At 44.3% G+C, this 115,343-nt stretch carries 122 protein-coding genes, 2 pseudogenes and 1 riboswitch (2 of these 125 only partly in view); of the genes and pseudogenes, 24 read left to right on the forward strand and 100 right to left on the reverse strand.

The window, feature by feature from the left end; translation table 11 throughout:
* Positions 1 to 835, reverse strand: partial view of an ABC transporter substrate-binding protein gene (locus NSS67_RS00725; RefSeq protein WP_339317881.1) — the beginning only. It extends 878 nt beyond the left edge of the window; the window shows 835 of its 1,713 coding nt (coding positions 1–835); its start codon is at positions 833 to 835; its stop codon lies off the left edge, out of view.
* 252 nt (positions 836 to 1,087) lie between these two features.
* Between NSS67_RS00725 and NSS67_RS00730 the strand changes: the two genes are divergently transcribed.
* Positions 1,088 to 2,656, forward strand: coding sequence for a response regulator (locus NSS67_RS00730; protein WP_339317882.1), 1,569 nt, complete (start codon positions 1,088 to 1,090; stop codon positions 2,654 to 2,656).
* On the forward strand, positions 2,634 to 4,358 hold the full coding sequence (locus NSS67_RS00735) for a sensor histidine kinase (RefSeq protein WP_339317883.1): 1,725 nt from the start codon (positions 2,634 to 2,636) through the stop codon (positions 4,356 to 4,358). The genes NSS67_RS00730 and NSS67_RS00735 overlap by 23 nt, the downstream gene beginning before the upstream one ends.
* Positions 4,359 to 4,461: 103 nt before the next feature.
* Here the strand turns inward: NSS67_RS00735 and NSS67_RS00740 are convergent, their stop codons facing one another.
* The 4 genes from NSS67_RS00740 to NSS67_RS00755 form a co-directional block, all read right to left on the reverse strand.
* Positions 4,462 to 5,820 carry a sugar phosphate nucleotidyltransferase gene (locus tag NSS67_RS00740; protein ID WP_339320462.1) on the reverse strand — a complete coding sequence of 453 codons (1,359 nt, stop codon included), beginning with the start codon at positions 5,818 to 5,820 and terminating at the stop codon, positions 4,462 to 4,464.
* A gap of 11 nt (positions 5,821 to 5,831) precedes the next feature.
* A complete protein-coding gene (locus NSS67_RS00745; protein WP_339317884.1) occupies positions 5,832 to 6,668 on the reverse strand; it encodes a DUF6492 family protein in 837 nt (278 codons plus the stop codon).
* Between the two features lie 263 nt (positions 6,669 to 6,931).
* On the reverse strand, positions 6,932 to 7,519 hold the full coding sequence (locus NSS67_RS00750) for a hypothetical protein (RefSeq protein ID WP_339317885.1): 588 nt from the start codon (positions 7,517 to 7,519) through the stop codon (positions 6,932 to 6,934).
* Between the two features lie 27 nt (positions 7,520 to 7,546).
* Positions 7,547 to 7,861: a hypothetical protein gene (locus tag NSS67_RS00755; protein ID WP_339317886.1), complete on the reverse strand. Its 315-nt coding sequence runs from the start codon at positions 7,859 to 7,861 to the stop codon at positions 7,547 to 7,549.
* Positions 7,862 to 8,058: 197 nt separating this feature from the next.
* Here NSS67_RS00755 and NSS67_RS00760 point away from each other — a divergent pair, with 197 nt between their 5' ends.
* Complete coding sequence (locus NSS67_RS00760; RefSeq protein WP_339317887.1) at positions 8,059 to 10,371, forward strand: UvrD-helicase domain-containing protein; 2,313 nt, start codon at positions 8,059 to 8,061, stop codon at positions 10,369 to 10,371.
* Between the two features lie 72 nt (positions 10,372 to 10,443).
* On the opposite strand, the gene NSS67_RS00765 is transcribed toward NSS67_RS00760, so the two are convergent.
* The 8 genes from NSS67_RS00765 to NSS67_RS00800 all read right to left on the reverse strand — a co-directional run bounded on the left by NSS67_RS00765 (position 10,444) and on the right by NSS67_RS00800 (position 16,980).
* Positions 10,444 to 10,680 carry a hypothetical protein gene (locus NSS67_RS00765; RefSeq protein WP_339317888.1) on the reverse strand — a complete coding sequence of 79 codons (237 nt, stop codon included), beginning with the start codon at positions 10,678 to 10,680 and terminating at the stop codon, positions 10,444 to 10,446.
* A 109-nt stretch (positions 10,681 to 10,789) separates the two neighbouring features.
* Positions 10,790 to 11,107, reverse strand: a complete 318-nt coding sequence (locus NSS67_RS00770) for a hypothetical protein (protein ID WP_339317889.1) — start codon at positions 11,105 to 11,107, stop codon at positions 10,790 to 10,792.
* Positions 11,108 to 11,201: 94 nt separating this feature from the next.
* Positions 11,202 to 12,077 carry an alkaline phosphatase family protein gene (locus tag NSS67_RS00775; RefSeq protein ID WP_339317890.1) on the reverse strand — a complete coding sequence of 292 codons (876 nt, stop codon included), beginning with the start codon at positions 12,075 to 12,077 and terminating at the stop codon, positions 11,202 to 11,204.
* A gap of 216 nt (positions 12,078 to 12,293) precedes the next feature.
* Positions 12,294 to 13,073 carry an ABC transporter permease gene (locus tag NSS67_RS00780; protein ID WP_339317891.1) on the reverse strand — a complete coding sequence of 260 codons (780 nt, stop codon included), beginning with the start codon at positions 13,071 to 13,073 and terminating at the stop codon, positions 12,294 to 12,296.
* Positions 13,074 to 13,088: 15 nt separating this feature from the next.
* On the reverse strand, positions 13,089 to 13,865 hold the full coding sequence (locus NSS67_RS00785) for an ABC transporter ATP-binding protein (protein WP_339317892.1): 777 nt from the start codon (positions 13,863 to 13,865) through the stop codon (positions 13,089 to 13,091).
* Between the two features lie 11 nt (positions 13,866 to 13,876).
* On the reverse strand, positions 13,877 to 14,959 hold the full coding sequence (locus NSS67_RS00790; protein ID WP_339317893.1) for an ABC transporter substrate-binding protein: 1,083 nt from the start codon (positions 14,957 to 14,959) through the stop codon (positions 13,877 to 13,879).
* Positions 14,931 to 16,385 (reverse strand): aryl-sulfate sulfotransferase, encoded by a 1,455-nt coding sequence (locus tag NSS67_RS00795; RefSeq protein WP_339317894.1) that lies wholly within the window; start codon positions 16,383 to 16,385, stop codon positions 14,931 to 14,933. Before NSS67_RS00795 ends, NSS67_RS00790 begins: the two co-directional genes overlap by 29 nt.
* Before the next feature lie 28 nt (positions 16,386 to 16,413).
* Positions 16,414 to 16,980, reverse strand: a complete 567-nt coding sequence (locus NSS67_RS00800) for a MarR family transcriptional regulator (protein WP_339320463.1) — start codon at positions 16,978 to 16,980, stop codon at positions 16,414 to 16,416.
* 333 nt (positions 16,981 to 17,313) lie between these two features.
* Here NSS67_RS00800 and NSS67_RS00805 point away from each other — a divergent pair, with 333 nt between their 5' ends.
* From NSS67_RS00805 to NSS67_RS00815, 3 genes are read left to right on the forward strand one after another with little or no spacing between them, the layout of a single operon-like run.
* Entirely contained in the window at positions 17,314 to 18,057 is a 744-nt protein-coding gene (locus NSS67_RS00805; protein ID WP_339320464.1) for a metal ABC transporter ATP-binding protein, read from the forward strand.
* Positions 18,050 to 18,892 (forward strand): metal ABC transporter permease, encoded by an 843-nt coding sequence (locus tag NSS67_RS00810; RefSeq protein WP_339317895.1) that lies wholly within the window; start codon positions 18,050 to 18,052, stop codon positions 18,890 to 18,892. The genes NSS67_RS00805 and NSS67_RS00810 overlap by 8 nt, the downstream gene beginning before the upstream one ends.
* Positions 18,889 to 19,806 (forward strand): metal ABC transporter substrate-binding protein, encoded by a 918-nt coding sequence (locus NSS67_RS00815; RefSeq protein ID WP_339317896.1) that lies wholly within the window; start codon positions 18,889 to 18,891, stop codon positions 19,804 to 19,806. Before NSS67_RS00810 ends, NSS67_RS00815 begins: the two co-directional genes overlap by 4 nt.
* Before the next feature lie 59 nt (positions 19,807 to 19,865).
* Here NSS67_RS00815 and NSS67_RS00820 read toward each other — a convergent pair whose 3' ends face one another.
* Genes NSS67_RS00820 through NSS67_RS00840 form a run of 5 tightly spaced genes read right to left on the reverse strand, consistent with a single transcriptional unit; the run spans position 19,866 to position 27,498 of the window.
* On the reverse strand, positions 19,866 to 21,335 hold the full coding sequence (locus NSS67_RS00820) for a stalk domain-containing protein (RefSeq protein ID WP_339317897.1): 1,470 nt from the start codon (positions 21,333 to 21,335) through the stop codon (positions 19,866 to 19,868).
* Positions 21,336 to 21,369: 34 nt separating this feature from the next.
* Complete coding sequence (locus NSS67_RS00825; RefSeq protein ID WP_339317898.1) at positions 21,370 to 23,097, reverse strand: FecR domain-containing protein; 1,728 nt, start codon at positions 23,095 to 23,097, stop codon at positions 21,370 to 21,372.
* On the reverse strand, positions 23,094 to 24,854 hold the full coding sequence (locus NSS67_RS00830; RefSeq protein ID WP_339317899.1) for an adenylate/guanylate cyclase domain-containing protein: 1,761 nt from the start codon (positions 24,852 to 24,854) through the stop codon (positions 23,094 to 23,096). The genes NSS67_RS00825 and NSS67_RS00830 overlap by 4 nt, the downstream gene beginning before the upstream one ends.
* Before the next feature lie 24 nt (positions 24,855 to 24,878).
* A complete protein-coding gene (locus NSS67_RS00835) occupies positions 24,879 to 27,242 on the reverse strand; it encodes an SLC13 family permease (RefSeq protein WP_339317900.1) in 2,364 nt (787 codons plus the stop codon).
* A 22-nt stretch (positions 27,243 to 27,264) separates the two neighbouring features.
* Entirely contained in the window at positions 27,265 to 27,498 is a 234-nt protein-coding gene (locus NSS67_RS00840) for a cyclic nucleotide-binding domain-containing protein (protein ID WP_339317901.1), read from the reverse strand.
* A gap of 356 nt (positions 27,499 to 27,854) precedes the next feature.
* On the opposite strand from NSS67_RS00840, the gene NSS67_RS00845 reads away from it, so the two are divergent.
* Positions 27,855 to 28,244, forward strand: a complete 390-nt coding sequence (locus NSS67_RS00845) for a hypothetical protein (RefSeq protein ID WP_339317902.1) — start codon at positions 27,855 to 27,857, stop codon at positions 28,242 to 28,244.
* A gap of 94 nt (positions 28,245 to 28,338) precedes the next feature.
* Here NSS67_RS00845 and NSS67_RS00850 read toward each other — a convergent pair whose 3' ends face one another.
* The 3 genes from NSS67_RS00850 to NSS67_RS00860 form a co-directional block, all read right to left on the reverse strand.
* Positions 28,339 to 29,364 carry an AI-2E family transporter gene (locus NSS67_RS00850; RefSeq protein WP_339317903.1) on the reverse strand — a complete coding sequence of 342 codons (1,026 nt, stop codon included), beginning with the start codon at positions 29,362 to 29,364 and terminating at the stop codon, positions 28,339 to 28,341.
* Positions 29,365 to 29,533: 169 nt separating this feature from the next.
* The gene (locus tag NSS67_RS00855) at positions 29,534 to 30,718 is read right to left on the reverse strand and encodes a polysaccharide deacetylase family protein (RefSeq protein WP_339317904.1); all 1,185 of its coding nucleotides are present in this window, start codon (positions 30,716 to 30,718) and stop codon (positions 29,534 to 29,536) included.
* Positions 30,719 to 30,927: 209 nt separating this feature from the next.
* Positions 30,928 to 31,524 carry a TetR/AcrR family transcriptional regulator gene (locus tag NSS67_RS00860; protein ID WP_339317905.1) on the reverse strand — a complete coding sequence of 199 codons (597 nt, stop codon included), beginning with the start codon at positions 31,522 to 31,524 and terminating at the stop codon, positions 30,928 to 30,930.
* A 224-nt stretch (positions 31,525 to 31,748) separates the two neighbouring features.
* Here NSS67_RS00860 and NSS67_RS00865 point away from each other — a divergent pair, with 224 nt between their 5' ends.
* Positions 31,749 to 32,582 carry a hypothetical protein gene (locus tag NSS67_RS00865; RefSeq protein WP_339317906.1) on the forward strand — a complete coding sequence of 278 codons (834 nt, stop codon included), beginning with the start codon at positions 31,749 to 31,751 and terminating at the stop codon, positions 32,580 to 32,582.
* A gap of 88 nt (positions 32,583 to 32,670) precedes the next feature.
* Here the strand turns inward: NSS67_RS00865 and NSS67_RS00870 are convergent, their stop codons facing one another.
* The 8 genes from NSS67_RS00870 to NSS67_RS00905 all read right to left on the reverse strand — a co-directional run bounded on the left by NSS67_RS00870 (position 32,671) and on the right by NSS67_RS00905 (position 39,346).
* On the reverse strand, positions 32,671 to 33,126 hold the full coding sequence (locus tag NSS67_RS00870; protein WP_339317907.1) for a hypothetical protein: 456 nt from the start codon (positions 33,124 to 33,126) through the stop codon (positions 32,671 to 32,673).
* Between the two features lie 34 nt (positions 33,127 to 33,160).
* A complete protein-coding gene (locus NSS67_RS00875; RefSeq protein ID WP_339320465.1) occupies positions 33,161 to 34,081 on the reverse strand; it encodes an ATP-binding cassette domain-containing protein in 921 nt (306 codons plus the stop codon).
* Complete coding sequence (locus NSS67_RS00880) at positions 34,071 to 35,090, reverse strand: ABC transporter ATP-binding protein (RefSeq protein WP_339317908.1); 1,020 nt, start codon at positions 35,088 to 35,090, stop codon at positions 34,071 to 34,073. Before NSS67_RS00880 ends, NSS67_RS00875 begins: the two co-directional genes overlap by 11 nt.
* Positions 35,091 to 35,105: 15 nt before the next feature.
* Positions 35,106 to 35,951 (reverse strand): ABC transporter permease, encoded by an 846-nt coding sequence (locus NSS67_RS00885; protein ID WP_339317909.1) that lies wholly within the window; start codon positions 35,949 to 35,951, stop codon positions 35,106 to 35,108.
* Between the two features lie 4 nt (positions 35,952 to 35,955).
* Positions 35,956 to 36,906, reverse strand: coding sequence for an ABC transporter permease (locus NSS67_RS00890; RefSeq protein WP_339317910.1), 951 nt, complete (start codon positions 36,904 to 36,906; stop codon positions 35,956 to 35,958).
* Positions 36,907 to 36,975: 69 nt separating this feature from the next.
* Complete coding sequence (locus tag NSS67_RS00895; protein WP_339317911.1) at positions 36,976 to 38,592, reverse strand: ABC transporter substrate-binding protein; 1,617 nt, start codon at positions 38,590 to 38,592, stop codon at positions 36,976 to 36,978.
* 87 nt (positions 38,593 to 38,679) lie between these two features.
* Complete coding sequence (locus NSS67_RS00900; RefSeq protein WP_339317912.1) at positions 38,680 to 39,129, reverse strand: peptidylprolyl isomerase; 450 nt, start codon at positions 39,127 to 39,129, stop codon at positions 38,680 to 38,682.
* Positions 39,104 to 39,346: a hypothetical protein gene (locus NSS67_RS00905; protein WP_339317913.1), complete on the reverse strand. Its 243-nt coding sequence runs from the start codon at positions 39,344 to 39,346 to the stop codon at positions 39,104 to 39,106. The genes NSS67_RS00900 and NSS67_RS00905 overlap by 26 nt, the downstream gene beginning before the upstream one ends.
* 179 nt (positions 39,347 to 39,525) lie before the next feature.
* Here NSS67_RS00905 and NSS67_RS00910 point away from each other — a divergent pair, with 179 nt between their 5' ends.
* On the forward strand, positions 39,526 to 41,175 hold the full coding sequence (locus NSS67_RS00910; RefSeq protein ID WP_339317914.1) for a glycosyltransferase: 1,650 nt from the start codon (positions 39,526 to 39,528) through the stop codon (positions 41,173 to 41,175).
* 104 nt (positions 41,176 to 41,279) lie between these two features.
* Here the strand turns inward: NSS67_RS00910 and NSS67_RS00915 are convergent.
* From NSS67_RS00915 to NSS67_RS01130, 44 genes and pseudogenes are all read right to left on the reverse strand, one after another.
* Positions 41,280 to 42,269: pseudogene (locus NSS67_RS00915) on the reverse strand (AAA family ATPase); the annotation flags it as partial.
* A 51-nt stretch (positions 42,270 to 42,320) separates the two neighbouring features.
* Positions 42,321 to 42,983: a serine protease gene (locus NSS67_RS00920; protein ID WP_339317915.1), complete on the reverse strand. Its 663-nt coding sequence runs from the start codon at positions 42,981 to 42,983 to the stop codon at positions 42,321 to 42,323.
* Positions 42,980 to 43,249 (reverse strand): holin, encoded by a 270-nt coding sequence (locus NSS67_RS00925; protein WP_339317916.1) that lies wholly within the window; start codon positions 43,247 to 43,249, stop codon positions 42,980 to 42,982. Before NSS67_RS00925 ends, NSS67_RS00920 begins: the two co-directional genes overlap by 4 nt.
* A gap of 2 nt (positions 43,250 to 43,251) precedes the next feature.
* Positions 43,252 to 44,406 carry an N-acetylmuramoyl-L-alanine amidase gene (locus tag NSS67_RS00930; protein ID WP_339317917.1) on the reverse strand — a complete coding sequence of 385 codons (1,155 nt, stop codon included), beginning with the start codon at positions 44,404 to 44,406 and terminating at the stop codon, positions 43,252 to 43,254.
* A gap of 240 nt (positions 44,407 to 44,646) precedes the next feature.
* Positions 44,647 to 49,407: a hypothetical protein gene (locus NSS67_RS00935; RefSeq protein WP_339317918.1), complete on the reverse strand. Its 4,761-nt coding sequence runs from the start codon at positions 49,405 to 49,407 to the stop codon at positions 44,647 to 44,649.
* A gap of 11 nt (positions 49,408 to 49,418) precedes the next feature.
* Positions 49,419 to 49,757 carry a glucosaminidase domain-containing protein gene (locus NSS67_RS00940; protein WP_339320466.1) on the reverse strand — a complete coding sequence of 113 codons (339 nt, stop codon included), beginning with the start codon at positions 49,755 to 49,757 and terminating at the stop codon, positions 49,419 to 49,421.
* Between the two features lie 74 nt (positions 49,758 to 49,831).
* Positions 49,832 to 51,517, reverse strand: coding sequence for a hypothetical protein (locus NSS67_RS00945; RefSeq protein WP_339317919.1), 1,686 nt, complete (start codon positions 51,515 to 51,517; stop codon positions 49,832 to 49,834).
* Positions 51,518 to 51,618: 101 nt separating this feature from the next.
* On the reverse strand, positions 51,619 to 52,842 hold the full coding sequence (locus NSS67_RS00950; protein ID WP_339317920.1) for a hypothetical protein: 1,224 nt from the start codon (positions 52,840 to 52,842) through the stop codon (positions 51,619 to 51,621).
* A gap of 119 nt (positions 52,843 to 52,961) precedes the next feature.
* The gene (locus NSS67_RS00955) at positions 52,962 to 54,962 is read right to left on the reverse strand and encodes a right-handed parallel beta-helix repeat-containing protein (RefSeq protein WP_339317921.1); all 2,001 of its coding nucleotides are present in this window, start codon (positions 54,960 to 54,962) and stop codon (positions 52,962 to 52,964) included.
* 12 nt (positions 54,963 to 54,974) lie between these two features.
* Positions 54,975 to 56,588 carry a hypothetical protein gene (locus tag NSS67_RS00960; protein ID WP_339317922.1) on the reverse strand — a complete coding sequence of 538 codons (1,614 nt, stop codon included), beginning with the start codon at positions 56,586 to 56,588 and terminating at the stop codon, positions 54,975 to 54,977.
* A gap of 11 nt (positions 56,589 to 56,599) precedes the next feature.
* Positions 56,600 to 57,256 carry a hypothetical protein gene (locus tag NSS67_RS00965; RefSeq protein WP_339317923.1) on the reverse strand — a complete coding sequence of 219 codons (657 nt, stop codon included), beginning with the start codon at positions 57,254 to 57,256 and terminating at the stop codon, positions 56,600 to 56,602.
* A complete protein-coding gene (locus NSS67_RS00970; RefSeq protein WP_339317924.1) occupies positions 57,253 to 57,840 on the reverse strand; it encodes a hypothetical protein in 588 nt (195 codons plus the stop codon). Before NSS67_RS00970 ends, NSS67_RS00965 begins: the two co-directional genes overlap by 4 nt.
* On the reverse strand, positions 57,841 to 58,251 hold the full coding sequence (locus NSS67_RS00975) for a 2,3-dihydroxybenzoate--AMP ligase (protein WP_339317925.1): 411 nt from the start codon (positions 58,249 to 58,251) through the stop codon (positions 57,841 to 57,843).
* A gap of 43 nt (positions 58,252 to 58,294) precedes the next feature.
* Entirely contained in the window at positions 58,295 to 59,485 is a 1,191-nt protein-coding gene (locus NSS67_RS00980; RefSeq protein WP_339317926.1) for a phage major capsid protein, read from the reverse strand.
* Between the two features lie 15 nt (positions 59,486 to 59,500).
* On the reverse strand, positions 59,501 to 60,319 hold the full coding sequence (locus NSS67_RS00985) for a hypothetical protein (RefSeq protein ID WP_339317927.1): 819 nt from the start codon (positions 60,317 to 60,319) through the stop codon (positions 59,501 to 59,503).
* 119 nt (positions 60,320 to 60,438) lie between these two features.
* Complete coding sequence (locus NSS67_RS00990) at positions 60,439 to 60,771, reverse strand: hypothetical protein (RefSeq protein WP_339317928.1); 333 nt, start codon at positions 60,769 to 60,771, stop codon at positions 60,439 to 60,441.
* Between the two features lie 10 nt (positions 60,772 to 60,781).
* The gene (locus NSS67_RS00995) at positions 60,782 to 62,887 is read right to left on the reverse strand and encodes a phage portal protein (RefSeq protein WP_339317929.1); all 2,106 of its coding nucleotides are present in this window, start codon (positions 62,885 to 62,887) and stop codon (positions 60,782 to 60,784) included.
* Between the two features lie 27 nt (positions 62,888 to 62,914).
* The gene (locus NSS67_RS01000) at positions 62,915 to 63,130 is read right to left on the reverse strand and encodes a hypothetical protein (protein WP_339317930.1); all 216 of its coding nucleotides are present in this window, start codon (positions 63,128 to 63,130) and stop codon (positions 62,915 to 62,917) included.
* Positions 63,127 to 63,312 (reverse strand): hypothetical protein, encoded by a 186-nt coding sequence (locus NSS67_RS01005; RefSeq protein ID WP_339317931.1) that lies wholly within the window; start codon positions 63,310 to 63,312, stop codon positions 63,127 to 63,129. The genes NSS67_RS01000 and NSS67_RS01005 overlap by 4 nt, the downstream gene beginning before the upstream one ends.
* The gene (locus tag NSS67_RS01010) at positions 63,312 to 63,575 is read right to left on the reverse strand and encodes a hypothetical protein (RefSeq protein WP_339317932.1); all 264 of its coding nucleotides are present in this window, start codon (positions 63,573 to 63,575) and stop codon (positions 63,312 to 63,314) included. The genes NSS67_RS01005 and NSS67_RS01010 overlap by 1 nt, the downstream gene beginning before the upstream one ends.
* Positions 63,572 to 65,062 carry a phage terminase large subunit gene (locus NSS67_RS01015; RefSeq protein ID WP_339317933.1) on the reverse strand — a complete coding sequence of 497 codons (1,491 nt, stop codon included), beginning with the start codon at positions 65,060 to 65,062 and terminating at the stop codon, positions 63,572 to 63,574. Before NSS67_RS01015 ends, NSS67_RS01010 begins: the two co-directional genes overlap by 4 nt.
* A complete protein-coding gene (locus NSS67_RS01020) occupies positions 65,034 to 65,657 on the reverse strand; it encodes a hypothetical protein (RefSeq protein WP_339317934.1) in 624 nt (207 codons plus the stop codon). The genes NSS67_RS01015 and NSS67_RS01020 overlap by 29 nt, the downstream gene beginning before the upstream one ends.
* Before the next feature lie 300 nt (positions 65,658 to 65,957).
* Entirely contained in the window at positions 65,958 to 66,383 is a 426-nt protein-coding gene (locus tag NSS67_RS01025; RefSeq protein WP_339317935.1) for a hypothetical protein, read from the reverse strand.
* Positions 66,384 to 66,553: 170 nt separating this feature from the next.
* On the reverse strand, positions 66,554 to 67,549 hold the full coding sequence (locus NSS67_RS01030) for a hypothetical protein (protein WP_339317936.1): 996 nt from the start codon (positions 67,547 to 67,549) through the stop codon (positions 66,554 to 66,556).
* Positions 67,550 to 67,878: 329 nt separating this feature from the next.
* Positions 67,879 to 68,223, reverse strand: coding sequence for a DUF1064 domain-containing protein (locus NSS67_RS01035; RefSeq protein WP_339317937.1), 345 nt, complete (start codon positions 68,221 to 68,223; stop codon positions 67,879 to 67,881).
* On the reverse strand, positions 68,186 to 68,434 hold the full coding sequence (locus NSS67_RS01040) for a hypothetical protein (RefSeq protein WP_339317938.1): 249 nt from the start codon (positions 68,432 to 68,434) through the stop codon (positions 68,186 to 68,188). Before NSS67_RS01040 ends, NSS67_RS01035 begins: the two co-directional genes overlap by 38 nt.
* 88 nt (positions 68,435 to 68,522) lie before the next feature.
* Entirely contained in the window at positions 68,523 to 68,852 is a 330-nt protein-coding gene (locus NSS67_RS01045; protein ID WP_339317939.1) for a hypothetical protein, read from the reverse strand.
* On the reverse strand, positions 68,849 to 69,040 hold the full coding sequence (locus NSS67_RS01050; protein WP_339317940.1) for a hypothetical protein: 192 nt from the start codon (positions 69,038 to 69,040) through the stop codon (positions 68,849 to 68,851). Before NSS67_RS01050 ends, NSS67_RS01045 begins: the two co-directional genes overlap by 4 nt.
* A gap of 19 nt (positions 69,041 to 69,059) precedes the next feature.
* Positions 69,060 to 69,323, reverse strand: a complete 264-nt coding sequence (locus tag NSS67_RS01055) for a hypothetical protein (protein WP_339317941.1) — start codon at positions 69,321 to 69,323, stop codon at positions 69,060 to 69,062.
* A 40-nt stretch (positions 69,324 to 69,363) separates the two neighbouring features.
* On the reverse strand, positions 69,364 to 69,546 hold the full coding sequence (locus NSS67_RS01060; protein WP_076298766.1) for a hypothetical protein: 183 nt from the start codon (positions 69,544 to 69,546) through the stop codon (positions 69,364 to 69,366).
* An 85-nt stretch (positions 69,547 to 69,631) separates the two neighbouring features.
* Positions 69,632 to 69,991 (reverse strand): hypothetical protein, encoded by a 360-nt coding sequence (locus tag NSS67_RS01065; RefSeq protein WP_339317942.1) that lies wholly within the window; start codon positions 69,989 to 69,991, stop codon positions 69,632 to 69,634.
* On the reverse strand, positions 69,988 to 70,233 hold the full coding sequence (locus tag NSS67_RS01070; RefSeq protein WP_339317943.1) for a hypothetical protein: 246 nt from the start codon (positions 70,231 to 70,233) through the stop codon (positions 69,988 to 69,990). The genes NSS67_RS01065 and NSS67_RS01070 overlap by 4 nt, the downstream gene beginning before the upstream one ends.
* A gap of 77 nt (positions 70,234 to 70,310) precedes the next feature.
* On the reverse strand, positions 70,311 to 70,508 hold the full coding sequence (locus tag NSS67_RS01075) for a hypothetical protein (protein WP_339317944.1): 198 nt from the start codon (positions 70,506 to 70,508) through the stop codon (positions 70,311 to 70,313).
* 34 nt (positions 70,509 to 70,542) lie between these two features.
* Positions 70,543 to 70,764, reverse strand: coding sequence for a hypothetical protein (locus NSS67_RS01080; protein WP_339317945.1), 222 nt, complete (start codon positions 70,762 to 70,764; stop codon positions 70,543 to 70,545).
* Between the two features lie 21 nt (positions 70,765 to 70,785).
* Positions 70,786 to 71,046, reverse strand: a complete 261-nt coding sequence (locus NSS67_RS01085) for a hypothetical protein (RefSeq protein WP_339317946.1) — start codon at positions 71,044 to 71,046, stop codon at positions 70,786 to 70,788.
* Entirely contained in the window at positions 71,039 to 71,431 is a 393-nt protein-coding gene (locus NSS67_RS01090) for a hypothetical protein (RefSeq protein WP_339317947.1), read from the reverse strand. The genes NSS67_RS01085 and NSS67_RS01090 overlap by 8 nt, the downstream gene beginning before the upstream one ends.
* The gene (locus NSS67_RS01095) at positions 71,428 to 72,045 is read right to left on the reverse strand and encodes a hypothetical protein (protein ID WP_339317948.1); all 618 of its coding nucleotides are present in this window, start codon (positions 72,043 to 72,045) and stop codon (positions 71,428 to 71,430) included. Before NSS67_RS01095 ends, NSS67_RS01090 begins: the two co-directional genes overlap by 4 nt.
* Positions 72,042 to 72,311 (reverse strand): hypothetical protein, encoded by a 270-nt coding sequence (locus NSS67_RS01100; protein ID WP_339317949.1) that lies wholly within the window; start codon positions 72,309 to 72,311, stop codon positions 72,042 to 72,044. The genes NSS67_RS01095 and NSS67_RS01100 overlap by 4 nt, the downstream gene beginning before the upstream one ends.
* Entirely contained in the window at positions 72,304 to 72,534 is a 231-nt protein-coding gene (locus NSS67_RS01105) for a hypothetical protein (RefSeq protein ID WP_339317950.1), read from the reverse strand. The genes NSS67_RS01100 and NSS67_RS01105 overlap by 8 nt, the downstream gene beginning before the upstream one ends.
* Positions 72,535 to 72,634: 100 nt before the next feature.
* Complete coding sequence (locus tag NSS67_RS01110; RefSeq protein ID WP_339317951.1) at positions 72,635 to 72,868, reverse strand: hypothetical protein; 234 nt, start codon at positions 72,866 to 72,868, stop codon at positions 72,635 to 72,637.
* 144 nt (positions 72,869 to 73,012) lie between these two features.
* Positions 73,013 to 73,144 carry a hypothetical protein gene (locus NSS67_RS01115; RefSeq protein ID WP_339317952.1) on the reverse strand — a complete coding sequence of 44 codons (132 nt, stop codon included), beginning with the start codon at positions 73,142 to 73,144 and terminating at the stop codon, positions 73,013 to 73,015.
* Entirely contained in the window at positions 73,131 to 73,781 is a 651-nt protein-coding gene (locus NSS67_RS01120) for an ATP-binding protein (protein ID WP_339317953.1), read from the reverse strand. Before NSS67_RS01120 ends, NSS67_RS01115 begins: the two co-directional genes overlap by 14 nt.
* Positions 73,782 to 73,902: 121 nt before the next feature.
* The gene (locus tag NSS67_RS01125; RefSeq protein ID WP_339317954.1) at positions 73,903 to 74,763 is read right to left on the reverse strand and encodes a DUF4373 domain-containing protein; all 861 of its coding nucleotides are present in this window, start codon (positions 74,761 to 74,763) and stop codon (positions 73,903 to 73,905) included.
* Positions 74,764 to 74,765: 2 nt separating this feature from the next.
* Positions 74,766 to 74,936, reverse strand: a complete 171-nt coding sequence (locus NSS67_RS01130; protein ID WP_339317955.1) for a helix-turn-helix domain-containing protein — start codon at positions 74,934 to 74,936, stop codon at positions 74,766 to 74,768.
* A 136-nt stretch (positions 74,937 to 75,072) separates the two neighbouring features.
* Between NSS67_RS01130 and NSS67_RS01135 the strand changes: the two genes are divergently transcribed.
* Positions 75,073 to 75,288, forward strand: coding sequence for a helix-turn-helix transcriptional regulator (locus tag NSS67_RS01135; RefSeq protein ID WP_339317956.1), 216 nt, complete (start codon positions 75,073 to 75,075; stop codon positions 75,286 to 75,288).
* Here the strand turns inward: NSS67_RS01135 and NSS67_RS01140 are convergent.
* The 13 genes from NSS67_RS01140 to NSS67_RS01200 all read right to left on the reverse strand — a co-directional run bounded on the left by NSS67_RS01140 (position 75,285) and on the right by NSS67_RS01200 (position 80,371).
* Entirely contained in the window at positions 75,285 to 75,479 is a 195-nt protein-coding gene (locus NSS67_RS01140) for a hypothetical protein (RefSeq protein WP_339317957.1), read from the reverse strand. The two genes, NSS67_RS01135 and NSS67_RS01140, sit on opposite strands and share 4 nt — an antisense overlap.
* The gene (locus NSS67_RS01145; protein WP_339317958.1) at positions 75,476 to 75,625 is read right to left on the reverse strand and encodes a hypothetical protein; all 150 of its coding nucleotides are present in this window, start codon (positions 75,623 to 75,625) and stop codon (positions 75,476 to 75,478) included. Before NSS67_RS01145 ends, NSS67_RS01140 begins: the two co-directional genes overlap by 4 nt.
* 58 nt (positions 75,626 to 75,683) lie before the next feature.
* Positions 75,684 to 76,244: a YopX family protein gene (locus NSS67_RS01150; RefSeq protein ID WP_339317959.1), complete on the reverse strand. Its 561-nt coding sequence runs from the start codon at positions 76,242 to 76,244 to the stop codon at positions 75,684 to 75,686.
* Complete coding sequence (locus NSS67_RS01155) at positions 76,245 to 76,661, reverse strand: hypothetical protein (RefSeq protein WP_339317960.1); 417 nt, start codon at positions 76,659 to 76,661, stop codon at positions 76,245 to 76,247.
* 132 nt (positions 76,662 to 76,793) lie between these two features.
* Positions 76,794 to 77,207, reverse strand: coding sequence for a single-stranded DNA-binding protein (gene ssb, locus NSS67_RS01160; RefSeq protein ID WP_339317961.1), 414 nt, complete (start codon positions 77,205 to 77,207; stop codon positions 76,794 to 76,796).
* A 3-nt stretch (positions 77,208 to 77,210) separates the two neighbouring features.
* Positions 77,211 to 78,134, reverse strand: a complete 924-nt coding sequence (locus NSS67_RS01165) for an AAA family ATPase (RefSeq protein WP_339317962.1) — start codon at positions 78,132 to 78,134, stop codon at positions 77,211 to 77,213.
* Positions 78,073 to 78,354, reverse strand: a complete 282-nt coding sequence (locus tag NSS67_RS01170; protein ID WP_339317963.1) for a hypothetical protein — start codon at positions 78,352 to 78,354, stop codon at positions 78,073 to 78,075. Before NSS67_RS01170 ends, NSS67_RS01165 begins: the two co-directional genes overlap by 62 nt.
* Positions 78,351 to 78,473, reverse strand: a complete 123-nt coding sequence (locus NSS67_RS01175; RefSeq protein ID WP_339317964.1) for a hypothetical protein — start codon at positions 78,471 to 78,473, stop codon at positions 78,351 to 78,353. The genes NSS67_RS01170 and NSS67_RS01175 overlap by 4 nt, the downstream gene beginning before the upstream one ends.
* Positions 78,474 to 78,715: 242 nt before the next feature.
* On the reverse strand, positions 78,716 to 78,922 hold the full coding sequence (locus NSS67_RS01180; protein ID WP_339317965.1) for a hypothetical protein: 207 nt from the start codon (positions 78,920 to 78,922) through the stop codon (positions 78,716 to 78,718).
* Positions 78,912 to 79,151 (reverse strand): hypothetical protein, encoded by a 240-nt coding sequence (locus NSS67_RS01185; RefSeq protein WP_339317966.1) that lies wholly within the window; start codon positions 79,149 to 79,151, stop codon positions 78,912 to 78,914. Before NSS67_RS01185 ends, NSS67_RS01180 begins: the two co-directional genes overlap by 11 nt.
* A complete protein-coding gene (locus NSS67_RS01190; protein WP_339317967.1) occupies positions 79,144 to 79,275 on the reverse strand; it encodes a hypothetical protein in 132 nt (43 codons plus the stop codon). The genes NSS67_RS01185 and NSS67_RS01190 overlap by 8 nt, the downstream gene beginning before the upstream one ends.
* A 63-nt stretch (positions 79,276 to 79,338) precedes the next feature.
* A complete protein-coding gene (locus NSS67_RS01195; RefSeq protein ID WP_339317968.1) occupies positions 79,339 to 80,112 on the reverse strand; it encodes a phage regulatory protein/antirepressor Ant in 774 nt (257 codons plus the stop codon).
* A 13-nt stretch (positions 80,113 to 80,125) separates the two neighbouring features.
* Positions 80,126 to 80,371, reverse strand: coding sequence for a helix-turn-helix transcriptional regulator (locus NSS67_RS01200; protein ID WP_339317969.1), 246 nt, complete (start codon positions 80,369 to 80,371; stop codon positions 80,126 to 80,128).
* 155 nt (positions 80,372 to 80,526) lie between these two features.
* On the opposite strand from NSS67_RS01200, the gene NSS67_RS01205 reads away from it, so the two are divergent.
* Positions 80,527 to 80,898, forward strand: coding sequence for a helix-turn-helix transcriptional regulator (locus tag NSS67_RS01205; protein WP_339317970.1), 372 nt, complete (start codon positions 80,527 to 80,529; stop codon positions 80,896 to 80,898).
* Between the two features lie 592 nt (positions 80,899 to 81,490).
* Here NSS67_RS01205 and NSS67_RS01210 read toward each other — a convergent pair.
* Entirely contained in the window at positions 81,491 to 81,817 is a 327-nt protein-coding gene (locus NSS67_RS01210) for a LytTR family transcriptional regulator DNA-binding domain-containing protein (protein ID WP_339317971.1), read from the reverse strand.
* Positions 81,818 to 81,979: 162 nt separating this feature from the next.
* On the opposite strand from NSS67_RS01210, the gene NSS67_RS01215 reads away from it, so the two are divergent.
* Both NSS67_RS01215 and NSS67_RS01220 read left to right on the forward strand, forming a co-directional pair.
* Positions 81,980 to 82,561, forward strand: a complete 582-nt coding sequence (locus tag NSS67_RS01215; RefSeq protein ID WP_339317972.1) for a hypothetical protein — start codon at positions 81,980 to 81,982, stop codon at positions 82,559 to 82,561.
* Between the two features lie 350 nt (positions 82,562 to 82,911).
* Positions 82,912 to 84,354, forward strand: a complete 1,443-nt coding sequence (locus NSS67_RS01220; RefSeq protein WP_339317973.1) for a recombinase family protein — start codon at positions 82,912 to 82,914, stop codon at positions 84,352 to 84,354.
* 16 nt (positions 84,355 to 84,370) lie between these two features.
* Here the strand turns inward: NSS67_RS01220 and NSS67_RS01225 are convergent.
* Positions 84,371 to 86,041 (reverse strand): annotated as a pseudogene (locus NSS67_RS01225) (AAA family ATPase); the annotation flags it as partial.
* 25 nt (positions 86,042 to 86,066) lie between these two features.
* Here NSS67_RS01225 and NSS67_RS01230 point away from each other — a divergent pair.
* The gene (locus tag NSS67_RS01230; protein ID WP_339317974.1) at positions 86,067 to 86,519 is read left to right on the forward strand and encodes a hypothetical protein; all 453 of its coding nucleotides are present in this window, start codon (positions 86,067 to 86,069) and stop codon (positions 86,517 to 86,519) included.
* Between the two features lie 344 nt (positions 86,520 to 86,863).
* On the opposite strand, the gene NSS67_RS01235 is transcribed toward NSS67_RS01230, so the two are convergent.
* Together NSS67_RS01235 and NSS67_RS01240 are read right to left on the reverse strand one after the other, a co-directional pair.
* Positions 86,864 to 87,871, reverse strand: coding sequence for a DnaJ C-terminal domain-containing protein (locus NSS67_RS01235; RefSeq protein ID WP_339317975.1), 1,008 nt, complete (start codon positions 87,869 to 87,871; stop codon positions 86,864 to 86,866).
* 175 nt (positions 87,872 to 88,046) lie between these two features.
* Complete coding sequence (locus NSS67_RS01240; protein WP_339317976.1) at positions 88,047 to 88,514, reverse strand: Hsp20/alpha crystallin family protein; 468 nt, start codon at positions 88,512 to 88,514, stop codon at positions 88,047 to 88,049.
* Between the two features lie 382 nt (positions 88,515 to 88,896).
* Here NSS67_RS01240 and NSS67_RS01245 point away from each other — a divergent pair, with 382 nt between their 5' ends.
* Positions 88,897 to 90,546: an SWIM zinc finger family protein gene (locus NSS67_RS01245; RefSeq protein ID WP_339317977.1), complete on the forward strand. Its 1,650-nt coding sequence runs from the start codon at positions 88,897 to 88,899 to the stop codon at positions 90,544 to 90,546.
* Positions 90,543 to 93,560 (forward strand): DEAD/DEAH box helicase, encoded by a 3,018-nt coding sequence (locus tag NSS67_RS01250; protein ID WP_339317978.1) that lies wholly within the window; start codon positions 90,543 to 90,545, stop codon positions 93,558 to 93,560. The genes NSS67_RS01245 and NSS67_RS01250 overlap by 4 nt, the downstream gene beginning before the upstream one ends.
* Before the next feature lie 127 nt (positions 93,561 to 93,687).
* Here NSS67_RS01250 and NSS67_RS01255 read toward each other — a convergent pair whose 3' ends face one another.
* The 4 genes from NSS67_RS01255 to NSS67_RS01270 all read right to left on the reverse strand — a co-directional run bounded on the left by NSS67_RS01255 (position 93,688) and on the right by NSS67_RS01270 (position 97,638).
* Positions 93,688 to 94,479, reverse strand: coding sequence for an energy-coupling factor transporter transmembrane component T (locus tag NSS67_RS01255; RefSeq protein WP_339317979.1), 792 nt, complete (start codon positions 94,477 to 94,479; stop codon positions 93,688 to 93,690).
* Positions 94,421 to 95,920 (reverse strand): ATP-binding cassette domain-containing protein, encoded by a 1,500-nt coding sequence (locus tag NSS67_RS01260; protein ID WP_339317980.1) that lies wholly within the window; start codon positions 95,918 to 95,920, stop codon positions 94,421 to 94,423. The genes NSS67_RS01255 and NSS67_RS01260 overlap by 59 nt, the downstream gene beginning before the upstream one ends.
* On the reverse strand, positions 95,917 to 96,552 hold the full coding sequence (locus tag NSS67_RS01265) for an ECF transporter S component (protein WP_339317981.1): 636 nt from the start codon (positions 96,550 to 96,552) through the stop codon (positions 95,917 to 95,919). Before NSS67_RS01265 ends, NSS67_RS01260 begins: the two co-directional genes overlap by 4 nt.
* A 109-nt stretch (positions 96,553 to 96,661) precedes the next feature.
* A riboswitch (TPP riboswitch) is annotated at positions 96,662 to 96,773 on the reverse strand.
* A 61-nt stretch (positions 96,774 to 96,834) separates the two neighbouring features.
* Positions 96,835 to 97,638 carry a hypothetical protein gene (locus tag NSS67_RS01270; protein ID WP_339317982.1) on the reverse strand — a complete coding sequence of 268 codons (804 nt, stop codon included), beginning with the start codon at positions 97,636 to 97,638 and terminating at the stop codon, positions 96,835 to 96,837.
* Between the two features lie 485 nt (positions 97,639 to 98,123).
* Between NSS67_RS01270 and hflX the strand changes: the two genes are divergently transcribed.
* Positions 98,124 to 99,389, forward strand: a complete 1,266-nt coding sequence (gene hflX / locus NSS67_RS01275; protein WP_339317983.1) for a GTPase HflX — start codon at positions 98,124 to 98,126, stop codon at positions 99,387 to 99,389.
* 87 nt (positions 99,390 to 99,476) lie between these two features.
* Here the strand turns inward: hflX and NSS67_RS01280 are convergent, their stop codons facing one another.
* Positions 99,477 to 100,205: a protein-glutamine gamma-glutamyltransferase gene (locus NSS67_RS01280; RefSeq protein WP_339317984.1), complete on the reverse strand. Its 729-nt coding sequence runs from the start codon at positions 100,203 to 100,205 to the stop codon at positions 99,477 to 99,479.
* A 78-nt stretch (positions 100,206 to 100,283) separates the two neighbouring features.
* Positions 100,284 to 101,543, reverse strand: coding sequence for a helix-turn-helix domain-containing protein (locus NSS67_RS01285; protein ID WP_339317985.1), 1,260 nt, complete (start codon positions 101,541 to 101,543; stop codon positions 100,284 to 100,286).
* A 110-nt stretch (positions 101,544 to 101,653) separates the two neighbouring features.
* Between NSS67_RS01285 and NSS67_RS01290 the strand changes: the two genes are divergently transcribed.
* On the forward strand, positions 101,654 to 102,130 hold the full coding sequence (locus tag NSS67_RS01290; RefSeq protein WP_339317986.1) for a hypothetical protein: 477 nt from the start codon (positions 101,654 to 101,656) through the stop codon (positions 102,128 to 102,130).
* A 444-nt stretch (positions 102,131 to 102,574) separates the two neighbouring features.
* On the opposite strand, the gene NSS67_RS01295 is transcribed toward NSS67_RS01290, so the two are convergent.
* From NSS67_RS01295 to NSS67_RS01305, 3 genes are all read right to left on the reverse strand, one after another.
* Complete coding sequence (locus NSS67_RS01295; RefSeq protein WP_339315492.1) at positions 102,575 to 103,690, reverse strand: IS110 family transposase; 1,116 nt, start codon at positions 103,688 to 103,690, stop codon at positions 102,575 to 102,577.
* 746 nt (positions 103,691 to 104,436) lie between these two features.
* Positions 104,437 to 105,570: an alanine dehydrogenase gene (ald, locus tag NSS67_RS01300; RefSeq protein ID WP_339320467.1), complete on the reverse strand. Its 1,134-nt coding sequence runs from the start codon at positions 105,568 to 105,570 to the stop codon at positions 104,437 to 104,439.
* Between the two features lie 281 nt (positions 105,571 to 105,851).
* Positions 105,852 to 107,078: a Zn-dependent hydrolase gene (locus NSS67_RS01305; protein WP_339317987.1), complete on the reverse strand. Its 1,227-nt coding sequence runs from the start codon at positions 107,076 to 107,078 to the stop codon at positions 105,852 to 105,854.
* Between the two features lie 214 nt (positions 107,079 to 107,292).
* On the opposite strand from NSS67_RS01305, the gene NSS67_RS01310 reads away from it, so the two are divergent.
* From NSS67_RS01310 to NSS67_RS01325, 4 genes are read left to right on the forward strand one after another with little or no spacing between them, the layout of a single operon-like run.
* The gene (locus tag NSS67_RS01310) at positions 107,293 to 108,324 is read left to right on the forward strand and encodes a glycosyltransferase family A protein (protein WP_339317988.1); all 1,032 of its coding nucleotides are present in this window, start codon (positions 107,293 to 107,295) and stop codon (positions 108,322 to 108,324) included.
* Positions 108,321 to 109,448: a polysaccharide pyruvyl transferase family protein gene (locus NSS67_RS01315; protein WP_339317989.1), complete on the forward strand. Its 1,128-nt coding sequence runs from the start codon at positions 108,321 to 108,323 to the stop codon at positions 109,446 to 109,448. Before NSS67_RS01310 ends, NSS67_RS01315 begins: the two co-directional genes overlap by 4 nt.
* Entirely contained in the window at positions 109,423 to 110,970 is a 1,548-nt protein-coding gene (locus NSS67_RS01320; protein ID WP_339317990.1) for a sugar isomerase, read from the forward strand. The genes NSS67_RS01315 and NSS67_RS01320 overlap by 26 nt, the downstream gene beginning before the upstream one ends.
* A gap of 19 nt (positions 110,971 to 110,989) precedes the next feature.
* On the forward strand, positions 110,990 to 112,306 hold the full coding sequence (locus NSS67_RS01325) for a glycosyltransferase family A protein (protein WP_339317991.1): 1,317 nt from the start codon (positions 110,990 to 110,992) through the stop codon (positions 112,304 to 112,306).
* Here the strand turns inward: NSS67_RS01325 and NSS67_RS01330 are convergent.
* A complete protein-coding gene (locus NSS67_RS01330) occupies positions 112,280 to 113,392 on the reverse strand; it encodes a beta-eliminating lyase-related protein (protein ID WP_339317992.1) in 1,113 nt (370 codons plus the stop codon). The two genes, NSS67_RS01325 and NSS67_RS01330, sit on opposite strands and share 27 nt — an antisense overlap.
* Before the next feature lie 157 nt (positions 113,393 to 113,549).
* On the opposite strand from NSS67_RS01330, the gene udk reads away from it, so the two are divergent.
* A complete protein-coding gene (gene udk, locus NSS67_RS01335; protein ID WP_339320468.1) occupies positions 113,550 to 114,176 on the forward strand; it encodes a uridine kinase in 627 nt (208 codons plus the stop codon).
* A 160-nt stretch (positions 114,177 to 114,336) separates the two neighbouring features.
* On the forward strand, positions 114,337 to 115,343 hold the 5' portion of the coding sequence (locus NSS67_RS01340) for a spore germination protein (RefSeq protein WP_339317993.1). It continues 586 nt past the right edge of the window; the window shows 1,007 of its 1,593 coding nt (coding positions 1–1,007); its start codon is at positions 114,337 to 114,339; its stop codon lies beyond the right edge, outside the window.

The raw sequence follows: 115,343 nt of genomic DNA on the forward strand, positions 1-115,343 counted from the left end.
TTCCACTTCCATCATCAATCCACTGTTTTGGATACGCACCGTATAGCGAAAAGATATTATTAAATGAGAATTGCCCACCCGAAACACCGGCAACGTTTTCATTATCAACAACAAGACCAAGCGTTTTACCGGCTCCGTTACCACCTGGATCTTTTTCTACAAATTGCGTAATAATGTTCTCAACATCAGCCATAGATTTCGGCTCTGCAAGTCCCAGTTTGTCCATCCAATCTTTGCGAAGCCAGAGGATACCAGGACCATGTGAGATTTCAGTAGTTGGTATAGCCATTAGCTTGCCATCAAACTTTGCACTATCCAGAACACGTCCATCGTAGGAATCATAAATTTCCTTAATCCGATCGCTGGCAGTATTCTCATAAGCATCCGTCAGATCTGCAATCAGATCGTTCTCATAAAGCTGTTGCAATGTCGCGTAATCAGGAACCACCATAAGATCGGGGATTTCACCACTTACAATCGCCATCGAAACTTTCTGACTGTAGTCTGTACCATCATTAGCTTCAAACGATGTTGTGTTTTGGATGTTCAGCTTATTTTTGAAATATCTTGTCCACACATTGTTTGTGGCATTATCGTTCTCATAAGACGTTCCCGCAAGTGCTGAATAGCTCGTTGCTACTTGTCCAACAGAATAAGTAACCGTTTCAGGATAGGCGCCAAACGGAGTCGTCTGTGCTTCTTTCCATGCAGGATCACTTGCATCTATCTTTGGGGTAGATGCTGCAGAATTATTAGAACTCGAACAACCTACCATAGCAACAGCTAATAGTGATGTTAATATTATGGAGCTTGATTTTCTCAATTTATGTTTCATTATAAAAAGCCTCCCTTGTTCTATAAAAAAGCTCATATTAGAAAACGATTTCAAAGCGCCGGCCAGCTTCGGGAAAGTTCATATTGTTACTCCTTTAAGTTTATAGATTGTTACTATCCAGCGTAAACGCAAAATAATTGTGTTTTACACCAATAAATACTCATTATGACGATAATGTCGAAGGAAAATTGCTACGGTCGAAGATGTTATACTACAATATCAATGTCACTACATGTCGAAAGGTGGAACATAATGTTATCCATATTAGTGGTGGATGATCATAAGGAGGAGCGAGAGGGGATTGCTTTCCTCATTAAGGAGCTTGGCTTCCCACTCCAATTGCATGTTGCAGAAAACGGTCGTAAAGCACTTGAATATGTAAGCGCACACTCTGTCGATATTCTATTTACCGATGTGCGGATGCCTATAATGGATGGATTGCAGCTAACAAAGGAAGCATTAAAGCTATTCCCCAAATTAAAGGTGATCTTATTCAGTGGGTTCGCTGAATTTGAGTATGCCAAAACAGCCCTCTCCCTGGGTGTATCAGAGTATCTTTTGAAACCGGTTAACATTGAAGCATTCCAGACTACTTTAGAAAAAGTTATTCAGGAATTAAAGATCGAGCAGCAAAAAGAAGAAAAAGCACAAAGAAAGTTAAGCTATGTGAAAAAACATATACTCTTCTCTCTAGTCAATGGCATCGGAAGCCCTCTTCCTCTTCAAGAGTTGTCCATTGAATTACCCAGCCATTACAATAAAATGCTGTTGTTAGAATTCGATAAGCCTTTTTTTGAATCTGTGGACTCGGAGTTCGAAGAGTTTGTGCTTGATTTAATAGACACATCTGCTGATTACTTGAATCTAAACGGATGTCAAAGTCTACTACTGTTTCCCGAGCAAGAATTCCATTCTTCCCTGTTTGATAATAATTCAGCAATGCACCTGCATCATTGTATCCTTGATAAATATAAAGTGAATTGTTATCTCGCTATGAAAGAGGAAGTAACTTCGATACTAGATTTAGGTTCACTCTTGACTTCATTAGAAGAATTGATGGAATATCGTTTTTTTCTCCCAGATACCTTTGTATTCAATACGCAAAACGACTTAAATTTCTCTGAGACCCTGTATCCAGATCTTACAGATAGCCATCTACTGGATCAGATTCGAAATAATCTGAAGGATCAAGATGTTTTTAGCTTACGGGCAAATACTGAAATCTTATATCAAAAATACGTACATCAAGTACAGTATTCACATCTGTATGTAAAGTATATGTTCTCCACAATCTATCAGGAGATCATGACACAAGCTGCGCCTATATCAGAAATGGAGCTGCAGACTGCCGTCGAGACTATATATGGATCTGAAGATTTGCGGGATATCAAAGATATAATATTTGAAGGTATCGCTCGGATTGATCAGAATTCTACCAACCATGAGCCTACTCAGAACCGTGATGTCGATGCCGTCAAACAATATATTGAACAATATTATGCAGATGATCTAAGTTTGGAAATGCTTGCTGCTAAAGTATATTTATCTCCACATTATCTTAGCTCTATATTCAAGAAGCAGACAGGCTGTGGGCTTAATAAATATATTAAGAATGTCCGCATGCAAAACGCAAAAGAGTTGTTAATAAATACGCATCAAAAAATCTCAAACATTTGTACCGCAGTAGGCTATCGCAATATTTCATACTTCTGCCAAAATTTCAGAGATTTCTATGGGTACACACCAGAAAAATATAGACAATATAATCAGAAATCCTCTGTATATCGGGAGGAGCAATATGCGACTTTGGCGGACACTTAGGCAAAATATTCGCGACTTGAGATTTCAAACCAAGATCATGCTTTCATTTATGTTAATCAGTATGATTCCTGTTATTATATTGGGAAGTTTCTGCTATCAAGAAGCCAAATCATCCCTGATTAAGCAATCCAAATCTGATTTAAAAGCAGCCTTAGATCAAGGGGCCTTAGCTTTAAATAGTCAACTGGATGTCTACAATAAACTTATGAACTTCTTGAGTTTTAATCAGGAAATTATTAATTCAGCCAATCATACCTATACAAGTATGTATGAAATGTATGATCAGTTAACCCATGTGATTGACCAAAATTTCAATACGGCACGGTATCTAAATACAGGTGTCGAACAAATAACACTGTATACAGGGAGCAATCTTTTGGCACACGGCAGTACCGTCAGACCCCTAAATGATATTAAACAGAAACAATGGTACCAGATGTTGATGAAATCAGTTGATGTTCTGTGGTTTACGGATAACAAGGAGATTTTTGCTGTTCGACGCATTATTAATACGAAACAGAAAGATCCTAAAGAAAATGTGCTGCATGCACGTGTGAATTACAATTCGCTATTCAAGCCTTTTGACCCCTTACTCTCTCAAGGTTCAGAGATTCTCGTCAAAGACACTTATGGAAAGTCGATTTATGCTTCACCTGGCATAGAGGGATATACTTCTTCTGATAACACAGACAGCTTGGATACGCTACATTGGAAAAATACGAAGTACACTGTATTACAATCTGAAGTTCCTATATCAGGATGGACAGTTATGCTATTCAAACCTACGAAGATAATTACGAATTCTGCTTGGAAAATCATCCCGACAATTGGGCTTGTTATTGTTGCCTGTATTGCCGCCGTTGCTATAACTGCCAATCTGTTCTCTCGAAAGTTCAATTCACAAATTAAGCGCCTGCGCAATAATATGCGCACCGTAGAAGAGGGGGCGCTGGAAGTCACAGTCACTAGCACATCCAAAGATGAAATTGGGGATTTAATTAGAGGCTTTGGCAACATGGTCGACAAAACTAAAGTGTTAATCGATAAGGTCTATATTGAGGAAATTTCACGAAAAGAATATGAAATGAAAGCCCTACAGGCTCAGATTAACCCTCATTTTCTATATAATGCTCTTTCGCTCATCAATTGGAGAGCCATTAGAATCCATGCAACAGATATAAGTGAAATGGCGCAGCTTCTATCCACGTTCTATCGGACTACGCTGAATAAAGGGAATAATATTATTTCAGTTTCAGATGAACTATTGAATGTACAATCTTATATACAAATTCAGCTTAACATGCATAGCAACAGCTTTGAGGTAGAGTATCAGATCGACGAGGCCATTCTCTCTTATTACATGCCTAACCTAATGCTTCAGCCTCTAATTGAGAATGCTATTATTCATGGTATCGAGAATAGAGAAGAAGAAGAAGGCAGCAAAATTATTCTATCCGGAGAAATGGTGGAAGAGTGTATCATCTTCAAAGTAAAGGATAATGGCGTTGGCATCCCACAAGAACGACTCAATCTTCTGCTTAAATCACAGTCTATAGGCTATGGCCTCAAAAATGTAAATGACCGGGCTATGCTAATGTACGGACCAGAATACGGCTTGTCCATTACCAGTATTCTAGGACTGGGAACGGAGGTCACATTCCGATTTCCATCCAAAAGATTCGAAGGTAGCTCAGATCTATAACTCTTGTAAATGCGTTGATGTTAACTGGCTACGCTCAAAAAATCAACCGGGACTAGTACGCTGGTTTCAAAAAGACCCGGTTGATTTATTTCACTCCATATCGTTAATTATCAAGGGAGCTTCCCCCCCCCTCCCATCCGGTAGAAACACGCACATAATCTTCAGCGTCAGGAAATGACGCTAATTCAATGATGATCAATTCGAGCGCTGTAATCGCCCGCAGACCATGTCTCGCACCCACAGGAACCGTAACCGTGTCTCCGGCAGCAACCACATGAAGAATGCCGTTCATACGGTACTCTCCGCTACCAGAAAGAAAAGACCATATTTCTTTAGTATGCCTGTGAAAATGATAGCTAGTGTGCTTCCCTGCCAGCATGGTGATTTTGGAAGTCGTAACCTCATCACCTGCTGCTGTACGAGAGAAATCTAGAATGCGCGAGCTTCCCCACCGCTTTTCTTCAATCATAGGCCTTGCGGCATGACCCTCCAGCTTCTGCTTAATCCGTTTTGCTTGCTCTATCCCTGCAACCAAAATACCATCCGGACCTGCCGCCACGATCAAACCTGGGGCACCGATGACATGCACGGGACAAGAGAGCTCGTTGACTAAATGTGTTCCTTTTGAATCCTCAGAAATACTCCCCCTGCCAATTACTTTTTCCTGCAAATGAGGAGTAAGCGCATCCCAACTGCCAATATCCGCCCATACCCCACTATAGGGAATAACTACCGCTCGCCGCGTGTGCTCTAACACCTCATAATCAAAGCTTCGTTCTGGCAATTTGTCATAACGCTCCAGCAGCTGAATGTAATCCACGGGGATATCCCTTCCAACCATACAAGAGAGCAAGTGCCCTAACGAAGAGGAGAACACACCGCAATTCCAGAGCCCTCCTTGGGAAATAAATTCGGCGGCCCTCGCTTCATCCGGCTTCTCTGCAAACTGATCAACATTTAAAAAGGACGTACCACATGAACCTTCACTTGGTAAAATATATCCAAACTGTGTGGAGGGGAATTCAGGTGTAACCCCTATCAGAGCAATATCCGCCTGTGATTCTGAAAGCACATTGGGAAACCGTTGAAGCTGCTTAAAAAAAGAAGCCTCCACATAGGAATCCACCGGAATGACCACTATGATCTCTTCTAGGTCTATCTTCTTCACGGAGTGCAAGTAGCTCGCCGCGAGAGCGACCGCAGTAAAGGTTCCCCGCTTCTGCGGCTCCGCCAGCAAGGAAACCTGATCGCCAACGGATTTCCGGGTAATCTCCACCTGACTGCGATGGGTGACAATGCAGCTAGAATCCAGCAATCCTGCCTCCTCCAGCCCTCTGCATACTCGCTCGATCATCGACTCCATACCGCCATTTTCTGTTGGAAGAAGCCTTAAAAATGCCTTTGACCTGATCTCATTCGACAGCGGCCACAGCCTCTTCCCCGATCCCCCTGAAAGGAGCACGATCTGCAACCCTATCGCCCCCCTGCGCTGGACTTACTACTCGCTGTTCTCACATACCCTTTCCGTTTATGAAAAGACAACGATCTATACTTTGCCGCCAGGTGGCTCAGCTTCTGCTTGGATAGCTGACCTGCATTCATATGGAGGCCTTTATTGCGAGACTTTTGGATCTTCATGCCCCCACGTTCCTTCGAATACAGGTAATTTCCATAGGTTTCGAATTCAGAGAAGGCAAATTGCTTGGTGCGGTTCATGCTGTGTAAAATCGCCGAATACCAGGGCCTTTGATGCTTGATTTCGATTTCTCTTTTCATTTGAGTCAATTGGCTGCGTTCAAACAGCATATAATGCGTCACAAAAGAGGAAGTGGACGCCGCCTTCTTACCCATCAGCTTCTTATAGGTTGCAAAGTACTGAGGCTGACTCCAATTACGGCTGTAAAAAATCGTCTTTCCTTTTTCACGGAACCGATGAGGAGCGATTAAGACCGTATCTGCATCAATGACTAAAAAATAATCAGCCGTACACAGCTTGTCACCATTCAGCTTCAACAATTGCTGGAACAACCAGCCGGATCTTTCCCATTTCCGTGAACGGTAATGGATATCTTTTTTTGTAATCGGCAGAACCGTATTCTCATCGACAAATGTGCAGCCCTTTTTACGGCAGAAATCTAGTATCCGTGTCTTTTTTGGAGCAACAATCAGAATTCGACCTATCGGATGCTTAACATGTTTGCGGACAGCGTCAATAACATAGGGAAGTGTAGCCAAATCCTTCTCGATTGCCGGAATCAATACATCTATGGTCACGGCATGTCTTATGCGAACCTTAATGGACGAGGGCATAGGGTCATCTCCATATCATGATTTTGCTTTAGGATATGAACATGATAAGGAAAGGGAATGGGCTTATTGTAAACATAAGAGAGGGACAAGAAGAGGGATAAGCATCACAGAATTGTTCAGCTGAGTGGGATACGTATGACGGACAAATCTGTGATGCGTGGGAAGGATGATTGTGAAAGTTCGATACCTAACTACGGGCTATCCAAATTGCTCTTTTCTGGGGCATTTATGCCCTTCTTTTCGCTCATAGTGCCCAATTTGCTCTATTCTAGGGCATTTATGCCCTTCTTTTCGCTCACGGAGCCCCATTCCAGCTTTTCTACGGGATTTATACCGCACATTTCGCTCACATAGCCCCATTCCAGCTTTTCTACGGGATTTATACCGTACATCTCCCACATTGAGTCCCATTCCAGCTTTTCTACGGGATTTATACCGCACATTTCGCTCACATAGCCCCATTCCAGCATTTCTACAGGATTTATACCGCACATTTTGCTCACACAGCCCCATTCCAGCTTTTCTACGGGATTTATACCGTATATTTCGCTCACGGAGCCCCATTCCAGCTTTTCTACGGGATTTATACCGCACATTTCGCTCACACAGCCCAATTCCAACATTTCTACGGGATTTATACCGCACATTCCACCTACTGAGCCCAATTCCAGCTTTTCTACGGGATTTATACCGCACATTTCGTCGACTGAGCCCCATTCCAGCTTTTCTACGGGATTTATACCGCACATTTCGCTCACACAGCCCAATTCCAGCTTTTCTACGGGATTTATACCGCACATTTCGCCCACTGAGCCCCATTCCCGCATTTCTACGGGATTTATACCGCACATTTCGCCCACTGAGCCCAATTCCAGCTTTTATACGGGATTTATACCGCACATTCCACCTACAGAGCCCCATTCCCGCATTTCTACGGGATTTATACCGTACATTTCGTCCAATGAGCCCCATTCCAACATTTCTACGGGATTTATACCGTTCATTCCGCCCACAGAGCCCCATTCCCGCATTTCTACGGGATTTATACCGCACATTTCGCCCACTGAGCCCAATTCCAGCTTTTCTACGGGATTTATACCGCACATTTCGTCCACTGAGCCCCATTCCAACATTTCTACGGGATTTATACCGTACATTCCCCACAGAGCCCCATTCCAGCAATTCCCACTCACGCAGCCAAACTCCACACTTTACCCAAACTCCACCCTTTACCCACACTATATCCAGCATTTTTTTCTGTGCAGCAAAAACGCTGGGATGGTATATTGTAGATTGGCTAAATTTAAGACACTATTTAAGATGAACTCAATCGTCATAGAATTAGATTTTTTGAGCTCACTCTAAACAGAAATATATGAAGGTGAATCTATTGAATAAGCTCTTATTTCATAATATCCCGCTGGGTGCTACTGGCGAACGCATTCCACAGGCGGCAGTAGCTTCAGCACAGACCAGCACGGAACTGGTGAAGCGGGAGGACGGCGACTCCGCTTATTTTCGTAGGCTGGAGGAAGGCGGCATCCTGCTTAACCGCCCGCAAATTGCCGCCGTGCGGCATCATACAGGACCGCTGCTGACACTGGCCGGTGCAGGCTCCGGCAAAACCTCGGTTCTGATCTGCAGAACCGGTTATTTGCTGTCCGTGCGCGGCGTCTCGCCGAGTCAGCTACTACTGCTGACTTTCTCTAGTAAAGCCGCAGCAGAAATGCGCGAACGAATCGCCCTGCTCCCGGGAGTCAGCACAGCAGATGTCGCGCGGCTGCAGGCTCGTACGTTCCATTCCTTTTTCTTGTTTTTCTTGCGCAGACAGGGATTGCAGCAGGAGATTTTCAGCGAAACGCGGCGCCAGCACATCCTATTGAAGCAAATCATGCGCGAGCTTGGGCTGCCGAAGGATGCCTATCCACCGGAAACCTTACTATCTCTGCTCTCTTCCAGCAAAATGAACATTGGCACCGTGGAAGATCTGCCAGAAGGAACCACCGCCGAGAAAGAAATGAAATCCATTCTAGAAATATACGAGCAATGGAAACTAGACAATTTCAAAATCGATTTCGATGATGTTCTCCTAATCGCCTATCGGATGCTGCGAGAGCGTCCGGCGCTTTTGCAAGAATTGCAGATGAGATATTTGTATGTAATGGTCGATGAGTTCCAAGATACGAACGCCTTGCAGTACGAACTTGTCAAAATGGTCGCTCACCCGCAGCATAATCTAATGGTAGTTGGTGACGATGACCAGACGATTTATTCCTTCAACGGAGCGCGTAGCGAGTTCATTCTAGAGTTCGAGAAGCTCTATCCAGGAGCTAAGGTCATTACACTCGATATTAACTATCGCTCAGGCCCAGCTATTGTTGGACTTGGCAACGGCATTATCAAGCACAATACACGTCGGCGCTCCAAAACCCTGCAAGCGGCCAAAGGCAACGGAAGTCAGCCCCGGTATATGCGTCCACAAACTGCAGATGAAGAAGCCGAGCAGATGGTCGAGCATATTTTAAACGAGGTCTCTAGCGGCAAAAGAGAATATAGCGACTTCGCCATGTTATACCGAGCGTCCAGCAGCAATCGGGCGGTTCTCGAACTGCTCCTTTTACGCGATATTCCCTATATTGATTACGGGGAAGGACAATTATTGTACGAGCACTGGCTGATCTCTCCGGTATTGGATCATTTGCGACTCTCCGTGAATCGGCGGAATTTTGCGGCTATGGAGAATATCCTACCAACGCTATATATGAACCGTGAAAAAGGCATGAATCACATCCGCCAGATGGAGGCTAGACAGCCCAAGCAAGGACCGTTAATTCACCTGTTGTCCATGCCCGGCATGGAGGATTTCAAAGGAGCTAAGCTAAGAGATCGGCTCGATCTAATCCGGAATATACGCGAACTGACCCCGGTACAAGCGATCCGGCAGATTCGTACCCAATTCTACGATTATTTCATCGAAGCGAATGAACGGCATCAAGCAACCTTACATCGCGAGACGTTAAAAGAAATGCTAGATGAGCTAGAATCCTCCGCGGCGCGTTTCGACAGCATCCCTGCCTTTCTTGATTTTATAGATAATGTTACGGAGCGTAACGAGCATAATCGTCAACCTGGCACTAAAGAGCAAGGCAAAAGGATCGCACTAATGACCATTCATAAATCCAAGGGGCTAGAGTTTCCTGTAGTCTTTTTAATTGGAGCATCTGAGGGAATCCTTCCGCATAGCTCTGCACTGGAGGGTGATCGGCTAAAAGACCGCAAGCTTGCAGCCGGAAGCAGCGGAGCTTCAAGCTTAGCAGCACTGGAGGAGGAACGACGACTGGCGTATGTGGCCGTTACAAGAGCCCGAGAGGAGCTATTTATCAGCTCACCTGCACAGCATCGGGGTAAAAAAGCGGAAGTTTCCCGCTTCATGTTATCCGCCTTCCGATCTGCCGTTTCTGCTACTGCGGCGACTACGGTGAGCAGATCAGTAACTACAAGAGCAGTAACTACAAGATCCTTGCCGACCAGCCGTGCAACTACAACAAAAACCCATGTCGTTCCAGTATGGAATTGCACAGGCAGTAGTTGTCCTGGCTGGACACGCATGAAAGCTGGCGGGGCTGAGGATCATCTAACCTCAAAACCATGCCCTCTATGTAGCTCACCTATGGCGAAGGATCAAAGAGAAGTTCCCGTATGATTCACATGCAAAAAAAGCAAGTTTCCTCTTCCTAGGAAACTTGCTTTTTAATATATTGTGCTATGCTCCAGCTTAGGTCCACGCCCACAAAAATCCGTCCCGATCCCAAGCAATTCTCCCGCCATGGAGCTTACGGAAAGCCTTTTTCACATCTTTGGAGAGTGAGGCATTGCCGTTCTCATTCACAAATACAAATTGTTCTCCGAAATTCTCTTTCACATATTCAATCGCCGCAGTCTGATGCAAGGTACCCGTAAAACGAATTTCCTTCACCATCCATTCCGCTACATCTTGTGCTGTTACTTCCATATGGATGTGCCTCCTCTCTGTTCTTGCTGCTAAAATGTGCCCTCATTATAACATGAATACAGCCCGATCGGACAAACGTCCGAATCGGGCTGTATTGGGATATTTCTAATTATTGGCGGTATGTATGATTCGAAGGATAACGAGTCTTCTGCCCGCCACTTACCATCAACAGAATCCCTGTAATCAAGTGTAGTACCCATCCCACTAATGGAATCCAAGCCAATAAAGAAGTTATAATTCCGAGCACTGAACCATAGATAGATTCATTGTTCTTTAAAGATAAAATCAAAGTAACCAGATGAAGAATAAACATAAATCCCAGTGCGGAGTACCAAGTGCCAATTACAATAGCAGCACCCAAAAATGGTATTGCCAAAATAATTTCAAACGAGCCTGTAATCCATTTCAGAGCTTTAGAAGCACTCAATAGAAAACCCCCTAATTAGGTAAAATATACTAATTATTATACAAAAACCCATCGTTCTCGTATATGATTTTTCTCGTGCTTCACAATTTTATTTTCATCCTAATGGCAAGGGTTCATCCACTTCCTGATGAGGCTGTCTCTGTACAAGTGGTGGCAATCCTTCCTTACTCATTGCAGCCGAAGGGGCAAGGCCCAAGCAATGGCACATTAACGGAGCCATCCGCAGCTGAGGGAGTGCTTCTGCCTCTTTTTCCAGAGATAATGCATCTACTCCAAACGTATATAACGGCACATCTCGCTCTGAAGAGGTTATCCCACCGTGGTACCCATTTGCGTTCATTCCATGATCTGCCGTAATCAGAATCTTGTACCCCTGCTCCATCCAGATTGGCAAAACAGTAGCCAGCAAACCGTCGGCAGTACGCACGGAAAGCTCATATTCCTTGCTCTCACCGCCATAACGATGTCCGGCGTCATCTATATTCATGGAGTGAATGTAAAGGAAATGCGGATCATACGCACTCCGTAAATACACAGCATCGGCAAACACATGGCTATCGGGATAGTGATCCTCGAAATAAAAGCTGCCATGCTGAATTGGCTTCATCACATTATGCTGATGGCGATCAGCCAGCGGATTAAAGGGAGCCGAATTATACAGCTCACTGACCCAATGATAGGCGACTGCAGCTGTTCGCAAATTAGCGGCCACTGCTAGATGGAATACACTCTCTTCACGGCTGGGTCTCACAATATGATTGGCCGTAATTCCATTTCTGGACACGGGTGTACCCGTCAAAAGCACTTCATAAAGAGGGCGTGACAGACTGGGTAATTCCGACTGTACTCGGTAACAAGATAAGGAACCTTGCTCCACAAGATGCTCTAAATACCCCATGTATTTGCGAGCTGCATCATATCTAAGTCCGTCCAAGACAACCACAATGAGTTTATTGGTCATTTCCGTCATTCTACTCACGCTCCTTCTACCTCTACCGTACATCGTATGCTATTACCTCAGCTCCACAGCATTAACCGTCAACAAAGTATGCACTCAATAGCAGTATAGGTGCGTTCTATTTTCGCGGCATTAAAGAGGATAAAAGTATTTGTAAATAAAAAATAACGCAAACAATAAACCACCTGAACCCTTCAGGCAGTCTGTTGTTTGCGTTATATTAAAGCACTACCTTCTACGCGCCGCCACACTAACTACGCCGTATCTGTAGAGCACTTTTTTACCGAACCAGCCGAACATCCGATCCGTAAAGAAGCCCATAAAGCCAAGGCAGAACAAGCCGACAAATATCCAGTCTGTACGGAAAAATAATCGAGAATTCCAAATCAGATACCCTACACCTTCGTTTGAAGCGATCATTTCAGCACCGATGATTGCCATATACGAGGTGCCCATCGCTAGCCGGATCCCCGTAAAAATATACGGTATCGTCGCCGGAACGATCACATGAATTAGGATTTGCCATTCACTAGCCCCCATGCTGCGGGCTGAACGGATTTTATCCTCCTCCACAGACATCACACCGGTTAAGGTATTTAGCACCACGATAAAAAAGGTAGCGTACATAATCAATGCAATCTTCGACTGCTCCCCAATGCCAAACCATACTAGAAACAATGTAATGAACGCAATCGGCGGGATAAAGCGGATAAAGTTCAGAAAAGGCTCCGCAAATATACGAATCACATTCACCTTTCCAATAATCAGACCTACGGGAATCGCCATTAAACTACCCAATACCCAGCCAATGAGCACCCGGTAAAAGCTAATCCCGATATATTGCATCAAAGTACCGTCTTCTAGCAGCTCCCGCCCGCCCTTGAGCGTGCTCCAAGGCCCGGGAATCACATCAGGGCCGTAGATTACTGCCCCAAGCTGCCAAATGCAGAGTGCGGTAATCCATAGTATGGATACGGAAACCCATTTCTTCTCCACCCATTTCCTCATCTATCTCACCCTATCCTATTCTTCGAAATGACTTTGAATTTGGTTGTACAACGAGTAAAATTCCGGTGAGGCTACGTCCCGTGGATAAGGCAGTGTATTGTCATAGATATCCGTGATATTGGAGGAAGGTCCTACAGACATAATGCCAATCCGTTCCCCTAGCAGCAATGCCTCCTGAATATCATGAGTTACAAAAATCACCGTCTTATGCGTCTGTTGCCAGATATTGACCAGCTCCTTCTGCATCGTCCTACGGGTCATCGCATCGAGTGCACCAAAGGGTTCATCCATCAGCAGGATCGCCGGATCATTCGCGAGCACCCTAGCCAGCTGAACACGCTGCTTCATACCTCCTGATAGCTCCTTCGGGAACTTTTCCTCGTGTCCGTTCAATCCAACAAGTCCGATATACCGATCCGATATGGAGCGCCGTTCTGCTTTTGCGATTTTCTTCATTCGCAGTCCGAACTCCACGTTCTCACGGACGGTCAACCAAGGGAATAAAGAGGAGTCCGCCTGTTGAAACACCACCGCTCGGTCTCTGCCAGGCTTATTCACCTCTTCGTTATCCACCCGCAGATTACCGCCGGATTTGGAGACAAATCCGGCGATCATATTCAGCAGCGTCGATTTTCCGCAGCCACTTGGACCTAGTAGAACGAAGAACTCTCCACCTTTTATTACGAGATTCACATCTTTAATAATGTAGTGAACATCTCCAGCGGCTGGCTCACTGTAGCTCTTGCGAAGCTGCTCAATATGAATGGTGTTCTGCTTAGCAGTTAATGACATTCTGAACCCTCCTATTTCTTGTACGTAACCTCTTCTGGCAATGCCTTCGCCAGCGGCTCAAGATTCAGCTTGCGATCCAGATCGAAATCCTTCTCGATGATTCCTGTGTCGACCATATATTGCTTCTGCTTAGTCAGACTGTCATAAGCCTCCTGCGTGAATCCGAGGGCCCATGGATTGTTTGGAAGATCTTTGATCGTAGATTCCTTAGGCTGCTTCACTTCCTCATACATCAGATCGGCAACCTCATCTGGATGAGCCTGTGCATAGACCCCAGCTTCATCCACTGCTGCGAGAAAGCTCGCGATCCCCTGTGGATTGTTAGCTACAAAATCATTTCCTGCTACAATGCCCATACCTAACCGCACGGTTGTTTTGGACATATCCGTCAGCTCATGTACGCCTGCAAGGGCACCCAGCTTATCATTAAGAACTGAACCATAGAACCATGCGCCATCCACAGCCCCTTGCTTCAAAGCGATATAAGATTCATCGAATGCTCCCTGTCCTATCAACTCCACATCACTTAAAGCAAGCTGATTTTCTTTCAAATATTCATCCCAAAGGTACGGAATGAAGGTTCCGCGAATAAAGCTCAGCTTCTTGCCTTTCAGCTCCTCAGCTGTCTTGATATCATCCTGTACGAACAGCTTCCATTCTGTAGAAGCTTCATCTGTCGCCAGACCCGCCGAGGCGATGATCGAGTAATCTCCCTTCGAAACTGCATTCAGTAAGGGAAAGTCCGCTCCGAAAGCCACATCCACCTGTTTAATAAAGAGTGCATTTACGCCTTCTGCCGGAGAACCGAAGTTGACTAGTTCAGCGTCTATCCCGTGTTTAGCAAATATCCCCTTATCTAACGCCACTCGAAAGGTCGGATTCGTATTAATGTCGGCAATTTTAATCTTCAACGTCTCTTCTTTGCCGCTCGCCGCTCCATCCTCCGAAGGCGACGCATCGCCTTTGGAGCTGCAGCCTGACAAAAGAATCACCAACGATAAGGATAAGAGCAGAAAGCTTGAGCTGATCCATGATTTTTTCAAAACAACATCCCCCTCGAATTTGTTAATTGGCTTTGCGGCTACTTCCTTCATCTGTCGTCGCTACACAAGCAGCTCCCTCAACAAACGGTAGGGTTGTCGCTACACTTACTACAGAATCCGATCCCTTAGGTGCGGCCCCTGGTACTCTGAACTGCGTTACATCTATTGCCTCAATCGCTTGTTCCACTGGCTTCTCCAGCTGTGGTACCCACGCATAAGGTACACGGTAGGAACGGTAGACCATGTTCGTATTTCTGGAGTCTATAAATGGCGAGATATATTCCCACACCAGTTCATGTTCTGGCGTAACTTCAAATAATCTGCCGTTGGAGCCCTCCGTGATTAAGGTATTGCCATTCGGCAACCGCTGAGCTGAGCTGATGTAAGGACTGTAGAATTTATAAGAATCAGTAGGAACGGAGAAGCCTGCTTCTGCCGCGGTATACTGCCACTCAATTTCGAGTGTTACTGGATTGATCTCCAGAATTCGCGAGTGATCGCGGAGTGCATTCTTTTGCCCAAAGGGAGAAGATGGATTTGGAAGACCATAACCACCCCAACCTCCGTTATCAAATACGAGTAAGTTGCCTTCTCCCGGCAAACCCTTCGGAATGATATGCGCATGATGCTGGCCAATGATCCAGTCAATATGCTTCAATTCTGGTAACGAGTAGTCTGGACCTATTCTCCACACGATGGCTCCCGTACGCTTATCCGTAATCGCGATAATATTGGCTTCTCGCGCATCCCAGATCACATTATCCGGATGGAACCGCTCATCACCCGCATCATAAAATTTATTTGGGCCTACATAGGAGGCCGAATTGATATGCAGCCAGTCTCCAACACCGCCACCCAGATTCCCGAAGGAGCGTGAGTTAGGATCACGAAAAAGTACGTTTTTGGCCGCTTCATCAAAGCCTAGCTCTGCAAAATGTTCGTTCGGAGCCCATTCCCAGACGATATTCCCTTCCCAATCAACCTCGATAATCGTATCATCTAGCAACTGCTTGTCGGAGATTTGGTGGTTGTAGATATTTTTGTGAGCGAGGATTAAAGTATTGCCACCGTCTACTTTGGGCTCAAGCCCTGGTGCAAAATATCCTACCGGATTACCTTCGCGCTGATAATCGTGATGCTGGCGAGCATACCAGAGTGGTTCATAACCCGGATCTTCTATATGTTCATAGCTGTTATATTTCCATACGATGTTGCCGTCCCAATCGACCTGAACCAGATCTACATTGTCCTGTATGCCGAATTTCGGATCTCTTCTTCCTGTGCTGCCTAATACATAACCACCGGGGAAGATCTTGGCCGGAAATCCAAGCAGTCCCTTCCACAAGTGCACCTCTTTACCGTTCATATCAATCAGTACAACGCCTTCTTCACCAGCCTGAAATACAGTGTAGCCACTCCATGCTTTGCCCGGATTATATACGGTTGCTCCAGTTGGATAAATGGTTGAATGTCCCATGTTTCATCTCTCCTATATTCGATTTATTTTAGTAGCTAAGATAATTACTTTTCTTTGAAGAGGCTCGTGGCTTCTGTTCAAGGATTAACGAGGCTTCACCCTCAGCATTCTCCTTCGCCAGCTTCAGCAAGGCATCCGAGAATCCCTCCAGATTACTGATGATCCGCTGGTAGAAGTGACTTTGCTGCGCCAATTCCTCTTCCGTAAAATCCTCAAACAGAAGCGAAATACATCGTTCCCCGATATTGCTGTTAAGCTCTGCCATCTCTCGGCCTTTGTCCGTGATGTCCAGCATCACCGTCCTGCGATCCCCTTCCTTGCGTCTGCGCACGGTATATCCGCCGGCTTCCAGCTTATCGCTTAGCGCGGTGATCGCACCTGACGTGAAATCCAGTTCATCCGCTAAGTCTCCAAGCCGCTGTTCACCCTCGCGAATGATTTTATGCAGAATTAGCATGCCTGGTAAAGAGATACCTTCCACGGTGACCTTATCCCGCTCCTTAACGAATCTACGGACCACCTTGCGGAATACCCAATCTGTCTCCTCCAGCTGCCTCCAGTACTTGTCGCTCATTGCTACCTCATCTCTCTCCATAGCCAACAAAAAAAGACTCCCAGCACATACCCCTAACAAGGGATTAGTGCGGGAGCCTTTGGCGGTCCAATCGGCTCGGATGGATTATTTCACTATTCATTTAATTACTGTTTAAGTATTGCTGATATCATATACCCCTTTATTCCTACCTGTCAAGTATGGATTTATTCACAATCAAATTAAATTTGAAATTCCCGTTGACATTTTGCCCATTGTTAAATATATTGTACCTAAGAATAATTGTTTACCTAGGGAAACAAATTAGAAGTTGATAACAAATGTTTCTTATAGGAAACAAGCTAGTACATCTTTAAGACGAGGAGTTTTTTCATGATCGAAATTAGAAATCTTAACGTGGATTATTTCGGTAATTCTGCACTGGAAAATATAAATATAGACATCCCTTTTGGACATACGGTAGGAATTATCGGGCCGAATGGTGCCGGTAAATCTACATTCATTAAGTCATTGTTAGAGGTGATCAAGAAGAGAACCGGAACGGTGATGATAGAGGGGAGAGACATTTCTGAATATAAACGCAAGATAGCATATGTGCCGCAAAAAAATGACATTGATCTTACCTTTCCAATCACAGTAAAGGATACTGTCCTAACTGGAACTTACCCAAATCTGAGGATTTTTCAGCGTCCCGGAAAAAAAGAGCGAGAAAGGGTCGCACAATGCATGGCAATGGTGGATATTAGTGACCTTGCAGACAAACAGATTAGCAATTTATCTGGAGGACAGCTTCAAAGGGTCTTTATTGCCAGGGCTCTCGCACAGCAAGCTAATGTATTTTTTTTAGATGAGCCTTTTGTCGGTATCGACTTAGTCAGTGAGAAGATTATTGTAGAACTGCTTAAGCATCTTCGCGAGGAAGGGAAAACCATACTGATCGTTCATCATGATTTGCATGAAGTCGAAGAATATTTTGACAAAGTTATCATTCTAAATAAAAAGCTTATTGCTTTTGGTGACGTTAAAGATACCTTTACATCAGAGAATATTCTCAGAGCATATGGTGCCTCCTTAGGTAATCTGGTGGTCAAAGGAATGGGGGGTGCTGAAAATGATTGATTATTTCTCTAGTTTATTAAATATTCCGATATACGCACTTAACGCCGGATTATCTGCGATCATCCTTGGAATTGTATCAGGAGCTTTAGGGAGTTTTATTGTGCTTAGAAAAATGTCTTTGATGGGGGATGCCTTGTCCCATGCTGTACTCCCTGGTGTGGCGTTATCTTATATATTAGGGATCAACATTCTTCTGGGGGCCTCACTATTTGGACTTCTAGCAGCCATTCTCATTCAATTTATTACAAGCCGCAGCAATATCAAAAGTGATACCTCTATCGGGATTATTCTCAGTTCGTTTTTTGCTCTAGGTATTGTTCTAATCACCTTTGCCAAGAGCGGGCTTGATCTGACTCATATTTTGTTTGGCAACATTCTGGCCGTCCCACAGTCCGAGTTAATGCAATCATTTATTATTATGCTTGTTGTTATCGCCGTTATTTCATTGTTGTATAAAGAGCTTTTAATGAGTTCGTTTGATCCGGTTGTCTCTAAAGCCTATGGGTTAAAAACAGGGTTCTACCATTATTTATTGATGATGCTGCTATCTGTGGTTACCGTATCTTCATTATCTCAAGTAGGAATTGTGCTTGTTATTGCAATGCTTGTTATTCCTGCCGCTACATCCTATCTCTGGACGAATAAGCTAATCCACATGATTATTGTAGCTTCTGCAATCGGCGCTGTATCCGGAATATTAGGCGTGTTTGTAAGCTTTAGATTCAATTTACCCACAAGTGCCACCATTGTTCTGGTAGGTGTAAGTTTGTTTGCTATTTCATTTATCATCTCACCTAAAAATAATTTCCTGAGGAAAGGGTTGAAACAAGGATGAAACACATAAGGATTCTCTCTTTGGCAATGTTCATTTTAATTCTTACCGCTTGTTCAAATGCTAGTGAAGGAGAAACAGACAATGATAAGCTGAAGATTGTTGCGACGTACTCCATTATCGCGGATATGACAGAAAACATTGTTGGGGAAAAAGCTGAAGTATACAGTATGGTTCCTATCGGAACAGATCCGCATATGTACGACCCATTACCGAAGGATACAAGTAAAGTATCTAGCGCAGATATCATTTTCTATAACGGAATGAACCTAGAGACAGGTAAGGGATGGTTTCAGGACCTGCTTGATGTCACTAATAAAAAGGATGTTGCTTTTGCAGTCTCCGATGAAGTATCTCCCCTGTACCTAAGTGAAAAGGGTAAAGAAACTCAGGTAGATCCTCATGCCTGGCTCGATATTCAGAATGCAATAAAATATGTAGATATTATCACTAAACGTGTAATCGAAAAAGATCCGGACAACAAACAATTTTATCTGAATAATCAATCAGAATATGTTAAAAAACTTAATGAATTAGATCAATATGCCATAGAAGCGGTAGAGAAAATCCCACAAGAGAAACGCATCCTTGTTACAAGCGAGGGAGCATTCAAATATTTTTCAAAAGCCTACGGATTTGAATCAGCCTTCATCTGGGAGATCAATACGGATAGTCAAGGCACGCCTGAACAAATGAAACGAATCATTAACATTATTGACGAAAATCAAGTGCCAGCTTTATTTCTGGAAACGAGCGTTAATCCGAAAACAATGGAGACCATCTCCATTGAAACGGGAGTACCGATACATTCTAAGATTTTCACCGATTCTTTAGCTAAAAAAGGCGAAGACGGTGACACATACATTAAGATGATCAAGTGGAATATTGATAAAGTCGTAGAAGGATTATCGTCATAAAAAAGGCTGTCGAGAATTTTCTCGACAGCCTAAACTCCTATAAAGAATATAACAAATAATTATTGACCACTTTCCAGTACAATCGCGTGACTGTCCTCATCATAAACCTGCATAAAGGATGAAATAGTCGGTAAATAATCGGCTGCCACATACAAAGTACCCTTTATGATTTGCACATTAAGGCTCGCGTCCGGCTTTAAAGTGAGTGTCCAATCCCCTTTGCGAATCACGGTCTCTTTGCTTGCCGCATCCCAACGAACGTCCGCTCCCCATGAGCTAAAGAACGCTCTAACCGGTAAATATATTTTATCGGACTCCTTAAGAGGTAGAGTAGCAGTATTTAAATTCACCTGCACTCCGTCCAACCATACTTGCATGTTCTTACCCGCTGGTAGTAGCGAGACTGCATCAAGCAGATCAGCCTCGCTACGCAGTGGCTTAAGGGCTTGCAGATCGAGGTTCAAGACCTTCAGCTTGTTATTCAGCGTATCCGTCACATACAAGTTCCCGGAGGTAATCGCAACGCCAGAAGGCTGGTTAAACATCACTTTATCCAATGCTCCAACCTGATCTCCCGAGGTGGCTTGCCCTGCAACTGTGATGACTCTTCCATCCTTCTGAATGGCCCGAATGCGATGATTCAGACTATCAGCAATCAGCAACACTCCATCGGCATAGGCCAGTCCACGAGGACGATTAAACAGCGCCGACAGACGATCTCCATTGTGGAACCCTCCAGTCATATAGCCAGTCACAGGATCAACACTGGTTGCTTTGCCTGCAAAGGTCTCAACCTTATCGCCTTTAATCAACCGGATCATCTGATTCCCACTGTCAGCCACATAAAGATTACCGGTTTCATCGAACACAAGACCCACAGGCTCATTAAATTTGGCCAAAGCTACTGCTCCGTCTAAATATGCACCATTACTCCCCTGCTGACCCACAAAAGTAGTCACAATACCTTCCGGTGTAACTTTGCGAATCACATGATTCAGCGTATCGGCTACATATACATTGTTATTGCTGTCTACAGCTAAACCACCTGGAGCGTTAAACTGCGCCGTATTGGGTTGTCCATCTTTATAGCCGGCGATTCCCGTTCCTGCGAAGGTGTACACTTCTCCATTCTTTATTTTACGGATAACATGATTGTCGGTATCACTGATATAGATATTGCCTTTACTGTCTACAGCGGTATACGTCGGATGATTAAACAAGGCCTTGCCACTCTTATCATCGATATATCCTTCAGCACCTTGTCCAGCCACTGTCTGCAGCTCTCCATTACTCCACTTGCTGATCGTACCGTTTCCCGACTGAACGATAATAAGGTCATTGCTACCAGGTACGGCAGTCAATCCCCAAGGCTGTTTAAGAGAGAATACAGCATTAGACGAAGCATTCTGCGTGATAGTCCCTTGAACGTCACCACTTGTGTTTTGCACTGCCTCTGCGGTAACGATACTGGATAGTGATCCGCTTATGAGCATAAATCCACAAACGATGGAGATGAGTTCCTTTTTCATTACATTTTTTCTCCTCTCGAAGGTCAGTGCGCCTTTAAAATAACAAAGATAATCTAATCTGAAGGTTGTCTATTACCTCTACAGGGCCGTTTTCTGTATCTTCAATCCTTACAAGAGGAATGGTAACGATATAAGGCTCAGGAATTAGTGCATTCAAAAATTCCGGAGATAGTTTAAGCGTATAGGTATTCTCATCGTTCCGATTCAGAATATAATCCGTATTTCTCAGAGGAATTGGCTCTCCAACATATTCATAACGATATCTAATCTCCCCTACCTCATAACCCAGTGAATGGATGATAAATTCCGGTGCTTCATCTTCACCTATAGGATCAGGGCCAGTATGGTTAAAATAACCAGGAGTGATCAGTCCCTCGTAGGTAAAACCACCGTCTGCTATCTGTTGATCTTCTTCCTGAACCTTCCCCTCGGTCTCGGCATTCTTTAACAAACCACCGTTAACCTTGATTTGAACGAGTGAGCTATAAGGGAGTGATTCAAATAGCTGAATAATAAGCTTATTCTCTCGAATGTATACCTCACCTAAATCGAGCTTGTCCTCGCTTTGATTCAAAGTGACACTCACCCCATCCCTCGCAGCATCAGGATTAGGGTCATCTGCGATATTAAAGGCTATCGGTGCTGTAAACGGCAACACAATCTCCGTATCACTGACGAGATAGTCATAGATATGTTCTCTAAATTCCTGCTGGTCTATCTCAGGCGCGCCAAGTGGATTTGGTGTCGGTATCGGCGATGCCGTTGGCTCTGGTGTCGGTGTTGGCGATGCCGTTGGTTCCGGCGTCGGTGATGGCGCTACCGTTGGCTCTGGCGTTGGCGTTGCCGTTGGCTCCGGCGTCGGTGTTGGAGTCGGCGGCGCTGGTGGTTCCGGTGTCGTTGTCGGAGGTGGTGTCGGCACAACCACTATGCCAGAATTAGAGGAAGTAGTTTCAGAATAAATAATCTGAGATGTTGGCGTTGGTGTCGGTTTAACTCCGTTCAGCGCGGCCGCCATAGCGTCTTTCTTTTGCTGCATTATACGTTCGAGATTCTCCGCTTCGTTGAACTTCTTTTCTTCCTGCAAATATTTAAAATGCTGTTCCAGAACAAATAGCGGCAACACCTCCAAGGACAGCCCTTGTGTCGCCCATTGTTCATTCATCATAGTAAGCTGTTGGGAAGCTCCAATCATAAGCTCATCCGCCATGGAATTAATAGACGAAACCACATGAACTGTTCCTTCCAGAACCCCCAGATAACCGTTATTTCCTAACACTCCAGCCTGAGCTGGATTGTCTTGGCTAGGATTAACACTAACAAAAAACTCTGTGCCCATAACGCCCATGATGGCCGTAGGTGTCTCAATCTCAAAGCGAGAGTCTCCATCCAGCTTCTTTTTCACCTTGATCAGGACTTGCCCGTTTTGCAGCTTCAGGCTTGTCTTACCGCCCAGCGCTTTTGCGCTTTCGACTAATTGGCTGATGGTAAGCGTAGTGTTTGCTCCAATTGTAACTTCTTTGTTAGCATCAAGATCGAGACTAACTTGCCCGTCAGTGCCTGTTATAATCGTATCACCTTGCGTAATCGCCATCCCTTTAAAAGCGTTGAATTTCTTCGTCCCTCCGCTCTTTTTCACCTCAGACTTGCCTGAGACCGCTGTTATTTTCCCCACCTTGACGCTATCCTTCGCCTCTGTGACAATAGCTGGCCAAAGAATACTGAACAACAGAATAAACGACAGTGTAAGCTTTAACGACTTCATCTCATTCCCTCCAATTCATAGACGCTGATTCCTTGCTCTTTGCCCTTTACCTTGATCTCTCCTAATGAAACGGCGAACACTCTATCTTTTACAAAAGCGTAAGTAGCCTCACTGATGAGAATTTGTCCAGGCTTCGCATTGCTTTCCAGACGGGCCGCCGTGTTGACGGTGTCTCCAATCGCTGTATAATCCATCCGAGTCTTAGAGCCGATGTTCCCAAATACAGCAGGGCCAGTATGTACCCCGATGCCAAATTTCACTACAAGCCCAAACCGTTCGAACAGCTTTTGCTCCACCGCTGCCGAGCCTTCCTTCATCGCCCAAGCAGCCTTTACCGCTTGCATCGGATGATCCTCTAGCAGTAATGGTGCATTGAAAATCGCCATCGTGGCATCCCCGATAAACTTGTCCAGCGTGCCATCATATTTAAAAATACAACCCGCGGTCAGATCCAGATACTCATTCAGGATCTCTACAATCTCCTCCGGTTCAGCAGCCTCCGACAACGGGGTGAATCCGCGAATATCAACGAATAACAAGGTTAGCTCTCTGCGACTTCCTCCCAGCTTCAGCCCTTCTTGACCGTTCTTGAGAATTTGATCTACGACCTGCGGAGCAACATATCGGCCAAAAATATCCGTAACTCTACGTTTCTCCATCAGTTCTTCTATATATTGAAAGGCTATTACAATAATGCAGGTCAGAATTAGAAACGGAATCACATAACCTAGTGAAATTACTGTTCCTCGATCATAGAAATAACGCCCTGCAAAAATAAAGAGTGCAATAATGGCCGCAATGGCCACATAGGAATATAGCATCTTCCCTTTACGGAATAGTAGATACGCCAGGAGTGCAACTAGCACCAACACTACTTCGTTCCACTTCCAATCCAGCACCCGTTTATAATTATCGTCCAGCAGCGATTGAATGATATTCGCATGTATTTCCACGCCGTATAACGTGTCTTTGCCGCTAATTGGTGTTAGAAAGTCATCCTTAAACCCTGTAGCATAAGGCCCAATGAGCACGATTCTATTCTCAAAATAGGATGGTGGAACCTCTCCGCTAAGCACCGCCGAATAAGGAATCTCCTCAAAGGCGCCATTACTGCCTGAATAGGGGATATAGAAACGTCCAAACTTATCTAACGGAAGCTTCTGCGGATCAGCGACCCCCCCCATCGCCTCTCGATATTTCTGATAGACCGTCCATGACAGGCTGTGAATAGACTCTCCCTCATAGTCAAAAGAATAAAGAGCCTTACGTACTACACGATCCGTGTCGGTAATGGTATTGATATGGGCTGTCGCATCCGCTGCTTCCCTTAAGGCCTCAAACGGCTGGGATAACTCCAGCACTTCGATCTTTCCCTGCTCGGTATTTGGCGCAAACGTGCCATATACCGGCAGGACTACATTCCCCGCATGGGCCACAGCCGCAGCGAATTCAGCATCCGCCTCCGGGTCCTCCGAGCCTACAGGGAACGTAAGGTCAAAGCCGATCACAGCTGGATGTCCTTCGGAGAGTGTATCCAAGAGCTGCGCATGAACATTTCTGCTCCACGGCCAGCTGCCGAAGTCCTCCAAGCTCTGATCATCTATCCCGATAATAGCAATCGTAGTGTCCACAGGCCGTTCTTGCTGCATCACTCGGTCTTGTAACAGATGATCAATAGAGTCCAGACTCCCTCTGTACAGTAGAAATGTAAAAATCACAGTAAGCAGAAGCAAAATATGTGCCAACTTTACTCTCAAGGTCCGTTTTCTCCAATCTCTGTATTATGGAATGAGTCCGAGCCAGCGCCAATAAGGAATGCATAGGATCGCTAGTAATATAACAGCAAGTCCATAACCTAAAGCTATTTTTCGGGCCTGCTTGTGGGTAAAGGCTTTACCTTCTGCGCTATAATAAGCGGTCAGATACGTTGGTGATTGATAAGCAAAGAAGAAGGGGTCAGTGGATAAAAGAATAAGGAATACAAGCACCCATGGATGAATACCTATTCCTGCGCCAATTGGAAGAAGTGCCGTAACAAGGAGAATAACTGCCGGATCATCGCGAATGACAAGTGTAACTACGAAAGAAATCATTATAACTGCCAATAGAAACAATATCGGTGAAGAGACAAACAAGCTCATATGCTCATTCAAAAAAGACGAGAGCACCTTGGCAATGCCAAGCTGATCAGATACACCTGCAAAACTGAACGCTACACCAAGGAACAATAGGAAGGGCCAGTCAATTCCGCTGGATAAGGTCCCTTTGTCGAGCACTCCACTAATCGCCAGTACCGCAAAGCCTATCAGCATCACCCATGTATTATCTAGTCCGTGAAGCGGTTGAAGCACCATGAACACAATGCAGCCAATAATCGTCCATAGGGAAATGCGTTCTTCTTTGGTGAGTGGACCGGGCAATGCCAGTTGTTCGTTAAGCACATCGCCAGATACCATCTTGGAGCCTGAAACATTGCGGAACATGAAGGATAAGAAAACTAATATTACACCACCAAAAACAATCAGTGCGGGCAGAGCATACAGCAGCCATTGCAGCCAAGTGACCTGTTGTCCGTCCGTCACCAAACCGTAAGCCATAACATTGGTATAAGAACCTGTCATTACAAAAGGAGCGGTGAAGCCATAGAATACCATAGCAGCCAGACCTAACCCTGCTGCTCCATTGCTGCGTTCGCGGTAACCCATAGACTCGGAGAGTGTGTGTGCAACAGGTACGCCAAGTGATACCTTAGCTGAAGAGGAGGGAATGAGCGGATTCATCATCATACCGCCAGCAACAATACCCCATAGCTGTCCGCGATAGCTTGAGGGGAATCTTTTTAAGGCGTGCAAGGCGAATCGATAGGAAATTCCGGACTTTGTAATCACAGCGCTAAAGCCCATTATACAAATCATAAAAATCCATGTTCCTGAAGCAAACCCGGACAACGCTGTCTCCGTATCGGTAATCCCGCCAACGACCCAGAGCATAACCATGCCTAGCGCCACGACATAATCCGGGATGATATTGACGATCCACAAAATAACGGCAGCGATAGCGATCCCTATAAAAGCTGTTGCATTCGCAGATAAGTTACCTACAGGTTCGATCACAAAAGATAACACTACGCATAGAAGAGCCGTAATAACAGCAACTGGACCTAGCCAACGATTACCTTTTCCCAAACGGGCTGCGCCGCGGGCAAGCTGCTGACTTCTTTTTCGAGCCAGCTTCTGCTTTGCTAATCCATAGGCACGATCACTATTTACAGCTTCCACTTTACGATCTGCCATAGCATCCGCGACAATGTCCGCTAGCTGCAAGTATTCGAGCGCCTGATGATCCTTTCCCAATCGCCGACACAGTTCGGTTCCCCATTCATATAACGACAGCAATTCACGAGAAGAGAAGGATTCTGCACCGTTTAGAGCAACTTCAACAAGCGCCAGACCTTTTTCCAAATGATGAAGCACACAATAAGGAATATAATCTTGCAAAAAAACACATTGGGATGCCAGCACCTCTACTGGAGCCATCACAAACAGATCAAAGAGAACTTCTCTTTCTTCCTGCAGCAGTTCATTCTTTACACGGACGTATGTATTCAGCGCAGCGCCCCAATCTTCCTGAGCCCCCTGCATTTCGATCACTGCTGCCCAGTTGCCCTCCGCTTCATACCAGTTCAGCGCCCGTTCATACCATAATGCCATTTCTTCATAACCAAATTTATTTTTGCAAATATCATGTAATGTAGGCTTCAGGCTTGGCAGTAGCTCCAGCCTTTCTTCCTCCAGCAATATCCCTCTGAAATAAGAACGTAACGAAGGATAAATCTGCACCTTTTCTCGCAGAGAGAACCCGAAAGTATAGTCAGAGAGCTCCCTGTTCACTACAGGAATATGTGAGCACCATAGAATAAACTGTTTAATCTCCTTAGGCAGTTCCTCAAGTTCCTGCTCCAAGCGCTTATGTTCATTTTCTTTTACAGCCTGCAGACGACCATTGGTCACTGTTAATCGCTGGGATAACAATCGGATAAAATAAGCTGACAAGGTTGCATTCTCTGCAATCAGGCGGTCGAACATTTTTCGGTCAATCACATAAAGGGTGGTTTCCACTGCTGCCTGTGCGCCTGCCGATCTCATCTCGCCTGTAAGCAGCGCCATCTCACCAAGTACTTTCCCATTGTCCGAGCAGCGCCAAAGAACGACGGCCCCCCTCTTGGGTCCTCAGGAACAGCTCAATGGACCCTCGTTCAACGATAAACATCCGATCTCCAGGATCGCCTTGTTCAAACAGAAGGATACCCGCAGAAAGCTCAAGCTTCGTAAGCATTCCCAGTATCTTCGCCTGCTCCATATTCGAAAGATCCTTGAACATTTCTATTCCTGTCAGCTTCACTTGCAATCTACCTCTTATTTTCGAAAGATTATGTCTATTAAAAATTTATTCAAAAATATTATATATGAAAAATCATGCGAATAGTAAGAATTTCCTACTTCCCCAGAAGAAAAGGGATATAAGGTACAAAAAATAACAAAAAGCAGGCCAGAGTTACCTCTGCCTGCCTTTGCCAGACTATCCTTATAAACTGATTATCATTTCAATGTTAAATCTTTAGGTTATCTTAAATATTGTTTAAGCTTGGGCTCAGCTTTCCGGGTTACAATAGAACTAAGTTAAATCACAACCAACACAGACACCTAAATCAGAACCTATAAAAAACGTTATTTGCAAAATAAGAAAAGAGGACTCTAATGGATATAAAAAGAGTGATTATAGTAGGAACCGTAGTTGTAGTAATGTCTTTTGGGAATGTTTGGAGCAGCCTTACTGCTAACGCAAGTTCGACTACCCAATGGTCCACTGTAAAGGCTGCCGATAAAGACGAATTATTATTGAAAGCACTTAACCAACCCACAGATGAAGATCTATACGATGCCTTATATGACGGCAAGTCCCTTCAAGATATTGCAGCAGAACAAAACACAGATATTGAAGATGTGATCGATCTACAAGTAGCCCAGCTAACGGAACAGCTAGATTCACGACTAGCTTCCGGAAGCATTACAGCCGAGCAATATGCAGCACACAAAGCGGAGCTGAGGGACATCGTTACGGAGAGTGTTCTCACTTCTTTCGGCTAACAATGGTACATACAGTGGCCGTACAACAGTTCTCCACACAAAAAATAAAGAGGGTGCCCCTATTGGGACGCCCTCTTCGTATATTCAAAACTATTTATTTAACAGAAGTTCCTATCTTGTTATCTCTATTGATCTCCAGTATATCCAGGAAGAAAACAAAGATTGGAATACCCAGAATTAGACCCCATACACCCAAATAGTGCTCAGAGAATAGCAGTACGATAAAGGTGTAGAACATCGGCAGGTTCATTTTGGATGACATTAGTTTTGGATTCAAGAAGTAACCCTCGACAAAATGCAGTACAGCAATCATAACCAATACATATATCGTCATAGCTAGGCCGCCAATATTGTAACCAATAATACAAAGTGGTATTAAGGAGATTACAAAACCTACAACCGGAATTAGACTAAGCAGGAAGATCATAATCGATAGGGCGAAAAGATAAGGAAAACCTAAGATCCAGAGTCCGATCACCGTAAAGCATGTATTAAACAGCGCGATCAAAATTTGCGCTTCGATAACTTTACCAAAAGACGAGATAAATTTTCTACCGAAATACTCAAGCTCTACATAGAACCAGGAAATCTTGCTCTCTTTAAGGCGGGCAGTGAAGCTGACAATTCTGTTCTTCTCAAGGATAAAGACAAAGCTCAGAATGGTGGATAATACGAAGCTGGTACCCCAATTACTTATTTTCAGGACATATTCAAGACCATCCTTCACATAAGACTGATAGTTCAAATCCCTAAGCTGGGTAAATAAATACTGTGCGATTTCGTTTTGCGGAATGTTTGCAGGGGTTAAACTGGTCAGAAAATTGGTTAATTGCTTAATCTGAGTGAAGACCTTCGGTAAATAATTCACTAAGGTGACTACAATCAGAGCAATTAAGGCTAAATACAAAATAATAATAATGACTTTACTGTTGACTGCAACATATTTATTGATCCGCTTCGTGAGCAGCACTTGAAAGCTGTTCATTACATAAGCCATCAGAAATGTTAACAGCACTAAATTGAGCATATCTCTAATACTGAATAGCAGCAGGGCAACCAGCCCTAAAATAAAAAAACGCCGGACCGTTAAATTCGCGTAATAACGCTTAAATACTTCCATTAGTTCTCTCCATTCGCCTACCAATTAGTACTCTGTTTATAGTCTACAGTAAGGAATTCACTTATAGCAACTAGTGATTCGCCTAAATTGGCGGAATTTCTCACTTTTTGTAACATCCTATGAAAACTTATAGAACGATGATCTCCATTCCGTACATTCCCTAAGCCATTCATGTTCCTCCAGCATTGTGCATTAACTTAACGATTCGACTCTTCTGATCATAGTTCAGATCAATATGAAGATCTTTACATAATTGAATAAACGGAACCATCAAGGTCCCTTTCCTCATTTCTGGCGCGCTTCCTGCAAGAGCTACTCTTTGATTATTCAGGGTTAATTCCATTGGTGAATCTATATGTTTGACCTGGTCAAGGGTTTGGATTGCGGTCAGACTCTGACTTCCCCCGTTGATTCGGGCGGCGTTCCGGTCCGTTCTCGCATTGATCCCATCCTCGATTTTAAATGTCAGCGAAATCCCGAGTGAATCACATGCAGATAGCAATCGATCATTGTACGACCCATAGGGAAAGGCAATCGCTGAATCGGTATTCCCCAGTTCCTCCTTCAGCCTTTGCTCCGCTTTGGCCAAATCACGAGTAACTCTGCTGTAGTACTCCGTGTTCATTTCGTTTCTATTCTCATCGTCGATATATAACAAGGCACTAGCGGCCGGCCGCTCCCCACCCTCAGCATCCACGATACCATAATGGTGTAAATCGTATGTGTGATTATAGAATCCCATCCCGTCCCGCTTCATTTCGCGCATCTGCTCCCAATTGAGTTTCGGTACACTATTCGGATCTGGGTGATCTATTGTAGACACGATAACGAAATTGACTGCCGTATAGCCATATTTTTTCAGGATAGGAAAGGCCAGCTCATAAAAGCTCTCATATCCATCATCAAAAGTCAGCAGCACCGCATTGTCTGGAACCTTGCCATTATTCAGCATAAATTCTCGATATTGTTCCATCGTAATCACGTGAAAACCTTCCTGCTTCAGTAGCTTCATTTGATCATCAAACCGATCGGCAGATAAGATCCAAGGAAACTGCGGCATTGGCTTCGCTGAGAGATGATGGTACATCAGCACAGCTACATGGTCTCTATAGTAAATACCTTTCGGAAGTGGCCCCGGCTTCTGCCAACCGATATGCATGTTCAGGGCCTGTTCGGCAGCAGCCTTGGGAATCATAAGCTCATCAGACGAAGCCGGATATGTAGCTACTGTCTTAATGATTTGACCGTTCACATCTATAGTAACTGCAGAAGTCTCGCGTTGATTGTAGAAAATAGCAGTAAGACTTATTAGCAGAACGATGACTAAAAGTATCATATATTTTTTCGTATGCAATCTCTGAATCTCCTTAAATAGATCTCTTATCCTCTATGTAACTACATAACTGATGACAGTTCCACCTACTATTAGTTACATTTTCTTCTTATTTTACTCCTTATAATAAAAATAGGAGGCGAACCCTAAGCCTGAAATGGCTTAAGGGACACCTCCTTCAAATGAAATCTATAGTGTAATTGTAGAAGAAACGACTGTGGAATGTCCTGTTATTCATCCCATGCTTCTAACAGCTTCGGAATTCCTTCTACAAGAAGCTTGTGGTATACCTCGCTTATATCTTCAATATCATCCGTATTCGCCACACCCAGCAACGTCTGCATAACGATCCCGTCAATAGCTCCAATCAGCAATGAGGCAATGGCTTTATTGTATTTCCCAGGTTGTTTTTCGTATAAGCGTTGCAACAGCTCCTCGGTATGACCAATCCATTTCTCATATTTAACTTTCAATTGATTGGAGATTTCCTCGTTCCCGAGTATCGCTTCCTGGGCAAGATAGAACTGCATTCGATTGTCATCTATTTTGTTAAAACGATCTTTCACATTCTTGCTGATTCGCTCAATAACTTCCCCACGGCTATACTTCCCTTGCTGTACCTCCTCGGCAATTCTCGTAGATACAGATAAACTGCGATCCATCGCATCATAAAGAATCTCTTCTTTACTACTGTAATGATGATACAACGCCCCCGTGCTAAGCCCTGCTTCATCGGCAATTCTCCGCATGGTCGTACCCGCAATACCCATTCGATAGATAACACGATTCGTCGCCTCAATAATATGTAATTTTTTATCCTCAGACATAAGCTCCCCGCCCAACTGAATCGCTTGTTGCGATTTTTTTTATATGAAAAGAGTACTGAATCTAATTTGTTTTGTGTGTGTTAATTAACACAGACAAGACAAACTGCTTCCTAATATAATAAAACCGAACAGTTGTTATGTTTTTGAATTAACCAAGCTTCGTAGAGTTGAAGCTTAGTGTTGGTACGAATTGATTGCGCTTTCACAAAAAAAGGAGGTTTACCATGGATATTCCTGCATGGCAGTACGGCGTTAGTATGATCGGGTACATAGTTCTACTTCTTATTGTTGTCAGTATCATGCGCAAACATTATAAGTTTGCCCACTGGTTCTGGATTGCTTCCTTACTAACCTTCCCCTTATGGCTCATGGGCGGTGTCGAAGGATGGTTTCGCTGGGCCAAGATTTTAAGTGTAATTCTTCCTACGATATTTGTAGGATTCATTCGTATCGCTAACTACGAGAAACGAAAAGGACCGTTCTGGAATGCGTTGCAGAAGGATTGGGTATTGTGGTTCGTATATGGCGTTCTATTCCTAAATATCATGGAAGCGACCATTAAAGACTTTACGATGGGGAATACGTTCAATGCACTTACCGGTCTCTTATTATGTATAACCATCCCTTTTGCCCCAAAATACTGGAAGATTTCCACGCAATCGCACGGCGATCTTATTGTGTATACGACGATCGGCTGGAACTTCCTCTATACAACTTGGAACGCAGCCTTCGTTTATGCCGAGAGTCCGAAGTTCTTTGCAAGCTCGCTATGTATTCTTCTCGCGGCAGAGCTCTATCCCATCATCAAACGCCGCCCAGAACTCTACATCATTGCGCGGGTCTATACATTAGCGGCACATCTACTTCTACGTGCCTGCTTCGTTAACCTGTTCCCGACACTAATGGATGCTTCGTCGTGGTACAATGCAGACGTCATGAAATATTGGGGAATCATCAACTTTATTATGATTGTTCCGTTTGTATTCTGGCATATGTGGCAGCTACATACCGGCAAAGCAGAAATCAGCTTCCGGCGTGGCCGAACTGAAGTGAACTAACCAAGAACGCCCTTATCCTTTCCATAAGGAAAGAGTAAGGGCGTTCTTTCAGGATCAAGCCCCATACACCATATAGTGCTCGGAGAGGCTATCGTTGAAGCGGCTCGATCCGGTAACTTGCGTTAGCGTTGGCTTCGTCTTCCACGCCGGCTCCGCCGTGAATCTGCCAGCCGAAAGACAGCACAGATTCCAGCCGGTTCTTCTCGGCTGTCGTCAATACGATTTCTATGGCTTCCTTACCCTCTTCAAGCTCCAGTACGGGCTCTTTACCAAGAGCAACCCATATCCAGCTGCGAATGCCACGAATCGTATTGTATTTAATCTGATAGCCTGTCTTCACTGCTTGCTCGAACAGTTCCGGCTGCTCCGCTTGCAAAGTGGTTAACTGCTTGTAATCAAATTCGTATTCACTCTCGTCAACGGGTAAATCGCCCTCCGCCACTTTGCGAAGAATATCCTCATTGGACCAGCCCAAAGCACGAAGTGATTCTATCAGTAACGCATCCCACTGAGATAACTTCACTCGGTTCAAATTGTCTGACATTCTGATTCCTCCCATACCTGTATATAGATTCTACTTATTCTGTGAAATCATAAGCAACATAATGGCCTGGACTTACTTCCTCCAGTGTAGAAGTCTCCGCTCTACCATACTCTGCCGAATATCCATCCAAAATAATTCTTTGATTGGCACGTCTAGGGTCCGTCTCCAAAATGGATGACAGCAGCGCTTTCGTATATGGATGAAGAGGATTCTCGTACAGCTCATCGCTTTCCGCTACCTCTACTAGACGACCACCGTACATAACGCCAATGCGGTCTGAAATATGCCGCACCATCGACAGATCATGCGCAACAAAGAGATAGGTCAATCCAAATTCGGACTGTAGATCCTCCAGCATATTCACTACCTGCGCCTGAACAGACACGTCTAGTGCTGAGATCGGTTCATCACACACTACAAACTCAGGTTTCACAGATAATGCTCGAGCGATCGAAATCCGTTGGCGCTGCCCACCACTGAATTCATGAGGGAAGCGATATAGATGCTCTCTTTTTAAACCTACCTTCTCAAGCAGTGCAGCGACTGCTTCTATACGTTCGTCGCCTAAGTAGAGCCCGTGAATTTTCATAGGCTCGCTAATCAAATCAAGAACATTCAGACTTGGATTCAGCGAGGAATATGGATCTTGAAAGATCGATTGAATCCGTCTACGAAAAGGCTTAAGCTGCTTCTCCCCAAGCTTACTCAGAGGCTGTCCGTCAAAAGACACCTCACCGTCTGTATAGTCATACAATCGCAGCAAGCAGCGTCCAACCGTGGACTTACCGCTTCCTGACTCACCGACCAATCCAAAGGTCTCACCCTGACGAATCTGAAAGCTTACGCCGTCTACTGCCTTAAGCACCGATGTATCGCGTCCCCATATATCCTTGCCTTTGGAGAAATGCTTCTTCAGATTATTTACGTCCACTAGAATCTTATTATTACTCAACAGAACCGCTCCCTTCAACACCAGCTACGGCTGGAGTCTCCTGCACACCGTCTGCCAGCCAGCACATCGAACGGTGACCCGAAGATAATTCCACGACCGGAGGACGTTCGATGCAACGGGCAAAAGCATTAGGGCAACGTTCCATAAATGGACAGCCAGAAGGCGGATTTAACAAATCCGGAGGTGTGCCTTCGATAGGAACAAGACGTTCACGCGACTTACCCTCACGTTTTGGAATCGAGCGAAGCAGACCTTTCGTGTAAGGATGCTGTGGGCGATAAAAGATATCCTCCACCGTGCCTTCCTCCATCACAAGTCCACCATACATTACGATAACCCGTGTACATACCTGAGCTACCACACCCAAATCATGGGTAATAAGTGCGACAGCTGTACTTGTATTATTTTTCAGCTCTTTAAAAAGATCGAGAATTTGTGCCTGTATCGTTACATCGAGCGCAGTTGTTGGCTCGTCTGCAATTAATAATTCTGGCTTACAAGAAAGAGCCATGGCGATCATGACCCGCTGGCGCATCCCGCCGCTGAATTCATGCGGGTATTGCTGCAGCCGCTGTTCAGGATTACTAATACCAACCTGACTCAAGATGCTGGCCGCCTCTTTAAGCGCGTCTTGCTTATTTAAACCGCGATGCCGACGGATGACCTCCGTAAGCTGCTGGCCGATTTTTTTCACAGGATTAAGAGAGGTCATGGGGTCCTGAAACACCATTGCTATGCGGTTGCCGCGCAGCTTTCTCCACTCTTTTTCCGAAAGGTTCGATAAATTCTCACCACGAAAATTAATATTTCCACCGATAATTTTACCCGGAGGTGTAATTAACGACATAATCGCCTTGGCAGTCACACTCTTCCCACTACCAGATTCACCGACGATGCCTACCGTTTCGCCAGCATCTATATGAAAGCTAACGCCGCGAACCGCCTGATTCTCACCGTCTCGGGTCTGGAATGAAACCTTCAAATCCTCGACAGACAATAGCCGTTCCGTCATGATGTCTTCACACTCCTATCTTCGGATCAGCTTCGGTTCAAAGCCAACCCGCAAAATATCGCCTAGAACATTAAAGCTCAGTACCGTTAATAGTATCAATAAACCAGGGAATAGAGCCAGATATGGCGCTTGAGCGATATATCCCTGCGCATTGTTAAGCATGCTTCCCCAAGTTGCATTCGGAGGCTGCACGCCGAATCCAAGAAAACTTAGAGAGGACTCCATCATAATTGCCGAAGCGATATTATTCGTCGCGCCTACAATCACAACAGGCACTAGCCCTGGTAGAATATGACGCCAAATAATTCCGAAATTACTCTGACCGGAAGCTTTCGCATACAGCACATACTCCCGTTCCTTGATCGTCATCGTTTCCGCCCGAATGACACGGGCAATATTCATCCACATTAATAGAGCAATAATAATGATGATATTTCCAACGCTCGGCTTCAGAAATACGCTGAGAAGCAGCAGAACTAAGAAAGAGGGAATGGACAGCACTACATCAAGCATCCGCATGAGAAGATTATCAATCCATCCGCCAAAAAATCCACTGATTACACCCACCGTCACACCTATGCCTGTAGCAATGATCATTGAAGCAAAGCCAACTAGCAGGGAAACCCGGCCACCATACAACGCGCGTGCAAAATAATCCCGGCCATAGTCGTCCGTCCCGAACCAGTGATCGGCTCCCGGTGCTTTCAGACGTGCCAGAACATCCATCGCATTCGGATCATGTCCAGATAAAAAAGCAAATATAGAGCCCAGTGTGAAGATGATTAAAGTAATGAGGGCTGCGACACCCAGTTTATTCGTAAATAGCTCATCTCCAACACTTTTCCATTTACTGCGATTCATGAGGTCACCTCGTTAATTTAATTCGTGGGTCCACGAAGCTATATAGAATATCCGCGACCAGATTACCGATGATCAGCATTAAAGAGGAGAACAGAGTAATTCCCATAATTACGGGGTAATCCATCCCTCTAACCGCAGTCATCCCCAAAGATCCAATACCCGGCCATGAAAATACCGTTTCTGTTACAATTGCACCTGCAACCAGATCACCCATAGACATTCCGAGCAATGTAATTACCGGAAGCAGTACATGCTTCAGTACATGACGGAACAGAATCGTTGTCTTGCTAGATCCAAAAGCATATTGTATCTGCACATATTCTTCTTTTAGCTGTCCAATGGTACTAGAGCGAATGTAACGCACATAACCAGCCAGGAATCCAAAAGCAAGTACGGTGCAAGGCAGTATACCATGCTTGAATACATCAAGCGCCGATTCTACACCAATCGTTCGCATTCCCATAATAGGAAGCAGATGAAGTTTAATCGCGAATAAGTACATCAGTAAGATGGCAAGCCAGAACAAAGGCACGGATATTCCGACATAGGATAAGAAATTAATCAACTTATCCACCCAGCGGTTCCGGTTTGCTCCAGCAATAAGACCGAGTGGAATCGCCAGCAAAACAGCAAGACCGATTGCAGAACCCATCAAACCTGCTGTTGCAGGTAGACGTTCTAGAATTTGATCCAAAACAGGCTGATGATTCACTAGGGAATAACCAAAATTACCCTGCAGTATTTCTTTAATCCAGATTAAATATTGAATGTAGGCTGGCTTATCCAGCCCAAGATTATGTCGGATACGCTCAATATCATCTGCGTGCATATTCGGCGTAACGAAGGATAATACCGGATCCCCCGGAGCCAGCTTAATCATCGCAAAGCACACAACCGAAACAAAAAACAACATCGGCAGGGTTTGCAGTAATCTTCGGACGATAAGTTGTCTCATACGTTTATTCTCCCAGTTCTGTATCGGTAAAAAAGTAAGCTGGAATAACCAGCTTACTTTTTCCCGTTTTTATTTAAGGTAGATTTTCGATAAATCTTCAAAAATAACGACAGGCTTCAAGACTGCTTCTTCAATACCGCCGTAGTTCTTGGAGACAGCTACAATGGTCTTGGTATAAGCGATTGGATAAATCGGTGCATCATCTGCGATGATCTCTTGGATATTCTTATAGATCTCACCGCGTTTAGTTGCATCTGCTTCTCCCGCTCCATCACTCAGCAGCTTATCAACTTCAGGATTATTGTAATGGGTGTAGTTTGAATCACCGTTCGATGTGAACAAGATTCTGTAAGCATCTGGATCATAGCCCATGATATAACCTGTAAGTGCTAGTTCGAAATCGGTAGCTTTCAGATCCACGAACTTTTGAACCCATGCTGTGGAATCCATATTCTGCAGTTCAACCTCAACACCGATAGCTTTCAGCTTTTGCTGTACATACAGTGAAATGGCTTCCTGTGCTTTGTTACCGCTTTGTACAATGAATCTCAATTTCAAGTTGCTAACTCCAGCCGATTGCAGAAGTTCTTTTGCTTTAACTGCATCGTTATCGAAGGTAGGTACATCATTGGTATGATACAAGGCATCCGGAGTCAGGAACGACTTCGCCGGGTCTGCATACTCGTTAGAGGTATAAGCAGCTTGAATGATTTCATCTCGGCTTAGGGCCAAGGATAAGGCTTGACGAACTTCTTTTTTAGCAAGAGCGCCTGTATCACTGTTCGCATTGAACATCAGGTAGGACAAACGACCTTCACTATAAGGAAGAATTTCAAAATTATTCGATGCTTGAATCGTTCCTACATCTTGTGGATCCAGATATTTGACGTTGATCTCACCATTTTGAAGCGCGAGATTCGCAGCATTCGTATCCTTGGCAATTCGGTAGGTTACAGAATCCAAATGTGGTTTGCCACCGAAGTAGTTATCAAATCTTTCTAGCGTCAAATACTCTCCGGATTTATATTCTTTAAATTTGAAGGGGCCCGATCCAACCGGAGCAGCATTCTTGGTGCTTTTCTCCAGATCAGTCTCATTCTCAAAAATATGCTTTGGAATTGGGAACACTTGAACCAGTGTAGCTTCGAAAGCTGGGCTAACCTGTGGAAGCTTAAACTCGACCGTCAGATCATCCACTTTTACCGCCTTAATGGCTTTATCACCAACGAAGAAGTTCGCTCTTAGGAAGCTGTTTTGCTTCTCATCCAGGATACTATCGATTGTGAACACGACATCATCAGCTGTAAGCTTTTCTCCGTCATGCCATGTAAGACCGTCTTTAAGCTTCAAAGTATAAGTAAGGTTATCTTCCGAAAGGGTCAGGCTGTCTGCCAAGTAGAAGGTCTTCTTACCCTCATTTACTTGGAACAGTGGAGCATAAAGTGCTTGGTCAATCGTAAGACTGACACGATCACCCGCATAGTTCGGGTTTAGAATGACTGGATCAGATGCGACCCCGATAATCAAGTTGCCGCCATCTTTTGGCTCAGTGCTTGCCGTCGTTCCCTCATTAGCAGCAGGTGCTTGATTTGTATTTGTGGAAGTGGCGTTATTCCCCCCGGAGCACGCACTAATTAAAAATGTTAATAAAATCAAAGTAATAACCCCAGATAATCCTCTACGCATAAGTTTCTCCCCCGTATTCTATGTTCTGCTTTGCTTGTGTTTTTTATATTGTATATCGGAATACTAGGAATTACAATGGATAGCATTTCACATTAATGTAATATTGAGGGAATTGATGATTTTGACCTCTTTCATGACATCTCCGCGCCTTAAAGCATCCACATGGTCCATACCTGAAACGACTTTTCCGAATACAGTATGCCAAGGGTCGAGATAGTCAAAGGTATCGTAACAGATAAAAAACTGACAGCTGCCCGTATTCGGACCAAAATGAGCCATAGATAAGCTACCACGTACGTGTTTATGTGGATTACCGGCTGTTTCACATTGAATTTTATCGGTACCCCCACGCCCAGTTCCATCCGGACAACCACCTTGAGCCACGAATCCGCGAACCACACGTTGGAAAGTCAGACCATTATAAAAGCCTTGATTCACCAGCTTCACAAAATTAGCTACCGTTCCTGGTGCATCTTGCTCGAATAGTTCCAGCTCTATTTCTTGTCCACGTTCAAGCGTGATGATTGCCTTTTTCATTATGATCCCTTACCTCCCCACCAATGTGAGCCTTAGTCTTCGCTGTCTCTTCCGGTGCATATATCTCCTCAACATCCTCATCCAGCAGTGGTCGATACTCACCATTTGCATCATACCAGAACACATCCGCACGAGGATTCATGGCTAATAACAGATTAATTAACTCCTGTACTTTTAGTGGCGATTTATCCATAGCTCTCATTCCTTTGCTGATCATGTTGGCATTTATATCTAATTATTCGGTTATTGTACAGCAGATCGTAACTAATTAATATATCTAACTCTCATTTACTTTACAGTACTTTGAAAAATAAGGATTATTGCCGCTCCCCTGTAAATATATTGAGAACATACGAATATCTCTCAGAGCGAGAGAGAGTCCCCAAGGAGGCCGCAATGAAAGTGAATAAGACACGCGTATTAATTGGCAGCCCCATCCACCAAAAACCCATGGTTTTGCGAGAATTTTTAAATTCCCTGCAACGCTTGAACGTGGATGATATCGAGCTGGATTTCCATCTGATTGATGATAATGATGATGAAGAATCCTGCCGGTTGCTTCAGGAATTCAAAAGCATGGGTGATCATATTTATCTTCAAAGCTCAGGCTTTCACGATGCATATATTCGCAATGATACTACCCACTTCTGGAATACCGACTTAGTCTGGAAAGTAGCCAACTTTAAAAATCTCATGATCAACCGAGCCCAGACCTTGAATTATGACTATTTGTTCCTGATCGACTCCGATCTTCTTCTACATCCAGATACACTACGACATCTCATAGGTACGAACAAGGATATTATTTCAGAGGTATTTTGGACCCAGTGGCAGCCAGAGACCATGTTTCAGCCGCAGGTATGGATGCATGACGAATACAATCAGTGGGAGTTACTTCCCGGTGAAAAATTACAACCTGAGGAGACTAACCGCAGATTCCATGAATTCATTGCCAAGCTTCGCAATCCCGGAATCTATGAAGTGGGCGGACTCGGGGCTTGTACACTGATTAGTCAGCATGCGATAAAAGCTGGGGTTAGCTACAATCAAATTCGCAACATTTCATACTGGGGAGAGGATCGCCATTTCTGCATTCGTGCCGCAGCCCTTGGCATCCCCCTGTTCGTCGATACTCATTATCCTGCGCTGCATTTGTATAGAGACAGTGATTTAAGTAAAGTTGAGGATTTCATCAGAGAAACTACGGGGTCCAAAACCGATTCCGCTGATTCTGAGAATAGCTTTTCTAAAGAGGAAGTACCTGTATCGGCCGAGCCGCCATCCAATCCAGACAATCCAGACAATCCAGACAATGAAAGTTTCAAGGAAACAGTCGCCCTAGCAAGGAAGCGGCCTAAGCTAACGCTCACCATGGTTGTAAAAAATGAAAGTGGGCGCTTTCTGCGACAGGTTCTGGAGGAGCATCGCAAGTATATCGACGAGGCCGTCATCATTGATGATGCCAGCACCGATAATTCAGCAGCGATCTGCTTGGAGGCGCTTGAAGGCATACCCGTTCATCTCGTGCACAATACCACATCCAAATTCAGCAATGAAATTGAGCTGCGAAAGCAGCAGTGGGAAGAGGTTCTGAAGACGAAGCCCGAGTGGATTCTGAGTCTGGATGCAGACGAAATCTTTGAAGCAAGTTTTGCGGCAAATATCGATACCTTGCTGTACGCCGATGAGGTCGATCTGTTCTGCTTCCGTCTTTACGATTTATGGAACGAGGGCCATTACAGAGAAGATATTTACTGGCGCTCTCATCTGAACTACCGTCCTTTTTTGCTTCGCTATAAAGAAGACTTCAACTATGTATGGAATGAATCTCCACAGCACTGCGGACGCTTTCCGGAAAATATTTTCGAGCTCTCCCATCAGCTAAGCAACTTGCGACTCAAGCATCTAGGCTGGTCGAAGGCAGAATTCCGTTTAGAAAAATACCTGCGGTACATGCTACTTGATCCCGATGGCCAATATGGCTGGAAGGAGCAATACCTGTCCATTCTGGATGAACATCCTCATTTAATGCCTTGGGTGGAGTGAGGGGAATCATAAAAAGGGCGTCCACAAAACCTTAATGGCTTTGTGGACGCCTTTTATTTTATTGTATTCGAAACGATAATACCCTTCATTTTGCTAGCTTCTTCTTATTCAGTACGCTGTGATTTATCGACTTCTGGCTTCATAATAGACACCGTCAGCTCACCGCCGGCTTCATCCACCTGAATCATCGAACCCTCTGCGGCTTCGCCAGCAATGATTGCACGTGCTACACGAGTCTCCAGACTACGCTGGATAAAGCGTTTCAGCGGTCTTGCTCCATACACAGGATCAAAACCTTCCTTAGCGATAAACCGTACCGCCGGCTCAGTTAACTCAAGACCAATCTCCCGTTCAGCAAGGCGTAAACGTAATCCGTCCACCAGTTTGTCCACAATTTTCTCGATCTCACCCAGGGTCAACGGCTTGAACATCACAATGTCATCCACCCGGTTTAGGAACTCTGGACGGAAATGACCACTCAGTTCCTTCATTACTCTATCCTTGGTTGCTTCCGTAAGTTGGCCTTTCTCATCGGTGCCATGAATCAGATGTGGCGAGCCGATATTTGAGGTCATAATGATGATTGTGTTCTTGAAGTCGACCATCCGGCCCTGCGAGTCGGTCAGCCGTCCATCATCAAGCAGCTGTAGCAAAATGTTAAATACATCTGGATGCGCCTTCTCCACTTCATCGAGCAGAACAACTGTATAAGGCTGTCGCCGCACCGCTTCTGTAAGCTGGCCTCCCTCCTCATATCCAACATATCCGGGAGGTGCACCGACTAGGCGAGAAACACTGTGCTTCTCCATATACTCCGACATATCAATACGAATCATGCCATCTTCGCGATCGAAGAGAGAGACCGCTAGCGATTTAGCTAGCTCTGTCTTCCCTACCCCAGTCGGACCGAGGAATAGGAAGGAACCGATTGGCCGATTCGGATCTTTGATTCCGGCTCTTGCACGAAGCACGGCATCCGCTACTAGACTGACAGCTTCGTCCTGCCCCACAACACGTTCATGCAGCGTTTCTTCCAGACGCAGCAGCTTATCCCGTTCGCCTTCGACCAGTCGGCTGACTGGTACACCCGTCCATACATAACTATTACAAATTACATAAAACATATGTAAAAAATAGCCTCCCCGTTAAGGAAGGCTCTTAGTCATGAACTCTTTGATATCCTTCAACGTAATCGAAAATGACCGATCAAATGCAGCACCACGAACAATTCCGATAAGCTCACCTTTATTATTTAATAATGGCCCTCCGCTGTTACCGCTCAACACCTGATTATCGCCCATGAGATTGTAAGATTCCCCTGTATCCCATTTGCAACGCTGGATTGGATTAAGTAACGTACCCTCACTATATGACCACATAGCTAATCCGTGTGGGTTTCCGATGCTCATAATAGGCATGCCAGCATACAAAAGGGATTCATCCGCGAGGACAAATCCCTTAGTGTCAGTATTTATTTTTAGTAGCGCTAAATCTTTAGTGTGATCTGATGCGATCAGCTCAGCATCAAACTTTTGCTTATCAAAAGTGTCCACTACAATGCTGTCGCTGCCTGCAATGACGTGTTCGTTCGTAAGGATATAGCCTCCGTCCAGCAGTGCTCCGGATCCAAACGTTAACGTAGTTCCTTCGAATCTCGTTTCTGTTACTCCTACCACATGCAATGTCTTACTGCGTGCCGTTTCAAGTTGAGATTGTAACACTTCGCTGTGTGGTTCGTTGTAATTGTAGGCGTAAGATGGGGATGAGAGGAATAGAGTGGCGAGTAACAATAGAAGTATTTTTTTCATTTTGTGTGTCCTGGATTGTTCTTCACTAGTTCGAAAATGCCCGTTGACGCTAACCCAGCAAATGCACCAGCCCAAAGCCGCGGCACGGTTTCGAGGTCGGTGAAGATATATCCGAAGTATCCAACCAGTAGCCCGATCACAAGGCCGATGATAGGGATGAAATTCTTCGGGATGCTGACGGTAGCCTTAACCAGCTGCAGGAATGCCAACACAATAGCGGCCAGCACAGAAGCGAACAGCATAACTTGATTTAGCATGTCATTCATTGTTAAACAGCCTCCTTTGGATAAATGAGTACACGTTTGGTGTTAACAGCATCTGGATCTAGGAACACACTCTTGACTAGTCCAAGACTATGAAGGTCAACAGACTTGATGTAACTGGTCTCGTTTATGATCTTAGTCTCGAGTACACCACCGTTGATCACGATAGACTTTTTATCAAACAGACACGTGTTGATGCCCAGAGTGTTAAATGATTCTCGTGCAGGGATCCAGCTGCGTCCTTCGATCAGAAGACCCAACAAATAGGTATTGCCTATGACGATTTCTACTGGATACATTCCGGACGGAAGCACAACGGGTTTGGTCGGATCAATGTACGCCCTACCGAAGAATTGACACCAACCACGCGCTATCTCTTCAGCACACTCTGATCGGTATGCATCGGTCATTAAGAGTTTCGCTTCGTCAGGGTTATCCATAAACGAGCCTTCTATTAATATCCCTGGCATCTTAGCCTCGCGAGTGATGTGTAGGTTATTGGTCTTCAGCCCACGGTTGAACAATGGAGTGCCCTTTACAAGAAACTCCTGTACGTCCTGTGCGAGTCTCTTTCCTTCTTTGTATCCAGCACGGTAATAAATTTCGATCCCTTTCACTTTGTTGTTCCACACGTTTCCAGCAGCGTTAGCATGGACCGACACTATGCCATCGGCTGGTTTACCGAATCCATTAGGTATCGTGTTGTTAGCCAAATCTGTACGCGTTTTTAGTGGTATGTCTGCATCTCCAGCAGACACATGCAGAACATCAAAGTTATTTCTCTTCAAATGGATGTTAAGCTTATCTATAACTGCACGGTTAAATTCATTTTCCTTCATATAAGTACCGTCCGGAAATAGCGGTGTACGTTTACCTGCGGTTTCCATTCCATGGCCATCATCAGTTGCTATTAGTATCTTTTGTTCGTTCATCTGGTATCGCCCTCCCTGGTCTGTGACCTCCTGTGATAAGTTCGATAATGTAGTTGAGTTCTTCCGATCCAGTCTCTTTAATTGTTTCGTACGACCATACAATTTCGTCGGCTGCCATTTTCGCCCACCTAACAATTCGATTTGGTTCGTCGCCCATCTTCGCCAGTCCTCGTTTTCATCTGCTAGATATGGGAAGTGTGCGGTCAGGAACTTTTTAAACATCTTCATTCCTGAACGTTTCCCAAATAGGTAAAATAGGTAAAACAAAAGAGCCTCCCATTTGAGAGACTCCATGTTCTTTAGTAAGTAATAAGCAATTTCATACAGCGTCTCGAGTACACTCCACAATAGTTTCACCGCCGTATAAAAAGAGATCCTTCACTTCGGGCCCATGAAAAAGCAGTATCAGATATAGTAATTCATCCGATACTGCTGATTGTTTTAATTCTATTTCGTCAAATTCAATCATTAGTTCACCTGCAATCCTAATTCTTCTTTGACTTCATCCATGTATTCTTTGCGGACATCTTTATAAATTTCTTCGAGTTGTGAGATATATTCCTCATCAGTTCCGGATTCAATCTCCATTACACGATTGATTATTTCGTTTCCGATGTCCTCTTGAAGCTTCTCATAACGCTTAAGAGGTATTTCAATTGTCACAGAAACGTCATTTTCGTCCTTACCTCTCACCTTTTTCTCTGGCGCTTTAGGTGCAATAGAGTTGTCACCAGTACGTTCCATGAGATCAACGATAAATGCAGCTGCTGAAGTATAGTTGGCCACTTCTGATTTATACGGGTTTAGGTATTGACCCTTAATACCAGGAGCGTTCATTTTATTCTGACCTAATGTTGTCTTGTTGGCTGGCAAGTCCTTCGAAAGACCCGGAGTGCGTGACTGGAAGTAACCTTTCACGTCTGCAACGAGTCCATTATTATACGGTGTCTTGCGTGCAATCGGATCTTGTCTACGTGCTTCCTGTGCCAACATTGATGGTGAGAAAGATTTAAAAAACGATTCTGCCAATCGTGTTCCAACTCCTGCAGCCTTCTCGCCTTGAGTGCCGCCGTATGAAGGTTGGAATACATCCTGCACACCTTTGAGTGTAGACATTCCGAATAGTGAACCTCCCGCACCTACAGCCGTTCCAGATATACGCTGATCTAATTTTCGACCTTTCAAATCACTAAATTCTGCACCGATAGCTAATGGGAATGCAACCGGTTGGAGTTTATTGTAGTCAAAAGCTTTGTCTCCTTTTTGATATTTAGCGGCCTTTTCTGCGGCTTCGGATCCTTCGCCGTTTAGAAGTGCACTGACATACCGTTGTAGAGCTGACGTATTAAAACGATATTTACCTTTACCTGCTTGCTCACGGATGTTGTCGGCGTTCTTGTCTCCGCTGTCATTGGCTCCAGTGATGATACCAAGCTGATTAAGGTAGTAACCGACTGCGGACAACCCAGTTCCAGTCAACCCGAGTGATAACGTACGTATTGCTTCACGCTGACCCACAGCAGACTTACCAGACAATTGCATAAGTCCTTTTATAATACCGCCTGGGGACATCGTGAACGCTGTAGAAGCGATATTAACTGGTGTACGAACAAATGGGAATACCGCATTAACAGCAGGTTTAACCAGAGGTGGAGCTGTATTTAAAAAGTTGGCAATTTTACCACCTGTAGTGTCACTACGTTGGAATGTAGCGTTCTTGGCGATCCGGTCAGCTTGCTCTATTGCTGCCTCTGATGGATCATTGATAAATTTACGAATATGCTTTTTTATTCCTTCTTTATCGCTTCGTTTAATACCATTTTCCAAAGCATCAAGGAATCCTTGCTTCTCCAGTTCACCCTTATAAATGGCTGAATAAGCAGCATAGTCAGCGCCTTTAGCTACAGAACCAAGCGAACGCTCTAACAGGCTCAGTGGGTTGTAAAGGCTCTTATAGGTAAGTCCGCGAATCTCATTAGCTCCTTGTATTCCTGCTGGATTAACGCCTTCCCATCCTGCCTTAGCACCTATCTTCAGACCTTTGAAGTAATCAGCCATGAACTTAACTGGATTACCACCATATAACGTAGTGGTTCGCGGATGTTTCATAGCTTTGCTTAATGTAGCATCAATCATAGCCCCAAATACGTCAGCTGTGCGTCCTGTAGTTGCCATAATCGGTCCGGATATGGCGTTAATTGCTTGTGTACCTGAGTTGTAAAGCATGGCAATATACCGCAAGGCGTTTACTTTATCCATTACAGATGATTTTTCGTAGCTGTTGAGGATTTTTTGCATGGACATATCTGCTTTAATCTTGTCTGTACCTTGCAGCTCGGTCAGGCTCTTGGCTAGTTTTCGCAACGAATCAATGTCATTCGGCGTTACTTTTGGATTCGCAATCACGTATTTTTCAACGATTCGTTCTTGTTGATTCATACTAGCCTTACCAGTTATTCGTTTAAATGCATTGTCAGCCTTGATAAAGTCACCTTCAATAGATCCTTTAGTAACGCTACCCACGAGATCCTGAGCCTTTTCAAACACTTCTCTAGCAATAGGTTTTATATCTTCGCCAAACAGCTTTACAAGGTCTTCTACGTATGTCTCAGCCTTGATAATACCCTTACCAACCTTTGCCGCGATCAATATAGAGTAGTCGATCCATTCCTCTACAGGTAAGCTATTCAATCTCCCCTTGCGCTTGTTGATACGCGCTTGCGCAGCCTCTTCCTGCGACTCTAAAAATGACACAACTTTGTCACGTTTACGCGTATCATTCAATTCTTTAGGTAGTTTATTTTTCACTTCTTTTGCCTTCGGTTGAATCTTTTGTTCAGCATTCTTGATGTAGTCACCAAGCGCTTTAATATCATTAGCAGTAACGGATTCACCTTTTTCTAAGCGATTAAGGATGTCATTTATAGCGTTCTCTTTAACTCCTGCACCCGTGTTCTCCTGAACTTTAGTGGCTAGTTCTTTGAATTTCGCGCTATCCGCAACATCAACCACCTTGCCGTTCTTTTCTGCCACACGGATAAGATTTAATAGCTGTCCTTCAGGGCTGAGACGTGAGATCAACGAGGCTGCCTGTGCGGTCTGTCCTGCTTTTGTGAGGTCTTTAGCTAGCTTATCGGCAATAGACAAGGCGCGTGCATGCTCTCCAACTTTGTCTAGTTCCTGCATGACTCTGTAGCCTGTAGAGATATGTTCAGCGCCGCCAGATTGATTCATGAGGAAATCATTTTCTGCTTTAGATAAGTTTTTGATGTTTTCGTTAGCTTTGGCAACTGTATCAACGTTTTTCTGAATTTCGTATGTCTGATCAACTTTTTCGATTCTGCCTTTTAGTTTGCTTGAAATGTTTTCGCTATCTTTCATAGTTTTGTAGTTACTGTGTATGCCTGTTGTCTTTTCTTCATAATTACGTTTTATATCTGTAGACACTGAAATCTTCTTCGCTTCAGTTTTAATCTTCTTCTTTTCTGTGGTTTCCGACACTTCTTTATTGGCTGCCTTTGTTTTAAATTCCGTCTTCGGCTTGATTTCTGTCTTTATTTTCGGTTTCAGTTCGGACTTATAAACAACCTGTGACTTAGGTTTAACGTAAGTGGATACCTTTGGCGTTTCCTCTGGAAAAGCTTTTGCTTTGTCATACTGTCCACTGAGTAAGTAATCAATATCCTCTTGTGGAAGAAATCCGCCTGCATTCACTTTGTTTTGAATCTGTTGCTCACGAGACAATTCTTGTACAGGTTTACGAATGACAGGTTCTTGATAAGGTGTAGGTTTTACAGCGCTGACGTTTTTGTTTTTAAGTTTTCTTTCTACGATTGGATTATTCGGTTTATTTTGTTCCATGTTTTTTACTGCAAGTTCATACGTTTTCTTGTTTGTCAATTTAATATCTGGATCTGATTTCAAACGTTTATACTCGTCTATAATAGATTGTTGATAACGAGTTTCTGCTAATGGGTCAATCGTTTTTATCGCTTCACGACCAGCTGATTGTCTGGATAATGATGCAGAAACGGTTTCCGGCGTAGCTTCATTCAACTTTAAATTATATGGAGAGTATATTGTTTCACCAGATGGCGTTGTTTTAATTTCTCCCGATAATTGTTTTCGTACAGTACGTGAATTTGCTTCTGGTAATGCTAATAGTTCCGGTGCAATATCTGCAATTTCTTCATCAGCAACCCCGCTTTTGCGGAACATGTTCAGAAGGGATGGGATTGCTTCACCCAGCGCCGTTCCTGCACCACCAAGCACACCACCTGCCGCGGCTCCATATAGAGCATTACGCATGATTTCACTACCGCTATCTTGCCCTTGTTGCAATCCAAATCCTACGCCTTGGAGCCCACCTGCTAATCCTTCTGTTGCCGCAACCCGTACGACATTATCAGAACCAGGAATAACTTTACCTGCACCTTTTAATACGGACTGTCCGATCTTACCAGATAGCGCCTTTCCAGTAGCATCATAGGTGCTGCCGATAATTCCTTGACCCAATGGAGCCCCTGTAGGCGTGATAAACGGTGTCACGAGGTTATTGATAACATCCGTAACCTTATCGACTGTCTTATTCCCTGTAGTGTCACGACTTGTCACGCCTGAATTACCTTGGAACGACCGTGTGATTGCCTGTCCAATCGGATTACCTTGAGTGGCATAGTTCATAACGTTGGCGTATGCTTTAACTGCTGCCGGGGCGTTGTCATTTGCAATCTCTTTTTTTGTAGTCTCATACTGCGATATTCCCGGTATCTGTGAAGCGTTAGCAGGTCCGCCGCCCGTTTGTTGCAAAAGGGAAGACGCTGGGACTTTCCCTTTTAATGTGGATTGGATGCTGTTATTCAGCTTTCCAGTTAGCAAATCAGCAGCCGGGAGTTTACCTTGTAGTGGTGAAACTGTCTGTGCTTGTTTCGCTTTCTGCGCGGCTTGATCATCTTTGAAGTCAACGGTATTTTGCGTAGTTTGTGGCTTCTGCTGAACGGTTGCAGAGGTAGTTGTAGGGCTGACAGTAATGTTAGGCTTCAACACGCTGGATAAAGTGTCCTGGAGTACCTTACTGGACATTTGCGCTTCAGGAGTTTTTATTTCTCCGCTTAGTTCTTTTCGTCTTCGAGCGAGGTATTCTTCGCCTGTTTCAGTTGTATTTTTATTTTGCCCGCCTTGGAGTTCTCTTCGTCTTCTTGCTAAATATTCCGCGCCTGTTTCAGCCATACTTTCACCCCTTACTTAGAAAACTTTTTGTAATAAGTGGTTACACCGTTAACCCAGTAATCATTAAGACCGTTCGGATCATTAGCAGCTCCGCTTGGTGCGTATTTCTTCTGTATCGCTTCGATAGTAGTCAATCCTTTGTCGATGTAGTTACGTTTAAGGTTAGATGCCATCTTTTCAATTCCTTCCTGAATACTGGAGAATGTCATTAGACCGTTTTTCCCCATCATTCCACCGACATTATTTTTCGTTTTAACAGCGTTGCTAGTACCGTTTCCTGTCTCATGTACAGCGATTGCCGCAAGTAAGGCAGGGTCTATTCCATACTTTGCACCTAGAGATGCGAATATATCACCCGTGTTCTTAAGAGAACCACCTAGACTACTGTTTAGTTTAGCCCCACTAGCTGTTGCCGTAGGGCTAATTACTCCCCCGGCGTTGGTACCGGAACTCCTTCAGGCCATTTCAAACCACTGGATTTAATCGCTCTGTATTGTTCATAATCTGAAAGCCCAGATGTTAAGATATATTCTTCTACTTCACTTGGATTACTTACTACCCCTTTTTTGTCGCGCTGAATGATCTTCTCGATGTTCGACTGGTAATCTTCATATGTTTTTCCTGCTGGTTTAGCGGCTGTTTCTTGCAGCTTCTGCAACTCTGCCTCTGCTGTCAGTACCTTCAACTGGTCTAAACGTGCATCCGTATCGGATTGATATGGAACTTTACCAATTTCAGCTACAGTTTTTCTAAGTTGTTCCAGCTGTAACTTTTGCTGTTGAGAGTAGTTGCTTGCATCAATCTGTTTCATTTGAAGATCAAGCGCTTGTGCTTGGTTCGTTGCGCTGTTTGGATCCGTCAACTGTGTAAACTGGTATGCAGCAGTGTCGTTGCTGATCTTTCCAGCCGCAATTTGTTGTTGAAGTTGTTGAAGCTTAAGTGCTGACTGTTGCGGATATGTGGAAAGGTCAATTTGAGCGATCTTATTCGCAAGTTCTTGGCTCGTGTTGGAAAGTAGTTGGCCTGCAACTGAAGCATCATTAGCCTTTCCTTGCATCGTTTGCTGTCCGTTTAATACTCCGGTCAATCCTGCTACTTGAAGGTTATACTGTTTATCCGCATTTTCAAGTTCAGCAGCCTTAGTTGCGATGTAGTTTCCTGACTGATTACGGAATGCATTTGCTTGGCTGTATGCCGCTGCTGTTGCGTCCGTCAACGCCTCTTGCGTGTAGTGATCTTCTACGCTACGGTTTCGATCTATTTGTGCTCCGCGGAAGTTGGTAGATCTATCTCTATCGGATGGGGCATTGTTCTGGTTAAAAACATAGTCCTGTACAGCGCGATTATCCTGATTAACTCCATTTGTATATGCGTATCTACGGTTAAGTTCCGTTTCTTGCGACTGTGCACCAGCTAACATTGCAGCAAGTTCGCGGTCATATGCAGCTTGTGCGAGTGCATTGTAATCCTTACCAACTGTTTCAGTCGCTGCCGTTTCTTCTGGTGAGTAACTTTGACCGTTTTGACCGTTGATATATGCTTCTAACTGTGAAGCGTTCATACCCTTAACCTTTGCCGCGAGCGTAGGATCAAGCTTTGCATACGATGGAGTGGCATAGGCTGCGGCGCCTTTTTTACCAGACTCATACTCTTTTTTGAGGTAGAGGATATCGTTTAGCGTCTGGCCACCCTTAGCAACATAGTTGGTATTTGGTGCTGCTGCTGTTGCAGGTGCTGATCCAGCGCTTGGTGCTGGTGTTTTAGATGTTGCTGTAGGAGTCATTGTCTTAGTTGCTGGTGAAACTATCGTACCTACAGTCGGAGCACGTGTTATTGATGCGGCTGTTGCTGGTGTAGTTGCTGGGACACGTTGACCGATGGTGTTGGTATTGCGTGCTGCCACTGCACTGGCTGGTGCTGCAACGGCATTTGTTGTTGGCCTAGGAGTAGCCACCGTTGGAGTTGGTGCTTTTGATGCTGTTATTGTTGGCTGTGGAGAATTCTGTACGGCGGCTTTAGGCGCGTTACTCACTGGATTCGCTGCTAGTGACTGCCCTGCTGCAAGTTTAGCTTTAGCTGCAGCTTGCATCTGTTCAAGTACTGTTGGCATGAGGTGCTCCTTTCTAAATGCAAATAACCCCCGGATGGTTACCGGAGGTTTTATTGGTGTTACAGTGTATATTCCAATTATTTAACAATATTGCTTTCGATTCATGCTTTGGACTTGGCTTTTCTGTTTCCTTCCATGTAAGTTAAACAATAAGAAAATACCATATATAACAGTACAATTATAGGCAATTTTTTTCTAGTCATATTGTCTCCTACCATACCAAGCCCATAATTCATTCCCGCATTTCCTAGTGCAACATGTCCTACAGCAGTTACTACACATGCATATAGATATAAACATAGGGCACAAAGCATTAGAAATTTCCTTGTTTCTTTCCTCGACAAGAATAACAAAATGGCTACCACGGTCAATATGATGGATAATAATGATTCTAGTGAAGAAAGCCTATAGTTTACCCAATTATCATAGTTAAACGGAAAAGGAGCAACTACTAAATACGCAGCTGAGAAAACGGTATTAATTAATCCAGTTATTCCCGTTTTATAAAAGACTAAAGCTATTGCTCCGATCACAGACAGTACCATCATCTTCATTGAACGTTTGTAGATAAAGTAATATCCCAATGTAAACACGATAGTGTATGGTCTAAATATCGTTGCTACAAACATTACGACGATAAACCAAAAATACTTCTTCTTGATCAAAAGATAAAGCGCTGCAAACGATATGCATATATTTGTAATGTCCTTCGCAAAAGTTGAAGACCAATACATAAATGATGGACTTGCTAGAACTCCAAACACAATTAACGCTGTATAGAGATTTTTGTCCTTAGAGTTTATTTCGCTGTACTCTTCAATTATTGATCTATTGGCTTTAAAAGCAAATTGAGCGAGCGAGACCAGCATGACTGTATTGAAGATTACAATAATCATCCGATTATCTGAACCAAACAAATAATAGAAAGGCATAAAAAACATTCCGAAAGAAGGATAGATAGAATAGTTTAAAGTCAACTTGTCCTTTACATAATCGAGATAGCCATTAAAATCGTTAATCTGGGCCAACATTTGTGCGTGATATCTTATCTCATCTGATCCCACGATAGGATCCATGGAAAACCCGTAATAAATTTTACCGAACACCAGCACCAAGAAACCAAAAAAAATAATATATGGTTTAGCGGGCCATTTATAAGCGATAAGCAGTATTACGGATACTATTAATAAAGATACAAAATACGCAGTATCACCATCACCCTTGAAAAGGAAGCGTTCAATTAATAAAAATCCAATTGCAAAATAGAGATAGTTGATAATCTTCACCGGAGTAGTTACGCTCCGTTTTAATTCTATTGTGCTCATTTCCATAGTTCCCCTCATATATATTAGATTTCCATCATAACACCCCCATTTTAATCCATCAATAATATAAAGACGCTGTAAACCAAAAGAATAGTTAACGTACGTAGTAAATTTATATATTAGTTTGGCGTAGTTCCGAATGTTCCATCGTTGTTAAAGTTACCAGCCCCAAAATTTGTGCTTGTCCCAGAGTTGAATATACCACCTACATTACCGGATAGTCGGCAGTTATTATTCGAGACGAAATTACGATCAGAAGTTGTGTCAGCTATTTCAATTCCATACTTCGGTTTATTGGTATTAGCCCCAACTCTAACATTATTGTTTTGAACATTGTTGTAGTCTGAATTTGAGTACACTTTAATGTTAGAATAAGTATCTGCCGTTGCCGTTCCGTTCCCTTCACATGTATTCGATGATATATCGTTACTGTGAGAAGCGGATAGAACCGAAATTCCATGATACCCGTTGTTATTTACACTTAATCCAGTCACAGAATTACCTGAAGAAGTGACAAGAGAAACACCAAATTGCCCACTCTTCTCTATCTGACCACCATTTATAACTGATTTTTTCACTGTATTGGATAATCTCAAACCATCCGTTGTGTTTGAATATGAGTAACTATCAGAAAAAATGTGTCCACCACCGCCACCAGCTAGGATACCGATTGCGGCATTTGAGTATGCTGTATTTTGAGCCGATGTACAATTAAATGAGTTTGTGAAGTGAAATCCGTTGATTCCGTTATTATACGAATAGTTACCTATTAATTTTACGCCCTTTACCCTTGAATCATCCTCTGTAGTACCTACTCCAGCCGATAGGAATCCACTTCCAGCATTATTATAAAAACGGCAATATGAAATTATAACCTTATCCGCTACGTGTCCATTATCCGGTTCAATATCCAAACCAGCTTGTGGAGCTGTTCCACTGGTATAACAAAAATCGCAATTAACTACAGTAACTCCATCTACCCAAGCGATAGTTAGACCTTGACGTCTATTATTGCTAGATATGCACTGTTCCATATAGACATTCTTTGATGGTTGAGTTGACGATCCCCCGATAATTAAACCGTCACCCCAACAATCATTAAATATCATGTTTTTTATGACAACATTTTGTGATCCCTTGCATGAAATACCATATCCCCATTCTCCGGTACTTCCAGTATGTCCAGCCCTATCACCTTGAATAGTTCCACCAGTGATAGTGATGTTTTTCTTGTTCCATATGCTTATTACGTTATATCTTCCGGCAGAGTTTGGAATAGCTCTGATAATTGTATCAGGTGACAAAACTACGTTAATATTATCAATTAGTGCAATTCCACCGATTGAATTATTACTATCTGTTGTAGTGTCTATCATAAATATTCCATTTGGAAATAATAGAGTACCTCCACCAACAGAAGCCAAATAATTGATAGCAGAATTAATTGCTACCGTATCATTAGCACTTCCGTTTCCGACTGCTCCATATGATCTAACATTTATCGCAATATCCTCTAACTGTTCATTAACCAATCCAAATTTGTACTGTATCCCTGCATCAGATATAGGATATACCAGTGAAGGATCAAGCTTTCCTGCTGTGACTGATCTATCTGCCAATGCTCGGGTGCTAACTGAACCATTAGATAATTTAGCTTCCGTAACTGAGCCATTTCCAAGCTTCGCCGTAGTAATCAGTTCATCCATTAACTTTTGTGTGCTTATCGTACCATCTGCAATCTTGGAAACTGTCACAGAAAGTTCAGCAAGTTTGGAATTTGTAACTGAAGCATCAGCTAATTTAAGCGTTGTTATGATTGCATCAGCAAGCTTCTGAGTAGAAATGGTTCCGTCTGCAATCTTGGAGTTAACCACAGCTAACTCTGCGATCTTTTGTGTAGTGATCGCCAAATCTCTGATCTTCGGAGTAGTAACAGCTCCATCAGGTACGCCGATGATCGGACCAATAATGAAATCGTAGAATGCTTGCCAGTTATCGTTGATCGTTTGTACCATTGCCACAACTGCGCCATCTACTGCAACAGGTGATGCTACAGTTCCCGGTGTAGTGTTCTCATATAATGGTGTTACTGCTCCGTTAGGAACATATCCAGCAGCCATGTGCTTCCCTCCCTATCTTGCGTTTCTATTGCTTGTTGTTCCTAGAAATTTTTCTTTCAAGATAATACATGGCTCATCTCGATTGTTACGCCATCTTCTCTGAAAGTACTTTGCTTTTTTATGGACAACAAGTCGTTTAGCATTGTTCGTATTATCCGTGTATTCCACATTCGCCCATTGACCCTCTGACCAGCTCGTTTTGTCCCACACAAAGATTTCATTGTGTAATGCCTTATCCATCGTGACAACGCCAGCGCCATAGACAATGTAGATGTCCAGTGAAGACTTTTGATTAAACATCTGCGCTTCCGTCAGATAGTAATGAAGGTATGAGTTATCTCCGGTGAATTCAAAGTTTATCAATCCACTGATTACATCGAAGTCTACAAACGTTCCAGTGGTCTTACCACGTTGATTCCAATCGCTGTATAAGTCCTCTGAGAAGGCGTGCACGTGTCCGGTAGTTGTACCCTTGTAAACTGTGCCATCGAACGCTGTCATGGATGTAACAGTCCATGGAAAGCGCCATAGATACCACTCTTGATTGCGAGTGTCATATATGAACGCATAATGTGCGGTATCACGATTGATGTTGAGGATGAACTGATTCTTTTGTGAATCAAAAAAAGCCACAGCCGCCGATTTTTCGGCATCCGTGAACCCGTATTTGTTGAAGTCGATTTTATCTTTCATGAGTAATCGCGTGCTGTATTGACGTGTTCCGTTGGTTTCAACGCTGTTTACTCCAGTATCGAATATCTCATGTACGCCATCATCTGAGAGATAGGCAATAGTTTGCTGACCCTCCGGATACGTGATCTTGGCGAACCCTCGTGATGAAATGTTACCGTTACTGGTGTTTAAGTATTGGTCTGCTTTGAATGGTACATTTGTAGACGTTCCACTATCCGTAACTTCTCCACTTATCACTCCCCAACCCCTGCGCATAGGGATAAGGCATAATCCGCCAAAAGAAGTACCGGAGCCAGTTACATAATCATTGTCGCGCGTGAAACGGAATCTCTGAGTTTGTTCTGGAAAGTAATCGTAATGGTATCGTTCGGAGTACCAAATAAGATCTGTTCCATCACTCACAAACACATGACCAGTAAACACCCAAATGTATTTTATTCCGCGTGCATTAATGACTGATAAAGTGTTAGGTGGCAATACTTCAGATGGGTGATCTGGTGCTGGAACCACATCTTTCACTTGCGTACCATCATATTGCTTAAGATTTCCACCGTCCGTCAGCAATAGATTAGATACGTCTGCAAAGTCCGTGTACCCTACACCGAATACATTGGAGTTCACAAAGGTATTCGTCATGGTCTGAGCTGTCAGTGCGTTAGCGGAATACTTGTACAATGTATTCCCCGATACAGCGAACAACTCAGGCGCTACGCTCGATGCTGTAGCCTTGTATACGAGTAGGTTAGTAATTGCAGACCCTAGCGCACTATCGGTCACAGGAGCCGTGCCGGGACGCTTTCCAATGGTGTCATTTGACTTCATTTCTGCGTCATAAGCGATTCTTTGTGATCCTTGCGGTAATTGGGCTGGGTTAAGGTCGTTCCGCATCCCTAAGGATGGCAATACTTCTAAGCTAAATTTAGGCTGGGCCATATCGCCACCTCTTATTTTCGATTTCTGAATAGTTGAGCATTCGCCAGACTTGGTACGTAACCTCCGCTTGATGTGCCACGCCCCTCAATGTTTGCCTGTACAACCACTTCAAGGTGACTATCTGCAAGTGAATAGTAGTGAGCTGCTAAGTCCTTGCTATCGTCTAGCGACTCCACAATGAGTGCAGCAGCGTAGTAGCATAACCCCATTGATCCAGCGTCTGGAAACTCAATCACCGTAGTCATGGACGTTATTGGTGTTGGATAGGCAATGTATTGAAGGATATGTGTACCTCCCGGCAGTGGGTTTGTAGCTAAGGCATATCCTTTAATGTGGATCTCTGTGTTGCTCGACTCTCTCCACCATCCACGTGAATCTGCGAATGACACGCGTTTTTGCATGTCACGACCTAATGGGTCAAGAATGCGCAATGGTGCGTACATATTAGCGATGTTAAGACCACGTTTGAAGGTTACATAACCATCTGTGGTGATCTCCAGTTGGTCGCTGTCCTTGCATTGATACGCAATACTTGCGAGTTTACGTAGTGCGTGAGACATGTACTGGAATAGGTAAACGTTCTGATCACCATCGTTAGCGCCGATTTCCTCGATGTAGGATGCGCATAGCTTCTTGATGGTTGGGAGTAAATCACCTGCGGTCATCACCAGTTCACCACCGTCCTACCTTTGCTAGACTTGTTTTTACGCTGCATGTCTTGCACAAAGTTCGTTTTACCATCTTGCCAACGATTTAGATAACGATCTGATAACGTTTTGTCTTGAATATTCAATGTCGGCAACAAAAGAATCATCCCAGCTGCATAAAATGACAATAAGTCGTGATACTGAGAGTCTATTTCTGGAACATCATTGTTGTTAACGAGTCTAATAGCATACTTGTAAAAGTAGTGCGTAAGCGTTCGTTCCTCTTGAGGTACTGGCTTGATAATGATTTCTTTACCTTCAATCGAATACCCGTATTGGTTGGATGATATATCCACCAAGCTGTAAGGGATGATGCAATTGTCACTTTCGATATATAGTAGTTCTCCAGGAGACTTAAAATCATCTGGTAGCGCATAGCTATTAGTTCCAGTAACCACGTCGATTGTTTGAACTCCTCTAAGGCGAGCTCCTTCTACTAACTGGTTTAGCGCATCATTTATGAGATCATCCATATGGTAACTGTCCGTATACATTCCGCTGGTAGCTCTGAATACTCTTGTGCGGATCTCTTCCAATGTCGGCATTTAAACACCGCCGTTCACATATTTTGTAACGCCGCTTTCGCGTCCATAGTCATACGCATTAGTGAAAGCTTCCTTGGATTCACGAGCAAAATCATGAGATAACGATTCAATGAATGCTGCTTCTTCTCGCTCAGCCTTTTCTTCTGCTTCTTTAATTACTTGCTGTGCACTGAATCCAGGTGCATGAATCTCGCGGATTCTGGTATATACCCTAGCATCCATGGTCGGAAGTCCAATTTGCGGAATCTTCATGATGGCCATCTCCATAACTCCATCCATTACCAGCCATGTTCCATCTTTAGGGTTCCACATGATGTATAGATCAGGATCATATTCCTGTAATCGTTGTTCGATATTGTTTATGTCGTTGAGAAAAACTCGTTGATATCCTTCTGAATAATGTCTGTTCATAGATCCTCCTAAAAAAGAAAGAGGGCCGAAGCCCCCTATAGTATTAATAACCAGATGGAATGTTGATGTCTTTCAAAGCTGCATAAGCGTTACGAGCGTGGCACACAACTGTGTAATACCAGAAAGCTGTTGCTTCGTACTGAGGGCTGTTAGCTACACGACTGAACATCGAACCATCCTCTTCCATCCAATCAAGCGCAGATGTTTGGTAAATGTTCATGTCATTCCAGTTACCAGCGTAGATTTGTTTGTCAGGCATATACTTATCTACGACCATTGGCATACCATCGAATTCAAGGGCAGTATATCCACCTTCAAGTTGCATTGGGTTAACGTATCGCTTGTTAGCTGTCAACACAGCCTCATATGCAGCACGCACGCCATGTCCGGCAGACAGCCATTCCACTTTTTTACCGGATGCCAAGTCTACGAAGTCTACGAGTTGGCGAAGGAGAGCATCTGAGATTGCACGACCAGTTCCTGCAGGACTTCCGGACAAAATAGTAGCTTTCCACCACGTATGAATAGCAGGATCGAGAGTTTGAAGTGTAGCCGTATCAGAAATGATACCGGATAGACCCATTGGATCAAGGTTATAAGTCCCTTTTACTACTGGAAAGTCTGTTGCAGCTGTCGTTACTGCGGCACCATCTACTGTAATTGTCTTAGCTACAGGGTTGATGGCTGTTACTGTTCTTCCTGCAACCGATACAGTGCCGCCAGTATTCATAATATCGATAATCATGCCAATGAAAAACGCTTTAACGTTATCGACTTTAAGTGTATTAACGCCTGTATTAACTTCAAATGCTGCCAGTTTACCAGATCCATCACCGAAAAATGCACGTTGTACATAGTTTTTGGTGTCTGTGATCAAACCATTAACTTCTGCAGTCATTTCTTTAACGTAAGTAGTGGCATCTTTCTTCGTTGCTTGGATAGCTGCGTTAGTCACTTGCAAGCGACCATGCACATATCCAACATTACCTGTTGAACTTTTGTATTGTTGGTTCCCTGCTGTTGGTAGTGTTCCGGATTCTGTTCCAGATCCTACACCAGAGTTACGTCCAAAGTGGTGAGGGACAGAAAAGTTTTTTCCGCCGCCGTTAAGCGTTTCAACCTTTTTCATCAGCATCATGATAAAATAGTTAGCGCCATTGTTTACATTTTCCCGAACCTTAGGAAGATAATCTATCTTCATTGCATCTTCTAGTGTTTTTAATGATCCTGCCATTTGTCATTTCCCCTTTTATTGTGATTGATTTGCTGCATTCATCCTCGCGACAATTCGTTCGTTAATATCTTTCCAACCCATCTTGCTAGTGTCTTCAGTGACTACACCCGGAGTACCGGATCCTTCTACACGTGGAGCCGACTTGCTTTGGAGATATTCCTTAACAGCCGTTTCTTTAGCTGTCGATAGTTGCTGTTCCAGTTCATCAGCACGCATTGCCTTGTGAGCAAGATTGAAGCTTTTCTCAGGGTTAGCAGGGTCGTAGGTGAGTTCATTCTCAACCATGAATGCATTGAGTTTTTCTGAATCAACACCCTTATCCTTGGCGAATCCCTCTAACGTGCTGAAATATGTTTGAATACGCTGTTCTTCCTGCTGTTTTTCTTCCAATTTGTCAGCTTTTGCGGCCTTTTCTTCCAGATATTCGAGCTTCTTTTGCATATCCGGTGAAATTTCGTTAGCTTCCGCTCGATTTTGGAGTCTGCTCATCTCAATCTGTTCCTTGAGTGTGAGCGCATCGGCACCGTTAATCTCCTGCAGATATTGGCTGAGCTCTTTATGAGTGTCATAATCCTTGTATTTCTCAGCAGTTTCGCTGTCCCATTTGCTACGTTCAGCAGCAAGGCGCTTAGCGAATGCTTTTTCGAAGTTGTTCTGTTTCTCAGGTTCGGCGGCAACCTGTTCTTCTACGCCCGTTTCAGATTCAGATACCGTTTCCGGTATTTCAACTTCTGGTGTTGCAGTTTCAGTTGACACCTCGGCGGCAGGTGCGGATTCTACGCCCGGATCTTCGTCAGCAAATAACTGTAAATCTAGTATTAAACGTGTCTTCATGATTGTTCTCCTCTCTATGCGGCGACCATAGATCATTAACGCCCGACAAATTAACTACAGATAAAAGGGCCACCCCTGCACTGGGGAGGCCCTAAAATTGTTTGATTATATACATTCTGTTATGGAGTTTCTAAAGCTGTTATTCTTGCAGCAAGTTCGGCGAGTATCCCCTGTACATTCGTTGCTGTTCCTGGGGATATTGCAGTAGAGGTTATGGTTGTAGCAGTATGAGTATGATTACCAGCAGCGGCATTAGCTGCAGCAGACCCGATTATCAGATTTGATGTGCCTGCCCCAATTGCTGTACGTGCTGCGGCACCATCTGCAGCTGTAAGAACCGCCTTACCCACTGTAGTAGCATCAGTAATATCATTTGCTTTAACACTCATACCTTCGATCACCACCCTAACTTTCGTTTTTCCGTCATCGTCTGTAAATACTTCTGCACCCATACGATCCCTCCTACATTTGTCTCATTCCAGCTGCTTGTAAGGCTGTCTGAGATTTAATTTGTTCACTCTGCACCTTAGACTGGTTGTCCATCGACTTTAGCTCCAAAGCCCTATCATGTTGTGCTGATGCTTCATTGCTCTTGCTTTCCTGCTCAGCCTGTTGAGCTTCTGCCTCTGCTTGTTGCTGTGCAATGATAGGTTCTTGTAAGGCTGCCTCATGCTCTGCAACGTGTGCATCTATGAGTTGTTGCATTGCTGGCGGCAATCCTTCGTAATCGCTCGACTTGCGCAATATGTTGTGGTTGTAAATGTGTATCTCATGATCATAAAAGTCTCGCACGATAGGAGCGCCTGGTATTGGTGGCGGTGGTTGCATGCCCATCTGTGAAGGATCAAATCCCTCCTGCTGTGCCTGCATAAACTTTTGTTGCGCTTGAAGCATCATCTGGACTTGTTCGTCCTCGGCCATCTTCAAGAACGTTTTATTCTCCATCTTGGATTTGTTCTCATCCAACTGGTTCTGCTCAAACAACTCTGTGGAATCTCCAAGACCCATCATCTTAAGGAAAGTGCTTGGATCTGGTGCACCTTCTTTAGTGACAATGGCTCCAGCATTCCAAAGCGTCATGATGCGGTCCTGCTGAGCTGACTTCATCTCTGGTAAGCTTGATCCTTGAACGATATTGATATCTTCCTCACCGCTCAAATCAGAGCCCATGAAGCTTACCAACTCAATTTCGTTGTCCGGTCCTAGTATTCGGCTCATACGTTCCTCAGTGTAGTGTTTCTTCATGAGACGCAGGACGCGTTTTAAGACCTTCTTCATTCCACGTTCATAGTTCTGCGAGTTAACAGCCATCTTCTCATTCTCTTGCTCAACCATGAGTTGTAGACCAGACGCTGTATCTAATCCTGCTGGTAAACTACCAGTTGCAATTTCCCTAGCTCCAGACATGTCATCAATCAGTCGGTTGTAATACTCGATGATACGATCGAAGCCATTCGGAACATCAGCACCAGGTATGCGTTTCACTTCACCGCCAGATGCTGCGTTGTAGTAGATAATCCCACTGATTTCATCGTTCAAGTCTTCCTCATCCACGCCAGATCCAAGAGGTACAGACCATTTAGTAGCGCCCATCTTCTTCATATTGGTGGAGAACATGGTTAACGCAATGTTTAACCCGCGTTGTATTGGCAACATTGATTCAATGAAAGCCTTGTACTTCACACTGCCAGGTATTGGGATATCCCCAAACAGGATATAAGGACTATCTCCGGCGTTTTCATCGATGTCTAAGAACTCTGTACGGGTCGTGGTGACCTTCAACCCTTTCGGGTACTTCTTACATGGATTCATCCATAACTCGCGTACCATGACCATATTTTTGTTCTTACGCGTGGTGTCATTGCTACCTCCACTAATATCAAAACTTGGAGCATAGGTGACGGTTTCATCAGCGGTAACCTCTTTGCCGTACTTGTCATTAACGTAATCAATGTCACGTGGTTTCTCTTCCACGATCCATCTAATTTCATCATCTGTGGTGGCAGAAGGATCAATATATAAAGTCAATGGATCACATACACGTAATTTGATCTCACCAGTATTTAGTGGATTCTCACCAGCCTCTTTCCATTCCTCATAGCCAGGATCACCCTCTGATGGTCTGATATCATCACCTGATTCGCTGTCGAAGAACACTTTAGCAGCGCAATATGACTTAACGTTTCCGTTGAGGAATATGTCACGCGTCTTCAGGTCCATATCCTCGGTATCCCACCAAGCGTGTATAAACTTGGTCGCTGCCTTAGCGATCTCTATTCGCGTCTGGTCAGCTGTGTCCGGTGTAACATCGTATTTGATGCGGTTCTTCGTCTGTTTAGCGAGCTTAGTCATGACACGCGGCTGAATCACATTATGAGTAATGCGTTCCTGTCCATCGTGCGGCAGAGCTCTCACAGTACGAGATGCACCATCCCATCCGATCCACTGGTTCGATAGATAATAATTAAGGTTGATGAGTATCTGCTTACGAGTTGAGTTGTCCTCACCCGTTTTCAGCATCTCATCAACCTTAGATATCCACTCTGATTCAGTTAGCTTATTCTCCAATCCGTCACCTCCTCTCTGGTGTTGGTGTTACTCCTTACGTTGTCTTGTACTCTTACCCTTTGGCTTATCGTCGTCTAATGGTGTAACAGTAATCTCATAACCTGGAATAATTAACTCTGTTATCTCAACAGGTAAGAAATCAAATTGTGGGTCAATATCAGCCTTGCGTTCATCCATGTCTTCTAAGGACTCAGCAGGAGCATATTCCAGTGTGTTTCCTATCTCAAGTTTGAAAAGTTTCATTGTTCCAATCGCTCCCTTTCCATTTCCATGTACGCATCCCATGCTTGGTTTATTTCTGGAATACTCATCTTGTCCATCATCAAATTGATAAGAAAATTGTTTTCATCCCACGCAGGTTGATTGTAGAAAGTTTGTCTCATTAGTTCTGACCGTCTCAAAAACAATCTAGTGAGTTCTTCCATCACACAACCTCCAGCGGATTTGTTTCTTTAACTGGCACATTACTAGCCTTGATAATCTTCGCTTCATGATGCTTCAAGTGGTCATATGTGGGCGCCTGTATGCGATCAAGTAGCTGTTGGCGTTCTACATTCCACTTGTCACGTTCGGTTATCCACCTATCGCACAGTTCATCTGCATATTTTCTTCGTCTGCTATCAAGTCGATCGGCATATATGATCTGGATTACAATGATTACTGCCAACGCACCTACAACGTAAATCATACTGCTCTCGCCCCTTTATTTGGCTTTGCTTGTTTTGCTATGTTGCGTCTTACCCTTGCTTCAGGGCTGGTGTCTATATTTTTGTCCAACGGTTTAGTTGGCGAAGGTCTACTCATTAGTCCATAACGCAAAGCGTCCGGAGCATGGTCCAAAGTGTGATCCTCGATATCCTCAGGGTTATGGTCATCAATGATCATTGCTGGTAACGCCTCAATAAGACCTTTGCAGTTTTTGAATATCTTCAGCCTTGCGTTCTTGTACGTTTCTCCTGTTACCGGATCAGTATCGTCAAATACATGAAGCCATTCCCTTACACGTTTCCACCCATTTACACGTTCTTTTGTGGCTTGCATCATTGGTATGCCTAACTCTGCAAACACTTCAAAAGGCGACTTACCATCTGCTTTACCTTTATTCCAGAACGATGTATCGCCCACACTATAACTGATCTTTTCGTTATAAGTGAGCTCATTTGTTTTAGTTGCCTGTTCACTTGATAGCAAACGACTCTTGATAAACTCTCTGTAAATGTAACAATTGCCTTCTCTATCTAGAGCTGCCCATAAACAAACGAATGGGTCGTTATAACCCTCGTCCATCATCCTAAATCGTTTCCAATCTGTAGGAATATCAATTGGTTCAACAACGTGAATTGCCCGGCTAAACTCACTGAAGAATTGACCTTCTAATGCATCCCAATCTCCATCCAGCAATTGTCTTCTCAGTTTGTCTTCCATTGTCAGCAATTTATTTTCATAGTCACTGTCAATATACTGATTGTCGCTGAGCTTAGCAGGTATAAAAATACGACGAGTCGTAACTGGCTGACCTTTGCGATCAGTCACAGGTTGATCTTCGTCGTCTAATTCTTGTATATCATGCGATTGTTCCCACTCACCAATATCTATGAAACGCTTCTTAACCCATACGTGACCAACACCACCCGGGTTAGTAGTTAATTTCATGTGTGGTCGTAAACCATCAGCTATAGCTTTCTGATTCGCTGTACGGTTACGTGACTTTAAATATTTAAACTGTGTATAGGTAAAGTGAGTTGCCTCGTCAATATAAATAATTTCGAATTCTTTACCTTGATAGCGATACACATCATTCTCTTGTTCGCAGTAACCACACCATATGCGGCTTACTGCTCGTCCTGGTATGTTTATCTCCCAAACGTGCTTACTTGAGTTGTATTTGCATATTTCCCTGGGGTACCACTCCAGCATCTTTAAGATGATGCTGCCTTCAAGCTCGCCCAAGGTACGTCTCAGCACTAATATGTTGATTCCCTCGTACTTTACAGCGTTCTTGAACGCATCACCAACAATTGCTGCCGACTTCCCTCCACCTGCTGCACCACCGTATAAAATTTCATCTGCCATATACTTAGGATCAGTTGTGGTATAGTGAAACAACTTTTGCCTATTCTGTGGTTGATAGGGGAACTTAATAACTTTACTCTTCGGCTTTGTCTGGTATCCCAATGCTGATCACCAACCCTCCACCGATGTTCGCTGTTGACTCTCCATTCATGAGCGCCATCTTGTCGTACAATGTTCCGTAGTATGTGGAAATCTGGTTTAACGGTATATCACGTATTCCTTGTTTTGCTTCTTTGATCATACTGTGTCCCAATTCTTGAGCGTCTTCCAAACTCGCCCAAATGCTATCAATCATCCTCTGCTTTTTATCTTCTCGTAATGTCTCAAGCTCATCAGGATCTTCCTTACTAATCTTATCCACTGTTGCCCATGACACCCCAACTTCTTTAGCTATGAGATTCTTAGACTTACCTGTGGTAAGCAGGGCTCTGATTCGTTCTTTACGTTCATCATCAAGGGCTACACCTGCTCCCATTGTGTTCACCTCCAGTAGTAAGTTAAATAAATGATCCCTGTGTATGCTATAAACATTGATGTGTATAAGAGGTATATCCATCTGTCTGATTGCTTCACCCTTATCCGGCCTCGCTTCGCTTAGTATTTCGGTCGTCTCGATGCAGAAATAAAAACAAAAAAAGGCAACGGCGATAACCGTTACCTCTTGCTGTATGTGATCAAGGGCTGTGAACCCAAGCACGCGCCTAACCACCTAAATGATTGCCACGTGAGTACCCAAATTCGCCATCACATCATATATACAATCCACTCAGCCGACCGGGCTATCCCCGATCCTTGGTTATCCATCTGGTGCTGATTGGCTGTTGCTAAAAAAAGTAGCGCCGACCCGTAGCAATCGACGCTGAGTAAGGAGTGAGTGAAGTTAGCAAGAAACAGAGTGGACGGTGACTGCGCATCCAGCCATCAACCGCCCATGCCCATGTTCCTTATACTATAATTCTACCATTTACCCGCATGCATTTGCGTGCAATAAATTGATCTATGCTGACTCCTTGAACTCCCATTCCTTATCAAACATGTGGTCAATGTTATTAATTTCGCGTTCGTCCTCAGTGAGTGGCTGCAAAGCTATTGTGAGTCGCTTAATGGCTTCCTTATGCCACCTCGATACCGTTGCAGGGTCTTTATGCATAATTGACGATATCTCGCTTAGAGTAAGTGTGTTGCGATCTAAGTATTTGCGATTGATAATCTGTCTATGATCATCGCTGAGCACTTCAGCAACAGCACCCTTAACCACGTTTACGATTCGATTATAGCGATATTCATCCCATGAGTTATTGTTTCGTCTCCGTTCGCTGTACACTTTTGGCAATATAATTGATTCATCTCTATGACAGTTGTTAGCTGCATAATCATATGATCTAAAGTTCTTCAACAGTTCAATGACATGGTTACTGTCCATGTTCTCCCTCCTCTTCTATTACTTCCAGGCTACTGGCACTGTATGGTATACCTATATTCATTCCATCTAACGCAACGAATATCCATCGATCTGAAATACTCTTTACCGTTCCCTTATTACCCGACTTGTGAAGTACTCTATCGCCTATTTTCATGAGAGAAAAGCAGCCATTAGGCTGCATCCCTCACTGATCCGAATACTGCTAACTCAAGCGCTTCAAGTCTTTTTTCAACACTCGGTCTTGCCACTTCGCCACTAGTGTCTGCCTGATCCACTCCACTGGTTGCGCTGTTGGTATCTTCATCACGAAAGGCTGGTACCGTTACTGGCTCGTCCTCCACACTGCTATGTTGTGCCATATCCTCATGATTACGTTCTTGCTCTTCGAGGTAGGCGGCGCGAAACGAGGGCGCTTCTTCGCTGGTCACCACCCGGTATCTCCCTTTCTCTAAATACTTAAACCGAATAGTTTCATCCGTCTTCGCGAGTTCTGCAAGGTAATGAGTCCGTTTGATATCATCTTCCCACCGCAGATTGTAAATAACAGGTTTAGCTTCTTCTTCTTTTTTACGCTCTTCATCCAATTTTTCACGCGCACTACGAACATCCACTTCAACAACTTTAGTTGCGTTTACGGCACCGACTGCAATTTCTTTACGGAGATCTTCAAGATGACCATTCAATCTTGCAATTTCTGCATTCGCTTCATCCAGCGCCTTTGCCGCCGCATCACGTTTGCTGATCGCGTCATTGATATCTAATTTAGCGGTATCAACAATGTGCTTCAAAGCTTCGTTTGCTTCTTCAGACTGATTAAATTTCTCCTGCAACACTGCATTAGCTGCTTTCAGTTCCTTGATTTCCAGCAAGTCTACCTTTTTCATCTCAACTACAGCGTTTTGTATAACAGCATTAACGTAATTATAAGATGCCTCTGCCTTTTCTTCTCTGTGGTTGATAAACAGATCCTTGGGATTAATACCTTCAAAGTCCAGTGTTTCCATAAACTTCGCAGCCTCTGCCGTAACTACTTGCAATTCCTCCGCTTTACCTTGTTCTTCTAGTTCCAGCTCAGCGATTCGGTTAGAGACTCGGTTGATTTCGTCTTGTGATTGATTTGTCTGCGTTAGAATCTCCTTGTAATCTCTTAATTCCTGCAACGTCATTTCATAAATATTCACAAAATCAGTCCTCTCGTCTCATATACGTTCAAATTATTGATTATTACCTATATTATACTATATTCACTACCATTATTGTACTATTATCTCTCGATTTCTTCGTTTTTCTTCAACTTTATTTCACGCTGATATTCTCTTCATGAGTCGTTTTTCAACAAATTTAAACTTATCCACTCTAAAGCCAATAGGAGGCTCATACAGCGACTTTAAGTTACGGCGATGTATTTGCTTGTCCAACGTTTTAAGAGTGCCTACACGGGCTCCATATTCGCTCACAAGCTCGTAAGACTCACCTATGTTGATCCATGCCGCCATCATGCGCTTATCTCTCGTATCTGCAAGTCTGGATAAGCATGCATGAATAGCTTTTTCTTAAGTGAGTAGACAGGAGTCTTCATTCCTTTCACATCCTCAATCTCTTGATGACCATCTGCATACGTTACTAAGAAATCTGCCTTGTACGTGATAGCTTGTACACGCTTGCCTGTGGCTTTGTGTTTGAAACCGGGCATTAATACGTATGATGGCTGTAACTCGACCTCTGTGACCTCACCAGTGCGTTTCAGGAGCATTAATTCACGGTACCTCTTGGCTTCAGCGCGTGAGTCGAAGATAATCTCGTCAACTTTCGTCTTTTTCGCTCCGTACTTGCTGCTCATTGTCTTTATCCTCCCTTGGCATATTGATATGAGCGTAGTAAGCAACATACACTACGGGTGAATCACTCCATGTTTGTTCAACTTCCCAATATGCTCCTGTTTCTAAAGGATCTACATATCCAGATATATCAACATCAAATTTGTCAGTTACAAGATATTTCTCCCCAACTTTTGGCGTATTCGCCGGGTCAAACTTTATCCAATTGATCATATTGTCTTGTTCCTCTCTTTATGGGGAGCAGAAGGGATTCATCGGCCCCCGTAAACTGGGTAATTCGGTCGAATCGGAGCCCTTCGGCCTACAAACAACATTTCAGCTCTTCAATCAAACTTTCGATATCTGCCTTTTCATACACCATGAACAGTTGATCTTCTTCAAACATTCCGTCACGACTGCCACAGTTCAAATCCAGTTTGAATGATGTACCACTCTCTTCTGCATCCTGAAGTTTTTTGCTGGCTTCGTCAGAAGTGTTTCCCTCCACGTTGAACAGAAGGTCTTGATATAACCAGTCATTCGTCCGCGTTTCTCCTTTTATCATCAATCCTTCGGATACTTGCGGCATGTAGTGTGAATAAACGGTTCCTGATGGCATGGATAAAAACTCTTTGCGGTTAATGATCCTCATATCCTCTTCTCCCCCTCCCTAAATGCTCGCCACTCACCGTAGTATTTGAATTGCAGAGTGTATACCAGTCCAAGCACAACACAATCATGTTCTACGTCTACGATGCCCCATGCCGGATTGTCACTCGGAATATGACACCACACTGGAACACCATGCATCTCCTTGATTTCGTCGATCGTTAATTCCATCCTCTTCTCCCCCTTATACCTAAATGTTTTGAAATACAAGCGAATTGTTCAAGCCGATCCTCTTTTCTTTACCAGGTTTAAATATACTAACCGGCTTGATATCCGTTCCTTCATAGGGATCGGTTACGATCATAACGCCTTCTTCCCATTCAATATAAGGCTGCTCCCCTTCCCCATCACTTAATACCTGGCTGAGTACAGCAGCGTTTTGGGATTCACTCAATCCAGTGCAGAGAAAAGCCGAACCTTCAATTTCATACGTTGAGTAAAGTTCAAATTTCATTGTGTATCGTCTCCTTTGATTGAGGTCTCAGCCCCCTAAATTAATCCAGCGCTGATACTGTAGGCTCTATACTTGCAATCAGATTCATGTTCATGAACACTTGTATTCGAATTCCCTTCATATCCCGATAAAATGCCCATGCCTCAGAATCGTTTTGCGTTGCCATTTCTACCTTTCCATGCAGCGTGTTAATCAAAACGTATACAATGTCATGCTTATCCATGTGTATCAGCCCCCTTATAAGTTCATCCAGCCCTGCGGCCTCCGCTACGCTAAGTATTGCGGTCGAATCGGAGGCCTGACGGCCGTTACAATCCCAGTACTGCCAATAGTGCAGCCTTACAGCGCTGTTCTGAATTTGCGTGAATATAATCAAACATCCCTACATACTCACCAGTTCTTACTAAAACTTGTTTTAATGCCGAGACGTAAGCAGCATGCAACCTGAGTTTTTTTATCTGATCTTCCACTTCCCATGCTGCGGATATGTTGGTCGATGGGCTAAAATAGGCCGGCTGCCAATCTACTATATCTCCATCAACTTCATGCACCCATGTAAATGAGGCACCTTGCGGATCCTTTTTCATATTGAATATATGCCGCATCACATGCTCGTTTAATTCTTTCCCTGGTTTCTTCGCTAGTATCTCTTCCCTTGAGAGTGTCATTGGGCTTCCTCCCCATCTTTGAAATATCCCTTGATTTCAGCGAATTGTTCAGGGGTAAATCCGACTCCGATTCTCTCTCTTAACTCCGCCATAAACTCCTGACTTTGCTCAATCGGGAACATGTTGTTATATTGATTGGCTGAATCCAAGAGGAACAGCATTTCATCCAGCGTCATGATCGGTGTTTCGTCCCTCATAATCTCGCCTGTTTCAAAATTCAATGACAATTCTTCTTTTTCCATCTCTTATATCCTCCTTGTGGGAGAGGAGGGATACTCCTACTCTCTTAATGATCTGAATGATCTCTTACGGCTCGCGCCTATTCAGTCGAAACGATGGCCTTCGGCACAAAAATCAATTCTCCAACTGCACACTCGTAGTTTTTATCCCTTACGTGCATGTGTTGCATAACTGCATTAACTACATATTTAGTAACATCAATCTTTTGAATAGATACGCCATTTTTCGTATATCCTGCATAAATTATCCCAGTCGCTGGACTGCACCATACTTCCATGTTTTCTATTTTCATAACGCTCACCATCCATTCATCAATATTTCATATCTCTGTAATGGATACCATCATCAAAAGGACATCCCTTTTCCTCATGTTCTTCGTCACATTCTTTGCAACAAGCAAATTCACCATCGTACAAACGGGTAGTCAATATCTCACGGGCTTCCGTAATCGGTTTTCCGCAATTAGCGCAACGGTTAATGTCTTCGGAACCTCGATAATATGATGATATAGGCCACACATTTTCTCCTTTCATATCCTCTCGCCCCTTAAATGTCTATAATGAATAATCGCCCGGTCCTGTAAGTACTATCTGTGTGCTGGATCGTGATATGCAACTTAGATAGGTAAATCCACGCTCTAGATCATTAACTCCGTAACCACACCCGTAGCAGCTCGTATCATTAGCTCGGTACTCTACGATGCCCCGGCAGATTACCGTTTTACCATTCCAAGAGGGGAACCTTATTTCTACCTCGTCTCCTGCCTTGATCTCGATATAGTTAATGTCCTTTATTCCGATTGGTTGGTCACCCATTGTGTTTAGCTCCCTGTAGCGTGATATATGCCGCCTCTGCCCTCTCTCGGGGGCTGGCGGTGAGTGCGACGGTGATTATTCCCCATGGATGATGCTCAAGTCTCCTTCTGTCAGAAGGCTTGGATATCAACTCCACAAGAGTCTCGGCATATCTCACTCCCACCAACTCTATTGCCCTAGACTCTACCTCCTGAGATTCAGCATGATCAGAGCAATAATCGGGTACAAAAGTCCATGCACTTTCTTCTCTTGTATAAATTCCAACGCTATCTCCGTTTGATCGGCTAAGGTTAAAGTATCGACCTTCAGTAGATACGCTATATCCCATCAACCCCGCCAGCGCCCGGTTAAGCTGCTGGTCTGTCATATCCTTTACTTGTGTCATGACTGAACCTCCCTGTACCGCTGATCTCGTTTATCTTGGCATTGCTTGCATACCCAAGTACTACTATTTAAACCGCCACAGTCTACACAAGTGCATTCCCCGCCTTCGCTAGTGCTCTGCGGTGCCTTGTCGCTCCCTTCCTTATTTCCTAGGGCTGCATCTATGTTTTCTACGCCATCCGATAGGTCCGCCCACGGACATAACCGTGTGTCAAAATCTTTGTACCGTGCCTCACCAACGGATAGAGCATCCTCCATTGTGTTTCTTGCTGATTCCAGCGCCTCCCGTTGTCGGGCTATGGTCTGCTGTGCCTCTGCTAATAATTTTCCCCGTTTTGCTGCCTCACGGAAGTTTGCAAGGCTTTCCTCATTGAGAGATTCATTCAACTTCTGTGACTCTACTAGCTTAGTGTCGCGTTCTCTTAACTTCTCATTAGCACGTTTTTGCGTATCATCTCGGTTAAATTCAAGTGACTTAACATACAGTTCGAGTTTTCCAATACGTTGTTGTGACTCTTCTAGAGCAGCCAGCAACTCATCTACTATCTTTTCCAAAGCCCATTCGTCACTGATTCCTGCAATCTGTTTGATCTCTTCTATCCGTTCTGGTGTCATATCGTCTCTCCTTCGTTGTTAGAGGATGTATTAATGGCTTTACGGGCGATATCCCCGCAATCGCTTAGTGCCATAGTTGCATCTCCTAAGTACACAAATTCGTATTTGTACGATGTGCGATAGTTAGCTATTTCCTTTAGGGCTTTGTCCTTTTCTTCTAGGAGAGAAAGTAGGTACTCCAAATCCGTTGTTTTGATTGGCACTGTTGTTATTTCGCGTTCTTTCGCTATTGTTAATCCTTCTTTAATCTCTGTTAGTTTACTCATAGGAACCCCCTATACGGCTGCCGCTATCGCTGGGCGATTCGGTCGATTCGGAGTCTTTAAGTTCAAGTATTGACACCATGTTTTTATAATCGTAGTAACTTTTGATTTTTGTATCTTTCAATTCAAATTTATCTAATTCATCATCAGTTATAGTGACTTTACCGCCTAGTCTATATAGTAATATCGCTATTATCATTCCTTCTCTACTTATCATTACTCCCACCCTCTCGCCTTCTATACGCCCCGTAGTGGCGTTAAAATGTACTGCATGCAATAAATGCTTACCTTTGTGTGCGGAACGTCTGTGTGGGTACCACGTTTCGTCAGAAGTACTCTCTGCACTCTATCGAATCATTATCAGTTCTGTTATCTTCGGATCTTTCATTTTCAATATCATCGTAGACTTCCTTTATCATTCCAACGGTTATTCCGTGGTCATAAAGATAGCTGATTTTTTGGACTAACTCATAGTCATTAAGCACATCTTCCGAATCAAAATGTTCACTCATTTTTTTCTGGAAGTTGTGCCTCCGCATAATTTTTGGTATTTCACTCATCCCTGTTTCCTCCCTTGTTATGCTGTTCCCCTTACAACGCTGTCTTCCCACACCGCTTACACCGTTTGTGCCATCTCCGCATGTTGTAGTCGTACTTGTGTCCGAATAGTCTACATAGGATTCTCATTGGTCGCACTCTTCGCATTAGGCTGCTTCCTCCTCTTCTGCATCTGCAATGCTAGGGTCCATACCAAATGCTTCTAGTCCGCGCCGCCACCATTCCCGAAAGTCTTCGTCGTATAGGTCATAGTCGTGGATTTCTTTACGCTGGTTCATCCCTTTTCATCACCCTTCTATCTGGTCCCAACATTTCAATTTGTTCTGCTTGTCCTTTTATGCGACTGCCGATCTTCCCGCCGTTTATCTTCAATCGTTCGTGTATGCGTCCTAGTGAATAGTTGCTCGTCATTATCGTCACCTTGTCGTTCTTCATACGCTCGTCCAGGATGCTGTAAAGTTTACCCTCAGCCCATTCTTTATAAGGTGCGGTAAAGATATCGTCGATCATCAGAATAGGGACGCTGTAATACCGCTGTAGGGCTTCGTCCTCGCTCTCTTCGCTGTCCCTGCTATAAGTAGACTTAATATCATTGAAAAGCTGTTCCTCGGTCACGTAGATGGCTGGTATCTTGCGTAATGAGAATGCGTTAGCCATACACTGCATGAGATATGTCTTTCCAGTACCGTAAGCGTTTAGGATAGCTCCTTTTTCTCTTGATACCTCATTTACTCTCGCATCATCACCAAAGATGTATAGCCACGTCCCGTCTTCAATGTGCTTTTTTATGTTTTTTACGAAGTCGATTGCTTTACCAAACTGTTCACGATTCATGTTATCTATCGTTGCTGTTTTGAAAGTGTATCCTCGTTCCTTTGCGTTGAATGTCTCCGACGCGTTGTACTTCTTAAACATTCGTTCTTCGTGGCAGGAACAATTTTCGACTACAGCTATTTGGATCGAAATAGGATAACATTCTGGTTGTTCCCACCTAAATGAATTGATGGTCCCGGTATAGTTGCATCTAGGACAACCTTCATTCGAAATTGCTGGCGAGCTTTCTAACTTCATCTGTGGTAAGTCCTGATTCACTTCCGGGACTTCCAATGAATCGTTCTGAGCCACTGCTCGCAGCTTTTCGACTCGCTTCAGAAGGCCCTGCATGACTTGTCCCATACTTTCCACCGTTACCACCACCTTTTATTAAAGTGAGTTTGCTATCATCTTCCTCTACTCTTTTGACAACCCAGTTTAAAATGGCTCTGTAATCGCTGGTGTATTTCTTGCCATTTGCTCCTTTGTAATTGTCTAAGGTTTCTATCATTCGTTTCACTTTATCTTCACCATGTGTTTCAGTGAGTTTGTTATGTTCTTCTTGGGTAAGAGAAACGAATTCAGCAAAATTAATTTTTGGTATTATATCTTTCTTTTCTTTTACTTTACTTTTACTTTTACTTTTACTTTGTGTACTTTCTACCCCTGTTTCTGCGGCAGAAACTGCTACAGAAACCTCTTCTTTAGGTGAAACATAGGCTTTTCGCATCTTTTCACGCTTGTCCACCACGATAGAAGCACGCTTTTTGATACCGTTTGACGTTAAAACTTGATCATCTTCGTACCGTTCTCGATCAAAACAACCATGCTTTACACTTGTTAAAATCATTTCATGAAGTTTTTGTGTAGTTACTTCTACTTTTTTGGCGAGTATCTGAATAGTTTCTGCGTCAGAAACGTCTAGTTCGAAATTCGGTTCCTGATATATCAGTTCAAGCATGATGCAGAAGAATGTGTATCCATCATTTCCGTGAATAATTCTTAGCGCATCTATCTTTTTGTCTGATGATAAATTCACATCGTGTGGGAAGTAATCCATTCCTTCTTTTCTTGGTCTTGCCATGATTACACCGCCTTGGTCTGACGTTCCTCAAACCACCGCATGACTTCATCTGGATCAAACCGCAGTATTCGTTCGGAAATTCGAATGTGTGGCATACCCTCCTTGATAAGTTCAAATATGGTGGGTCTACTGATTTTGTACCTTCTTTGTATTTCTTTTGCGTCTACTAACATTGTTATCACCTCTATGTCATTACTTTACTATAAGTTGCACTATTTGTACATCTAATTGTACAAAATGTTGTGAATCATTTACTTTATGTGTATTTTGGATATGATAGAAATCAGTTATGACATAACCTTTTAGTGGGTGAAACTATTGATTAAAAGTAAATTGCATGAACAAATGTTGATCAAAAAGATTCGTAATGTATCAGAATTGGCAAGGGAGACTAATCTAGATCGCCGTACCCTCACCAATATTTGGGATGAAAAGAATAAAAGAATTGACTACGATACTCTAAACAAATTGTGCGACTATTTCGGATGTAATGTTGGTGATCTGCTGGAATACATCCCTGACTAAGCACTCTTTAACTGATGCAGTTCTTCCTCTGCCTCTTCGATACGGCGGTTTATTGTATTGCGTAAGTCGCCGTAATGCTCGATATCTCCCAAGACTGTGTACTTGACTGCATATCTTAAACAGTCTTCGAACATTTCAATTTCTTTACGCCAACCTGCAATGTCACTGCGTAACTGTTCCTGCCTGGTCATGCGCTCAGTCCCTTCTTTTTGCGTTTATCCTTCACGATCTGATCGAGATCATCAGCGACTTTGCGTAGTTCCTTACCTGTAGGACACTTCTCGTTGCAATGTTTCTGCAACCGTTTATAGGATGGGTGAGCCCATCGCTTGTCCAATTTCTTCGGGCACGTTTTGCAGACTTATAGGTGCTTGTCCATTTGTTGGATAACACGGTTACGTTCCATGGATTAGCTCCGGGTTCTCGTAGATATTGCAGATTACTTCGAATTCACCGTAAGTAGTTTCTGTTTTGCTTGTCATTCCATGAACTCTTTCCCGATATTCGAATAGCCTTTCGTCTCTACGGAAAATTTCATGAAGGTGGCAAATATCAATTCTGAAAGATCCTTCCGAGTATTTAACAACTCCTTTTGAAAGGTATCCTTCGTATTTAATTTCCCCACCAAAATTTTTTTTTCCATTCTCGTCCCTAGTCCATTGCCAATGGTGTCCCTGTGTTCCAAGGCTTCTATATTGAACAATATCTCCTTCATAAATCTCTTTCCCGTTCTTATCTTTCAGTCCGGTATATTGCATGATCTCGAATTTACCGCCTTTGTACGACCAATCACCACCTCCGTAGTGGCCCATATCTGGTGTATCTGCATGTAATACTCCATCATGAACGATCTTGATAAATTGAGTGTCGGAAACATACGGAAATTCACCCTTACTGTCGTGCAACATTACTCCGTGTTCTTTGTCCCAAGCTCTAAACTTAATCTCTCTACTCATCTATGCTTCCTCCTTATAACTCCAATAGTTTTTTCCGTTACCCTCGCTATAGTAGAACCGCAGCATCGCGCCGTATTGTTTCTTCCACTGCCGCCCGATAAATGTTTGATCAGCCCAATCGTGACATGTACCTCTGAATCCGTGAGTGCCACACAAGTTCATGATGTTGGCTGGATCATATCCAGGTCCCATGTGAGCAGCTTCGAGAATGTGAGCCTTACTGAGTTCCCGTGGTGTTCCGCAGCGTTCGCATACTGGAATGTCTGTGCCAAGTAGCTCCATTGACCGTCTGTTGACCTCTTCTCGTACCTGTGCAGTTACTTTGGTGATATCGCCGCGTTTTCGCTTATTGCGTTTGTGGTGATCAAGGATTCCTGACCTCCACGGAGCTATTGGCTTCTTCGGCTTATTTCTCAACTGAATCCTCTCCTTTAAACCACATTTGGATAAGGCACAGAATCGCCATTGTCGCTATGGACCCAATCAACATACCTATTAACACTAGAGCTAAGGCGTTTCCGTCAATGTATGGCATGGTCACACCTCCGGTCAGAATGGGAGATCATCATCAGATATGTCGATTGCTTTACCGTCACCGCTATAAGGCTCAGCTTGATTACTCTGTTGCTGACTGCTTGCAGTGCTATTTGATTCCAGGAACCGCACATTATCCGCGATAACCTCTGTAACATACACGCGCTTACCTTCGTTGTTTTCGTAATTGCGTACTTGGATGCGTCCCTCTACTGCTGTTAATCGACCTTTGCGAAGGTAGTTAGCACATGTTTCCGCGAGCTGTCTCCATGAGACTATTGGGATGAAATCTACTTCCTTCTCTCCACTTTGTCCGGTGAAGTTACGATCCACAGCAAGTGTGAATTGAGTTACAGCCACCCCCGCAGGGGTGTACCGTAAATCTGGGTCACGAGTAAGGCGGCCAATCAAAATAATGCGGTTTAACATTGGTTATGCTCCCTTCGATTCGGCTGCAGCCTGTTCTTTTTTAGCTTGTAGCTTCTCATTCAAGTTGGTGATAAACTCCTGCGCTTGCTTCTCTGTGATTCCTTTAAGTGGAGCTCCGAATAATTTATTTGTCTGTGGATCAACGAAATCTGGTTGTAATCCAAGTTCGATCCACTTCGTATTGATCTTTACGATGCTATCTTGTGATATAAGTTTCTCACCGGACTCTAGCCACTCTGCTAGCTTCTTACCGCTCTCTACATCCGGAGTAAAGTATTGACCATCGAACAATCCAGTACGGTCTTTTGACACAGTGGCGATGTGATCAGCTGTTAAGTCCATCACCATAGTAAATTCATATTCCAGCCCATCACGCTGCACCGGAGCCATTCCGACTTTACGCGGGACCTGTTTACCTCTCTCGTTTGCTTCTAGCACATATTCCGTTTTTGATCTCATAGTGGTAAATACGTGACATTTTGCTTTCAATATGGACTCGACCATTTTGTTTTGTTTGGGAGTCATTTCAGCCCATGCTGTGTAACTGTTTTTACCGCCTACCTTTGACGCTTGATCTTTTTGTTCCAGTAGACCGCCCTCACCAGCCCAAGCGTGGGAAAGGGAATCTATTATGATGACCTCAACGCCGTAATCCTCGAAAGCTTTGATAGCCTCAATGTACTTTTCAGTAGTGTACGGTGGATCTATGTCTATCTTGTGAAACTCTCCAATTTGAACGCCAGCTTTCATCGTCTCTGCGTACAGGTCAGCGCTCCGGTTCTCCGTGTCGATCAAGCCGATCTTTTCCCAGTCCTCTGTCATTCCGTATGCCATAAGCAGCGCTGATAGAGTCTTGCCTGATCCACTAGGTCCCGTCATTCCCACACGTGCTTTGGTTACCTTGCGTTGGGCTTTGCGTATTAACATTTTCATCAACCTCCAATTCATATTTGATCCGTACTGGCTGTGCGTGGTAATCCTCCGGTCTATCCGGTGCGTAATACCCGTGTAGGAACGCGTATACGTCCTCTACATTCACCCAGCGGTCTACGGTCATAAAGTCTGATTTGCGCTCACCACGGACGTTCAGGAACGTGCCATCCTTGTGCTGAATCACGTACCGGATGCGTTCGTCCTGCGTCTTCATCTCTGCTGATCCTCGTAATGCTCGATGTAGTCATTTGCTTCAGCTAATTCGCGTTGTAACTCGGCGTTTTCCGTCTCAAGTTGCGCAATGTGTTCCATCACTTCATCCCAACTACTCACTGTCATTCCTCCCTAATTCGTGTTATGATTTCTGTAGGTTTTTTAATAAGCAACTGACACGGGCGGCCCTGCAATGGCTGCCTGTTCCTTTTTCCACACTCTTGCGTAATTCTTAAAGCACATCATCACCCATCGCCTGTCCTTCGGTTTCAACTTCGCCATTTCCAGATAAAATGTCCGATCCTGTGGAATCATCCCCTTTCGTCTCCCCTCTGTAATGTTCGATTATGTCCAGTACCGTTTTAAGCAGATTCTTTCAGCTCTCTTTCCTGTGTGACACCGTTCTGTTTAGCCTCGTAGTCTTCCAGCGTCATAATTCTTTTGGCGGCATGACCGTAAAAGTGCAATGATCGAATTAAGCTGTCATCGTCGAATGCTGGCCACTGCATAATACGGTTGTCTGAAGTGATGACAATGTACTCGATTGTCTGTGGATAGTTAGCTTGCATCGTCAAACCCTCCAATCGGTCTCACAAATGGCTTGATGGTGCTGGTCATGGCTTCCTGAGTGCAATTTTTACAGTGTGGCTGTAAGTTGTCGTAAACTTCATACTCTGCTTCGGCGCCGCATCCGCAAGTTGGTGTGAAGATGCGCGTTTCACGATTGGGCTTGTCCGGTCGTTTGAATGGAATTACCGTCAGCCTGCGGTTTGTGATATCATCGAGTTTTTTAGCCAACTTTCTTCTCCTCCTTTAACTTCGCCTGTTCTACTTCATTGCTCATTCGTAGTACCAATTCTGGGGATAAGTTGTTAACATTTAGTTTTACTCTCTGAAATTGCTCGATATTTGTCTTTTCCATGTTGTCCTCCTTGGAAGAATTTTCTTGTTTAGAAGGTAATTAGTTGTGCAAAATTGAAATGTATTAAGCGGAATGTTTTAAAAACTTATTAATGAAGTAAATTTGTCCGCGACCTGTCACCTTAGGTGTGTTTTTAACTCTGATTCCTGAGTTACCATGAACAGTGAACTCTTTGACTTCGAAAAGTTTTAGCTCCATCGCCTTTTGTGTAGGAAGGTTGCGGCGCTCTCCGGACTTGCAAAGGTAACCTTCTTCTCTGAGGAAGTTGAATAATCTTGTTTGACCAATGTTTACTCCGTTTTGCTTTAGGATCGTTGCCAGTTGACCAACTAGGATAGAATCATTAGAAGTGGATACGGCATCAGCGAATATTGTTTTAGGCTTGTCCTGTTCAACCTGCAGTTCCAACAGAAATGATTTTTCTTTAAAAAGTTTTCTAGACTCTTCTTCGCTGATCCATTTTTTAGCGCGTTCTACTGGATCAACAATCATGTATGATGGTGTTTCTTGTGTGATGATCTGACGTTCCATTTCTTCAAATCTCGATACATAAGTTGCTGTGAATAAAATACCCTTCTCACCTGTCATTTTGTTCGCCACCATGTCGCAACCGATTTTAGTGAGTAGGTAGCAATCATAAGTTTTATTGTTACCTTCTGTTTTATAAGTGTTAGGAATAAAGAAATCCTGAGAATTCAAATCTGAGTTTTCAAGAACAGATACATATCCGCGTATGTCTCGCATAATATTGCTATGATCTTTACCAGTCATAAAAGCTATCTCTCTACTGTCTGCAAGAAGTTTTCCATCTTTACTAACAATCCTGAGTTGGTTCATACATAATCACTCCTTAAGCTGATTTATTCGAACTATGCGTTTCGCTTAGTTTTTTTGTAAAAAAATTTTTAGGATGCTCATTCATTGATTCGGCAATCAACAACATATCTTCAAGGTAAACTCTGCGTCTTCCCTTTGCTATATCAGCGTACCAAGGAACGCTTCTACCGCAATGATCAGCAATTTGTTTCATAGTAAATCCTTTTTTCTTTCGAGTAGCTTCGATATTTCTAATGACTGGGTTTGCGGTGTATTCCACTGTTTTCACCTCCTGATTAAGCGTTTCGCTTAACTCGTGAGTTAAATATAATATATGCGTTACGCTTAGTCAAGCGTTTTTATTTGCTTATCGCTTAATTTATTATACGTAACGCTTAATATTGGTATATTAATGTATTGAAAGGAGGATATCCAATGAGTGATTTGGGATCCAAATTAAAAAAAGCGCGTGAAAACAAAAGATTTACTCAACAAGAAGTTGCAATAAAGTTAGGTGTGACGAACGGAACTATTTCAGGATACGAAAGAAACTATAGAGATCCTGACACGGATATTCTAAATAGGATGGCTGATTTATATGAGGTCTCCTTAGATTGGTTAAACGGAAGGGACAAAAAAGAGAACGATTCTTACTCGCTCCCCGAAGAAGTAATATTAAATGTAATTAAAGAAGCGGAGGCTGAATACAAGGTAAGCCTTAGGGATGATCCAGTTGTTGAGTCGGCTGTAAGAGATTTAATTCATAATCTAGCAAAGATGAAGAAATCAGCTCAGAAAGGTGATTAATTAGTTCATCATGAGTTATGGAAATTCTCTTTCTACTAATAATAATTTGTACCGACTCGCGTAACTGTTCATCCATATCATTCTCTCCCTTGTGTCTCTCACGAAGTTTTTTTTAAAATAATACCATATAACTGGTACGTTAGAAACAAGTGTTCGTATTTTTGATAAAAAAATATAAGGTGGCAGTGTGATGGAGTTATTACCCGTCAGCTGTCGCATTCCCTATTTACTCAAAAAGATTGGAAAAAACCAACAATGGTTAGCAGATAATACTGGGATAAGTAAGCAGAGAATATCAGATATTGTACACCTTCGAATGGATAATATCACGATACAGAGAGCTGCTATCATTGCCTATTTCCTTAACTGCAAGATTGATGATCTTTTTGTATGGGAATGGCGATAGCGGAGTGGCATTAGCTACTCTCGGGTAACAGTACCATTTAAGTGGTACTTCATCATTCTCGGATACATAAATTTATCAACCACGTTGGTTTATGACTGAATTATAACAACATATGATAGTATATGCTGTCGAATTTTGGCATACTAAATACACCTTAAACAGGGTTTAGGGGTATTGACTTTTCTGTTAATATATTTTTTTACGCACAATAACATGACTTCCATCTTTAAAATTTACTATTGAACCATCTTCTATGAGTTCCGTATCTCTTACCTTATGTTTGTTCACACCTGTAGACCTATCAAATAATTCGAACCCATATATTCTGAATACTGCATGTGCTTCTTTTAGAGTAGATAAAGCAAGATAAGATCCTTCAGATGTGTGAAATGCGAGGATTTGACCGGAACTTTTTTCCCATAGATCAAAATAATTCACATCATTGATATCAATATCAACAAAATCAGTGTCTTCACCAGTCCTATTGTGCAGTTTCACTACCATTAACTTCATTTATGTGCTCCCTAAGATGTTTTTTGATAATCGTAAGGGAGATTTCTAATAAATTCATTGCACAAAATATTACAGTGAATTACATTAATTGTTGGGGAATGTTGATATTACAGATGATATAGCAAATTCCGCAGCCGATGTGGATATATAAGGGGAAAAATAATGAACCAAGAACCAGGTTTAATGCAAGGATACTATATTGGAGCATTCTTTAAGTTTTTATGGTATTTACTACTTGCTACAATAATGCAATCAATGATTGTATTTATTTTTGGAACATCTTTTTTTACTATAATCATACTAAGTGTCTTATTTTCTTTTTTCATTAATACTTCACTGTACATAAAGGATTCTTATCCATTCTTAAGGCACATATTAATTTACGGTTGCGTGTATTATGTTCAAGCTTATTGGATGGATACATTAATAGGAAAATTGTATCGTTTTTATATGCCAGACAATCTTTGGACATGGATGATTTCCATAAGTTTTATTATTGGTATTTTAACCTCTTTTGGAAGATATAATAACGGAACACATAGTAAAAATCTTGAGACTCTAGGCAATATGGTTCTATTGATTTTCGTCCTAGCTAGTTTTTACTTTTTCGGATGGAAAGGGGCCGTTGTGTTTATTGTTTTTAGAGTGATGTTAATCAGCTTAGAAGTATGGGCATCTAATTTATTGACTTATCTGTTATTCCATAGAGGCAAAACAGGTAATTACGAAGATCTTGATGCATAAAACTCACTGTGCTAAGATAAACTAAAGAAGGAGCCGTGCGCTAACACGACTCCAACGTACAATCCGCATTAAGAGCGGTTGGCTTGGTAACGGTGATCAGAATAGACCGCAGTCCTTTACCAGAGGGCGGTCTATTTCTTTTTGTTGAAGGATAGAATCAACACAACCAAAGTCGCAAATGAAATCATCAGCGTCATCGCTTGGTATACCTCCACAGGCTTCACCTCCCTTCCGGGAGATTAGCCGACCGCCCTTATGCCATTGTACTCTACGATTATATCAGACCATACTCAATCAGGTATGGTCTTTTTGTTATCCCTATCCTACAATACAGGTAAGGAGTGATTTACATGGTGGTCAAAGTAGACGGTACCCCGTTAAGTAAAACAAAAGTTGCAATATATACAAGGGTATCTACGGAGAAGCAAAGTTCAGAAGGATATTCATTGGAAGCACAACATGACCAATTGATCGAATATGTTAATTCTAATAATATGCAGTTAATTAAATTGTATAGCGATCCTGGAGTGTCAGCAAAAAACCTCAAGAGACCTGGAGTACAAGAGTTAATTCGAGATTTAGAGTCAGGAATGTTTGATACCGTTATCATCCATAAACTAGACCGTCTGACACGTAATATTTCTGACCTCTATGATCTTGTTGAATTAGTAAACGCCAAAAATGTTAAATTGATCAGCCTATCTGAGCAGATTGATACTTCAAACCCGATGGGCCGTATGTTTGTATATTTGTTAGGCATATTCGCTCAGATGTTCCGCGAGAACTTGGGTGAAGAAGTAACCAAAGGTATGCGTAAACGTGCTGAGAAGGGATTACACAACATCACAGTGGATCTATATGGATATCGGCGGCAGGATGATGGTAGATTGCTGATTAAAGAGGATGAAGCTGAGTGGGTTCGTTTTATTTTTGAGAGATATGCTGCAGGCGATGGTTCTACTATGATAGCAAAATACCTTAACGAGCATGGCATACGCAGAAATAAAGGATCACGTTGGGATCATAGCAAGGTACTGCTAACGCTAGAAAATAAGCATTATTGCGGAAAAGTGCACAATAAGTTCAAAAAAGATGATGAGGCAATCGTAAGAGATGGACGGCATGAAGCAATTGTATCTGATGAGCTATTTGAACAAGTTCAGACAGTACTTAGTCGCCGTAGAGAAGGAACAATCTCACAAAACACACATGATTATGTGTTTGGAGGAATTTTAAAGTGTGGGAAGTGTGGATATTCTTATACAGGTATAACAGATAATCGGACAGCGAATAAAAACCGCCATTATGTATGCGGGAATAAATCCAGATTTGGGATGTGCGATCAAGGTGGCTTGTCAGAAAAAAAATTAACAGCACTTGTGTTTAAATCTACCTATATAATCAGCGAGGAATATAATAGAAAGCACGTTCCTAAGAAAACAAAGAGTGAAGAAGAGGAAATCAAGAAGGCGATACGGTCCAGTGAAGACCGCCGTGAAAGATGGCAGCTCGCTTATGGTGACGGAAACATGCCGTATGCTGATTTCAGTAAACGTATGCAGGAAGAAATGATCCGAATTAGTGAACTTGAAGCAAAGTTATCAACAATTCCTAAAGAGGTTGTTAGTCATTTAACACCTGAACGTGCGATCAAGACGATTAATGAGATTAAAGATAATTGGGAGTTATATTCACAACGAACGCGGAAAGATATCATGCAGGCGTTATTCAAAAAGATTTCTATCATTAAAGAGGAGAAAAACTGGAGGATTTCAGAAATAATACTGGCATAAACAGTAGTTACGAGTTGACGGGCACGCCCGTCCAACGAGAAACAATATCTGCGATTTCCTCCTCGGTTACAGCTTCACGCAATAATCTTGTATCCTGATCCTGCTGTGCCGCTTCTTCCGCTGCTTTCAATTGCCGCTCCAGATCTGGGATGATGCCATAGCTCAATTCCGCTGATTTATTAAGATCGTATTCTTCCTGTGCATCGACTAGATCCTTGCGGGCTTGCTCCAGCCGTTTCTTCAGGTCGCGGATGCCCTGAATCGCTGACTTTTCCTTCTCCCAGCGCGCCGTCATCCCAAGCTGCTTCTCCTTAAGATCGGCGAGTTCGCGCTGTAGGATTTCCAGACGACGTTTGCTAGCGTCATCGGTTTCTTTTTTAAGCGCCGCTTCTTCAATCTCCATCTGCATCAGACGACGTGTCACTTCATCCATCTCACCTGGCATAGAGTCAATTTCCGTACGGATCATCGCGCAGGCTTCATCCACAAGGTCGATTGCTTTATCCGGCAAAAAACGATCTGTGATATAGCGGTTAGACAGAACTCCTGCGGCCACGAGGGCGCTGTCATGGATTTTGACACCGTGATGGACCTCGAACCGTTCCTTCAGACCACGCAGAATGGAGATCGTATCCTCCACATCCGGTTCACTGACCAGCACCTGTTGAAAACGGCGTTCCAGCGCTGGGTCCTTCTCAATATACTTGCGGTATTCATCGAGCGTAGTGGCACCGATACAGTGCAGTTCGCCCCGAGCCAGCATCGGCTTCAGCATATTGCCTGCGTCCATCGAGCCTTCGGTTTTACCTGCGCCTACAATCGTATGCAGCTCATCAATAAATAGAATAATGCGGCCGTTACTTTCGCGAACTTCTCTCAGTACAGCCTGTAGGCGTTCTTCGAATTCCCCACGGAACTTCGCGCCTGCTACAAGGGAACTCATATCCAGCGAGAAAATCGTTTTATCCTTCAGACCCTCTGGTACGTCTTTGCGTACAATCCGGTGAGCCAAACCTTCTACAATCGCTGTTTTACCTACACCTGGCTCACCAATCAGTACAGGGTTATTCTTTGTTTTACGGGACAGAATCCGGATCACGCGTCGAATCTCTGCGTCACGTCCGATGACTGGATCGATCTTGCCCGCACGTACCTCTGCTACAAGATCACGTCCGTATTTCTCTAGCACCTCATAAGTAGCCTCAGGCTCCCGACTCGTAACACGCTGATGCCCACGAATCTCAGCAAGTATAGACATCAGCTTCTCACGTGTTAGTCCACGACTAACAAAAAGATCACGCAGCTCACGATTCTCCCTGCTCGAATCCGACACCATCGCCAGCACAGCATGCTCTACGGAAACAAACTCGTCCTGCATCTTCGCCGCTTCCTTCTCCGCCTGCTCCAGCAGATGGATCAGCGATTGCGAGGCATATCTCCGTACCGTGCTTGCTCCTGATCCGCTTATGCTGGGCTTACGCCCAAGCAGTTCATCCGTGCTGCGCAGCATCTCAGCTACGGGGATATTCATCTTCTGCAGCAATCTTGGCAACAAACCTTCTTGCTGCTGGAGTAATGCTTTTAACAGATGGAGATTATCGATCTCCTGATGTCCGCTATCTGATGCAAGCGACTGCGCCGCAGCCACTGCTTCCTGCAGCTTTTGAGTAAGTTTATTGAAATCCATAGCTCTCTCACCTTTCTATTTAAGAATGATATATGGGATCGGCCGTTTTGGCCGGGAATGGGTTAATTTAGGGCGCCACATTGGCGCTATCTACGGAATTAATACCGTTTATTTTGGGCGATGGGCCGAATTCGGCGCAATCTGCGGGATTTATACCGTACATTTCGGGCGTTGGGCCGAATTTGGCTCGATCTGCGGGATTAATACCGTTGATTTCGGGCGATGGGCCGAATTCGGCTCGATCTACGGGATTTATACCGTACATTTCGGGCGATGGGCCGAATTCGGCTCGATCTACGGGATTTATACCGTACATTTCGGGCGATGGGCCGAATTTGGCGCAATCTACGGGATTTATACCGTACATTTCGGGCGTTGGGCCGAATTTGGCGCAATCTACGGGATTTATACCGTTGATTTTGGGCGTTGGGCCACATTTGGCGGAATCTGCAGGATTAATACTGTACATTTCCGGTAATGAGCCAAATTCCACGCATTCTGGGGTATTTTTACCCCTCTTTTCGCTCATCGAGCCGAATTCGGCGTATTCTGGTGTGTTTTTACCCCTCTTTTTGTTCATCGAGCCGAATTCGGCGCATTCTGGTGTGTTTTTACCCCACTTTCACCCATTAGCTCGTATTCAGCACACTTTAGAACACTTTAGAACACTTTTACCCTCCCTTTTCCCGACACTTCTCACAGGTCTCTTCTATAGTTAGTTTCTAATCAAGTTACTTTTCTACGACTAGCATTCTATTTCCCCTATTCACCAGCCAGAGTTGACCTCGAACACACGAAATCACCTCTACCTCTACCTATCTATTAATTACCCACTTTAGACTTCCGGCGCTGCGCACCAGCGCTTTGGCGTTTAGCACTAGCTTCGAAAGAACTGGACTCAGCAAGTTTGCGGTATAAACTCTTCTCCGCTTCGCTGGTTGACTCAGGGATAACTATCTCAATTCCAAACAAAATATCGCCGTTCGCACCATTCTCACGCTTCAAGCCCTTGCCGGGAATGCGCAGCGTTTTGCCACTCTGAATCCCTGCAGGAATCTTCAATTTCACGGCACCTCCACCCGGTAATGGAACCTTCACCTCTCCGCCCAATACCGCTTGCCATGGAGCTACTTCAACCACTCCGTTTAAGTCACCATTTCGAAGCTCGTAAATATCATGAGGAAGAATATGAAGGGCCAGCAATACGTCGCCACCCTGAGCTATGCCACTCTGAGAGTTCCCAGCGATTTTTAAAACTGTGCCTTCACTAGATCTTGGGGGAACGTGAACATCCACAGTTTTATCACCGATCTGTACTCTTACAGTTGCTCCCTTATAAGCCTGCTCCAATGTAATATCCAGCTGTGCCTGCATCGCACCGCGGGCCTCACCCCACGGATTGCTGCCATTCGAACGCCTGCTACCACTATCCGAAAAGAAGTCAAAGCCCGCTCGATCCGCCGACCCCCGATTTCCAAAAAACATCCCGAACAGATCTTCCTCCGGAATACCTGCACCTCCCGATGAATAGGCTCCACTCCAGCCTCCACCAAAGTTTGAATCCCAAGATGAGGCTCCGCTAGACGCGTTTCCATTAGCTCTGCCACGCTGAGCCCCATACAGCAGTTCTTCATCGTACAGCTTCCGTTTCTCCTCATTACCTATCACTTCATAGGCCTCAGCCGCTGCCTTGAACTTCGCTTCTGCCTCAGGGGCTTTGTTCACATCGGGATGCCACTTCTTGGCTAGCTTTTGATAAGCCTTCTTAATTTCCTGTTTAGTTGCTGTTTTGCTCACGCCCAAAGCATCATAATAGCTTTTGTTAGCCACTCGGATTCCTCCTTTCATTGCTATATCAAATACAACTCATCGTTCGATTCCGAGAAAAGACGCACCATAGCCGGAATCCTCCACTACAATGCGCCTTCTATTCATAACACTATATTAAAAGCTCGCCGCCTATCTCTAAGATGCTGAGCGGAAACTAATTCAGCCTAAATTAGGTTTATTCAGACTGCAAACCCATAGAATCGCTATCTTGAATCTCGAAGCGTTTACCTTGCGTTTTTTGCCGTTTTGGAACTTCCAGCGTCAGCATACCGTCTTTCAATGAAGCACGAATACCTTCCTCTGCAATATCCTGAACATAGAATCTACGAACATATTCACCATATCGGCGTTCTCTACGTACAATCTGATGTTCTTTATTCTCCTCGGCATTCTCTTCCTTACGAACTGCTTTAATCGTCAAGTAAGGGCTGGCATAATCAATGTCGATTTCTTCTTTTTTAAAGCCCGGAAGTTCAGCTTCAATTAGGTAAGCCTGCTCACTCTCGCGAATATCCGTTCTGAAGGACATCGTGGAGCTCTTGATCGGTGCAAAAAAATCATCATTAAAAACATCATTTAAGGACTTAGCCAGCATACCAAAAGCATCATCTCTACGTTTACTAAAAGGAACCAAATCAAACATTATCCATTCTCCTCTCAATTGACTTTGTTTTATTTTGACTTTGACTATATTTGACCTATAACCTTATTATAGACCCTTATATGAGGAATAACAAAACCGATTTAAGCCAACTATTGGCTGAATTCAGGCAAATTAGCTGATTTTATACTAGAAAATAAACCTTTTTTAACGTTTTGACCTTTTTTGACCTTTGTTTGATCTTACATAAAATTCACCGTTATCCTCCCATCCGACAAAGAGTAGGATTATTATATGCTTAGGCCTCGCGTTCAATACAAGCCAGCAACTTCACACTCATTTCAATGCCAAGTAATCCTCCTCAAACAGAAGTGATATAATGAAAGTCAAATAACGACCATTTTTCTTACGGGAGACCAATTGTATGCAACCAACCTATACTATGGATGATACGCAGTGGAGTAAGCTCATCCAGAATGTCGCCTATTATTTCGATGACCTTACCCTCAAACGAGGGTTCCAATATTATAAGCAAAGCCGTATTCGTTCGTTCTCCATGACGGAGCCATCTAAGATAAATGCCCTTGTTGAAGGTAGAGAGGATTACCGTGTTTCCATTGATCTGGATAGCTTCACTCGCTGTCATTGTAACTGCCCTGTTTCAGGTCATTGCAAGCATATGGCAGCCGTGCTACTAAGTTATGCTGAACAACAGAATCGCTCTGTACAAGTGCTAGCTAACGCCAAGGCCGCATCTTTTCTCCCAAAAATATCAAGCACAAGCACTTCCTCTGCCGGAGCAAATGGAAAGTACCAGCAGCAGCTTAAAGAGCATGCCGGCCGGATCGCTGATGGAGGAATCACGGAGTGGCGCGAGTATTTTGCATTCTGCATCACGCCTTTAGCGCATACCACCCGGAATCCTGAATATGTAGATCGAGCCTTATCTTCCATTACAAAATTTAAGCCGAAGTTATCACCGGAAATGGACAAGCTATTCACCCTGCATGCCCATCTTTTCCTTCTAGAAAAGCTGGCTAAGCCTTCCGCCAATCTACCCGGTCAGGTCGCTTTTACCTCATCACTCGGCTATTACACGCAAGTAGCGGTCTCAGAGCTACAGGAAGCAATTACTCGTCTGTTAAAAAGCACACTCCCGCTATCTCCCGAGCAAGAGAAAGAGCAAGACTTGTGGTCGCATGTCATCGAGACCCTCTCCTATTTGCGGCGCGAGATGTTGACGGAGTCGCGTGATCGCTTGCGGGATCAGCCGTCTTTTTCACTGTGCTATGACCTGCTGTGGAGAAACTGGATTTATCCGAATACAGGTGGGACTAAGCTTTACCTGGATGAAATCAAACAGCTTCAGCAGGCAGAAAGTGAATTAGGCGCTTCCCTGTCACGACATGCGTGGCTGTTAGCCCAGAGCCGCATGTATTTTTATCTGAAGGATGACCAAAAGGCTTGGGAATTACTGAATAAGGCCGCCGAGCGCCCGGGTCTCCATCCCGATGAGCTTATGAGCTTCACTTCCCCGCTTCTGGATGCAGGTGAATGGTCACGCTTGGTGGGTTGGCTTGTTCAGATCGGTCCACTGCTGAGCAGCAGACTCTATAATCTGAATAGCTATTCGACCAGCTGGGAAGAAGCCGTTCGTCACCTTCCTGAAGCGGAGCCGCAGATGTGGAATACGCTAGCCACTATGTTACCTATCTCTGGTGAAGTATACGAAGAGAAGCTAATTGCCTATGAGAAATGGCAGACATGGATGGATTATCAGCTGTCCATCGGGAAACAGCCTTCCGAATTTCGTGTTGCAGACCTCCAGCCTATGGAGAAAAATGCACCCGAAGTTCTGCTGCCCTTCTACCATCAGGCCGCCGAAAGATTTGTGCTGGATAAGAATAGACACAGCTACAAGGCGGCTGTGAAACTTTTGAAGCGATTATCCAAGCTGTATAAAAAAATGAAACAAGAAGAACGGTGGGAAGAGTTCCTCGATGCCTTCACCACTAGGCACAGCAGGCTCCGCGCGCTGCAAGAGGAGCTTCGGAAAGGAAAGCTAATACCATGAATATGCATTTGCGTACGATGACCATCCGGCTTACTTTAAGCCAGTATGGCGACGCTTTATTATATGGAATGAACGAAAGGGAAGATCTCGTGCCCGGTCTGCAGCTTAAGCAGCGGCTATTCGCCTGGCATGAGGCGTCTTTTTATGGTACGGAATTAACCGTTCAACCAGCTGGCAAAGGTGTTGAGCTAGTAATTCTTCCTGCTGAGCAGGTGATTCCCTTCTTTGCAGAGCAGAAGCTTCTAGTGCATATCCAATGGATCTGGGAGGGCGATGCGGCTCATCTGACTGAGCTGGCGCCACTTTTGGCTGTATGTCTGGAGAACAAACAGTATATACCCGATCTATCTGTTTACCGTGCCGGGAGACTGCAATGGAGTTGGGACGAGGAAGCTCTAGCGCAGGTGGCAGTGGAGTATGACACTGCGAAGGGGGCCCTTGAGGCGCTAAATGGCGGGAGCGAATTTAGCGTCGGCTTACGCGCGGCGTTCTCCGCCGCCGTATCGCAGAGGTATTACAGCACGGAGGCCGAGGCAGGCGACCTCCGGAGCGAATTTCCGCTTCTATTCGATAGAAGCGGGGCCCTTGCAGCGGGCATGGATACCGCTGCATGGCTTATCGCCATTGGCTGGAAGGCGGATACCGCGCCTTTCCGGCCAGCACTTCAGCTGCTGGAACCGGAAGGGGATGAATCCCCTTGGCGGCTGCAGCTGATCCTTCAGGACAAGCGCGATGAATCCGCGCTTGTTCCCATCAGGCTCGCCGATGACGGCGAGCCGCACGGCTTGTGGCCGACAGCATGGTCGGCCCACGTGCACGAGCGAGCCGCCGGATGGCTGGAGCGCCTCCGCGGCAGTCTGCCGCCCGAGCGGTTCGCGGCGGGCGGCGACGTGCTGGCCGAACCGCTCAGCGATGCCATCGCTTGGCGGTTCTTGACGGCCGAGAGCCAGCGGCTGCTCGAAGCAGGCTGGCAAGTGCTGCTGCCGGCGTGGTGGGAAGCCGCCAGCCGGAAAAAGCCGCGCCTCCGCGCCAAGATCAGCTCCGGCGAAAACCAACGCGGCGGCGAGTCGCTCTTCGGTCTCGATTCGATCATCGATTTCGATTGGCGAATCTCCATCGGCGACGCTGATCTCACCGAAGCTGAATTTGCCGAGTTGGTCGCAAGAGGAGAACGGCTCGTCCGCTTCAAGGGCAAGTGGGTCTCGCTCGATCCCACGCTGCTGGCGCAAATTCAAAGAGCCATGGCCGGAATGGACAAATCGCAAGGCTTGTCCTTCCAAGACGTGCTTCAGCTTCATTTGCTAGGATCCGGGGAGGAAGCAGGCGCTGAAGCTGCGGAAGAGCAGCTTCAAGAGGATGCGGCCCGCCTACGTCTAGAGGTAGAGCTAAACGAGCATTTGATCAGCCTCATCGGTCAGCTCGGGCAGCGCTCGCAATGGCCAAAGCCTGCGGTGCCCGCAGGACTCAAGGCAGAGCTGCGCACCTATCAGCATGAAGGATATGCTTGGCTGACTTTCCTGCGTCAATTCGGTTTAGGTGCTTGTCTAGCCGATGATATGGGACTAGGTAAAACCGTCCAACTCATCGCATATTTACTTCACATCAAAGAGAATACAGATGCTAGCTCATCCCGTCGGCAGACCGACCCACCGGGTTGGCCTGCTCTGATCATCTGCCCTACCTCCGTGCTGGGCAACTGGCAGAAGGAATTGCAGCGCTTCGCGCCTTCTTTAAACGTTATGCTTCACTACGGAAGTCGCCGTCTGGACGCAGGATTCTTTTATGGCGCAGCTTCGCAAGCGGATGTGGTACTCACCTCTTATGCAACTGCGGCGCTTGATCAGGAACTACTGAAGGAGTTCACTTGGGCGGCGATTTGCCTCGATGAAGCTCAAAATATCAAAAACGCTCAAACGAAGCAATCTGCAGCTGTGCGCAGCTTCCCAGCTTTGCACCGAATTGCGCTAACAGGAACACCTATTGAGAACAGATTATCCGAGCTGTGGTCCATTTATGATTTTATAACCCCAGGTTATCTGGGCAGCGCCAAATCCTTTAACGACCGATTCAGCAATGCCATTGAGAAGGAACGTGACGAGAAACGTACAGCGGACCTACAGAATCTGGTAAAGCCGTTCATGCTGCGCCGTAAGAAAAAGGATCCTAACATCCAGCTCGATTTGCCCGATAAAAATGAGATGAAAACCTATGTTCATCTTACAGCTGAGCAAGCTGCGCTCTATGATCAGACCGTAAACGGACTGTTGGAACGCATGCAAAAGCTGGAAGGCATTGAGCGCAAGGGGGCCATTCTTGGTGCTTTGACCGGACTTAAGCAGCTATGTGATCATCCGATGCTTGTGACCAAGGAAGCCCTCCCTGAAACAGATTCAGACAACAAACTGGATACCAATCTACTCATTAACCGTTCTTCCAAACTCGAAAGATTGCTGGATATGGTTAAGGAGCTGCGTGAGGAGGATGAGCGCTGTCTCATCTTCACTCAATATGTAGGTATGGGAAAAATGCTTCAGGCTGTTCTACAGCAGGAGCTCGGAGAGCCTGTCCTTTATTTGAACGGAAGCACCTCCAAACAGGCGCGCGACCGAATGATTGAGCGATTTCAGACGCCCGCACCTTCTGCGGACGAAGGGCCCAAACTTCCAGACACACCACCGTCTGATCAGCCGAATGTATTCATCCTTTCACTCAAAGCTGGGGGTGTCGGTTTGAACTTAACCGCAGCCAACCACGTATTCCACTTTGATCGCTGGTGGAATCCAGCCGTTGAGAATCAGGCGACTGACCGTGCTTACCGCATGGGCCAGACACGTGATGTACAGGTGCATAAATTCATCGCCCTCGGGACGCTCGAAGAAAAGATTGATGAGATGCTGGAGAGTAAGCAGCAGCTAAGCGACAATGTCATCTCCAGCTCCGAAGGCTGGATTACCGAGCTCTCTACTGAGGCACTGAAAGACCTGTTTACATTGCGACGAGGCTTAACAGACTAATCCTACCGCTTGCAGGTATTACATGATGGCGCTTGATAGTGTAGCGAAAGCATTGGTTTCATCCAGTAAAAAAGCAGAAACTCTTTATAGCGGAGTTTCTGCTTTTTTGATATTACTGAAAGGTGGCTTAACGAACATCGGTAATATCCGCGTAAGGCCATTCGCTTCCGACCAGGAACGCCAACCAGAATACGCTGAACGCATATACGGTGAAGAGGACGTCGCGGTACGTAAAGCCGAAAACATAATAATAAGTTCTCTTGGCCTCCCCGGCAAACCGCTTCGCTTCCATAGCCACCGCTATTCTATGGGCGCGTCGTATGCTTTGGGCAAGCAAAGGGATCGCGTAGCGGTGCAACAGCTGGTAGAAGTTAAATATCTTCCCTCGTTTGCGCATTCCCCTGACTTTCAAAGCGTGGCGCAAGGTCTGGAATTCTTCTACGAGAATAGGCACCAGCCGCATCGCGGCCAAGAAGCTGTAAGCATACTTAGCCGGTAATCTCCCCTGCTGCATTAAGGAGTAGAAGAGGTTGACCGGCCTCGTCGTCAGACCAAACAGAAGCCCAACCGCCGCCATGCTCAGCGCCCTGAACCCTAAGTGCAGCCCTCTGTAGAAGCTTTCTTCCGTAATGATCACCAATCCCCATCGGACCCACTCCGTCTCTCCCTTGCCGAAGAACATCATCCCCGTAGACGTGGACATGAACATCAGCAAGAAAGGGGAGGCGTATAGCAGCAATCTGCGCAATGGGTGCCCGGACCATGGAAGCAGCAGCAACGAGCCGATGGCTACGTTTACCATGACGTTAAAATCGTGGATGAGAATAATCGCCGCGAACCAGAGAGAGAAAAGGACGATCTTAAGCGTAGGATTGACGTGGTGTAGCCAGGTTTCCCGGTGGGGAAAGGTCAATTGCATCGGTAAGTCTCCCGTCTTCGATTCGCCATGACGCTGTGCAGAAATTCTCTACGATCCGCGCATCATGCGTGACCATAATAATCGAGGCACCCGCCGAAAGCAGCCGCTCCAACTTCTCGAGCAAAGAGAACGTATTCCGGGCGTCCAACCCAAAGGTCGGCTCGTCTAGCAGCAATATGCGTTGCCCCCTCACGATCGCCGTCGCGACGCTTAATCGTCTCTTCTGCCCCATCGACAGCTGATACGGATGCCGCGAGGCAACGTCCTCTAAATAAAGTTCTTCCATTAGTTTATCCGCCTTCGCGCGCCGAATCTCGCAATTAACGCCATCCAGCAACAGCGAATACTCGATCTCTTCCCGTACCGAATGCGTAACGAATTGAAACTCGGGGTTTTGAAAAACGAACGCGATATGCTCGACCGCTTGTGCAACATGCTTCGCTTCCCGGCCCTCTATCTTGCATATCCCTTCCGTCTTGATCAGTCGCATGATCGAGAGCAGCAAAGAGCTCTTGCCCGCTCCGTTATGGCCGATGACACCGATCCATTGACCAGGCGCGACGATTGCCTTCCCGACTTCAATTACCGCCCCGTTCCCTCGTTTGCCGCGAAACCCATCCATTTCCAGATAGACAGCTTCCCGATCGTTTGCGTTTGAATAACGAGCAATGCAGTCCAACCTCCGAGATTTATTTTCGAGATAGTCCTCCCAGACGCCGGGATACCAAATTCCGTATTCTTGTAGCTCTCTCCTCTTAGCTGAAAAGATTTCCGTCGGTGATCCGTCGGCGATAACTACTCCTTCCCGGGATAACACAACGATTCGATCGAAAAAGTCGATCACGCCTTCGATCTTATGCTCAATGACGATCAAAGTTATGCCTTCGGATAGGTTTCTGATCGTAGACCATATTAGCTCCGTACCTTCGCTATCCAGCAGCGCCGTCGGTTCGTCCAGGAAAATCACTTCCGGTTCCATAGCCAGAACGGATGCTATGGCTAACCGCTGTTTCATCCCTTGGGATAACGATTGGATTGCGATATGGATATCAAGACGATCCAAGCCGACTTGAGCGAGATAAAGACGGATCAGACCCTCCATCTCTTCGCGAGGAACGCGCATGTTCTCGAGAACGAAGGCCATCTCCTCGTCCACATATGGCATACAGAACTGCGTATCCGGATCTTGGAATACGTATCCCCATCGCTCGGGAACAAGCGTCTCTTCGGCGATCATCGGAACTTCGACCGAACCAGGAATCAAACCGCTCAACACCTGCAGCAGCGTCGATTTCCCACATCCGCTCGGGCCGAGCAGCAGCGTTTTCTCCCCCTGGCGGAAAGAAAGAGAAAGTCCCTCGAACAACAAGGCGTCCTCGCCGGCAAACTTAAGCTTTAAGTTCTTAACTCCCGCAGCTATAGGGACTCCACACTCCGTCATAGCCGTGTCAATGCGTCGTAGTCCGCCTTGGACGCCGGCCTCAACACTTTGGTTACGCCCGTGAGCTCAAGTGCTTTGGAAAGTCCGAAGGCGAAGATACCGGCGATGAGGATACTTCCGAGTCCCCTTAATCCGATCAGCAGTGTATAGTTCCAAGCAGACAACGACTCAATGTAACCGTAGCCGAAATCCAACACCAACGAACCAGCCGCCGCTCCGAGAGCGGCCAGCGACGTGACCCAGACGTTCGCGTTGCGGTAGAGGAAAATGGCGAATATGAGCTCCGCGCCCAACCCCTGCAACGCACCGTAATACAAGGTCGAAAGCCCCCATTCGCTGCCCAATAGCGCGCTAACGGAAGCCGCCGCAATCTCGGCCAGAAGCGCCACTCCCGGCTTGCGGATGACGAGAAACGCGAACGTCCCGGCAAGGAACCACATACCGTATATCATTTGCTCCGCATGGGTACCCAGCGGTTTGACCACGTCGTACATTGGTCCCCAGATTTTGTAGATGATGCCGAATACAACCGCGATCACGATGGTTACCAGAATATCAGTCAGCTTCAATCCCCGTGACCCCGTCCCTTTGTCTTGCCGTCCTTGTCTTTGTCCTCTCTTAGCTTGTTCCATGCTTCAGCAACTTCCCTTCCATGTTCTTGGATTCGTCGCTCGCATGATGTGAGTAATTTAAAAAAGCCTACCCTAAAAGGGTAGGCTAGCGCATGGCACCGATAAAAAAAGGATGCTCGACAATAACGTCTCTACGCTGGCATTACCCAGATCAGATCGACGGTCAGCGGCATAAGGCCGCTATCTCAGCCTGACTTCATCAAGCACCCGTTTATTGCGATTCAACTTCTTATAATTTATATTATAAGTAAACTTTTGGCAATATTATTTTCTCTAGCACGCTCACCATTGCTCGGACATTTTAAAGGTGACTGCGAGATCATCATCACCCGAGAGAGAGCTAACCACCAGAGTAATCGGCTCATCCTGAAGCTCATAAGAGAGTCGCTCGTTAAGTAAATTCACTGCCAAATTCGCATACGCACCAGAGATCCCTGATCCTGTACCTTGCATAATCACCTTTCCACCCGTGACCGTAGTGCAGGTGTAATTCACCAGCAGCGACGTGTCCGTGACGGGAATATCCGTTGTTGGCGTAGGATAATTTTCGAATGCCCCATCAAGTGTCCCCCCTGCGACGACCATATAACGCACAGGTCTTTTGGATAGAATATCTAAGGCTGCCGGTCTAATCTCAGCTGCAAGACCTTGTGGAATAGTAAATCCAGGACTCCTCATAAAACTGATCGCTGCGTAGTCAACCAATGTAACTGACACATTATCACGTATTTCCGAGGTAATCCGGCTCACTTGAAATGCTTCAAGATCAATGGTTGTCCAGACCCCTTCTACATCAACAAGAAAAACCTGAATCTTCAATTGCTCCTGCGAATATACAAAATTAAATTGGAATAATTCCTCTACAATGGTGTAGGTCTTGCTTAACGTCTCCTGATATTGCAGTTCAAACAATTCCTCAATAAAAACTGTCTGCGGACTAGCGCTATTGGATAAACCCGTTAAATAGCAAACTGCGTCAGCCGATCCATTGTTCACAGCTTTAATCACAACTTGATCGATTGGCCGAGTACCGTCGACAGGTAAATTAATGATGGTGTTTGTAGAGAGGACAGGCAATGTCTTCACACCTCCTATTAATATCAAATTATATATGTATGATATGCGATCATTTTTTAGAATTCTTGGATTAAAAATAGAGAAGTGTTACACAGCGTATAAACACAAATTTGCCACCAAATAAAGGATGTGGTAAACTCGATTTAACTTTTTATGAACGGAGGGTTACGTGTGATAGACTTTATCCGAGTTAGAACTTTGCGCGGCTAATTGAATAGCGCTAAAGCTCTGCCCATGTGCAGAGGACTCAGGATTGGTCTACCCATTTAACTCCATAGAAGCCAATAAACCAACTGCTACTCGTAAGGGATTAAGTAATCGCTCCCCTACGCCCAAGCCGTTGTTTAATTCGATATATCTATGGAAGACCCTAATGTCGTAACGGAGATTCTCCTTACACATTTGTTCTGACGTCCTCTAACGAACCGTAAGCACAGGCAGATGACCTGTGTTTTTTTGCGTTTACTATTTACTATTGGAGGATGAATAAATATATGGAACAACTACGAGAAAGAGCAATTATTGTCGGTGTCCAGCTTCAAAACGAAACGAACTTCGACTATTCGATGGAAGAACTCAGCAATCTGGCAGCTGCCTGTGACCTAGAGGTTGTAGGAGAACTTAGTCAAAAGGCCAGCAGGATTAACCCTTCCCACTATATCGGCACAGGTAAAATCCAAGAATTATCGGCGCTTTTAGAAGCGCATGATGCACCTATTGTTATTTTTAACGATGAGCTGTCCCCTTCACAGATTCGTAATTTGGAGTCTTCTCTTGACCGTCAGGTCATTGATCGGACGATTCTGATTCTGAATATTTTCGCAGAAAGAGCGAAGACCAAAGAAGCACAGCTGCAAGTGGAAGTAGCCAGACTGCAATATATGCTGCCCCGATTGACAGGTCTTCGAGAATCACTCGGCAGACAAGGCGGCGGTGCTGGACTCAAGAACAGAGGCGCTGGTGAAACCAAGCTGGAGCTGGATCGCAGAAGAATTGAAGAGCGGATTACAGCGCTGCAGGTTGAGCTTCAACAGCAAGTGGCCAGACGCCAAATTCAGCGGAAGCAGCGGCATAAGAATGAGGTTCCGGTCGTCTGTCTCGTCGGCTACACAAATACCGGCAAGTCCAGCTTAATGAATGTGATGGTAGAGACGTATCATCCCGGCTCTAATAAACAAGTATTCGCCAAGGATATGTTATTCGCGACGCTGGAGACGTCCGTTCGGAGCATTGAGCTACATGATCACAAAACCTTTTTATTAACGGATACCGTCGGATTCGTCAGCCAGCTTCCCCATCATCTGGTCAAAGCATTCCGCTCCACACTTGAAGAGGTGACCGAAGCTGACTTATTGATTCACGTAGTCGACATTGCTGATTCGCAGCATCAGCAGCATATGGCCGTTACCAATGAGACTTTAAAAGCTCTCGGCGCGGACCAAATCCCAACGATCTATGCCTATAACAAGGCTGACCTAACCGACTTGCCTTACCCTCATGTTGAGGGTGACAGTGTCTATCTCTCCGCCAAACAAAACAGCGGGATGGTTGAGCTTACGGAGCTGATCCGCAGTCATGTGTTTACAGACTATATTCAGTGTGAAATTCTGATTCCATTCGATCGCGGCAATGTGGTCTCTTATTTCAACGAGCACGCTCATGTCCAATCGACTAGCTATGAAGAAACAGGAACACGGCTGGAACTAGAATGTAGAAAATCTGATTTCGAGAAATTCCGCAACGATTTTATAGAGCTTTAGGTAATAGAACACAGCAAATCCCGGGCCTTATCGAAGGTCCGGGATTTTTTTGCAGGAAAATTGTTCTTCATGGCACTCTCTTAGCTTCTAGATCTTATAAATGTAGCTTCTAACCCCTATTCTTGAAAATACAGTGGATTGGGAGCCCCTATTTTCAGCCATGGGTAAGACAGAATCTGTAGATAATCTCTGTAAATAATCGAAGTCAGGATGTATTGATTCATTCGTAAGAAAAGCGGAGATATTACTTCCAGGTACTCTTTCCTGGTTCAGAGAGTCTATGATGATCTCTCCCGTAGTAATCCCTATGCCATGGCCATAGAACAGATCCTGCTCGATCTTAACAGCATTCTCACCCTGCCATTCTGGCTTGTTAGGCGCATGATCTGGATTCCTGAAATATACAATATCTCCACGCAGCATTTGATCTTTATTATAGTTCGTAATTAAGCGTAGACTCTTGTCGTAGTTCCAGTCCCATAAGAACAAATCCTGAAAATACCTATTAAAGGCTTCTTCACCTATAGCTTCAATGGTCGCCCTATACAAAACAATGACCATGGCTGTCGCGCATTCGAAGGCATATAAATGTCCATTCCGAAAAATGTCTTTAATCCCCACCGAAGGCTCAACGCCAGCGTTCAGCTGAAGTCCTCCAATATCTGTACGCGTCCAAAACTGTGGATTACCACGTGACTCATCAAATGTTGCAAAATCCGCTCCACTGTTATTTAAACCTTCGGCCGATTCCACGATGCTTTCTCTCATTTTCCGTTCAAAGTCAAGGGCATCGGGTGAACGAACTTCCTTCACCATGCTTAGTCCCTCCAATGTTATAGGTTCTAAATATAGGTTATTGTACGTGTTCGCTACCCTGTTGGTGCCTAATTCATATCATTCCCGGGACTCAACAAACCACTGATTAAGCTGCCTTGCCTCTTCCGTCAAAATATCCAAATATATAGAAGTGCGGTATGCCGTATCCTTTAAGCTTTTGCCCGTAATCTCTGCTATTCGATTTAATCTATACAGCAATGTATTAGTATGAATATGTAAAAAAGCGGCGGATTCCTTCAAGTTTCCACTGAGCGATAAATAAACGGCAATTGTTTTTAAAAAATCACTTTTATGCTCGCGATCATGCTCTTTAAGCGGATTCAGCAAGGGACTTTTACGGGTTCGACTGCGCTTCTGCTCCATAATAGCCGGAATATACGCCCAAAATCCGATATCCTCATACAACAGTAATTCCCGCCCATGAAAAGGTAACAGCTTCTTGATCTCCAGAATGGACCCCGCTTCCCAGTACGCAATAGCCGCCGACATATATTCGGTGTAATCTAGGCTACAGCCTGCAGCCAGCATACAGCTCTCACTCTTACGCATATCCTCGATAATTTTGTGCATGAACGAAGACAGACCACCCGTCCCTTCCATGCGAAAGCTGAATGAAAACAATATAATCAACCGATTGTGCTCTGCAGTCAGGAACAATAATTGCAGCCCCGGATAGGAGGCCATCGTTTGCCGAAATCGAAGTACGAAATGATCATTGATAACCTTGTCGCTCTCAAACACGCTAATATAATATTTTTCCGGCAAAAGAATCGACCAAACTTCCGCATCCTGCTTGATATTCGCTTCATTGTCATAGTGGGAGGTAAGCAGCTTCCAGAAAAAATCCTCCTGCGTTTTCTCCTGCTTCGTCTTCCAACCCCGCTGTTTCAATATATAGCGCCCAACGATAGCCGCCGCTTTCTCAACAATATTCTCTGCGTGTCCTTCAACTAAATTCCCAGCATCCACTACCCATATATAACCGAGAATTTCTTTCTGATGTTTGATGCAAATGGCTAGACGAGGTCCAAGCCCTACTTCCATGACCGCAGGAATCCGAATCGGACGTGTAGCGTTCTCCAGCTGCTGCATAATCCCCTTCTTACGCAAACCGATAATGACGGCGTTTGGTACGCGCTTTCCGATAATCGTTGAAATTCTCGCAGAATCACTCTCAAATTGATGGGAGCTGTATCCGATCACATGGTGATTGCTGTCCTCAATCGTAACTTGAGACTGAAGAGATTCACTAATCGCATCCGCCAACGATTCCATACTATCGAAGAAACGATCAAATAATGGATCCTTATCCGTCACTAGCCCCACCCCCACCTGAAAAATAGCCGAATCTTATACTCTAGAGTGATTTTATTATAGTATGCGCACTCCCAGCTGACTACAAGATAATGGGGGTGGCGCGGGTTACTTTGGTTTCGGAGTTACGTGGGCGGCGGGGGCGGGTTACGTTGGTTTCTGCGTTGCATGGGGCGGAGTTACGGGTTACTTTAGCTTCGGAGTTACGTGGGCGGCGGCGCGGGTTACTTTGGTTTCGGAGTTACGTGGGACGGGGGACGGGGGACTTTGGTTTCAGAGTTACGTGGGCGGGGCGCGGGGTACTTTGGTTACGGAGTTACGTGGGCGGGGGGCGCAGGGTACTTTGGTTTCGGGGTTGCATGGGGCGGGGCGCGGGTTACTTTGGTTTCGGGGTTACGTGGGCGGCGGGGCGCGGGGTACTTTGGTTTCGGGGTTACGTGGGCGGCGGGGGGCGGGGTACTTTGGTTTCGGGGTTACGTGGGCGGCGGGGGGCGGGTTACTTTGGTTTCGGCGTTGCATGGGGCGGAGTTACGGGTTACTTTGGTTTCGGAGTTACGTGGGGCGGGGCGCGGGTTACTTTGGTTTCATAGTTACGTGGGCGGGGGCGCGGGTTACGGGGTTACTGTGCAACATAACCGCTATTCGAGCGAACTCCTTTATAGTTTTCAGGGAATTTCTCCCTATAATTCATCCCATTTGGGCATATTCGGGCATATTCTTCGAATTTTTAGGGAGGAATTCCCTGCTATGAACGAATTAGTCAATACCCCTGTTTTCCCCTTTAAACCAAAGGGTTTTCAATTCCTTGGGCACAGAGACAAAATGCGAGTCGTCGGCTGGCAATCTGCTATCCGTGGGTTGGTTACCACATATTATGCCTACGTCGAAGGAGCTTCCGCAAACTAATTTCGCACGTCAGATCTGGGATCCTGTGCATAGGGAATTCACGGATTCTCCTCGTACCTTTCTCTTTGTCTCCATGCCCCAAGAATTCAAATCTTTTGGGTATACTTTTTGTGTTTTTTTCATTTCACCTACGCCATTTTCCGTTCTGCATCTACCGCTATTGACCAGATGAATCCAACTAACTCACGACCTACCGCAGCCATAGTTAAATTTCGGTGTTTCCCACGTCTGACTAACTTTAAATACTTGCTGTGTAACCGTTCTTGGGCTTTCCACGACGTTTCATGGACATGAGCACTCTGACCCTCTAAGCGCACTGCTAAATCTCCTTTAACTGCAGGACGGTGACGGTAACTCCATGCGGACTCCACCAGTGCACGTCGCACACCGGAATTTCCGGTTTTTGTAAGACTTCCTCTTTTGGTACTTGCTCCCGATGAATACTCCCGTGGCACTAGTCCCAGGTAACTCATGAGCTGAGCCGGTGAACGAAAACGCTCGAAATTTCCAATCTCGACAACTAAAGTCATAGCCGTCAGCAGGGCAATTCCCCGCAGACCTTGCAACGCTTGAATGACAGGTGCGTATGGACAGATCTGTGCTTCTTCTCGCATTGCGGCTTCAAGTCGCTTGATTCGCTCCTCCACTTCCCGGAGCTGTTGCAGGGATTCCGCGAAAACTTTTTCTTGAGCTACATTATTAAACTTCAACATAGACAGCCATTCCCGGTACCTTTTGGTCCAACGTTTTTTCATGCCTTCTGGCTTGTGAATTTGGTGACGCAACAGAAAATGAATGAGCCGTTGCCGAACCCGATGTAAGTCCTGCCTAGCATCTTCTCGTGCACGAATGAGATCTCTTAAGGCTTCGAGTTCAGGAGTCGGCACATGGATCGCAGTCAATTCTCCTGCGCGGTGCAGTTGAGCCAGTTTTTCAGCATCCCGTCGATCGGTTTTTATAGCATCGCCGGGACGCTGTGGCATACGCGAAGGTGCGATTACCACGCAGGAAATCCCCATTTTCGTCAGCCAGCGATATAAGTCGTACCCCGTAGGCCCGGCTTCATAGCAGACCTCCAGTGTAATCCCTGTACCTTTGATTTTCCGAATCATTCGAGCCACAGCATCTGGGGTATGAGATATGGCTCCATAATATCGTGCGGGTTCTCGACCCTCATCTGCAATCGCCACCGCAATTTTTTCTTTTGATACATCCAAACCTACGTATTTTATGGTATTCTTCATATTAACAGCTCCTTTCGCATGTAGCTCTGAAATGGTTGTCCTTCAACTTCCATTTTAACCTACGGTGTGCGAACAGGGGCTGCCTTTCGTTCATCATAACTATAATCAACATGTATAAGCTATTTTTGCGCAATTATAGGGAGGAATTCCCTAATAATCATCTCCGACAAACCTCTCACCGCCGCAAAACCAAAAACTAACTAAATCAAGCTGTAACTAGCCAAATCAGGCTGCACATAGTTGAAACAAGCTAGTTTTTATCGAATTCTAATCAACTTCAGCGTAGTCTATCCACCTTTAACAAAGCGCTATTAACATCTATCGTATCTAGCCACACTACTACGCAATCCAGTTGCTTTTAACACCCACCAACAAACTTCCACCGTACCTAGCCACACTACTACGCAATCCAGTTACTTTTAACATCCACCAACAAACTTCCACCGTATCTAGCCACACCACTACGCAACTTAGCTACTTTTAACACCCACCAACAAACTTCCACCGTACTTAACCACACCACCATACGATCCAGTTACTTAACCCCCCACCAGCATACATCCACCCGATCTAACCAACTTCTCTACTCAGAGAAACCAACTTTGGGATAGGACTAGCAGACTTGTACCGGATCTCCCACATCGAAACGGAAGCCAGCCAGAAATATCCCCTCCCAGAAACGCCAAACAGCAAACTCCCCGAAGAGAATTTGCTGCTTGGCTCATTCCAATGTGGAACACATCTATTTAGCTCAACGTGAACGTCTGCTCCATGGCTTGTTCTACCGTAAAATGTTGCTCACCAAGTGCTTCAGCCACCGCTTGGCAGGTGATTTTGCCATTAGCTACATTCACACCGCTTTTTAGCCCGGCATTATCCTGAATCGCCTTGATCACGCCTTTATTCGCAATTTGCAGGGCATATGGAACGGTGACATTAGTTAAAGCGATCGTCGAAGTTTTAGCGACAGCGCCCGGCATATTAGCTACTGAATAATGCAGTACGCCATGCTTGATAAATACAGGATTATCATGTGTTGTCACTCTGTCGATCGTCTCTACGATACCACCTTGGTCAATCGCCACATCGACAATCACCGATCCCGGCTTCATGGTCTTGACCATTTCTTCCGTAACCAGCTTCGGTGCTTTCGCACCCGGAATCAGCACCGCACCTACCAACAGATCTGCCTCAGCTACCACTTTGGCAATATTGTATGGATTAGAGATCAGCGTATTGATCTGTGTCCCAAATATGTCATCTAATTGACGTAATCTTTCTGCACTGAGGTCAACAATCGTAACATCTGCGCCCAAGCCAATGGCCATTTTTGCTGCATTGGTACCTACTACTCCACCGCCGATAATGCTAACTTTACCACGGCTAACTCCGGGAACACCGGAGAGAAGAATCCCTTGTCCGCCATAGTTCTTTTGCAAAAACTGAGCGCCCAGCTGAACGGACATCCGGCCTGCTACTTCACTCATCGGTGTTAATAACGGCAAGGTACGTTCATGAACAACCGTCTCATATCCGATGGCAAAGACACCATCGTCTTTAAGTGCAGCGGCCAGAGAAGGTTCAGGCGCAAGATGCAAATACGTGAACAAGATAAGGCCTGGACGGAAATAGGGGTACTCGCTTTCCAGCGGTTCTTTTACTTTCATCACCATTTCGGCAGAGTTCCAGACTGCGGCCGCATCCTGAATCAGCTCTGCTCCGGCAGAAGCATACTCTTCATTCGGAAATCCACTTCCTACACCAGCCCCGGATTCTACCAGCACTTGATGTCCTTCCTTAATAAGACTAACTACACCCGCAGGTGTTATGGCTACACGATTCTCATTATTTTTAATTTCTTTAGGCACGCCGATAATCATCATTCATCTCTCCCGTCTAGTGTAGATCCCTTATGTAAAGAATGATAACATACGTTTAGTATTCCCATTTTGGTAAAAAATTAAAATATTATCTATCATCATTGTGTTTTTACACAAAGGATTCGCCTTAAACAGCCTAGTAACTTCTGATTCATTTGGACCCAACACAACCCTATTTATTATCTCATAAAAAAAGACACTGCTTAAAGTGTCTTTTTGACGATTTTGTATGAAATTAAAGCACTACTGCCATAACTTAATGTCATATTAAGTGACGCGTTTTACTTTGACAGCAACAACATCACCGTTTCTAAGATTACATTTACCCCTTTTTCACAATCTTCATAGGAGGTAAGCTCCTCTTCACAATGACTTTTGCCCTTCACACTAGGTACAAACACCATCGCGGATGGCAGAAAGCTGGCCACAAACTGAGCATCATGCCCTGCGCCACTTGCGATCGTCCGATTTGAATAACCCAAGGCTTGTGTCGCTTGCTCCACTAAATCACATACACCCCGGTCAAACCATACAGTCTCTCTGCCCCAAAGCTTAGTCTTACTTACTTCGCAGTCCAGCATCCTCTCCGGCAAAGCATGGATAATGGCTTCCACCTCACGGACAATCTCCATATCTTTATGTCTAGCCTCAATCGTGAAGATCACTTTATTAGGAATGACGGTATGAACATTAGGAAGCACGTTCATTCTGCCCATGGTATACACCAGCTCGGAGTCTAGCGCACTCAGCTTACCTCGCAGCTCCGTGATCAGATCCGTGGCAGCAAACAAAGCATCTTTGCGCATCGCCATAGGCGTAGTGCCCGCATGATCGGATTCCCCAGTCACCTCAATCTCGTAACAGGCCATGCCAACCACACAGTCCACCAGACCAATCGACAGCTTCTCTTGTTCCAGCACAGGACCTTGCTCGATATGAAGCTCCAAATAAGCAGTAGCTTCAGTAATACGATTGCTCACTTCTCCTTTATACCCACTCTTCTCTAGCGCTTCGCCAAAGGTGATGCCGTCCGGATCTTTTTTATTCAGCATTTCTACCTTATCGAACTTTCCGGACAGCACACCAGAGGCCATCATCGAAGGCTCGAAGCGAGCCCCTTCTTCATTCGTGAAATTCATAATGGTCACCGGAAGCTTCGGCTTAATCCCATGATCTACAAGTGTACGAACCACCTCTAGTCCAGCGATCACGCCTAATACACCGTCGAATCTTCCGCCTTTTTTCACAGTATCCATATGTGAACCAATCACAATAGGAGGCCCAGACTCTACACCCGCAAGCGTGGCGTACATCGTACCCATATCGTCCACCTTCACAGACATACCGAGCTCTTCACAGCAGGCACGAAAATAATCCCGAACCTTAACATCCTCTTCCGTCAGCGATAACCGGGTCACACCATTCTTATCTGTACGCCCATAATCCGCAAATGCCTCAATCGTATTCTTCAATCTCTCACCATTCACGAATATTTGTTGCAGCTGCATCGTAGGTCCCTCCGCTTCGAGCGTTCTTTCTATATATGTTATACCAATCCATAGGATTGTCATTTTACATACTGTAATAATTATTATTCGCGTAATGTTACAGAAAAATAGAGGTAGCAATAAGTAAACTAAAGTAGTATATACAATCTTTTGATACGGAGGGTAAGCTTAAGATAGCTATTTATCCCGTTCTACCAAGGAAAGGAGCCAGTACATGAATCTAAGCATTGTGGTCCCTGTATACAATATAGAACGTTATATAACCCCTATGTTTGATTCACTCCTTACCCAAAGTGAACCGCATTTCGAGGTCATTATCGTGGATGACGGATCTACGGATAACACCTGCAACGTTATAGACAATATCCTCTCACTTAACCCCAACCTTTCCTGCAAAGTCATTCGAACGGAAAATCAAGGGGTTAGTGCAGCTAGAAATAGAGGCTTAGCAGAAGCCACAGGGAAATATGTGTTGTTTCTAGATGGAGATGACTATATCTCTGCTGACTTAGTGCGGACCATTCATTCCTATACGCAACCATCTGACCCCGAGATTATTTGCTGGGGCTATAACCATGTCTCAGAGGACGGAGTCACAATTTTGAGCTACGCTTCTGCTTATAGCAACATAACAGGTAGTGAAGCACTGACTCAGATTTTCGTGAACAAAAGCTTACGGATATGGACAGGGAGCATTGCATACAAACGGGAATTATTACTCCTTCATGGCCTCCAATATACAGAGCGCTGTGTGAATGGAGAAGATCAGGAATTTATCTACAAAGCCTTGTCCAGAGCCGCCAGCGTCATCACGTTACCGGATGTATTATCGTTTTATTTACAAAGAAACACGTCGATTTCCAACAGCTATAATGTGAAAAAATTTGATGTCGTCGGTGTATTCAAACGAGTCGATGCCTATTTTGAGGCCCATCCCTTTGAGCAGCTGGATATGATATCTCCTTATATAAGAAATCGTGAGCTGATCGAGAATTACTTTTTCAACCTAAAGACCTGTCTTAATGGGACCGACGGCGTAAGCATTCAGGAGTTACTTCGCGATATCGATCATACCTATCCTGAGCTAAATCAAGAAATGTATGAACTCATAAGACGTTATAAAGGTAATGATCGAAGATTAGCCCTTTATATCCGAGCATTCTTAATCTCCCCGCTTCTATATCACAGGTTCATTTCTGTGGAGAGAAGCTTATCCAGGTTCAAGCGAAAGGAATCTAGAATATGAAAAAGATGCTGATCTATGCCTATACCGAATTTAATTTGGGCGATGATTTATTCATTAAGGTGCTATGCGAAAGATATCCGGATACCGAATTTAGAATCTGTGCTCCACGCCTATACAAGCTTTGCTTCAAGGAGATTAAGAACCTCAAAGTGTATCCTTCGGATTCCATCCTCCTAAGAGGCATTGGCTATATTTGCAGAAGGTTAAAGATACATAATGTGGCGCAACAATATTTGGTCAATCACTCAGATGGCGTTGTTCATATCGGCGGCTCGATTTTTATGCAGGCAGAGCATTGGGCAGAGCATTTCAAGAACGCGGAGGCCATTCGTAACAAGAATAAGCCCTACTATTTATTAGGATCTAATTTCGGCCCTTATACAGATGAAGAGTACTATGAGGAGCACAAGTGGATCTTCAAGGACTACACAGATATCTGCTTCAGAGAACAATACTCTTATGATTTATTTGATGATCTGGACAATGTCCGGTTAGCGCCAGATATTATTTTTCAGCTAGACCCGCCAGACCTTCACAGCGAACCCGAGGATTACATCGTCTTATCCGTCATTAAGCCTTCTGCGAAAGGTCTGAACGGTTTTGACAACCTCTATTATGAAAAAATGAAAGAACTCGCAATTTATTTCATTGAAAAAGGCTACGCTGTTCATTTTATGTCATTTTGCGAACACGAAGGCGATCAGCTAGCGATTGAAGAAATCCAGAGTCTTATGGGCTCCTCCTACGAGGACGCCATTCAAGTGCATTTATATAAAACAAATATGGAAGAAGTCTTGGCCGTTCTAGCCAAAGCTAGCTTTATTGTGGCTTCAAGATTCCATGCGATGATCCTGGGCTGGGTATTTAACAAACCGGTGTTTCCCGTAGCTTACAGCAAAAAAATGATCAACGTAATGGAGGATGCCCACTTCAAAGGGTTATATGCCGATTTCACTACGCTGGAGCAGCTCCAGCCTGCGCAGGTTTTTGAAAGTATGACTACTCACTACATGGATGTAACAACGCAAGCAAAACAGGCCGAGAGACATTTCGAGCATCTGGATACGTATTTATCGCTTTACGAAAGGAGGATACGTTATGAGAGCCAAGCGGAGCATTCTTAACTTATCCTTTGGACTGGGAAGTCAGCTCATCACGATCATCCTTGGTTTTTTCATCCCCCGACTGATTATGGTGAACTATGGCTCAGAGGCCAATGGTTTGATCGCTTCTATCGTACAGATCATTAGCTATTTGGCTCTGCTGGAAGCCGGTGTTGGGGCAGCCTCTATTCAAGCACTTTATAAGCCGGTAGCTTCGGATAATAAGAACCATATCAACTCTATACTAGCCGCCACCTCCAGTTACTATAAAAAAACAGGCATTTACTATTTCTTCGCTGTCCTGCTACTCGCCATCGTGTATCCGCTAGTGATCTCGTCTGAAATCGATAAATTATCGATTATGCTCATTATTTTACTTACAGGGATGGGCGGAGCGATCAATTATTATTTTCAAGGGAAATTCAAGGTTCTGCTCGCTGCCGAGGGTAAAAGCTATGTAGAGACTTCTATTGTCACTATGGCAAATATTCTGAACAATGTAATTCGGATTCTGTTATTACTTCAAGGTGTAAATATCATTGCTGTGCAAGCTTCCTATTTCATATTGACCATACTTCAAATCGTCGTCTTCTATATCTATATCAACAAGCATTACAAATGGATCAACCTAAACCTCAAACCGGACTATGAAGCGATTGGTCAAAAAAATTCCGTGTTAGTCCATGAGATCTCCTACTTAGTGTTCAGAAATACCGACGTGCTTATATTAACTATCTTTACGAATCTGAAAATTGTTAGCATCTATGTCATGTACAATATGATTTTTACGATTGTAGATAACATCGTCCAGACCATAAACGGAAGTGTGAAGGCTGCCCTCGGGCAAAGCTATCATGAGAGCAAAGAAGCATTTATTAAATTTTATGATGCTTACGAAGTGTACTTTATGGGGCTGATCTTCTCAATTCTAACGGTGGCTTACATTCTAATTCTACCTTTTATGAAATTGTATACCGCTGGTGTAAACGACGTGAATTATATCGATATGTGGCTGCCCATCTTGTTCGTAGTCATCAAATTATTAACCAATGCCAGAGCTTCTTCCAATAATGTAATTACCATCGCCGGGCATTTCAAGAAAACACAAAACCGCTCCATTCTGGAATCCGCAATTAATCTGGTGGCTTCTGTTGTCTTCGTGATCTTCATGGGGATTTACGGTGTATTAATGGGAACGATAGCCGCCCTCTTATACCGCTCCATAGATATTGTGGTCTATGCCAGCAAACATCTGCTAGATCGGAGCCCTTGGGTCACTTTTAGAAGATGGCTCACGAATGCAGTGATTTTTGTGGGTATTATTCTGATCACTACCACCATCGACATTCAAATTAATTCCTATTTTGCGATTATGATGTGGGGTGTCCTTTTAGGGCTTGTGATCCTGCCTATATATTTCGTGATCGCCTCTTTGATGGAACGGGAAGTTTTCCTGTATACATGGGGTCATCTCAAAAAATATCGATATAAACTCAAGAGTAAACTTGCAGCTAGACCTAAGGTAAGTGGTTTGTCCAAATAAAACATCAGGAGGTCCTGAAATGGAGCATAGTGAGGTTTTGCAGCAAGCTTGTTACGTCTTTCTAAATGACCTAAATGATGAAATAAACCCTTCATCTGCCCATCAAATGGATAATACGGAAATAGTCCAAAAATGCCGTCTAATTATAGATAAAGAACAAAATCCGCAAATCAAAGCCTTTTTAGAAACCTTATCTGAGGTGATCCATGCTTATCTCACAGAGAGAGCTTCAGAGGATTCATTAAGGTTCTATCTCTCAGAGCAATTCAGTATCAAGAACGAAGAAATCGACGGGTTGATTCATAGGTTAGTCGCAATCACAAAACAGTCTTCAGATACGGATAGTACTCACCCAGCAATCCGTCCATTAGCCGAGTATCCCAAGGTCAGTATCATTATCACTACTTACAATCGAAAGGGATTCCTATATCAAGCGATCCAAAGCATCTTAAAGCAAGACTATCCTCATAAAGAGATCACAGTGATCGACGATTGTTCTTCAGATGGCACGGAAGAGTTGATGTATCAAAGCTTCGGGGATGAGCCGCGAGTAATCTACATGCGGAATGAAACAAATAGCGGACCTGGCAATAATCGGCGGAAGGCCTTTGCTGCTCATGCGGATGGAGAGTATGTTCTTTTTCTCGATGATGATGACTATCTGATTGATATGAATTACTTAAGTAAGGCAGTGGATTTTCATATCCTGCATCCTGAAATATCATTTGTAGCCGCTAATGTATTTCTAGAATATTCAAAGGCTAAGCAACTTAAGATCAGTAGTCTACAGCTAAGTAGAGTTATTAAGAAGCAAGATTATTTCATGAATTTTGAGAAAAAAGGATACCCGAAGCCATCCTCCACATTAACAACTGTCTTTAAGCGTGAGGCCTTAATGGCTATGGATATCCTGCATATGAACATGGTCAACGATGCTTCTATTTATCTGCGTTCCTTGTTGATCGGTGATGCTGGCTTTATTGATACCATTGCCGGTGTGTATAGATTACACGGGGACAATATTACCTTTAATCTGAGTCAGGGATTCTTAATTGAGAATCTAGAAGAGAAGATGTTGATTAAGAATATGGCCGTTCAGAAATATGGATATAGCGAGCAAGAAATGACGGAATGGTTTAACCATAATGCTTATGATACGATTTCATACTATTTATTAAATTCTGCAAAAGACGCTACAGACTTTAAATTCATGTATCATTGGGCCCTTAACCATTGCCCGCCGATCTACAATCAATTAAGAAATGAATTTCGTACGAAGCTGATTAAAAAGCAATTACTACGGATTTCGTTACTTCGAACACTGCTCGGAAGATGATTCACGCATTAGCTTATCGAGCAGCAGCAAAAATCCCTTCACCTCTTCTTTAGGGATGTCGGCATACTTGTCTCCGATACTAATCTCACAATAAGAACTATGGTCTCCCGTTGGTCTTATCGCTGCGCTTAAGCCGATTCCTGTTGCCTCATATACAGAAGACAGGATCGGTTCAAGGCTCTCCCTAGACATTTGAAAATGCATATGAAACATGTTGGAGACAGGCTCAGTAGGTAGCGTAGTTACGGCATGACATTGATTAACTAAAGCAGCAAGCTCCTTAGCCCCTTCATAATACTGCTGCATTTTACCCTCTCTTTGCCGGAAATAATAATCAGAGGAGATGATGTATGGGTAGAGGCTAATTAGGTCTCCACCATGCCGCCGTTTCCATATCTTCGATTGCTTCGTAAACTCCTCGCTACCTGCAAGAATCGCACCAGCAATCCCCCCGATTCCTTTATACAGTGAGATATAGACACTATCAAAGAGTGCGCAGATCTCTGCAGCTGTCTTGCCATAATAGGGAAGCGTCTCAAGCAATCTTGCCCCATCCAAATGCAGCTTAATTCCGCGAGCTCGGCAATGTGCAGAAATCGCTTCAAGCTCTTTATATTCCGGTAACTGTCCGCCAATTTCGCGCTGCGGCAATTCAAGCAGCAGACAAGCAATATCTTCCTTCATATGTAACACATCATCCAAGGTGATTAGTCGATCCTTGTCCGCAAGGAGGACAGGCTCGATATGATGCAATTCCTTCAACCCATCCTGCTCATGGATCTCCAAGTGACATAAGGGATGATAGGCAACTCTCTTGAGTCCTTTTTCATCACACCATATTCTTAAGGCGATTTGCTGTGCCATCGTTCCACTCGGAAAGAAGACTGCTGTTTCTTTTCCAAGAAGCTTAGCCATCTCCGACTGAAAATCTTCAATGACCTTCCCAGATCCATAAATATCAGAGGCCGTACTGTTCTCTACAACTTCAAAGGCTTCCTTCAAGACTTGCGCATCTCTATTTCCATGTCCTACGATTCGATAAGTCGTTTCATTAAATGCCTCTTGCACTGATTTTTTTCCGTTCATTCGATGAATTGCCCCTTCCGTGTTTGCTTTGTCCCTAATATAGACGAATTTCAAAATATCCCATCTTAATTTTACCCGATCTAAGGTGAAAAAACATGAACGCTGTGCTACAATATTGAAATTGCAAAGGCAATCTTAGGGAGGGTTATTGAATCACATGCTCATTATTGGTATCGCCGGCGGTACCGGCTCGGGAAAGACAACCGTAGCCCGCTCCGTCATTGACCGTCTTGGAACGGGAAAGGTAACTTTCATATCACAAGATAACTACTATAAGGATCATTCACACCTCAGCTTCGCTGAACGTGAATCCATCAATTACGATCATCCTTTCGCTTTCGACAATGAGCTGCTTATTGAGCATCTTAAATGTTTGCGAGAGGACAAGACTGCATATGCTCCGGTATATGACTTCACAGCACATGCCCGCTCCACTACGGAAACCGTAGAACTGCAACCAAACAACATTGTAATCATCGAGGGACTCCATGTTCTATCCGACGAGAACCTCCGCGATATGCTCGACATCAAAGTATTTGTTGATGCTGACCCTGATGTTCGTATCCTCCGCCGAGTACTCCGGGATATCGAGGAACGTGGCCGGAGTATCCAATCGATTCACCATCAATATTTAAGTACAGTTAAGCCAATGCACGAAGCTTTTATTGAGCCATCCAAGAAGTACGCCGATTTGATTATCCCTGAAGGTGGCCACAACGAGGTTGGTATTCAGTTGCTGTCCATCTTGACCGAGAAGCATCTGACGAACGATTGGACGTCCTAAAGTTCTTAAATATCTAGTTCTAACCCTAGCTGTCGAGATTCTCTCGACAGCTTTTTTGCGAGCTCATCCCCAAATCTGCAGTAGATTATTCAAAGAATAATCCCACCGCATTTTGGTAATAGCTAATTTCACAGCAGCTTGCGGAAGAGGGATAACAACTATGGGATTTCTGAACAGGACAATCACTAAAATATTCAAAAACCCTTCAATAGGGCAGCCCAACCCCACTAAAGAATTACCTAAAGAACCTCTCAAAGAGAACCTTCAAGATAATATTGAACACATAAAAACAGCGCTAGGCAATAGCACAGACCTTGTAATCAGAGATTTCTTCATTGGGTCAAAGCAACAGATAAAGGCCGCTATTTTCTATACGGATGGACTGGCTGACAGTAAAGCTATTCAGGATTTCATTCTAGAGTCTCTTGTCTTAGAAATTCCAGATCTGAACTTAGAACCTGAGAAAGACAACTATTCCTTATTAAGAAATCACATGCTTACCGTAGGTGATATCAAAGATGCTACGGAGTTTAATTCTTTAATGACCTCCCTATTATCCGGAGATGTGATTCTCTTACTAGATGGATACGCCAAGGGCTTCACGATTGGTATGCGTGGATGGAAAGATCGTGGTGTAACAGAAAGTGCCACCGAAACGGTGATCCGTGGACCTAAGGAAGCCTTCACAGAAAGCTTACGTACCAACACTGCCTTAATCCGCCGGAAAATAAAAGACCCTAACCTGTGGTTAGAAACGCAACCCATTGGACGGGTTACCCAAACAGATGTTGCGATTATGTATATCAACGGAATTGTAGATGACGGGATTGTACAAGAAGTACATTCACGTTTAGATCGGATCGATGTTGATGGTATCTTGGAGAGTGGCTATATCGAGGAATTAATCGAGGATGAAACCTACACTCCTTTTCCAATCATTCATCATACCGAACGTCCTGATGTTATTGCAGCTGCACTTATGGAAGGTAAAGTAGCCATATTAGTAGATGGAACACCAATAGTGATGACGGTTCCTACTACATTCGTTTCCTTCATGCAGACCGCTGAGGATTATTACCAACGTGCCGATGTCGGTACCTTAGTTCGGATGCTCCGTTATTTTTGTATATTCATTTCACTATTAGCTCCATCTTTATATGTAGCTAT

It is taken from the genome of Paenibacillus sp. FSL R10-2734, from assembly GCF_037963865.1.
Taxonomy (GTDB): Bacteria; Bacillota; Bacilli; order Paenibacillales; family Paenibacillaceae; genus Paenibacillus_AQ.

What these genes read in the sequence shown, in the direction of transcription:
- NSS67_RS00730 (WP_339317882.1), top strand. Translation starts at nt 1,088, where the DNA reads ATGTTATCCATATTAGTGGTGGATGATCATAAGGAGGAGCGAGAGGGG.
- NSS67_RS00735 (WP_339317883.1), top strand. Translation starts at nt 2,634, where the DNA reads ATGCGACTTTGGCGGACACTTAGGCAAAATATTCGCGACTTGAGATTT.
- NSS67_RS00745 (WP_339317884.1), bottom strand. Translation starts at nt 6,668, where the DNA reads ATGCCCTCGTCCATTAAGGTTCGCATAAGACATGCCGTGACCATAGAT.
- NSS67_RS00750 (WP_339317885.1), bottom strand. Translation starts at nt 7,519, where the DNA reads ATGTGCGGTATAAATCCCGTAGAAATGCGGGAATGGGGCTCAGTGGGC.
- NSS67_RS00765 (WP_339317888.1), bottom strand. Translation starts at nt 10,680, where the DNA reads ATGGAAGTAACAGCACAAGATGTAGCGGAATGGATGGTGAAGGAAATT.
- NSS67_RS00775 (WP_339317890.1), bottom strand. Translation starts at nt 12,077, where the DNA reads ATGACGGAAATGACCAATAAACTCATTGTGGTTGTCTTGGACGGACTT.
- NSS67_RS00780 (WP_339317891.1), bottom strand. Translation starts at nt 13,073, where the DNA reads ATGAGGAAATGGGTGGAGAAGAAATGGGTTTCCGTATCCATACTATGG.
- NSS67_RS00785 (WP_339317892.1), bottom strand. Translation starts at nt 13,865, where the DNA reads ATGTCATTAACTGCTAAGCAGAACACCATTCATATTGAGCAGCTTCGC.
- NSS67_RS00790 (WP_339317893.1), bottom strand. Translation starts at nt 14,959, where the DNA reads ATGAAGGAAGTAGCCGCAAAGCCAATTAACAAATTCGAGGGGGATGTT.
- NSS67_RS00795 (WP_339317894.1), bottom strand. Translation starts at nt 16,385, where the DNA reads ATGGGACATTCAACCATTTATCCAACTGGAGCAACCGTATATAATCCG.
- NSS67_RS00800 (WP_339320463.1), bottom strand. Translation starts at nt 16,980, where the DNA reads ATGGAGAGAGATGAGGTAGCAATGAGCGACAAGTACTGGAGGCAGCTG.
- NSS67_RS00810 (WP_339317895.1), top strand. Translation starts at nt 18,050, where the DNA reads ATGATTGATTATTTCTCTAGTTTATTAAATATTCCGATATACGCACTT.
- NSS67_RS00815 (WP_339317896.1), top strand. Translation starts at nt 18,889, where the DNA reads ATGAAACACATAAGGATTCTCTCTTTGGCAATGTTCATTTTAATTCTT.
- NSS67_RS00820 (WP_339317897.1), bottom strand. Translation starts at nt 21,335, where the DNA reads ATGAAAAAGGAACTCATCTCCATCGTTTGTGGATTTATGCTCATAAGC.
- NSS67_RS00825 (WP_339317898.1), bottom strand. Translation starts at nt 23,097, where the DNA reads ATGAAGTCGTTAAAGCTTACACTGTCGTTTATTCTGTTGTTCAGTATT.
- NSS67_RS00835 (WP_339317900.1), bottom strand. Translation starts at nt 27,242, where the DNA reads ATGAGATCGGCAGGCGCACAGGCAGCAGTGGAAACCACCCTTTATGTG.
- NSS67_RS00845 (WP_339317902.1), top strand. Translation starts at nt 27,855, where the DNA reads ATGGATATAAAAAGAGTGATTATAGTAGGAACCGTAGTTGTAGTAATG.
- NSS67_RS00850 (WP_339317903.1), bottom strand. Translation starts at nt 29,364, where the DNA reads ATGGAAGTATTTAAGCGTTATTACGCGAATTTAACGGTCCGGCGTTTT.
- NSS67_RS00860 (WP_339317905.1), bottom strand. Translation starts at nt 31,524, where the DNA reads ATGTCTGAGGATAAAAAATTACATATTATTGAGGCGACGAATCGTGTT.
- NSS67_RS00865 (WP_339317906.1), top strand. Translation starts at nt 31,749, where the DNA reads ATGGATATTCCTGCATGGCAGTACGGCGTTAGTATGATCGGGTACATA.
- NSS67_RS00870 (WP_339317907.1), bottom strand. Translation starts at nt 33,126, where the DNA reads ATGTCAGACAATTTGAACCGAGTGAAGTTATCTCAGTGGGATGCGTTA.
- NSS67_RS00880 (WP_339317908.1), bottom strand. Translation starts at nt 35,090, where the DNA reads ATGACGGAACGGCTATTGTCTGTCGAGGATTTGAAGGTTTCATTCCAG.
- NSS67_RS00885 (WP_339317909.1), bottom strand. Translation starts at nt 35,951, where the DNA reads ATGAATCGCAGTAAATGGAAAAGTGTTGGAGATGAGCTATTTACGAAT.
- NSS67_RS00890 (WP_339317910.1), bottom strand. Translation starts at nt 36,906, where the DNA reads ATGAGACAACTTATCGTCCGAAGATTACTGCAAACCCTGCCGATGTTG.
- NSS67_RS00895 (WP_339317911.1), bottom strand. Translation starts at nt 38,592, where the DNA reads ATGCGTAGAGGATTATCTGGGGTTATTACTTTGATTTTATTAACATTT.
- NSS67_RS00900 (WP_339317912.1), bottom strand. Translation starts at nt 39,129, where the DNA reads ATGAAAAAGGCAATCATCACGCTTGAACGTGGACAAGAAATAGAGCTG.
- NSS67_RS00905 (WP_339317913.1), bottom strand. Translation starts at nt 39,346, where the DNA reads ATGATCAGCAAAGGAATGAGAGCTATGGATAAATCGCCACTAAAAGTA.
- NSS67_RS00910 (WP_339317914.1), top strand. Translation starts at nt 39,526, where the DNA reads ATGAAAGTGAATAAGACACGCGTATTAATTGGCAGCCCCATCCACCAA.
- NSS67_RS00920 (WP_339317915.1), bottom strand. Translation starts at nt 42,983, where the DNA reads ATGAAAAAAATACTTCTATTGTTACTCGCCACTCTATTCCTCTCATCC.
- NSS67_RS00925 (WP_339317916.1), bottom strand. Translation starts at nt 43,249, where the DNA reads ATGAATGACATGCTAAATCAAGTTATGCTGTTCGCTTCTGTGCTGGCC.
- NSS67_RS00930 (WP_339317917.1), bottom strand. Translation starts at nt 44,406, where the DNA reads ATGAAGATGTTTAAAAAGTTCCTGACCGCACACTTCCCATATCTAGCA.
- NSS67_RS00935 (WP_339317918.1), bottom strand. Translation starts at nt 49,407, where the DNA reads ATGGCTGAAACAGGCGCGGAATATTTAGCAAGAAGACGAAGAGAACTC.
- NSS67_RS00945 (WP_339317919.1), bottom strand. Translation starts at nt 51,517, where the DNA reads ATGCCAACAGTACTTGAACAGATGCAAGCTGCAGCTAAAGCTAAACTT.
- NSS67_RS00950 (WP_339317920.1), bottom strand. Translation starts at nt 52,842, where the DNA reads ATGAGCACAATAGAATTAAAACGGAGCGTAACTACTCCGGTGAAGATT.
- NSS67_RS00955 (WP_339317921.1), bottom strand. Translation starts at nt 54,962, where the DNA reads ATGGCTGCTGGATATGTTCCTAACGGAGCAGTAACACCATTATATGAG.
- NSS67_RS00960 (WP_339317922.1), bottom strand. Translation starts at nt 56,588, where the DNA reads ATGGCCCAGCCTAAATTTAGCTTAGAAGTATTGCCATCCTTAGGGATG.
- NSS67_RS00970 (WP_339317924.1), bottom strand. Translation starts at nt 57,840, where the DNA reads ATGCCGACATTGGAAGAGATCCGCACAAGAGTATTCAGAGCTACCAGC.
- NSS67_RS00975 (WP_339317925.1), bottom strand. Translation starts at nt 58,251, where the DNA reads ATGAACAGACATTATTCAGAAGGATATCAACGAGTTTTTCTCAACGAC.
- NSS67_RS00980 (WP_339317926.1), bottom strand. Translation starts at nt 59,485, where the DNA reads ATGGCAGGATCATTAAAAACACTAGAAGATGCAATGAAGATAGATTAT.
- NSS67_RS00985 (WP_339317927.1), bottom strand. Translation starts at nt 60,319, where the DNA reads ATGAAGACACGTTTAATACTAGATTTACAGTTATTTGCTGACGAAGAT.
- NSS67_RS00990 (WP_339317928.1), bottom strand. Translation starts at nt 60,771, where the DNA reads ATGGGTGCAGAAGTATTTACAGACGATGACGGAAAAACGAAAGTTAGG.
- NSS67_RS01000 (WP_339317930.1), bottom strand. Translation starts at nt 63,130, where the DNA reads ATGAAACTTTTCAAACTTGAGATAGGAAACACACTGGAATATGCTCCT.
- NSS67_RS01005 (WP_339317931.1), bottom strand. Translation starts at nt 63,312, where the DNA reads ATGGAAGAACTCACTAGATTGTTTTTGAGACGGTCAGAACTAATGAGA.
- NSS67_RS01010 (WP_339317932.1), bottom strand. Translation starts at nt 63,575, where the DNA reads ATGATTTACGTTGTAGGTGCGTTGGCAGTAATCATTGTAATCCAGATC.
- NSS67_RS01025 (WP_339317935.1), bottom strand. Translation starts at nt 66,383, where the DNA reads ATGGACAGTAACCATGTCATTGAACTGTTGAAGAACTTTAGATCATAT.
- NSS67_RS01030 (WP_339317936.1), bottom strand. Translation starts at nt 67,549, where the DNA reads ATGACGTTGCAGGAATTAAGAGATTACAAGGAGATTCTAACGCAGACA.
- NSS67_RS01035 (WP_339317937.1), bottom strand. Translation starts at nt 68,223, where the DNA reads ATGAGCAGCAAGTACGGAGCGAAAAAGACGAAAGTTGACGAGATTATC.
- NSS67_RS01040 (WP_339317938.1), bottom strand. Translation starts at nt 68,434, where the DNA reads ATGATCAATTGGATAAAGTTTGACCCGGCGAATACGCCAAAAGTTGGG.
- NSS67_RS01045 (WP_339317939.1), bottom strand. Translation starts at nt 68,852, where the DNA reads ATGAGGATCATTAACCGCAAAGAGTTTTTATCCATGCCATCAGGAACC.
- NSS67_RS01050 (WP_339317940.1), bottom strand. Translation starts at nt 69,040, where the DNA reads ATGGAATTAACGATCGACGAAATCAAGGAGATGCATGGTGTTCCAGTG.
- NSS67_RS01055 (WP_339317941.1), bottom strand. Translation starts at nt 69,323, where the DNA reads ATGAAATTTGAACTTTACTCAACGTATGAAATTGAAGGTTCGGCTTTT.
- NSS67_RS01060 (WP_076298766.1), bottom strand. Translation starts at nt 69,546, where the DNA reads ATGGATAAGCATGACATTGTATACGTTTTGATTAACACGCTGCATGGA.
- NSS67_RS01065 (WP_339317942.1), bottom strand. Translation starts at nt 69,991, where the DNA reads ATGACACTCTCAAGGGAAGAGATACTAGCGAAGAAACCAGGGAAAGAA.
- NSS67_RS01070 (WP_339317943.1), bottom strand. Translation starts at nt 70,233, where the DNA reads ATGGAAAAAGAAGAATTGTCATTGAATTTTGAAACAGGCGAGATTATG.
- NSS67_RS01075 (WP_339317944.1), bottom strand. Translation starts at nt 70,508, where the DNA reads ATGGAAGTATGGTGCAGTCCAGCGACTGGGATAATTTATGCAGGATAT.
- NSS67_RS01080 (WP_339317945.1), bottom strand. Translation starts at nt 70,764, where the DNA reads ATGAAAGGAGAAAATGTGTGGCCTATATCATCATATTATCGAGGTTCC.
- NSS67_RS01085 (WP_339317946.1), bottom strand. Translation starts at nt 71,046, where the DNA reads ATGGGTGACCAACCAATCGGAATAAAGGACATTAACTATATCGAGATC.
- NSS67_RS01090 (WP_339317947.1), bottom strand. Translation starts at nt 71,431, where the DNA reads ATGACACAAGTAAAGGATATGACAGACCAGCAGCTTAACCGGGCGCTG.
- NSS67_RS01095 (WP_339317948.1), bottom strand. Translation starts at nt 72,045, where the DNA reads ATGACACCAGAACGGATAGAAGAGATCAAACAGATTGCAGGAATCAGT.
- NSS67_RS01100 (WP_339317949.1), bottom strand. Translation starts at nt 72,311, where the DNA reads ATGAGTAAACTAACAGAGATTAAAGAAGGATTAACAATAGCGAAAGAA.
- NSS67_RS01110 (WP_339317951.1), bottom strand. Translation starts at nt 72,868, where the DNA reads ATGAGTGAAATACCAAAAATTATGCGGAGGCACAACTTCCAGAAAAAA.
- NSS67_RS01115 (WP_339317952.1), bottom strand. Translation starts at nt 73,144, where the DNA reads ATGAACCAGCGTAAAGAAATCCACGACTATGACCTATACGACGAAGAC.
- NSS67_RS01120 (WP_339317953.1), bottom strand. Translation starts at nt 73,781, where the DNA reads ATGTTTAAGAAGTACAACGCGTCGGAGACATTCAACGCAAAGGAACGA.
- NSS67_RS01125 (WP_339317954.1), bottom strand. Translation starts at nt 74,763, where the DNA reads ATGGCAAGACCAAGAAAAGAAGGAATGGATTACTTCCCACACGATGTG.
- NSS67_RS01130 (WP_339317955.1), bottom strand. Translation starts at nt 74,936, where the DNA reads ATGTTAGTAGACGCAAAAGAAATACAAAGAAGGTACAAAATCAGTAGA.
- NSS67_RS01140 (WP_339317957.1), bottom strand. Translation starts at nt 75,479, where the DNA reads ATGACCAGGCAGGAACAGTTACGCAGTGACATTGCAGGTTGGCGTAAA.
- NSS67_RS01150 (WP_339317959.1), bottom strand. Translation starts at nt 76,244, where the DNA reads ATGAGTAGAGAGATTAAGTTTAGAGCTTGGGACAAAGAACACGGAGTA.
- ssb (WP_339317961.1), bottom strand. Translation starts at nt 77,207, where the DNA reads ATGTTAAACCGCATTATTTTGATTGGCCGCCTTACTCGTGACCCAGAT.
- NSS67_RS01165 (WP_339317962.1), bottom strand. Translation starts at nt 78,134, where the DNA reads ATGTTAATACGCAAAGCCCAACGCAAGGTAACCAAAGCACGTGTGGGA.
- NSS67_RS01170 (WP_339317963.1), bottom strand. Translation starts at nt 78,354, where the DNA reads ATGAAGACGCAGGACGAACGCATCCGGTACGTGATTCAGCACAAGGAT.
- NSS67_RS01180 (WP_339317965.1), bottom strand. Translation starts at nt 78,922, where the DNA reads ATGCAAGCTAACTATCCACAGACAATCGAGTACATTGTCATCACTTCA.
- NSS67_RS01190 (WP_339317967.1), bottom strand. Translation starts at nt 79,275, where the DNA reads ATGGAAAAGACAAATATCGAGCAATTTCAGAGAGTAAAACTAAATGTT.
- NSS67_RS01195 (WP_339317968.1), bottom strand. Translation starts at nt 80,112, where the DNA reads ATGAACCAACTCAGGATTGTTAGTAAAGATGGAAAACTTCTTGCAGAC.
- NSS67_RS01205 (WP_339317970.1), top strand. Translation starts at nt 80,527, where the DNA reads ATGAGTGATTTGGGATCCAAATTAAAAAAAGCGCGTGAAAACAAAAGA.
- NSS67_RS01210 (WP_339317971.1), bottom strand. Translation starts at nt 81,817, where the DNA reads ATGAAGTTAATGGTAGTGAAACTGCACAATAGGACTGGTGAAGACACT.
- NSS67_RS01215 (WP_339317972.1), top strand. Translation starts at nt 81,980, where the DNA reads ATGAACCAAGAACCAGGTTTAATGCAAGGATACTATATTGGAGCATTC.
- NSS67_RS01220 (WP_339317973.1), top strand. Translation starts at nt 82,912, where the DNA reads ATGGTGGTCAAAGTAGACGGTACCCCGTTAAGTAAAACAAAAGTTGCA.
- NSS67_RS01230 (WP_339317974.1), top strand. Translation starts at nt 86,067, where the DNA reads ATGATATATGGGATCGGCCGTTTTGGCCGGGAATGGGTTAATTTAGGG.
- NSS67_RS01240 (WP_339317976.1), bottom strand. Translation starts at nt 88,514, where the DNA reads ATGTTTGATTTGGTTCCTTTTAGTAAACGTAGAGATGATGCTTTTGGT.
- NSS67_RS01245 (WP_339317977.1), top strand. Translation starts at nt 88,897, where the DNA reads ATGCAACCAACCTATACTATGGATGATACGCAGTGGAGTAAGCTCATC.
- NSS67_RS01250 (WP_339317978.1), top strand. Translation starts at nt 90,543, where the DNA reads ATGAATATGCATTTGCGTACGATGACCATCCGGCTTACTTTAAGCCAG.
- NSS67_RS01255 (WP_339317979.1), bottom strand. Translation starts at nt 94,479, where the DNA reads ATGCAATTGACCTTTCCCCACCGGGAAACCTGGCTACACCACGTCAAT.
- NSS67_RS01260 (WP_339317980.1), bottom strand. Translation starts at nt 95,920, where the DNA reads ATGACGGAGTGTGGAGTCCCTATAGCTGCGGGAGTTAAGAACTTAAAG.
- NSS67_RS01265 (WP_339317981.1), bottom strand. Translation starts at nt 96,552, where the DNA reads ATGGAACAAGCTAAGAGAGGACAAAGACAAGGACGGCAAGACAAAGGG.
- hflX (WP_339317983.1), top strand. Translation starts at nt 98,124, where the DNA reads ATGGAACAACTACGAGAAAGAGCAATTATTGTCGGTGTCCAGCTTCAA.
- NSS67_RS01280 (WP_339317984.1), bottom strand. Translation starts at nt 100,205, where the DNA reads ATGGTGAAGGAAGTTCGTTCACCCGATGCCCTTGACTTTGAACGGAAA.
- NSS67_RS01295 (WP_339315492.1), bottom strand. Translation starts at nt 103,690, where the DNA reads ATGAAGAATACCATAAAATACGTAGGTTTGGATGTATCAAAAGAAAAA.
- ald (WP_339320467.1), bottom strand. Translation starts at nt 105,570, where the DNA reads ATGATTATCGGCGTGCCTAAAGAAATTAAAAATAATGAGAATCGTGTA.
- NSS67_RS01305 (WP_339317987.1), bottom strand. Translation starts at nt 107,078, where the DNA reads ATGCAGCTGCAACAAATATTCGTGAATGGTGAGAGATTGAAGAATACG.
- NSS67_RS01310 (WP_339317988.1), top strand. Translation starts at nt 107,293, where the DNA reads ATGAATCTAAGCATTGTGGTCCCTGTATACAATATAGAACGTTATATA.
- NSS67_RS01315 (WP_339317989.1), top strand. Translation starts at nt 108,321, where the DNA reads ATGAAAAAGATGCTGATCTATGCCTATACCGAATTTAATTTGGGCGAT.
- NSS67_RS01320 (WP_339317990.1), top strand. Translation starts at nt 109,423, where the DNA reads ATGAGAGCCAAGCGGAGCATTCTTAACTTATCCTTTGGACTGGGAAGT.
- NSS67_RS01325 (WP_339317991.1), top strand. Translation starts at nt 110,990, where the DNA reads ATGGAGCATAGTGAGGTTTTGCAGCAAGCTTGTTACGTCTTTCTAAAT.
- NSS67_RS01330 (WP_339317992.1), bottom strand. Translation starts at nt 113,392, where the DNA reads ATGAACGGAAAAAAATCAGTGCAAGAGGCATTTAATGAAACGACTTAT.
- udk (WP_339320468.1), top strand. Translation starts at nt 113,550, where the DNA reads ATGCTCATTATTGGTATCGCCGGCGGTACCGGCTCGGGAAAGACAACC.